Annotated in this window: 91 protein-coding genes and 1 tRNA gene (2 of these 92 running past the window's edge); 38 read left to right on the top strand and 54 right to left on the bottom strand. The window is 34.3% G+C overall.

Annotated features, from left to right (window positions below; genetic code table 11):
* The 18 genes from C3L50_RS06320 to C3L50_RS06235 all read right to left on the bottom strand — a co-directional run.
* Positions 1–269 carry the 5' portion of an energy transducer TonB gene (locus C3L50_RS06320; protein WP_103805318.1) on the bottom strand. 1,852 nt of this gene lie to the left of the window's left edge, so the window shows 269 of its 2,121 coding nt (coding positions 1–269); the start codon lies at positions 267–269; its stop codon lies beyond the left edge, outside the window.
* A gap of 15 nt (positions 270–284) precedes the next feature.
* Positions 285–1,028, bottom strand: a complete 744-nt coding sequence (gene deoC / locus C3L50_RS06315; RefSeq protein ID WP_103805317.1) for a deoxyribose-phosphate aldolase — start codon at positions 1,026–1,028, stop codon at positions 285–287.
* Between the two features lie 11 nt (positions 1,029–1,039).
* Positions 1,040–1,426 (bottom strand): VanZ family protein, encoded by a 387-nt coding sequence (locus C3L50_RS06310; RefSeq protein ID WP_165783981.1) that lies wholly within the window; start codon positions 1,424–1,426, stop codon positions 1,040–1,042.
* On the bottom strand, positions 1,419–1,799 hold the full coding sequence (gcvH, locus tag C3L50_RS06305) for a glycine cleavage system protein GcvH (protein ID WP_103805315.1): 381 nt from the start codon (positions 1,797–1,799) through the stop codon (positions 1,419–1,421). The genes C3L50_RS06310 and gcvH overlap by 8 nt, the downstream gene beginning before the upstream one ends.
* Before the next feature lie 78 nt (positions 1,800–1,877).
* Positions 1,878–9,026, bottom strand: coding sequence for a T9SS outer membrane translocon Sov/SprA (sov, locus tag C3L50_RS06300; RefSeq protein ID WP_103805314.1), 7,149 nt, complete (start codon positions 9,024–9,026; stop codon positions 1,878–1,880).
* Between the two features lie 36 nt (positions 9,027–9,062).
* Positions 9,063–9,644, bottom strand: coding sequence for a Holliday junction branch migration protein RuvA (gene ruvA / locus C3L50_RS06295; protein WP_103805313.1), 582 nt, complete (start codon positions 9,642–9,644; stop codon positions 9,063–9,065).
* A gap of 88 nt (positions 9,645–9,732) precedes the next feature.
* Positions 9,733–12,018: an NADP-dependent malic enzyme gene (locus C3L50_RS06290; protein WP_103805312.1), complete on the bottom strand. Its 2,286-nt coding sequence runs from the start codon at positions 12,016–12,018 to the stop codon at positions 9,733–9,735.
* Between the two features lie 152 nt (positions 12,019–12,170).
* A complete protein-coding gene (locus C3L50_RS06285) occupies positions 12,171–12,605 on the bottom strand; it encodes a CBS domain-containing protein (RefSeq protein WP_103805311.1) in 435 nt (144 codons plus the stop codon).
* Positions 12,606–12,719: 114 nt separating this feature from the next.
* Positions 12,720–13,646 carry a tRNA epoxyqueuosine(34) reductase QueG gene (gene queG / locus C3L50_RS06280; protein WP_103805310.1) on the bottom strand — a complete coding sequence of 309 codons (927 nt, stop codon included), beginning with the start codon at positions 13,644–13,646 and terminating at the stop codon, positions 12,720–12,722.
* 18 nt (positions 13,647–13,664) lie between these two features.
* Positions 13,665–14,687 (bottom strand): Holliday junction branch migration DNA helicase RuvB, encoded by a 1,023-nt coding sequence (gene ruvB / locus C3L50_RS06275; RefSeq protein WP_103805309.1) that lies wholly within the window; start codon positions 14,685–14,687, stop codon positions 13,665–13,667.
* 79 nt (positions 14,688–14,766) lie between these two features.
* Entirely contained in the window at positions 14,767–16,563 is a 1,797-nt protein-coding gene (locus tag C3L50_RS06270; RefSeq protein ID WP_103805308.1) for a cytochrome c oxidase subunit I, read from the bottom strand.
* 30 nt (positions 16,564–16,593) lie between these two features.
* Entirely contained in the window at positions 16,594–17,748 is a 1,155-nt protein-coding gene (locus C3L50_RS06265) for a cytochrome c oxidase subunit II (RefSeq protein WP_103805307.1), read from the bottom strand.
* 17 nt (positions 17,749–17,765) lie between these two features.
* Entirely contained in the window at positions 17,766–19,259 is a 1,494-nt protein-coding gene (locus C3L50_RS06260) for a quinol:cytochrome C oxidoreductase (protein ID WP_103805306.1), read from the bottom strand.
* 27 nt (positions 19,260–19,286) lie between these two features.
* Positions 19,287–19,838 carry a c-type cytochrome gene (locus C3L50_RS06255; RefSeq protein ID WP_103805305.1) on the bottom strand — a complete coding sequence of 184 codons (552 nt, stop codon included), beginning with the start codon at positions 19,836–19,838 and terminating at the stop codon, positions 19,287–19,289.
* 8 nt (positions 19,839–19,846) lie between these two features.
* Positions 19,847–20,371 carry a DUF3341 domain-containing protein gene (locus C3L50_RS06250; RefSeq protein WP_103805304.1) on the bottom strand — a complete coding sequence of 175 codons (525 nt, stop codon included), beginning with the start codon at positions 20,369–20,371 and terminating at the stop codon, positions 19,847–19,849.
* On the bottom strand, positions 20,364–21,767 hold the full coding sequence (nrfD, locus tag C3L50_RS06245; RefSeq protein ID WP_103805303.1) for an NrfD/PsrC family molybdoenzyme membrane anchor subunit: 1,404 nt from the start codon (positions 21,765–21,767) through the stop codon (positions 20,364–20,366). The genes C3L50_RS06250 and nrfD overlap by 8 nt, the downstream gene beginning before the upstream one ends.
* Before the next feature lie 29 nt (positions 21,768–21,796).
* Entirely contained in the window at positions 21,797–24,904 is a 3,108-nt protein-coding gene (locus C3L50_RS06240; protein ID WP_103805302.1) for a TAT-variant-translocated molybdopterin oxidoreductase, read from the bottom strand.
* A gap of 89 nt (positions 24,905–24,993) precedes the next feature.
* Positions 24,994–26,337 carry a c-type cytochrome gene (locus C3L50_RS06235; RefSeq protein ID WP_103805301.1) on the bottom strand — a complete coding sequence of 448 codons (1,344 nt, stop codon included), beginning with the start codon at positions 26,335–26,337 and terminating at the stop codon, positions 24,994–24,996.
* 216 nt (positions 26,338–26,553) lie between these two features.
* Here C3L50_RS06235 and C3L50_RS06230 point away from each other — a divergent pair, with 216 nt between their 5' ends.
* Complete coding sequence (locus C3L50_RS06230; RefSeq protein ID WP_103805300.1) at positions 26,554–26,943, top strand: SPOR domain-containing protein; 390 nt, start codon at positions 26,554–26,556, stop codon at positions 26,941–26,943.
* Positions 26,944–27,077: 134 nt separating this feature from the next.
* On the opposite strand, the gene C3L50_RS06225 is transcribed toward C3L50_RS06230, so the two are convergent.
* The 4 genes from C3L50_RS06225 to rimP form a co-directional block, all read right to left on the bottom strand.
* Complete coding sequence (locus C3L50_RS06225) at positions 27,078–27,611, bottom strand: hypothetical protein (RefSeq protein ID WP_103805299.1); 534 nt, start codon at positions 27,609–27,611, stop codon at positions 27,078–27,080.
* Between the two features lie 166 nt (positions 27,612–27,777).
* Positions 27,778–30,684: a translation initiation factor IF-2 gene (gene infB / locus C3L50_RS06220; RefSeq protein WP_103805298.1), complete on the bottom strand. Its 2,907-nt coding sequence runs from the start codon at positions 30,682–30,684 to the stop codon at positions 27,778–27,780.
* 96 nt (positions 30,685–30,780) lie between these two features.
* Positions 30,781–32,034 carry a transcription termination factor NusA gene (nusA, locus tag C3L50_RS06215; protein WP_103805297.1) on the bottom strand — a complete coding sequence of 418 codons (1,254 nt, stop codon included), beginning with the start codon at positions 32,032–32,034 and terminating at the stop codon, positions 30,781–30,783.
* A 13-nt stretch (positions 32,035–32,047) separates the two neighbouring features.
* Complete coding sequence (gene rimP / locus C3L50_RS06210) at positions 32,048–32,512, bottom strand: ribosome assembly cofactor RimP (protein ID WP_103805296.1); 465 nt, start codon at positions 32,510–32,512, stop codon at positions 32,048–32,050.
* A gap of 179 nt (positions 32,513–32,691) precedes the next feature.
* On the opposite strand from rimP, the gene C3L50_RS06205 reads away from it, so the two are divergent.
* Positions 32,692–33,516: a universal stress protein gene (locus C3L50_RS06205; protein ID WP_103805295.1), complete on the top strand. Its 825-nt coding sequence runs from the start codon at positions 32,692–32,694 to the stop codon at positions 33,514–33,516.
* Positions 33,517–33,582: 66 nt separating this feature from the next.
* Here C3L50_RS06205 and C3L50_RS06200 read toward each other — a convergent pair.
* Positions 33,583–33,653: transfer RNA gene (locus C3L50_RS06200), tRNA-Gln, on the bottom strand.
* A 234-nt stretch (positions 33,654–33,887) separates the two neighbouring features.
* Between C3L50_RS06200 and C3L50_RS06195 the strand changes: the two genes are divergently transcribed.
* Entirely contained in the window at positions 33,888–37,160 is a 3,273-nt protein-coding gene (locus C3L50_RS06195) for a glycosyltransferase family 117 protein (RefSeq protein WP_103805294.1), read from the top strand.
* An 81-nt stretch (positions 37,161–37,241) separates the two neighbouring features.
* Complete coding sequence (locus tag C3L50_RS06190; protein WP_103805293.1) at positions 37,242–37,856, top strand: polysaccharide deacetylase family protein; 615 nt, start codon at positions 37,242–37,244, stop codon at positions 37,854–37,856.
* 17 nt (positions 37,857–37,873) lie between these two features.
* Here C3L50_RS06190 and C3L50_RS06185 read toward each other — a convergent pair whose 3' ends face one another.
* Both C3L50_RS06185 and C3L50_RS06180 read right to left on the bottom strand, forming a co-directional pair.
* The gene (locus C3L50_RS06185) at positions 37,874–38,170 is read right to left on the bottom strand and encodes a thioredoxin family protein (RefSeq protein WP_103805292.1); all 297 of its coding nucleotides are present in this window, start codon (positions 38,168–38,170) and stop codon (positions 37,874–37,876) included.
* 74 nt (positions 38,171–38,244) lie between these two features.
* Positions 38,245–39,480: a metallophosphoesterase gene (locus C3L50_RS06180; protein WP_103805291.1), complete on the bottom strand. Its 1,236-nt coding sequence runs from the start codon at positions 39,478–39,480 to the stop codon at positions 38,245–38,247.
* Between the two features lie 231 nt (positions 39,481–39,711).
* Between C3L50_RS06180 and polA the strand changes: the two genes are divergently transcribed.
* From polA to C3L50_RS06165, 3 genes are all read left to right on the top strand, one after another.
* Positions 39,712–42,570 carry a DNA polymerase I gene (gene polA / locus C3L50_RS06175; protein ID WP_103805290.1) on the top strand — a complete coding sequence of 953 codons (2,859 nt, stop codon included), beginning with the start codon at positions 39,712–39,714 and terminating at the stop codon, positions 42,568–42,570.
* Positions 42,571–42,627: 57 nt separating this feature from the next.
* A complete protein-coding gene (locus tag C3L50_RS06170) occupies positions 42,628–43,761 on the top strand; it encodes a hypothetical protein (protein ID WP_103805289.1) in 1,134 nt (377 codons plus the stop codon).
* Positions 43,762–43,925: 164 nt separating this feature from the next.
* A complete protein-coding gene (locus tag C3L50_RS06165) occupies positions 43,926–44,657 on the top strand; it encodes a nicotinamide mononucleotide transporter family protein (RefSeq protein WP_103805288.1) in 732 nt (243 codons plus the stop codon).
* A gap of 74 nt (positions 44,658–44,731) precedes the next feature.
* On the opposite strand, the gene phoU is transcribed toward C3L50_RS06165, so the two are convergent.
* The 8 genes from phoU to C3L50_RS06125 all read right to left on the bottom strand — a co-directional run bounded on the left by phoU (position 44,732) and on the right by C3L50_RS06125 (position 52,937).
* Positions 44,732–45,409, bottom strand: a complete 678-nt coding sequence (phoU, locus tag C3L50_RS06160; RefSeq protein ID WP_103805287.1) for a phosphate signaling complex protein PhoU — start codon at positions 45,407–45,409, stop codon at positions 44,732–44,734.
* An 82-nt stretch (positions 45,410–45,491) separates the two neighbouring features.
* Positions 45,492–46,250: a phosphate ABC transporter ATP-binding protein PstB gene (pstB, locus tag C3L50_RS06155; RefSeq protein WP_103805286.1), complete on the bottom strand. Its 759-nt coding sequence runs from the start codon at positions 46,248–46,250 to the stop codon at positions 45,492–45,494.
* 74 nt (positions 46,251–46,324) lie between these two features.
* A complete protein-coding gene (gene pstA, locus C3L50_RS06150; protein WP_243400347.1) occupies positions 46,325–47,272 on the bottom strand; it encodes a phosphate ABC transporter permease PstA in 948 nt (315 codons plus the stop codon).
* Between the two features lies 1 nt (position 47,273).
* Positions 47,274–48,500, bottom strand: a complete 1,227-nt coding sequence (gene pstC / locus C3L50_RS06145; protein ID WP_103805285.1) for a phosphate ABC transporter permease subunit PstC — start codon at positions 48,498–48,500, stop codon at positions 47,274–47,276.
* A gap of 64 nt (positions 48,501–48,564) precedes the next feature.
* On the bottom strand, positions 48,565–49,398 hold the full coding sequence (locus tag C3L50_RS06140; protein ID WP_103805284.1) for a PstS family phosphate ABC transporter substrate-binding protein: 834 nt from the start codon (positions 49,396–49,398) through the stop codon (positions 48,565–48,567).
* A 201-nt stretch (positions 49,399–49,599) separates the two neighbouring features.
* Positions 49,600–50,937, bottom strand: a complete 1,338-nt coding sequence (locus C3L50_RS06135) for a porin (protein ID WP_103805283.1) — start codon at positions 50,935–50,937, stop codon at positions 49,600–49,602.
* A gap of 204 nt (positions 50,938–51,141) precedes the next feature.
* A complete protein-coding gene (locus C3L50_RS06130) occupies positions 51,142–52,215 on the bottom strand; it encodes a sensor histidine kinase (protein ID WP_103805282.1) in 1,074 nt (357 codons plus the stop codon).
* Positions 52,216–52,253: 38 nt separating this feature from the next.
* On the bottom strand, positions 52,254–52,937 hold the full coding sequence (locus C3L50_RS06125) for a response regulator transcription factor (protein WP_103805281.1): 684 nt from the start codon (positions 52,935–52,937) through the stop codon (positions 52,254–52,256).
* Positions 52,938–53,358: 421 nt separating this feature from the next.
* Between C3L50_RS06125 and C3L50_RS06120 the strand changes: the two genes are divergently transcribed.
* The 4 genes from C3L50_RS06120 (at position 53,359) to C3L50_RS06105 (ending at position 56,968) form a co-directional block, all read left to right on the top strand.
* The gene (locus tag C3L50_RS06120; RefSeq protein WP_103805550.1) at positions 53,359–53,697 is read left to right on the top strand and encodes a T9SS type A sorting domain-containing protein; all 339 of its coding nucleotides are present in this window, start codon (positions 53,359–53,361) and stop codon (positions 53,695–53,697) included.
* A gap of 104 nt (positions 53,698–53,801) precedes the next feature.
* Positions 53,802–54,785 carry a T9SS type A sorting domain-containing protein gene (locus tag C3L50_RS06115; protein ID WP_103805280.1) on the top strand — a complete coding sequence of 328 codons (984 nt, stop codon included), beginning with the start codon at positions 53,802–53,804 and terminating at the stop codon, positions 54,783–54,785.
* 191 nt (positions 54,786–54,976) lie between these two features.
* The gene (locus C3L50_RS06110) at positions 54,977–55,906 is read left to right on the top strand and encodes a T9SS type A sorting domain-containing protein (RefSeq protein ID WP_103805279.1); all 930 of its coding nucleotides are present in this window, start codon (positions 54,977–54,979) and stop codon (positions 55,904–55,906) included.
* 81 nt (positions 55,907–55,987) lie between these two features.
* On the top strand, positions 55,988–56,968 hold the full coding sequence (locus C3L50_RS06105) for a LuxE/PaaK family acyltransferase (RefSeq protein WP_103805549.1): 981 nt from the start codon (positions 55,988–55,990) through the stop codon (positions 56,966–56,968).
* A gap of 61 nt (positions 56,969–57,029) precedes the next feature.
* Here the strand turns inward: C3L50_RS06105 and tyrS are convergent, their stop codons facing one another.
* Positions 57,030–58,322, bottom strand: a complete 1,293-nt coding sequence (tyrS, locus tag C3L50_RS06100) for a tyrosine--tRNA ligase (protein WP_103805278.1) — start codon at positions 58,320–58,322, stop codon at positions 57,030–57,032.
* Between the two features lie 113 nt (positions 58,323–58,435).
* Between tyrS and C3L50_RS06095 the strand changes: the two genes are divergently transcribed.
* On the top strand, positions 58,436–59,425 hold the full coding sequence (locus C3L50_RS06095; RefSeq protein WP_103805277.1) for an NAD-dependent epimerase/dehydratase family protein: 990 nt from the start codon (positions 58,436–58,438) through the stop codon (positions 59,423–59,425).
* Here C3L50_RS06095 and C3L50_RS06090 read toward each other — a convergent pair whose 3' ends face one another.
* From C3L50_RS06090 to C3L50_RS06080, 3 genes are read right to left on the bottom strand one after another with little or no spacing between them, the layout of a single operon-like run.
* Positions 59,426–60,013 carry a DUF4296 domain-containing protein gene (locus tag C3L50_RS06090; protein ID WP_103805276.1) on the bottom strand — a complete coding sequence of 196 codons (588 nt, stop codon included), beginning with the start codon at positions 60,011–60,013 and terminating at the stop codon, positions 59,426–59,428.
* Between the two features lie 9 nt (positions 60,014–60,022).
* On the bottom strand, positions 60,023–61,363 hold the full coding sequence (locus C3L50_RS06085) for a dihydroorotase (RefSeq protein ID WP_103805275.1): 1,341 nt from the start codon (positions 61,361–61,363) through the stop codon (positions 60,023–60,025).
* 12 nt (positions 61,364–61,375) lie between these two features.
* Positions 61,376–62,101 carry a polyprenol monophosphomannose synthase gene (locus C3L50_RS06080; protein WP_103805274.1) on the bottom strand — a complete coding sequence of 242 codons (726 nt, stop codon included), beginning with the start codon at positions 62,099–62,101 and terminating at the stop codon, positions 61,376–61,378.
* Between the two features lie 190 nt (positions 62,102–62,291).
* Here C3L50_RS06080 and C3L50_RS06075 point away from each other — a divergent pair, with 190 nt between their 5' ends.
* From C3L50_RS06075 to C3L50_RS06065, 3 genes are all read left to right on the top strand, one after another.
* Positions 62,292–62,963, top strand: coding sequence for a DUF4271 domain-containing protein (locus C3L50_RS06075; RefSeq protein WP_103805273.1), 672 nt, complete (start codon positions 62,292–62,294; stop codon positions 62,961–62,963).
* A 12-nt stretch (positions 62,964–62,975) separates the two neighbouring features.
* Complete coding sequence (locus C3L50_RS06070; RefSeq protein WP_103805548.1) at positions 62,976–63,725, top strand: uroporphyrinogen-III synthase; 750 nt, start codon at positions 62,976–62,978, stop codon at positions 63,723–63,725.
* Positions 63,726–63,857: 132 nt separating this feature from the next.
* On the top strand, positions 63,858–64,202 hold the full coding sequence (locus C3L50_RS06065) for a hypothetical protein (protein ID WP_103805272.1): 345 nt from the start codon (positions 63,858–63,860) through the stop codon (positions 64,200–64,202).
* A gap of 100 nt (positions 64,203–64,302) precedes the next feature.
* Here C3L50_RS06065 and C3L50_RS06060 read toward each other — a convergent pair whose 3' ends face one another.
* Both C3L50_RS06060 and C3L50_RS06055 read right to left on the bottom strand, forming a co-directional pair.
* Positions 64,303–64,983 (bottom strand): zinc metallopeptidase, encoded by a 681-nt coding sequence (locus tag C3L50_RS06060; RefSeq protein WP_103805271.1) that lies wholly within the window; start codon positions 64,981–64,983, stop codon positions 64,303–64,305.
* A gap of 360 nt (positions 64,984–65,343) precedes the next feature.
* Positions 65,344–68,382, bottom strand: a complete 3,039-nt coding sequence (locus tag C3L50_RS06055) for a leucine--tRNA ligase (protein WP_103805270.1) — start codon at positions 68,380–68,382, stop codon at positions 65,344–65,346.
* A 157-nt stretch (positions 68,383–68,539) separates the two neighbouring features.
* Here C3L50_RS06055 and C3L50_RS06050 point away from each other — a divergent pair, with 157 nt between their 5' ends.
* From C3L50_RS06050 to frr, 6 genes are all read left to right on the top strand, one after another.
* Positions 68,540–69,415: a cell division protein FtsX gene (locus C3L50_RS06050; protein WP_103805269.1), complete on the top strand. Its 876-nt coding sequence runs from the start codon at positions 68,540–68,542 to the stop codon at positions 69,413–69,415.
* A gap of 32 nt (positions 69,416–69,447) precedes the next feature.
* Positions 69,448–69,690 (top strand): DUF3098 domain-containing protein, encoded by a 243-nt coding sequence (locus C3L50_RS06045; RefSeq protein WP_103805268.1) that lies wholly within the window; start codon positions 69,448–69,450, stop codon positions 69,688–69,690.
* Positions 69,691–69,758: 68 nt separating this feature from the next.
* Positions 69,759–70,583: an undecaprenyl-diphosphate phosphatase gene (locus tag C3L50_RS06040; RefSeq protein WP_103805267.1), complete on the top strand. Its 825-nt coding sequence runs from the start codon at positions 69,759–69,761 to the stop codon at positions 70,581–70,583.
* Positions 70,584–70,589: 6 nt separating this feature from the next.
* A complete protein-coding gene (gene truB / locus C3L50_RS06035) occupies positions 70,590–71,285 on the top strand; it encodes a tRNA pseudouridine(55) synthase TruB (protein WP_103805266.1) in 696 nt (231 codons plus the stop codon).
* 446 nt (positions 71,286–71,731) lie between these two features.
* Positions 71,732–72,439, top strand: a complete 708-nt coding sequence (gene pyrH / locus C3L50_RS06025; RefSeq protein WP_103805264.1) for a UMP kinase — start codon at positions 71,732–71,734, stop codon at positions 72,437–72,439.
* A gap of 70 nt (positions 72,440–72,509) precedes the next feature.
* Entirely contained in the window at positions 72,510–73,073 is a 564-nt protein-coding gene (gene frr, locus C3L50_RS06020; protein WP_103805547.1) for a ribosome recycling factor, read from the top strand.
* Between the two features lie 52 nt (positions 73,074–73,125).
* Here frr and C3L50_RS06015 read toward each other — a convergent pair whose 3' ends face one another.
* Positions 73,126–75,402, bottom strand: a complete 2,277-nt coding sequence (locus tag C3L50_RS06015) for a cation:proton antiporter (protein WP_103805263.1) — start codon at positions 75,400–75,402, stop codon at positions 73,126–73,128.
* Positions 75,403–75,573: 171 nt separating this feature from the next.
* On the opposite strand from C3L50_RS06015, the gene C3L50_RS06010 reads away from it, so the two are divergent.
* Both C3L50_RS06010 and asnS read left to right on the top strand, forming a co-directional pair.
* Positions 75,574–77,988, top strand: coding sequence for an efflux RND transporter permease subunit (locus C3L50_RS06010; protein ID WP_103805262.1), 2,415 nt, complete (start codon positions 75,574–75,576; stop codon positions 77,986–77,988).
* 273 nt (positions 77,989–78,261) lie between these two features.
* A complete protein-coding gene (gene asnS, locus C3L50_RS06005) occupies positions 78,262–79,701 on the top strand; it encodes an asparagine--tRNA ligase (RefSeq protein ID WP_103805261.1) in 1,440 nt (479 codons plus the stop codon).
* A gap of 101 nt (positions 79,702–79,802) precedes the next feature.
* On the opposite strand, the gene C3L50_RS06000 is transcribed toward asnS, so the two are convergent.
* The gene (locus C3L50_RS06000) at positions 79,803–81,836 is read right to left on the bottom strand and encodes a DUF2264 domain-containing protein (protein WP_103805260.1); all 2,034 of its coding nucleotides are present in this window, start codon (positions 81,834–81,836) and stop codon (positions 79,803–79,805) included.
* Between the two features lie 103 nt (positions 81,837–81,939).
* Between C3L50_RS06000 and C3L50_RS05995 the strand changes: the two genes are divergently transcribed.
* The 4 genes from C3L50_RS05995 (at position 81,940) to C3L50_RS05980 (ending at position 87,000) form a co-directional block, all read left to right on the top strand.
* Positions 81,940–83,253 (top strand): BNR repeat-containing protein, encoded by a 1,314-nt coding sequence (locus tag C3L50_RS05995; RefSeq protein WP_103805259.1) that lies wholly within the window; start codon positions 81,940–81,942, stop codon positions 83,251–83,253.
* A gap of 17 nt (positions 83,254–83,270) precedes the next feature.
* Positions 83,271–84,482, top strand: coding sequence for a glycoside hydrolase family 88 protein (locus tag C3L50_RS05990; protein WP_207764309.1), 1,212 nt, complete (start codon positions 83,271–83,273; stop codon positions 84,480–84,482).
* 311 nt (positions 84,483–84,793) lie between these two features.
* On the top strand, positions 84,794–86,269 hold the full coding sequence (gene rpoN, locus C3L50_RS05985) for an RNA polymerase factor sigma-54 (RefSeq protein WP_103805258.1): 1,476 nt from the start codon (positions 84,794–84,796) through the stop codon (positions 86,267–86,269).
* Between the two features lie 125 nt (positions 86,270–86,394).
* Entirely contained in the window at positions 86,395–87,000 is a 606-nt protein-coding gene (locus C3L50_RS05980) for a hypothetical protein (protein ID WP_103805257.1), read from the top strand.
* Here C3L50_RS05980 and C3L50_RS05975 read toward each other — a convergent pair.
* Complete coding sequence (locus tag C3L50_RS05975) at positions 86,995–87,696, bottom strand: porin family protein (RefSeq protein ID WP_103805256.1); 702 nt, start codon at positions 87,694–87,696, stop codon at positions 86,995–86,997. The two genes, C3L50_RS05980 and C3L50_RS05975, sit on opposite strands and share 6 nt — an antisense overlap.
* A 348-nt stretch (positions 87,697–88,044) precedes the next feature.
* On the opposite strand from C3L50_RS05975, the gene C3L50_RS05970 reads away from it, so the two are divergent.
* Complete coding sequence (locus C3L50_RS05970) at positions 88,045–90,480, top strand: GH36-type glycosyl hydrolase domain-containing protein (RefSeq protein ID WP_103805255.1); 2,436 nt, start codon at positions 88,045–88,047, stop codon at positions 90,478–90,480.
* Between the two features lie 76 nt (positions 90,481–90,556).
* Here C3L50_RS05970 and C3L50_RS05965 read toward each other — a convergent pair whose 3' ends face one another.
* Positions 90,557–91,429 carry a helix-turn-helix domain-containing protein gene (locus C3L50_RS05965; protein ID WP_103805254.1) on the bottom strand — a complete coding sequence of 291 codons (873 nt, stop codon included), beginning with the start codon at positions 91,427–91,429 and terminating at the stop codon, positions 90,557–90,559.
* Between the two features lie 183 nt (positions 91,430–91,612).
* Here C3L50_RS05965 and C3L50_RS05960 point away from each other — a divergent pair, with 183 nt between their 5' ends.
* From C3L50_RS05960 to C3L50_RS05925, 8 genes are all read left to right on the top strand, one after another.
* Positions 91,613–94,831, top strand: coding sequence for a SusC/RagA family TonB-linked outer membrane protein (locus C3L50_RS05960; RefSeq protein ID WP_103805253.1), 3,219 nt, complete (start codon positions 91,613–91,615; stop codon positions 94,829–94,831).
* Between the two features lie 17 nt (positions 94,832–94,848).
* Positions 94,849–96,555 (top strand): RagB/SusD family nutrient uptake outer membrane protein, encoded by a 1,707-nt coding sequence (locus tag C3L50_RS05955; protein ID WP_103805252.1) that lies wholly within the window; start codon positions 94,849–94,851, stop codon positions 96,553–96,555.
* Positions 96,556–96,586: 31 nt separating this feature from the next.
* Positions 96,587–97,378 (top strand): hypothetical protein, encoded by a 792-nt coding sequence (locus C3L50_RS05950; RefSeq protein WP_103805251.1) that lies wholly within the window; start codon positions 96,587–96,589, stop codon positions 97,376–97,378.
* A 145-nt stretch (positions 97,379–97,523) separates the two neighbouring features.
* Positions 97,524–98,585: a glycoside hydrolase family 16 protein gene (locus C3L50_RS05945; protein WP_103805250.1), complete on the top strand. Its 1,062-nt coding sequence runs from the start codon at positions 97,524–97,526 to the stop codon at positions 98,583–98,585.
* A 114-nt stretch (positions 98,586–98,699) separates the two neighbouring features.
* Positions 98,700–99,539: an endonuclease/exonuclease/phosphatase family protein gene (locus C3L50_RS05940; protein ID WP_103805249.1), complete on the top strand. Its 840-nt coding sequence runs from the start codon at positions 98,700–98,702 to the stop codon at positions 99,537–99,539.
* Between the two features lie 45 nt (positions 99,540–99,584).
* Positions 99,585–101,780 (top strand): beta-glucosidase family protein, encoded by a 2,196-nt coding sequence (locus C3L50_RS05935; protein ID WP_103805248.1) that lies wholly within the window; start codon positions 99,585–99,587, stop codon positions 101,778–101,780.
* A gap of 3 nt (positions 101,781–101,783) precedes the next feature.
* Complete coding sequence (locus C3L50_RS05930; protein WP_103805247.1) at positions 101,784–103,481, top strand: glycoside hydrolase family 9 protein; 1,698 nt, start codon at positions 101,784–101,786, stop codon at positions 103,479–103,481.
* A 35-nt stretch (positions 103,482–103,516) separates the two neighbouring features.
* Entirely contained in the window at positions 103,517–105,115 is a 1,599-nt protein-coding gene (locus C3L50_RS05925) for an MFS transporter (RefSeq protein WP_103805246.1), read from the top strand.
* Between the two features lie 81 nt (positions 105,116–105,196).
* Here C3L50_RS05925 and C3L50_RS05920 read toward each other — a convergent pair whose 3' ends face one another.
* The gene (locus C3L50_RS05920; RefSeq protein WP_103805245.1) at positions 105,197–106,069 is read right to left on the bottom strand and encodes an AraC family transcriptional regulator; all 873 of its coding nucleotides are present in this window, start codon (positions 106,067–106,069) and stop codon (positions 105,197–105,199) included.
* A 184-nt stretch (positions 106,070–106,253) separates the two neighbouring features.
* On the opposite strand from C3L50_RS05920, the gene C3L50_RS05915 reads away from it, so the two are divergent.
* On the top strand, positions 106,254–106,847 hold the full coding sequence (locus C3L50_RS05915; protein WP_103805244.1) for a hypothetical protein: 594 nt from the start codon (positions 106,254–106,256) through the stop codon (positions 106,845–106,847).
* 56 nt (positions 106,848–106,903) lie between these two features.
* Here C3L50_RS05915 and C3L50_RS05910 read toward each other — a convergent pair whose 3' ends face one another.
* From C3L50_RS05910 to C3L50_RS05890, 6 genes are all read right to left on the bottom strand, one after another.
* On the bottom strand, positions 106,904–107,896 hold the full coding sequence (locus C3L50_RS05910) for a Gfo/Idh/MocA family protein (RefSeq protein WP_103805243.1): 993 nt from the start codon (positions 107,894–107,896) through the stop codon (positions 106,904–106,906).
* 85 nt (positions 107,897–107,981) lie between these two features.
* On the bottom strand, positions 107,982–108,317 hold the full coding sequence (locus C3L50_RS05905) for a type II toxin-antitoxin system RelE/ParE family toxin (protein ID WP_103805242.1): 336 nt from the start codon (positions 108,315–108,317) through the stop codon (positions 107,982–107,984).
* Positions 108,293–108,457, bottom strand: a complete 165-nt coding sequence (locus tag C3L50_RS16295) for a hypothetical protein (RefSeq protein ID WP_165783980.1) — start codon at positions 108,455–108,457, stop codon at positions 108,293–108,295. Before C3L50_RS16295 ends, C3L50_RS05905 begins: the two co-directional genes overlap by 25 nt.
* A 198-nt stretch (positions 108,458–108,655) precedes the next feature.
* Entirely contained in the window at positions 108,656–109,102 is a 447-nt protein-coding gene (locus C3L50_RS05900; RefSeq protein ID WP_103805241.1) for a hypothetical protein, read from the bottom strand.
* A 93-nt stretch (positions 109,103–109,195) separates the two neighbouring features.
* Positions 109,196–109,672 (bottom strand): hypothetical protein, encoded by a 477-nt coding sequence (locus C3L50_RS05895; RefSeq protein WP_133158855.1) that lies wholly within the window; start codon positions 109,670–109,672, stop codon positions 109,196–109,198.
* A 56-nt stretch (positions 109,673–109,728) separates the two neighbouring features.
* Entirely contained in the window at positions 109,729–110,328 is a 600-nt protein-coding gene (locus C3L50_RS05890) for a hypothetical protein (RefSeq protein WP_133158854.1), read from the bottom strand.
* Between the two features lie 151 nt (positions 110,329–110,479).
* On the opposite strand from C3L50_RS05890, the gene C3L50_RS05885 reads away from it, so the two are divergent.
* Positions 110,480–110,707: a helix-turn-helix domain-containing protein gene (locus C3L50_RS05885; RefSeq protein WP_103805238.1), complete on the top strand. Its 228-nt coding sequence runs from the start codon at positions 110,480–110,482 to the stop codon at positions 110,705–110,707.
* 50 nt (positions 110,708–110,757) lie between these two features.
* Here C3L50_RS05885 and C3L50_RS05880 read toward each other — a convergent pair whose 3' ends face one another.
* The 4 genes from C3L50_RS05880 to C3L50_RS05865 form a co-directional block, all read right to left on the bottom strand.
* Entirely contained in the window at positions 110,758–111,636 is an 879-nt protein-coding gene (locus tag C3L50_RS05880) for a hypothetical protein (protein WP_103805237.1), read from the bottom strand.
* Positions 111,636–113,066 (bottom strand): MBOAT family O-acyltransferase, encoded by a 1,431-nt coding sequence (locus C3L50_RS05875; RefSeq protein WP_103805236.1) that lies wholly within the window; start codon positions 113,064–113,066, stop codon positions 111,636–111,638. Before C3L50_RS05875 ends, C3L50_RS05880 begins: the two co-directional genes overlap by 1 nt.
* 150 nt (positions 113,067–113,216) lie before the next feature.
* Positions 113,217–114,587, bottom strand: a complete 1,371-nt coding sequence (locus C3L50_RS05870; protein WP_103805235.1) for an NADH-quinone oxidoreductase subunit N — start codon at positions 114,585–114,587, stop codon at positions 113,217–113,219.
* A gap of 12 nt (positions 114,588–114,599) precedes the next feature.
* On the bottom strand, positions 114,600–115,343 hold the 3' portion of the coding sequence (locus C3L50_RS05865) for a complex I subunit 4 family protein (protein ID WP_103805234.1). Its footprint extends 699 nt past the window's final position; the window shows 744 of its 1,443 coding nt (coding positions 700–1,443); its start codon lies off the right edge, out of view; it ends in the stop codon at positions 114,600–114,602.

Genomic DNA, 115,343 nt, shown 5'->3' with positions numbered 1-115,343 from the left:
CCATTTTTATCCACTTCAAACAGGACTTTTACATTTCCTTTAAAATTATTTTGAACTAAATTTTCAGGAACTACAAAATTTTCAAAAACAAAATCTTGAACTTGGTTGTAGAAACACTTTTCTAATTCTTTGGATTGTAAATTTTCACATTTTGGAAAAACAGGAAATTGCTCGGGAGAAAAACTGGTTTGTTTTTTATCATTTACCTCTTGAGCAAAAGTAACAAAAAGGCAAAGAGTAGAAAGCAATGTCAAAAATCCTTTTTTCATAATGTGTCTATAGTTTTAGTATTCGCCAGAAGCTTTTTGTCCATTAGCAATCGCTTTGGCTCCAGAAGTACCTATTCGTTTTACGCCCAATCGAATCATTTCGACTGCTTCCTCATAAGTTCTCACTCCGCCGGCTGCTTTTACAGGAAGCGGAGAAGCATTTTCGAGCATGATAATTATGGCTGGAACCGTTGCTCCGTTTGGCAAATTATTTTCAGTTTTATAAAAGCCAGTGGACGATTTTACAAAAACCGAAGCGTAATTTTCTTCTTTAAAATTAGTAATAACAATGTTTTTAATCAATGCCGAAAGTTGCATAATTTGTTTATCTGTAAGTGCTGCCACTTCGATAATCCATTTTACAACTTTGTTATGAGCCAAACCTAATTGAGTTCCTTTTAGGATTTCCTCTTTTACCAAATCTACATTTCCTGCTTTGAAAGCCTCGTAATTACAAACAAAATCAAGGTCGTCAGCTCCATCATGAATGGCTTGAGTCGCTTCGGCAAGTTTGGCTTCAATTCCTGCTGTTCCTCCTGGAAAACTGATTACTGTTCCAATTTGCACTGCCGAATTTGCTTGAGATATCATTTGGTTTGCCAATGCGACCATGTTGGGTCGAATCATAATGAGTTTGAAATTCTCATCGATAGCTTCTTGAATAAACTCTTTGACTATAACAGTATTTTCGGCTTCATTAAGTCCCGCTTGAGAAGGCGTTTTTAAATAAGTAGAATCTAAATATTGCTTGATATTCATTAGTGTAAAAATTAAATCTTATCTATAAATCTGTTGTAATTATTCAACAAAATAATTGAAATTACGGCCAGAGATGCACCAAATAGATTTGCCAAAACATCCAAAACATCGGCGCTTCTTGTTGTTGTAAAATACTGTTGCATCAATTCAATTGCAATACCAAAAAAGAAGGAACCCATTAATGCAAAACTCAAAAGAGGAAAGTTAGTAATAGTAACTAATTTCTTTTTTAAATACAAAAACCAAAGTGTTGTAAAGACAAAATGAAAAACCGCGTGAATTAGTTTATCAAAGTTTGGTATTTCGATTTGTTTGATTTCGTTGGCATTTTCTAAACTCAAAAACAAAATGATTCCGGTCCAGAATATGGCTGAGTATAAAAAAATAGTTCTACGCACCAATTAATTCTTTGTATGATTCACTAGAAAGAAGAGAATCAATTTCGGCTGGATTAGAAATTTTCACTTTAATCATCCATCCCGCTCCATAAGGATCAGAGTTTACACTTTCAGGATTGCTTTCAAGATCATCATTAAATGCAAAGATTTCGCCTGATAATGGAAGAAACAAATCTGAAACTGTTTTTACAGCTTCAACTGTTCCAAAAACTTCGTCTTTATCTAAAGTTTGGTCTAAAGTTTCCACTTCAACATAAACGATATCTCCCAATTCTTTTTGTGCAAAATGAGTAATTCCTACTGTTGCAACATCACCTTCAATGCTAACCCATTCGTGGTCTTTTGTATATTTTAAATTTGCTGGTACGTTCATTTTAATATGATTTAAGTTTTTTTTTAATGGCACAAATGTAACAATCTTCTGTTCAAAAATAGTTCCGTTTTCAAAAAATTAATTCCCAAAATTATATCGAAGCGTAAAACCAGAACGGATGTTGGTTAATGGAAAAGAAGTTGATATTACTGCTTGCGAAAAGGCATGGTCATAATAGAAAATAGCGGTTAGATTTTTACTAAAAGAATAATCGGCGGTTAGTTTGAGCGACCAAATATTTTGTCCTCCAGCCAATTGATTGTTGTCATAATCTAAATATCTCACGATAGTTTTGTTGTTTCGATACGACAAATCGGCTTTTATTATAATATCACTTTTTATAATTCCTGTAGGATTATCGGCAAGTTGAGAAGAAAAAACCACGTCTTTTATTCTATATCCCATTCCAACTATATATTCTATGCCTTTTACTTCGGTCAATAAATTGTTGTCAAAACTCATCGATAATGCTCTGTCTTTTTTGATTTCGGTAAGCAATTTTAAGGAGTTTTTCAATTCGAAATCCATTCGAAGCAACGGATTGAACTGCTCGACTAAATTGACGTTAGACATAATGGTTTTGTTAAAGAAATTGCCACTTGCATCGACTCCACTTGGGTTTTTATCAAATTCAAAATTGGATCTAAAAGCATTAATTGTATAAGAAGCTCTATAGTTTTGTTGCAATGAGAATCGTTTGAAATTCTTTTTGAAGAATTCATAACGCATCAATCCATTATATTTGATAGACCAATTGGGTACCGGAAAACTTTTGAAAATTCCTGTAGAAACACTTGAGGCACTTTGCCCAGAATAGGCTGCTAAAAAAGCTGGTAATAAAACGGCCTGATTGTTTTTGCCATATCCTTTTGGAAAACCATCTGCGTCTTTAATAGTTGGATCATATAAAGGATCACGTTTTTGGTGCTCAATTGCCAATCGATTAGCAACCTCAAGCCTATTACTTCTAAAATCATCAAAAGCTGCTGATGAAACTTCATCGCTTGCTGAGAATGAAGTTTTTATCAAAACCGTAGAAATAGAAAACATTCCATAGCTATAAGGAGATCTTGGATTGTAAATTCCGTTGGTAACGTCATATTGTTCAGAAAAATTCTCAGAATAAGATCTGTCTAACGACAAATCTATTTTTAAATCGGGCAACAAATCTATGTTTACCGTTGATTTAAATACTTCATTGCTTACCTGAGTATAATTTTGATTAAAGTCGGAATAAGTCGTAAGCCAACCGTTTTTTGCGGCTTCATATCTTACATCATCTTGGCTTCCAAAAATAAATCCAAGTGTTGGTTTTGAAGAACCAAAGAATCCAATTCCTGGCGTATATCCTGGCAAAACGGTACCACTATTTTTAGTATAATTGGCCTGAATATTTTTCACACTTGTTAAAATGCCTATCAAACCATTATAGAAATTGTTTTGTTTTGGAACTAACGCATTCGTATTGGCTACTTTTTCACCTGGTTTAGGAGCAACTGCTTTCGGGTTTGGTTTTAATTGTGTTTTTTGGGTTAATCCTATGTACTTATAAAATGTATCCATTGAAAGCGTGGCATTCAAATTATGAGACATTGCATTTTGAATTGTGTTTCCTAAATTATAAGTAGTTCCATCTGCTGCGGTATATTCAGACAATGCCACTGAAGCACGTTGCCAATTATAGTCGCCTGTGTAAGAATAATTAGCTTTTATAAAACTTAACAAAGGTATCTTGTTAATTGGAATTTCATAATTCATCACCAATTGTTGCATGTGTTGATTAGCATTTCCAATATCTAAATAACTATCCCAAATATTCAAATCATCGTTGGGCACATTATCATCATTCATGTAGTTTTTTACAATATTGGTTGAAGATGCAGTGTAGGTAAATTTTAAATTTTTAGTCAAATTATAATTAAACCCATAATTATAATTAAATGCATAATTCCTTCTGTACATTGGATCGATACCAATTCCAACAACATCTACTTGTCTAAATTGTTGACGATTGTATTGTCTATTAATATTAGTATTGAAATTAATATTGGTTGGCAAATAATTAAAATTAAAGTCACTTAATGCTTTATAATAGCTGCTTTTTTTAGTGAATTTTGATTTTTTGAAAGGTTCAATTGGTTTCGGCTGGAAACTAAAAGCATAGTCAACAGTAGTATTCGATTCTTGATTTGTATATTGCTCAATTTCATAATCGTGATGCTCTACTTCGTTATATGACTGCGAAAATGTAAAGTTTTCAGCATCATATACTCTTTGTTTTTGTTCAGGACCTCTTTCTTTTCTTACACCAATAAAGTTGATGCTTTTTCTTTTGGTATAATCAACTGCTCTATTTTTGATATTGTCTTTTTCAGCTTCATCAGTAGTATTGTCTAATAACTGTTTCAGCTTAATATCGGCATTAAACGGATCATATTCTGGAGTGATTGTTTCTTCTCCAATGGCGTAATTAAAAGGTAAAGTGATTCTCCATTTTGGTGGCAATAATTTACCCATACTAAAATTAGTTACAATATTATACTGCTGAGTATCCTCACGATTTCTTTCGTTTGGTCCTTGTTCAATACCTCCAAAACCAATGGTGCTTTTTCTACCTGTGGCCGAAACGGTTGCGAAATCGGCAAAATTGGTATCCACATTTAATACAGCAGCCATACCTCGACTATTGTCCATATCGGCAACGCGAAGTTCGTCAAACCAAACCTCCCCTTTAATATCTTGGTGGAGGTCATTATTTTTTACACCCAACATCAAATTTCGAACTAATCCGAAATTTGGATTTCCTTTAATTCCTATCCTTAATTTATTAGCTTTTCCTGCCAATGAAGGATCTAAATCTTCTTCATTTTGATAATATATTCCATCAGCTGGCAGTGTACTTGGATCAATACTCATTGCTTGAATTTTCAATTTGGTCAATAATGCCAATGAAAGGTCAATTTCATTTTCGGCAGGCCAAACGACTTCGGCACTAAGCGCGCCACAGTTTGAACCTACAGAACCCGAAGGCAATGTTACTTTTAAAGGGATTTCAATTTGATAGAAATTCTGAGTATAGTCGTTTCCAAAGCGGATAAAACCTACCATTTGATCATCACGAAGCTGAATTTCGCTTGGCAACGATTCGGCATGCAAAAACATTTTCAGTTTTTTGAACTGACGCATATCGACACTGACATTTTTAAACACGGCTCTTGAATCTTCTGGCTCTAATCCATCGCCCGAAACTCTTAATGATAATGATTGCTCATTTTGATTGATAACCGTATTACCACTATACAATTGCTCTTGTTGCACACCCGGAGGTATGATATAATTTATTGGACATCTATCATTATTTTCCTGAAGATTTACTGCCAAAACATCCAAATTTGTTTTGTCATCGGCCGGGTTGGGATCATTTGAATCCAAGGTGTTTGTATATCTTCTCCAATCTCCTCTTACTAAATCTAAAGCTCCAAAACGAACGGTAACATCACTGCTAAAACCGGTCATAAACATTCTCATGAATCGAATCGATCTAAAATCAGAAATATTTCCAATAGTATTTTCGGGTTGCGAAACTGGGATTTTGAATTGTAACCATCTTGCATCTGTCACTTGCCCATTGTCTAAGGTAACCTGAGTATTTCTAATATCAGTAATATAATTTTGACCTACACTCATATTGGGTTTCACATCTACGCTATATTCATAATAGGCATTGATGGTGTTCATCGTATTATCTCTATTGATATCTTCAACATCTGGGTCAGAAGTTGCTGCTCTGTTGGCATCATTAATATCAACCGCAGAGTTTCCTTCCACTCCATTATAATCTCTGTATCTATCTACAACTCCTCCACTTGCATTCAAATAATATTTGTAATTATCTGCAGCTGGATCGGGATCAGAGGCATAATTTTTATAAATATCTCCTTCTTTAGCATTTTCTAAACCGTCTAAACCTAAATCTTGACTGGTTCTATTTGCAGCATTGGCATCGAATGCATAAATCAAGGATTGCGAAGCTGGAACATCTCCCCAAAGTGGCTGAGGATTAACTTTAACTTGATCTGGCCCCAATCCATTTTCGTATTGTTTTCTTCCGTCTTTTAAAACGTCTTCGGAAATTTCACCTAAATTAAAATAAATTTTTCCAGTATTGGTCTTTGGAATTTCACCTGCACCAACATAAGGGTCTAAAACCCAAAACTGAATGTATTCAACATTTCCTTGTTCGAAATTGGTAGAATTTAGCGAACGCATAATCCCTCCAAAATTATCTTTGGCATTGGCATCAACATTCAAAGCGTTATTATAAGGACCTCTTTCGGCAGGATAATAGCTCAAATCTAAAGTGTTTACTACTTGTGATTGTCCTTGTGCAATATCAGTTAGTGGATATAATTCTTCGCTAAAAATTCTCCTTGTAGTATTAAGCGACAAATCGTCGTTTGAAATTCCTGATGGTTTTGTTGTATAAAAAACGGGGTCAATGGTGTACCAAGACATTTTGGCTCTTTTGAAACCATAACTCAAATCGTTGGCACTTGCATTAAAATTATACAAACTTTCGGTATCATTAGTTGGAGTTGAAGATAATTTCCAAGCGTGAGGAGAGCGCATATCGATAGTAGATTGCGACCCTTCAAAATCATCTACATATATGGTTGATTCTCCCTGAAAACTATTCCCTTTAGGATCTTGAGGTTCTAAAAATGCGATTTCACCTCTTATAGAAAGATTCGAAGGAACATCAGTATCCATATTAGGTAATTTGTTTACCAATCGAGTAAAAAATGGAATTTCGGAAGAATAATTTCCATTGAAACCATACATATTATTGTTAACCGTTTCTTGTCCAAAGCTAGATTTTTGAGTAAAAGGTCTTTCGTTCAATTTCAAGAAAGTGGCTCCAAGGAGAAACTTGTCTGAAATTTGATGCTCTACATAAACCCCAAAAAAGCGTTTGGTTTGTTGTCCAAAAATTGAATTGTTCTCTAATGAAACGCTAATTGGCGTGTTCGATGCTTGAAGAGATGGGTCTAGAATTTGAACCCTTCCTAATTGATAATTGACACTATAATCAATCCCTTCTACTAAAACTCTTCCGCCTGCTGTTACAACTACTGAACCTCTAGGCACGTTGAAAGCACCAATCGGAATTCCATCGCCTCCTGTAGATTTGTATTTACCTCTTAGCAAGAATTTGTTTTTGTCGCTGTCTTGCAAAGCTCCCGATTGTGTATTAGAATACATATTTCGGAACACATATTTCTTTTGGTTGGCATTATAAGTATTTACATCCTTATAATTTTCTCCTGTTCCTGTAGATAATTTAGAGAACAATAATTCCCCGAAAGGCTCTTTGGTAGTAAATATAATTCGACCATTTTGAGTGTCAATGGTTAAACCTTGCATAAAATCGAAGAAACCATCACCACCCACTTGAGGGTCATTATTGAAATTTAATTTATCTAAATTAAATACTTTCAACAATGGTGTTTCGGCTACTTCATTTCCTACGGATGGATTGGGCGGGAAAGTACTTCCTGAAACTGGTGTAATATAATTTATTGGAGAAGGATCAGTATAAAGGATATTGAATCTAAAATTTTCTTGTTTCAATTGATAGGCTCCCGGAATTTGATAAATGTTTTTCATCATCAAATTCCAAACTGGATTTTTAACATTGGTCAAATTACTTTTCAGCATTTTCAACACCAAACTTTGCGAAATAATGGCTTGATCAGATGGAGTTGTACCGGTTACAATCGTTGCATCTACCCCATCGTTACCAAATTCACCTACTTGATAGACTTGATCACCAATGGTGTATTGATATGCAACGGCAAGAACTTCATCATTAGCAAGACGTTGTTGGAGCGAAATATATCCCAATTGAGGATTGAAAGTATATTCGTTTGCATTTAATTTTCTAGCATTTTCTAATTTCGAATAATCGGCACCCTCATTAACATTAGCATTAAATCCAGAACTTGAAGTAGCAATTTCACGAATATTATTGTTCAACAAACCTGTTCCAGCTGCAATTTGTGCTGGATCATAATCATTATTTGTATTGTCGGCAGGAGAATCAGCCGGATTATTAAACATCCCTGTTGACGGGCTTAAAACTACTACTTCGCTATCTTGCAAACCCGTTAATTGGGCTTCACCTAAATCCTGAATAGCAATAATATTTCTAAGATTGTTATTGGTAGTGGTTACTCGGTTTTGCTTATTAGTAACCCAAACCTCAATTCTAGAAATCTGAACTCTACTATCAATAAATGGATAGTTTCTTAAGGCCGCATCGTATTTATTTCTGAAATATTGCGAAAGAAAAAAGTGTCGATCATTATCATAATCTAGTGCAAACATATCAAAATCTTGAACCGTTCCGCCACCTTCGGCAACAACAGTTTTGGTCTGTGATTTTTGTTCAGAGAAAACACCTGTAATACTGGTTTTGCCAAACTGTAATTTGGTTTTCACCCCAAAAAGGCTTTGAGCTCCTTTTATCAAAGAGCTATTCAAAGGCATACTTACATTTCCTACTTCAATTTTTTGAACAATATCGTCTTCGGTAGGCGTGTATTCGAGCTTGATTAAATTTTGAAATGCAAAAGTAGATTGGGTGTCATAATTGACATTTACATTGAGTCGGGTTCCTACTTTCCCCATCAAACTCATACTTATTCTTTGATTAAAATCGAAAGAAAGTGTTGATCTATTTCTAGGAGAAAAGGCAGGATTGTCTTGTTTTGTATAACGCATACCAAAATCCATTTCAATAGATCCTGTTGGTTTTATATCAATAGTATTACTCCCAAAAATGGTTTCAAAAAGTCCTGATTTAATATAGTAACGGGGTAATAAATCCTTTTTGGCAAGATCATTGTCTCCATTTTTTCCATCAATAGCGTCTAATTTATCTTTAAAATAACTGCGCATCGATTCCTTTCTTACTCTATCTTCAAATTCTTTTGGAGACAAAATTGCAGGATAACTTGTTGGAAAATCGCCAATGTTTTTTGATAAAATATACATTCCCGTAACAGGGTCATAGGAATACGCTTTTACAATACTTGGCGGGTCTTTAATTTCAATTTTTCCTGTGGAATACCCAGATTTAACAGTATCCTGAGTTGTAGGATTTACTTGGGCCTGCGATACAAATCCACAAAACATTAGTATTAAAAACGCACAAATTTTATACACGCTTGGGTTCTTTTTAAAATTGGGTAACTTCAAGTTTTATAAGTTTTTTAAAGCTTGCTTGATAATATATTCTACTGAACTCTCTGGAGCATCTTTAATGATTTTTTCTACTATTTTTTCAGAAGCTTTTCGAACAAAACCTAAAACCTCCAAAGCAGATAACGCTTCATCTCTATTTGTATTGTTTTGCGAGATCGAAACTTCATCTAAATCATAAAGTTTTAGCACTTTTTCTTTCAAATCGAGTATTACTCTTTGAGCCGTTTTACTGCCAATTCCTTTTATAGATTGTATAGTGACCACATCACCTGATGCAATTGCATTTGTAATTTGTTTGGGATCTAATGAAGACAACATGGTTCTGGCTATACTTGCTCCAATTCCAGAAACCGATATCAATAATTTAAATATTTCTCTTTCAGATTTTTCTACAAATCCAAATAAAGTATGGGAGTCTTCTTTTATTTGAAGATGTGTAAACAATTTAATAAAATCAGTTGCGGGAAGCAATGAATAGGTATGCAAAGATATATTTACGTGATAACCTACTCCACCGCAGTCTATTACTACTTGAGTTGGCGTTTTTTCTACTAATTTACCTTGTAAATGTGCGATCATACGGTTTGATAAATGTGCCCAAATATAACAAAACTTATATAAATTTTTATTAAATTTATATAAGTCCTGCTATTGAGTAAAAATTATTTTACTTTTTTGATTTATTCTTTTCCATTTCTTGAGCATCAATCACTGCAATTGCAGCCATGCTTACCATTTCTTCTACACTTGCCCCTAATTGGAAGATGTGAACTGATTTTCCCATTCCCAACATAATTGGACCAATAGAATCTACTTTGTTCAATTCTTTCAACAGTTTATAAGTAATATTTGCAGCTTCAAGATTAGGGAAAATCAAGGTATTTACTTTTTTGCCTGCTAGTTTAGAAAACGGGAATTTTGCTTTCAACATTTCAGGATTTAAAGCAAAATCGGCTTGAATTTCACCATCAATAATCATATCTGGATGGTTTTTATGCAAATATTCTACCGCTTGTCTCACTTTGGATGCACTTTCATTGGTTGAAGAACCAAAATTCGAAAAAGATATCATAGCTATTACAGGCGAAACTCCGAGTGTTTTTGCAGCATTCGCAGTCATAATGGCAATTTTAGCCAGCTCTTCTGCAGTTGGATTTGTGTTAATGGCGGTATCCGATAAAAACATTGGACCACGACTCGTAATCATCATGTTTGTAGTTGCTACAAGTGAAACTCCAGGTGCTTTGTCTATTAGTTGCAACATTGGTTTCACAACTGACGGATAACTTCTGGAATACCCCGTCAATAATGCATCTGCTTCCCCTTGATTGACCATCATTGCGGCGAAATAATTTCTTTCTCGCATTAGATTCTGAGCATCAAACAAAGAGATTCCTCTTCTTTGTCTGGTTTTCCAATAGGCTTTGGCATATTTATTTCTTCTAACTTCTTCTTCGGTAGTTTTAGGGTCAATAATTGGAACATCGGCATCAAAACCAAGTTCGTTTTTCAATGCTAAAATAACATCTTTTTTTCCTAACAAAATTGGGAAGCCAATTCCTTCTTCATATACGACTTGTGCAGCTTTAAGAACGTCTAAATGATCTGCTTCAGAAAATACAATTTTCTTAGGGTTAGTTTTGGCTCTGTTGATAATCATTCGAAGCATTTTATTATCACTACCCATTCGGTCTAATAGTTCCTCCTCGTATTTTTTCCAATCGTGAATTGGATTTTGTGCCACACCAGAATCCATTGCTGCTTTTGCAACTGCTGGAGCGACAACAGTTATCAATCTTGGATCGAATGGAGACGGTATGATGTATTCGCGACCAAAAGTTAATTTAGTTGCTCCATAGGCAATATTTACTTGTTCTGGCACGTGTTCTTTAGCTAATGCAGCGAGAGCTCTCACGGCAGCCATTTTCATTTCTTCGTTTATTTTGGTAGCGCGAACATCTAAAGCTCCTCTAAAAATATAGGGGAAACCTAGTACATTATTCACCTGATTAGGATGGTCAGATCGTCCTGTTGCCATAATAACATCTTTTCGAGTGGCAATAGCAAGATTGTATGCAATTTCTGGATTTGGGTTTGCCATCGCAAAAACGATAGGATTTTCTGCCATTCCCAACAACATTTTTGGAGTCATAATATCTCCCGAAGATAATCCTAAGAAGATGTCTGCGCCCACCAAGGCTTCTTCAAGACTCATAGGTTTCTTGTCTGTTGCATACAACAATTGCATAGCTGACAATGATGAGTTGTCTTTTGTTAAAACGCCTTTGCTGTTAAACATTAATATATTTTCGACCTTAAGTCCAAGTAAAACATACATATTAGCACAAGCCAAAGCCGCTGAACCTGCACCTGAAACTACCATTTTCAAATCCTCAGGTTTTTTTCCCGCTAATTCTACAGCATTTAATAATGCTGCTGACGAAATTATTGCTGTCCCGTGCTGATCGTCATGCATCACTGGAATGTTCAATTCTTCGACCAATCTTCTTTCTATTTCAAAAGATTCAGGAGCTTTAATATCTTCAAGATTAATACCGCCAAAGGTTGGCGAAATATTCTTAACGGTTTGAATAAATTCTTCTACATCTTTTGTCCCAACTTCAATGTCGAATACATCGATACCTGCAAAGATTTTGAACAGCAATCCTTTTCCTTCCATTACTGGTTTTCCTGCTTCTGGTCCAATATCGCCAAGTCCTAAAACGGCGGTTCCATTTGATATTACTGCAACTAAATTTCCTTTTGCAGTATATTTATAAACGTTATTGATGTCCTTTGCTATTTCTAAACAAGGTTCAGCAACTCCGGGTGAGTAGGCTAAAGAAAGATCTCTTTGGGTTGCGTATTTTTTTGTAGGTACAACCTGAATTTTTCCAGGTGTTGGTTTTGCATGATATAGTAATGCTTCTAATCGTTTGCTATTCTTATCCATTATGTTAATTTTAAATCTGACAATCAAAGATAGCAGATTTGCATTAAAAAGGAGGCTTTTTTAGACTTCATTTTTGTACAAAAATAAAGTCTTATGTTAAAAAAAAATAGCTGCAAAATTCGCAGCTATTTTAACTATTTTGTGATAATAATTTATGATTTTCCACCGCTTATATAAGAATCTAAGTACTGAATTGTTTCTTTTTGTAAATCTATTATAGATTTTACAACATCACCAATAGAAATAATACCTAGAATGTTGTCATTTTCCACTACTGGCAAGTGTCTAATTTTTTTGTTGTACATCAAATCCATACAATAATCTAAGTTGTCACTAGGTTTTACAGTAATAACATTATTTGCCATAATTTCATGTACAAATGTTTTTTTCGAAGATTTAGCTTTCAAAGCAATTTTTCGAGCGTAATCTCTTTCGGATAAAATTCCTATCAAAAGATCGTTTTCTACTACTAAAATAGCTCCAATATTTTTTTCACTCATGCTTACCAAAGCTTCATATACTGTGATGGAAGGCGGTACTGAATATACTTCTTTCCCCTTTTTTGCTAATATTTGATTTACTGTCATAATAGAATAATTTAATTGAATTATAAAATTAGAAAAAAAAACTAATTTTACAACACCCTAATCAAATATTTAAAACAAAAAATTATAAAACACAGTACAATTTTAACTTAAAAATCACTCTTTTAGGAAATCTATATTTCGCCTAATTCCAGAATATTTGGTCCTTTTGACAGGAGAATTTTTAAAAACCAAATTAAAAGTATTTTCAGTGATTTCTGTCCAATCCTTTTTAGACATCGAAAGCATTTCTTTATTCGGAGTAAAAAGAGGTTCGTTATGAGCTTTCGAAAAGCGATTCCAAGGGCAAACATCTTGACAAACATCGCAACCAAATGCCCAATTATCAAATTTACCTTTCATTTCTTGTGGAATGTTTTCTTTGAGTTCGATGGTAAAATAGGAAATACATTTACTACCGTCAACCACATAAGGCGCAACAATAGCATTGGTCGGACAAGCATCAATACAGGCTGTGCAAGAACCGCAATGATCGGTGGTTGCGTGATCGTATTCTAAATCGAGGTCGATAATAAGTTCGGCTATGAAATAAAAAGACCCCACTTTCTGTGTCAATAAATTCCCGTTTTTACCAATCCAACCCAAACCGCTTTTGGCTGCCCAGGCTTTGTCTAAAACGGGTGCCGAATCTACAAAAGCTCTTCCTGATACTTCGCCTATATTGGATTGAATCGAAAACAACAATTCTTTCAATTTGTCTTTAATGACAAAATGGTAATCTTGACCGTAGGCATATTTTGAAATTTTATAGCTTTCTTCATTCTGAAATTCGGAAGGATAATAATTCAACAAAAGCGAAACCACACTTTTGGCATCATCTACTAATAAAGTTGGGTTCAAACGCTTGTCAAAATTATTTTCCATATAAGACATTTGACCGTTCATTTGCTTATTCAACCATTTTTCCAATCGTGGTGCGTCTTTTTCGAGAAACCCCGCCTTGGATATACCACAAGACAAAAAACCGAGGCGTTTAGCCTCGGATTTGATGAATTGGGTATGTTTTTCTTTATTGTTAAACAATTACTTGAAAATTAAAACCTAAAAAAGACCTCCTTGAACATTCGTTCTAACCTTCCCCAAATGTTTATAAGCTTTCTCAGTTACTTCTCTTCCTCTTGGTGTTCGCATAATGAAACCTTCTTGAATCAAAAAGGGTTCGTACACTTCTTCGATAGTTTCGCTACTTTCAGATACGGCTGTTGCCAAAGTGGATAATCCTACAGGTCCTCCTTTGAATTTATCGATAATGGTGTTTAGGATTTTATTATCCATTTCGTCCAAACCGTGAGCGTCAACATTTAAGGCTTTTAAAGCATATCTAGCAATTTCTATGTCGATGGTTCCATTTCCTTTGATTTGAGCAAAATCACGCACTCTTCGCAATAAGGCATTGGCTATACGAGGTGTTCCTCTACTTCGACCTGCAATTTCGATAGCGGCTTCCATAGAAATAGTCATTTTAAGGATGGATGCACTTCTTTCGACTATTGTTGTTAAAAGTTCGGTGGTGTAATACTGTAGTCGCGATGAAATCCCAAAACGAGCTCGCATTGGAGCGGTCAATAATCCAGAACGAGTTGTAGCACCAATTAATGTAAACGGATTCAAATTGATTTGAACGGTTCTAGCATTTGGCCCTGATTCAATCATAATATCAATCTTGAAATCTTCCATAGCCGAATATAAATATTCTTCGACAATGGGACTCAAACGGTGAATTTCATCAATAAACAAAACATCTCTTTCTTCGAGATTGGTCAATAAACCTGCCAAATCACCTGGTTTATCTAAAACAGGTCCAGAAGTAATTTTGATTCCAACTTGCAATTCATTGGCGAGAATATTAGCCAAAGTAGTTTTTCCTAATCCTGGAGGGCCGTGAAATAGTGCATGATCAAGGGCTTCATTTCGTTGATTGGCCGCTTGAACAAAAACCTTCAAGTTTTCGAGTATTTGATCCTGACCTGCAAAATCATCAAAAGACAAGGGTCTTAATCTTTTTTCAAGATCAAGTTCCTCTGAGTTAAAGCCTTTGTTTGTTGGGTCTAAATTTTCATTCATTCTACAAATATAACAAAGTTATGAGCAAATAAAAATGCCTTTCAAAACGAAAGGCATTTTAATATAATATTTTTAAATTTTAATGATGAAGAACTACTTCTCCTTCTTTCATTGGAACTGTTTGCGGTACAAAATCCTCATCGTGAGCAGGATTACTGTAATCATATGGCCAACGGTGTACTTCTGGAATTTCACCTGGCCAGTTTCCGTGAATGTGCTCTACAGGAGTTGTCCATTCTAAAGTGTTTGATCTCCAAGGGTTTTGAACTGCTTTCTTACCATAGAAAATACTAGAGAAGAAATTATATAAGAACACCAATTGAAATGCCCCACCTATCAAAGCAAATGTAGTAATAAGAACGTTAACATTTTGCAAATCGTCAAATAATGGAAAGTTTGTATTTGTATAGTAACGTCTTGGCAAACCAGCTAATCCGATGAAGTGCATTGGAAAGAAAACACCATAAGCACAAACAGCAGTTACCCAAAAGTGAACATACCCTAAGTTTTTGTTCAACATTCTACCAAACATTTTTGGAAACCAGTGGTAAATTCCAGCAAACATTCCGTAAAGAGCAGAAATACCCATTACCAAGTGAAAGTGAGCTACCACAAAATAAGTATCGTGAACATTAATATCTAGAGTACTGTCGCCAAGAATAATTCCTGTCAAACCACCTGTGATAAATGTAGATACTAAACCTATTGAGAACAACATCGCAGGATTTAATTGCAAGTTACCTTTCCAAAGTGTTGTAATGTAATTAAAAGCTTTTACAGCCGAAGGAATTGCAATCAATAAAGTGGTAAATGTAAACACAGACCCTAAGAATGGATTCATTCCTGATACAAACATATGGTGACCCCAAACGATTGTCGATAAAAATGCGATTGCCAATATAGACATAATCATCGCTCTATAACCAAAAATTGGTTTACGAGAATTTGTTGCAATAATTTCAGAAGTAATACCCAATGCAGGCAAAATAATGATATAAACCTCAGGGTGACCTAAGAACCAAAATAAATGCTCAAACAAAACTGGTGAACCACCTTGATAATGCAAAACTTCTCCAGCAATATAAATATCAGACAAGAAGAAAGAAGTCCCAAAACTTCTGTCAAAAATCAACAATAAAGCCGCTGACAATAAAACTGGAAAGGAAATAACTCCGATAATTGCCGTTACAAAGAAAGCCCAAATAGTAAGTGGCAATCTTGTCATAGACATTCCTTTTGTTCTAAGATTGATTACAGTAACGATATAATTTAAAGAGCCCATCAAGGAAGCCGCAATAAACAATGCCATTGAAACCAACCAAAGTGTCATACCTGCTCCAGAACCCGAAATAGCTTGTGGCAAAGCACTCAAAGGAGGATAAATAGTCCAACCAGCGTTAGCAGGTCCAGATTCAACAAATAAAGAACTTACCATTATAACACTAGATAAGAAAAATAACCAATAGGAAATCATATTCAAAAAACCAGAGGCCATATCTCTTGCTCCAATTTGTAATGGAATCAATAAATTACTAAAAGTTCCACTTAAACCTGCGGTCAACACAAAGAAAACCATTATAGTTCCGTGTATCGTTACCAAGGCTAAATAAATATCATTGGCCATAACTCCATTTGGAGCCCATTTATCACCCAACAAAACATTGAAAATTTTGAAAGATTCTTCTGGCCAAGCTAATTGCATTCTAAAAAGCATTGACATCACCACACCAATAACACCCATAATAATACCTGTAATCAAGTATTGTTTGGCAATCATTTTGTGATCTATACTAAAAATATATTTAGTAATAAAAGTGTCTTTATGGTGGTGTTCGTGTTCGTGTGAATGTTCGTGATCGTGACCTTCTGCTGACATATCTGTTTTACTTTAAATTTTTCTTTATTATTATTTCATTGCAATTTTAGCAATAACGGCAGTATCATTTGTTTTTGTTGAATCCGCACCTATTGCACCTTCTACAGGTTTTGGTGCATTAGCAGCCTTAACTTCTTGAACCAAAGTTGGCTTATCACTTAACCAAGTTTTAAAATCTTCTGGTGTATCAACAACAACTTTCATTTGCATATTGTAATGAGAAGCACCACATATTTTATTACAAAGCAAAAGGTAATCAAAAGTATAAGGATCAAGAGCTGGCAAACCATTTGCTACAAGTTCTTTACTTTTAGCTTGACGCAAATCATTAATTTTTTTTACTTTCTCAACCATAAAAGGCATAGCTCTATATTCATCTGAAGTATAAACTGGTTCGAAAGCGAATTCTGTTACCATTCCCGGAACACAATTCATCTGAGCTCTAAAATGTGGAAAATAAGCTGAGTGCAATACATCTTGTGATCTAATCTTGAAATGTACTTTTTTTCCTTTAGGAATATGCAATTCTGAAACAACAATATCATCTTGTGCGTTAGGATCAGATAAATCTACACCTAAAGTATTTACACCTTCAATTAATCTAACGTTGGCTTTACCAAGAACATTATCTGTTCCAGAATATCTTGCAGTCCATTTAAATTGTTGAGCGTATAATTCGATTTCGATTGTATCTTCATCTTTGTCCACAAACATAATATCAGTCCAAGCATAAAGACCATAAAGAATTAAACCTGTCAAAACAATTGCTGGAATACCACTCCATATAACCTCTAATTTGTTATTGTCAGCAAGATACAAGGCTTTATTACTTTTATTTCCTCTGTATTTGAATGAGAAATAATGAACTAATGCCTGAGTAATAGCCTGAACTATAAAAATAAGAACCCAAGTAATATTCATCAAACTATCTACCATGCTACCATGCTTTGATGCTGGAGTATGAAGTACTAATGGACCCCATTTTATCAATCCATAGATTGTAAAAATATAAATGAATGCCAAGAAACCAAACATCAAATAACCTTGAACGTTATTATCACCATCATTAGCGACTTGTGAATCATCTTTAATGCTTCCTACCTGTGTCAAATCGAAAATTTTAGTCAACTGCCACAAAGCAATAGATAATAAAACTAAAACTATAATTACCAACAAACTTGTCATCTATTTTTTTTTAAATATTAATAATGAAAATGTTTACTTTCTTCAATAAACGGATTTCTTTTTGGCAACAAAGGCGCTTTAGTCAATGCTGTAAATACTACGTAAAGGAATAAACCTAAGAAGAAAAACACAGAAGATATTTCTGGAATTCCAATAAACCATTGATCACCTACTGTACCTGGCATAATCATATTGAAAAAATCAACATAGTGACCTAATAATATTACTGTACCAGCCATTACAAGTACCCAAGATATTCTTTTGAAATCAGTATTGATTAGTATCAACAATGGGAAAACAAAATTCATAACTACAGCCCCAAAGAACGGAAGATTATAAAGTTGGATTCTTGTTACGAAATAAGTAATTTCTTCAGGAATATCGGCATACCAAATCAACATAAATTGAGAGAACCATAAATAAGTCCAAAACACACTAAAACCAAACATAAATTTTGCTAAATCATGAATGTGACTTGTATTTACATATTCTAAATATCCTTTTGATTTCAAATACAAAGTAGTTAAGCAAATAACTGTTACACCACTAACTAAGAAACTAGCAAAAACATACCATCCAAATAATGTACTAAACCAATGTGGATCTATTGACATAATCCAGTCCCAAGACATAATAGATTCAGAAACAATAAAGAATACTAGAAAACCTGCAGACAATTTAAAATTCTTTTTATAGAAATTATCATCATTAGCTTCGTCTTGAGCCAAACAATTTTTTCTTGAATAAAATCTGTAAAGATTCCAACCAGCTAAAAATATTGCCGCTCTAACGATCCAAAAAGGGAAATTCAAATAACCCGATTTAGCTTGAATCAATTCATCGTGAGCAACAACTTGAGGATCCAACCAAACAAATAAATGATTAGAATCGAAAATGTGCAATCCACAAAGAAGTAATATCACAAAAAAGATAACAGATCCTACTGGAAGATAAGCCGTAATCCCTTGCATTACTCTAAACAAAACTGGAGACCAACCCGATTGCGCCACTTGTTGAATAGCATAAAAAGCTAATACACCAAGAGATACTAACATAAAGAAAATACAAGCAACATATAATGCAGACCAAGGTTTGTTTTGCAATTGATGTAAAACGTGGTTTAAATGTTCTTCGTGTTCAGCTGCTTCGTTTACCTCGTGTTTAACTGGCTCAGCTTTATGAGATGCTACAGCTTGTACTGCTTCAGTTGCAATTTTTGCTTCAGTAGAATCAGCAACTTCAGTAACCGAATCAGTTACTGCTTTTTCAGCATTCGGCTCAACGGCAATATGCTCTACTTCTGTTGTAGCGTGTTCTTCAGTAGCAACAGCGTGTTCATTTGCAGAGGCATGTGTTGCTTCTTGATGACCACCATGTTCTTGTTTAGCTAGAATTTTTTCTACGTCTTGAATATTTTTGGGTGCAGATAAAAAACCATATCCTATTCCTAAAAAGCCTACAACCATTAAGACTAGAGAAAATGTTTTTAATTTACTTGAAAATGTATACATATCTAATACAATGAGTTTGTTCTACAATTATAATTTACTTTTTAGATCCATCACATAAGACGCAACCATCCAACGCTCTTTTTTACTCAATTGATTGGCATGTGAACCCATATTATTAAGACCATAAGTTTCAACATGAAAAATACTTCCTTCGTTGATTTCTCTATCTTTATAATTAGGAACACCCAAAAACTTACCTTGCTTAACAAGATTCCCTTGTCCATCACCTGCATTTCCGTGACAAATAGCGCAATAAATTTCAAAAAGACCTTTAGCCTTTTCTATATCTTTTTCAGACAAAACACCAAGAGGCGATTTCAAGTTTGCTGCTTTAACAGCAATCAAAGCCTCAGGAGTATTTGGATATTCATAAACTTCAAATCCTCTATTTATGGTGCCCTCTACAGGAAGTTGTCCTTCTTTACCACCTTTAAAAACGTCAGCTTGGGAGTAAGTACCATAACTTACTGGCTCATACATATTAGGCATGTATTGGTAATTTGGTTTTGAATCATTTTTACAAGATGAAACCAAAATAGTAATACCTACTAAAAGTGTTATTTTATATATGCTTTTCATATCCACAATTAATGCTTATCAATTACTTTAACTTCTACTGCTCCTGTGTTTTCGAAGAAAGAAATTAATTCTTTTTCGTTATTATTTACTGCAACTTCCATCAAGAAATGGTCATCAGTAGTACGAACATCAGGATTTTCAGCTTCTTTAAATGGCCACAATCTACTTCTCATATAAAAAGTAATTACCATTAAGTGTGCTGCAAAAAATACCGTTTCTTCAAACATAATTGGTACAAATGCTGGCATATTTTCGATATAACTAAAACTTGGTTTACCACCTATATCCTGTGGCCAATCTTGAATCATAATAAAATTCATCATCCAAGTTCCAAATGATATTCCAACACAACCATAAATGAAAGCACAAATGGCTAATCTGGTTGGTGCTAGACCCATTGCTTTATCCAACCCGTGAACTGGGAATGGAGTAAAAACTTCTTCTATATGATGATGAGCTGCACGTGTTTTCTTTACGGCATCCATCAATATATCATCGTCATTATAAATGGCGTGTATTACTTTATTACTCATGGTGTGAATCTTTATTTGCTGCTCTCGCTTTTATAAAATTATCTCCAGTTCCTTTCAAAATTGTTTTTACCTCTGCTTGTGCAATCACTGGGAATGTTCTTGCATACAATAAAAATAATACAAAGAAGAAACCAATTGTTCCGATGAAAATTCCAATATCAACGAATGTTGGTGAAAACATTGTCCAAGATGAAGGAAGGTAATCTCTGTGTAATGAAGTTACAATAATTACAAACCTTTCGAACCACATTCCAATGTTTACTACAATCGAGATAATGAAAGAAAACATAATACTTGTTCTTAACTTTTTGAACCACATAAATTGTGGTGAAAATACATTACAAGTCATCATTGACCAATACGCCCACCAGTAAGGTCCAGTAGCTCTATTCAAGAAAGCATATTGCTCGTATTCAACTCCTGAATACCAAGCAACAAACAATTCAGTGATATAAGCAACACCTACGATAGAACCCGTAATCATAATGATGATATTCATCAATTCGATATGTTGAATAGTGATATAAGCTTCAAGATTAGAAACTTTTCTCATAATAATAAGCAAGGTATTTACCATTGCAAATCCAGAGAAAACCGCTCCAGCCACAAAGTATGGAGGGAAAATTGTAGTATGCCATCCTGGAATTACCGAAGTAGCAAAGTCCATAGATACAATAGTGTGTACCGAAAGTACAAGTGGTGTTGCCAAACCTGCAAGAACTAAGGAAACTTCTTCAAAACGTTGCCAGTCTTTTGCTCTACCGCTCCAGCCGAAACTCAAAATTGAATACACTCTTTTGCTGAAAGGAGTAACAGCTCTGTCTCTTAGCATTGCGAAATCAGGTAATAAACCAGTCCACCAGAAAACTAATGAAACCGAAAGATAAGTTGAAATTGCAAATACATCCCAAAGTAATGGTGAATTGAAGTTTACCCAAAGTGAACCAAATTGATTCGGAATTGGAACAACCCAATAAGCCATCCAAGGACGCCCCATGTGGATAATTGGAAATAAACCCGCTTGAATTACAGAGAAAATCGTCATTGCTTCAGCAGAACGGTTAATGGCCATTCTCCAACGTTGACGGAATAATAAAAGTACTGCTGAAATTAAGGTTCCTGCGTGACCAATACCAACCCACCAAACGAAGTTAGTAATATCCCAAGCCCAACCTACTGTTTTGTTTAATCCCCAAGTTCCAATACCAGTAGAAATGGTGTAAATAATACAGCCCATTCCCCAAAGGAAAGCTGTAAGTGCGATTGAAAATACAATCCACCATTGTTTGTTGGCTTTTCCTTCAACAGGAGCAGCAACATCTACTGTTACATCGTGATAAGTTTTATCACCTATGATTAAAGGTTTTCTAATGGGCGCGTCGTATATATGAGACATAATCCTTTAAATTGATTTTTAAAATTATCTTAAGTATTTCTAACTTTAACGTGATAGAAAACGTTTGGTTTTGTACCTACATGTTCTAACAAATGATACATTCTTTCGTCTTCAGCTAATTTGGCAACTTTACTTTCTGTATCGTTAACATCTCCAAAAACCATTGCACCAGTAGTACAAGCACTTGAACATGCTGTTTGGAATTCTCCGTCAACAATAACTCTTCCTTCGTTTTTGGCTGCCAAAATAGTAGCTTGTGTTTTTTGAATACACATAGAACATTTTTCCATAACCCCACGAGAACGAACGCTTACATCTGGATTCAATACCATACGACCTAAATCGTCATTCATATGGAAATCAAATTCGCTGTTTTTGTTGTATAAGAACCAGTTGAAACGACGTACTTTATAAGGACAGTTGTTTGCACAGTAACGAGTACCAACACATCTGTTGTATGCCATATGGTTTTGACCTTGACGGCTGTGTGATGTAGCTGCAACAGGACAAACTGTTTCACAAGGTGCGTGATTACAGTGCTGACACATTACAGGTTGGAAAGCAACTTGTGGATTATCTGATGCGTGTTCCATTTTTCTAAATCCACCTAAAGAACCTTTTGTTTCCTCATCTCCAAGTACAAATCCTGTCAAATCTAAACCATCCAATTCTTCTTTTTTCTTGTTGTCATCTTCAAAAGTCTCTTCAGAAGAATAATATCTATCGATACGCAACCAGTGCATATCGCGACTTCTTCTTACCTCAGATTTTCCAACTACAGGAACGTTATTTTCTGCGTGACAAGCAATAACACAAGATCCACAACCTGTACAAGCATTTAAATCTATCGAAAGATTAAAATGATGTCCAACAGAGCGATCAAATGAATCCCATAAATCTACAGTTGTTGATTTAACTTCTTTGTGATCCAATGAAACCATTGGTTGCGGATTCCATATTTCAGGATTCTTAGCGGTATTAAATATTTCTAAAGTTGTTTCTTTGATAATATCTCCTCTACCCATCAAGGTTTTTTGTCCTTGAACACAAGCAAATTCGTGTTCTCCTGCTCCTTTTGTCAAAGTAACAGATTGTACATTATTAAAGTCTTTATATAAAGAGTAAGCATTTACACCTACTTGCATTTCTTCTTTTAATGCTGCTTTTTTACCATAACCAAAAGCCAAGCCTACAGTACCTACAGCTTGTCCTGGCTGAACGATAACAGGAACATTTTCTAATGTTACTCCATCTGCCGTTTTGATAGTAGCATAACTTCCGTTCAAACCTCCGTTAGCAACAATTTCGTTTGATAATTCCAAAATTTTAGCGTCAGCATTCGAAACCGTAACATAGTTATCCCAAGAAACTCTTGTAATTGGATCTGGAAATTCTTGCAACCAAGGATTGTTTGCTTGTTGACCATCCCCTAAACCTGTTTTAGTATATAAAACCAACTCTAAGTTTGAAGATGCTTTTGCACGAGACAAAGCACTTGCAGCAGCTGTATAATCAGCAGAACCGGCGCTTGCAGAAGAAATTGCTCCTACATAGAATCCATCGTGCAATACTTGATTCCAAGAAGAACCAGCGATTACAGAAGAAGCTACTGATTTTAAATAATTATAATACGTTCCAGGAATACCATTCAATGACAATAAAACATCTTGAAATTGTTTAGTATCAAATAAAGGACGAATCGTTGGTTGAGTCAAACTATAAGTTCCTTTTGTAATAACTACATCTCCCCAAGATTCTAAATAATGAGGTGCAGCAGCAGCAATTGTAGAAACGGCAGCAGTCTCATCCTCTTTCATAGAGAAGCAAACAGAAAGATTTACTTTTTTCAATCCTTCAACAAAATCTTTTGAATTTGATAAAGAATAAACTGGATTCACTCCACTCATTATCAAAGTATGAACGCCTCCTGATTTCATAGAAGCAACCAACTGAGATACTGATAAATTAGATCCTTTTCTAATTTGTCTAGTTCCAACAGTTGAAAAAGATTCACTTGCTAATTTTTGATTGATGGCCAAAACCAACAATTGTGCGTTTTTATCTTGAATACCAGAAACTAAAACACCTTTACTTCCTGCTTTTGCAAGTTCTTGAGCAATTTTAGTAACTTCAGCTTTTAATTTTGCATCCAATGATACTGGAACCGAAGCACCAACAATTGTATTATATATAAGGACTAATGCTTGTTTTTGATTAGCGGTTGAAATTGCAACACGTTTATCAGCAGCAGCACCAGACAAAGTCATATTAGCTTCTAACTGGAAATGACGAGATATTTTTTGATTTCCTTTTGGTCCTTGTGGAATTCTTCCTTTTGCATAGCCGGAGTCATAATTCCCACCTTGCCAATCTCCTAAGAAATCTGCACCAACAGAAACAATAACCGAAGCTTTTGAAAAGTCATAATCAACCAAAGCTCTTTCTCCATAAACTGCTTCGAACGCATCTAATGTTTCTGATTCAGAAACAGCATCGTAAACAACGTGTTTTGCGTTTGGATTTTTACTAAGAAATTCAGCAATCAACTTTTCGGTTGAAGGACTTGCTAAAGTACTAGTCAAAAGAGCAACAGTGCCTCCTTTAGCTTTAGCATCAGCCAAACTTGATTTTAATTTTGAATCCACTTCAACCCAAGTAGCATTTTTACCTGCAATTTTTGGTTGTTTCAAACGCATACTATCATATAATGACAATACTGACGCATGGATTCTAGCATTGGCGGCAAATTTTGCACCAGGCATTGTATTATTATCAATTTTGATAGGACGCCCTTCACGAGTTTTTACTAACAGATTAGCAAAATCGTAACCATCAAAAACTGTAGTTGCATAATAATCTGCAATTCCAGGAATAATTTGTTCTGGTTGAACCACGTAAGGTATTGACATATGTACAGGACCTTCGCAAGCTGCAAGTGTGGCTGCCGCTGTGGTAAACCCAACGTACTTTAAAAAGTCACGACGTGTTGTAGCAGAAGATGACAAACTATCGCCATTTCCTAAAAATTCATCAGTAGGAATTTCTTCAACAAATTCGTTATTTCTAAGCGCCTCAACAATAGAGCTATTTCCGTCTAGCTCTTCAACACTTTTCCAGTATTTTTTGTTTGATGACATATTCTATAAATATTGTTTATTGTTTTTGGTTTTTGGTTTTTGGTTTGAAACTACAAACTACAAACCAAAGACTTTCTTTTTAGCTTTTTTTAATAATGACATTTACCACATTCCAAACCTCCCATTTGCGCTGCAGTCAATTTATCTACACCGTATTTTTTAGAAAGTTGTTCGTGAATTTTGGTATAATACTCATTCCCTTCCATTTTTACTTCAGTTTTTCTATGACAATCTACACACCATTTCATCGTTAGTGGCGCAAATTGTTTTTGAACTTCATAAGTTTGAACTGGACCATGACAGGTTTGACATTCAACTCCAGCAACATTAACGTGTTGTGAGTGATTGAAGTAAACAAAACTTTGCAAGTTATGAATACGAACCCACTTTACAGGTTCTGTTTTTCCGGTATATTTTTGATTGTCTTTATCCCAACCTACCGCTTTGTATAGTTTTGCAATCTCTTTGTCGTAAAAATCTTTAGAATACTCAGCAGTTGCAGTAGTGTCAGAAACTTCAGAAATGTTCTTGTGACAGTTCATACACACATTCAAAGATGGAATTCCAGCAGATTTTCCAACCCTTGCAGCCGAGTGGCAGTAATTACAATTGATTCCGTTACTTCCTGCGTGAATTCTGTGAGAATAATGTATAGGTTGAATTGGAGAGTAATCTTGATCAACACCTACTTGCATAAAGTAACCATAAACAAAGTAAGCACCTGACAACATTAAGAATATTACAGAAACCAAAACTAAAAATTGATTTTTAACAAATGCTTTCCAAATGGATATTTTAGGCTCTTTTAAAACCACATCAATTCCATTTGCAGAAGCCACTTTTCTTAAAACATTGTTTACCAAAACTAGCATTACAATAAGTATTGCCATTACTAAACACAAAGCACCAAGAATTACATTGTTTGAAATTCCACCAGTATTTGCATCAGTTCCCGGAACTTTCTCTCCACCAACTGGAGCAGCAGGAGCAGCAGCTTTTTCTTCCATTGTGTAAGCGATGATATTATCAATATCAGCTTCCGACAATTGAGGAAAAGCAGTCATTGGAATTTTGTTATTAGCTTCAAAAACTTTTACTGCCTGAGCATCACCTGATTTAATTAAATCAGAACTGTTATGAACCCATTTGTAAATCCAAGCTTTTTCATACTTAGCTCCAACACCTCTAAGAGCTGGACCAGTTGCTTTGGCATCAAGTTTGTGACATGCAGCACAATTTGTATTGAAAATTTCTTTTCCTTTTACTGCATCTCCACCAGAACTAGCTGCAGGAGCTGCAGTAGCATCTGCCGGAGTTGCTGTTGCAGCTGGAGCCGCTTCTTGCGCATAAGAACTTAACGATAAACTTAGCATTAAAGCTAAACTTAAATATAATTTTCTTGTAATCGAATTATGGTAACCCACCTTTTTCATATAGTTTAGTGATTATCTACAATATTGAATATGACTTTTTGTAAACATAAAATATGACAAAAATCATTTTTCTTAAAATATTCGACAAAAATACACTTTATGTGTTATTCTCAAAACCTTAAAATAGTCTTAAATATAATTTATACCAATTCTAAATAAGCGCCTTTCGTTTGAATTATTTATTAAACACTATTTTTGCATAAAAACACTATCACTATGAGAAATATAACCCCTATCAAAGCCATACTAACCTTCTTATTCCTTGGCTTTTATTCGCATTATGCCATAGCTCAAGACCAAAATAACACAGTAAATCAAGACCCCAAATTTGAACAATTACTGAATGAAAAAAGAAAAATAAATGCTTCGCTTACTGTAAATGACTCCTATAAAATTCAAATTTATACAGGCACTAGCGAAATTGCTAAAAAAACTTTGACCGAATTCAGGCAGGAATTCAAAGATATTGATGCTACAATTATCTTTAATACGCCAAATTATAAAGTTTGGGTTGGCAATTACAAAACCAGAATCGAAGCTGAAAAAACTTTGGCAGACATTAAAGACAGATACAAAAATGTACTTTTGATAAAGCCGAGTAGATAGATTTTCTGATTAATTCTAACAAAAAAAGCAACTCCAATTGGGTTGCTTTTTTTGTTTGTGTTTCATGCTACAGAATGCAATTTTAAGCTAATGTTTACGAGATATTTTCGTTATACCTAAAATAGTTTGATTTCCTATTTTGGACTTTCAATTACAACAACTTTGTGAGTTGCACGAAGTACGTTTTCAATGTATCTAACTTTATCAGTAGGTTTTGGTTTAGTTAATGTATCAATAGTTATATGATCATTTATTATTCCATCAATATAATTGACTCCCAACTCAGTAAATTTTAAATCATAAAAGGGTATTGTTCTATTATCAATCGCTCCAAAAGTATCAAGTTTAATCTTATATAATTGTTTCATTTCATAATCTATGTTTTTGGTTTTAGTCATATAAAACGAGATGTATCTACTTTTTATTTTTTCATCAAAGCTAGTTGTTATAGTATCTAAAACTCCTTTATATTCTATTTTACCATTATATAATTTATTTACATATACAGTGTCAGGAAAAACAAACTTTACAAAAGCTGTAGTTTCAGTTAAGTTTTTAGTTCTTCTTTTTTCTATAAGCTTATCCCTCTTACAGGAAAACACAAGCGATAAAATACTAATTAAGAATATTAATATTATCTTGTTTTGATTTTTATTAGGTTCCAACATTTTCAACTTAATTTTACACAAATAGTGCAGAATTACTTTCTGTGCTATTTCTAATTGAATCTAAACAAATCTACTAAAAATTCCTGTTATTTGAGAAAAACAATAACTGCCATTTAAAACAAAAAAAATCCCGATTGCTCGGGATTTTTATATAATAATCGAAATTTTATTTCAATTTCTTTTTGATAGCTACTTCGTGGAAGGCTTCGATAACGTCTCTTTCTTCGATGTCGTTGTATCCTTTTATTTGAATACCACAATCGTACCCTTTGGCAACTTCTTTCACGTCGTCTTTGAAACGTTTCAAGGCGATTAGCTCACCTGTGTGAACCACAACACCTTCGCGAATAATTCTGATTTTGGCATTTCTTAGAATTTTTCCATCCACAACCATACATCCTGCAATGGTACCTACTTTAGAGATTTTAAACAACTCTCTAATTTCGGCAGTACCAAGCACTTCTTCTTTCATTTCTGGTGCCAACATTCCTTCCATCGCATCTTTCAAGTCGTCGATTGCGGCGTAAATGATAGAATAGTAACGGATATCAATTTCTTCTTTGTCGGCTAATTGTCTTGCATTTCCAGCAGGACGAACATTAAATCCAATGATGATCGCATCCGAAGCAGAAGCCAACATAACATCGGTTTCAGTAATCGCTCCAACTCCTTTATGAATAATATTAATTTGGATTTCGTCAGTCGAAAGTTTAGAGAACGAATCAGACAAGGCTTCAACAGAACCATCTACGTCACCTTTAAGAATGATGTTCAATTCTTTAAATTGACCCAAAGCGATTCGACGTCCAATTTCATCTAAAGTAATGTGTCGTTGTGTACGAACAGATTGTTCACGCATCAATTGAGAACGTTTGGCCGCAATTTGTTTGGCTTCTTTTTCGTCTTCAAAAACATTGAACTTATCACCAGCAGTTGCAGCACCATCTAAACCTAATACAGATACAGGTGTAGAAGGTCCAGCTTCTTTAACAATATTTCCACGTTCATCATGCATCGCTTTAATCTTACCGTGATGTTTTCCTGCCAACATGTAATCTCCAACTCTTAGAGTTCCGTGTTGTACTAATATGGTAGAAACATATCCTTTCCCTTTATCTAAATAAGCTTCAACAACAGTTCCTTGTGCCGCTTTATTAGGATTAGATTTCAAATCTAAAAGTTCTGCTTCTAATAATACTTTTTCTAATAATTCTTTAACACCCATCCCGAATTTAGCTGAAATATCGTGTGATTGAATTTTTCCTCCCCAATCTTCAACCAATAAATTCATACCTGCTAATTTTTCTTTTATTTTTTCAACATTAGCATTTGGTTTATCAATCTTATTGATAGCAAATATAATTGGAACACCAGCAGCTTGAGCGTGAGAAATGGCCTCTTTGGTTTGTGGCATAATATCATCATCGGCAGCTACTACAATAATAGCGATATCGGTAACTTGAGCACCACGCGCACGCATTGCGGTAAACGCTTCGTGACCTGGTGTATCAAGGAAAGCAATTTTTTGACCGTCTTCCAAAGTTACTCCGTAAGCACCAATGTGCTGTGTAATTCCTCCTGACTCACCTGCGATAACATTTTCCTTACGAATATAATCCAATAAAGATGTTTTACCGTGATCTACGTGACCCATTACAGTAACGATAGGAGCTCTGAAAACTAAATCTTCTTCTTTGTCTTCAACAACTTGAATCGCTTCTTCAATATCAACAGTGATAAATTCTACTTCATAGCCAAATTCATCCGCAACAATGGTTAGCGTTTCTGCATCAAGACGCTGATTCATGGTAACCATAATTCCAAGTGACATACAAGTTCCAATCACTTTAGTAATTGGCACATCCATCATAATAGCGATTTCACCAACAGTTACAAACTCTGTAACTTTAATGGTTTTGCTACCTTCATCTAATGCTCTTTGTTCATCATCGGACTTTTGACGGTGTGTATCTCTTTTATCTCTTCTATATTTTGCTGCTTTCGATTTACCACCTTTTCCTTGTAGTTTCTCTAAAGTCTCTCTAATTTGATTTTTAACTTCTTCTTCGGTAGGCTCAACTTTAGCAACAATAGCAGGTCTCGCTCCTTTTACGAAGCCAGGTCTTGCACCTCTGTTAGCATTAAATCCTCCACCACCTCCAGCATTTGGAGTGATTTTATTTGGATTTGGTGCTCCGGGAACTCCAGGCGTTGCTGGTGGTCTTGGCGCACCTGGTTTTGGAGCAATCCTTTTTCTTTTATTTTTGTTGGCATTATTTGCCGCACTTCCAGGAGCTCCAGGAGTTCCGGGTTTGTTAGGCGTGATTTTTGGCTCTTCTTTTTTCTTTTTAGGTTTATTAAATTGAGATAAATCAATGGTTTGCCCCGTTAAAGTAGCACCAGATAATTTTTGGTATTTTGTTGTGATTGTTTCTTCAGCAGGCACTTCGTTTACTTGAGGAGTTGCTGCTTTAGGAGCTACAGCTTCCGTTTTAATCTCTTTAGCTTCAGCAACAGGCTTATTCACTATTGCTTCAGGAATCACTTTTTCTTGAACTGGTTCTTTTGGAAGAGTCACTTTTAACGGAGTCTCTTTTTGAATTGGTTCGCTTAGAATAGGTTTTGCTTGAGGAATTTCGGCTACTGGAACTGGTGGTGGAGTTTTTTCAACAACTGGTTCAGGTGTTGGAGTTGGAATTACTTTTTTTGGATTAAGATCAATTTTTCCAACGTGAACTGGCCCAGAGATAGTACCCTTAGCTCTGATGACTTCTTGACTTTTTTGACGCTCTTCATCCTGTTTGCGTTTGTCTTCAACTTCTTTTTCTCGTTCAATACGCAATGCTTCTTTCTCTTTCCTTTTCTCTTCCCCTACTTCTTTGGAAGCCTCTTTATTCCCCTTGTCGCCAGCAAATTGATTTTGCAGGATATTGAATTCTGCTTCAGAAATTTTTGTGTTAGGATTTGATTCAACAGAAACCCCCTTATCTTTAAGACATTCCACAGCTCTTTCTAAAGAAATATTTAATTCCCTCAAAACTTTGTTTATTCTAATAACTTTCTCTTCAGACATAAAACCTTTTTAATATTACCTTCTTTATTGTTCCTCAAACTAACTCTCTGCTAGAGAAGAAAATAAGGTTTGAAATTTATTTTTTTAAAGAATTGACTAGCTGTCAAATTCTTCTTTTAGTATTTTCATTACATCTAGAATTGTTTCCTCTTCTAGGTCAGTTCTTCTAACCAAATCATCTACATCTTGTTTCAAGATACTTTTTGCTGTATCCAAACCAATTTTTGCAAATTCTTCGATAACCCATTCTTCAATTTCATCTGAAAACTCAGTTAATTCAACATCGTCTTCATCTGCAACCGTACCCGCAACATCACCTTCACGAATTACGTCAAGCTCATAACCTGTTAATTGACCTGCCAATTTAATATTGTGTCCACCTCTACCAATTGCTTTAGAAACTTCTTCTAATTTCAAAAACACTTCCGCTCTTTTTGTGTCTTCATTTATTTTGATAGAAGAAACTTTTGCAGGACTCAATGCTCTAGTAATATACAATTGAATATTGCTTGTATAGTTGATAACATCAATGTTTTCGTTTCCTAATTCACGAACAATTCCGTGAATACGGGATCCTTTCATTCCCACACAAGCACCAACTGGATCTATTCTATCGTCATACGAATCTACAGCTACTTTTGCTTTTTCGCCTGGAATTCTCACTACATTTTTTACAATAATCAATCCGTCAAAAACTTCTGGAATTTCTTGTTCAAATAATTTTTCTAAGAACTTTTCTGAAGTTCTAGACATAATTATCTGAGGTTTATTTCCTTTTAATTCAACGCTTTCAATGATTCCACGAACGTTATCTCCTTTACGGAAAAAGTCAGATGGAATTTGTTTTTCTTTTGGCAAAACAATTTCATTTCCTTCGTCGTCAATCAAAATTACAACTCTTGGACGAACGTGATGTACTTCGGCAGTATAAATTTCGCCTATTAAATCTTTAAATTGTTTGTAAAGATTAGTATTATCGTGCTCATGAATTTTAGAAATCAAGTTTTGACGCAATGCTAAAATAGCTCTTCTTCCTAAATCTATTAGTTTCACTTCTTCTGAAACTTCTTCTCCTATTTCAAAATCAGGCTCAATTTTTCTAGCGTCAGACAATGTAATTTCTAAATGCTCTAAATCTAAATCATCATCCGCAACGATAACTCTTCTTTGCCAGATTTCCATATCTCCTTTATCTGGATTGATAATGATGTCGAAATTATCATCTGATCCAAATTTTTTCTTCAATGCATTTCTAAACACATCTTCTAATATCGCCATAAGCGTTACACGATCAATAAGTTTATCATCTTTAAACTCTGAAAATGAATCGATTAATGCTAAATTTTCCATGCCAACTATTTAATTAAAATGTTACTGTAACAATTGCTTCTTTTATTTCTACGTACGGTATTTCTTGTCTTTTTTGAACCGTTTCTTTTCCTTTTCCTAGCTTTTTGGCTTCTCTAGCTTTCCATGACAAAATTATAAAATTATCATTAGCTTCAACTAATTCTGCTTCAATTGTTTCGGTTGCTAATTTTACTATTAATGTTCTACCCACATTTTTCTTGTATTGGCGTACCATTTTCAAGGGGGAACCAACACCTACCGAGGCTACTTCTAAAGAAAAATCTTGCTCTTCTCGGTCCAAATTATTTTCAATTGCACGACTTATATCAATACAATCCTGCAAAGCTACTCCATTATCGCCATCTAAATTCACGATAATTTTAAAACTATCCGTTATTGTCAAATCAATCAGAAAAACAGAAGGTTTCTCCAACAATGCCTCAATTACTAAGCCGTTTACTTTATCTTTAAATGTCATATTTTATAAAAAGAGGCACGCTTTGCGTGCCTCATTATCTAGTTTTTTAATAAATAACTGTGCAAATATAGTGTTTTTTTTATAAATCAAAAATGATTGTTTCATGTTAAAAATATTTTGTAAATTTAATCAACCAAATTTCATGTCCTGTTTGTTCAATAATCTAAACACTTTTTATTATGAAACGGATTTTAGTACCTGTAGATTTCTCGGAATATTCAATTGAAGCTCTAAAAGTAGCCGCTCAAATTGCCCGAAAAAACAATTTCAAAATTATCCTTTTACACCTTTTAGAATTACCACATCAATCAAGTGATGCTTTCGGAAATGTTAATAGTATTCCTGAGATAGTATTTTTTAAAAACAAAGCTATTGAAAAGCTTGAAGTATTAATGGACTCTCCTTTTTTGCAAGGAATTGAAGTGCTTGAATCTATCGAATTCAAAAAGGTCGATGAAGGAGTTGTTGATGCAAGTATAAAAAACGATGTCGATTTAATTGTAATGGGGTCTCACGGAACATCGGGATTTAATGAATTATTAGTAGGTTCTAATACTGAAAAAATAGTTCGATATTCAGAAATTCCAGTTTTGGTAATCAAAAAAGGTGTGAAAGAGTTTAAAGCAAGCAACTTTGTTTTTGCTTCCGATTTTTTAAAAGAAACTCGAAAACCATTCCGAAAAATGCTTGAATTTGCAAAACTTTTCGATTCAAAATTATTTTTAGTAACCATTTGTACGCCTTCCAGTTTTAAAACCACGAGCGCTACCGAAAAAAACATGAATGATTTTATCGCTCATTTCGATATCGAAAATTACTCCACTCACATCTATAACGACACAAATATCGAAAATGGAATTATTAATTTTGCAAAAAGTGTAAATGCCGATTTAATTGGTATGTGTACTCATGGTCGAACAGGATTGGCGCATTTTTATAACGGAAGTATTAGTGAAGACTTAATTAATCACGCCATAAAACCCGTTATAACTTTCAAAATTTAAATCCCAAAGTTAACTCGTTGACAATTAAGCATAAAAAAACCTCTCAAAAATTTGAGAGGTTTTTTGTTGGTCTACAAGGACTCGAACCTTGAAAGACTGCACCAAAAACAGTTGTGTTACCATTACACCATAGACCAATTCCATTGCTGTTAAGCGAGTGCAAATTTAATACAAAATTTAATTTCTACAAATTTTTAACCAATTTTATTTTAATTATTTTTTAATTGATTTTAACGCCCTTAAACACATATTACCCAAAAGAGAAATTTGTTGAATCTGTTTTTTGGGAATTTTTTGTTAATGCACGTATGTTTCAATAAAAAAACATTTTCTTTGTATCTGAAAAATAATTAATTTTTTGCTTACAAAATATGACAACATTTAATTTCAACAAATGGAATACAATTACGGGTTGGTGCGCATTTGCAATTGCATTAATCACCTATACACTTACTGTTGAACCAACGATGAGTTTTTGGGATTGTGGCGAATACATTGCTACGTCTGCAAAACTTCAAGTGGGACATCCTCCTGGAGCTCCTTTGTTTCAAATGATGGGTGCCTTTTTTGCTATGTTTGCGATGGATGACAAACATATTGCTTTAATGGTAAATATGATGTCTGTGTTTTCAAGTGCTTTCACGATTTTGTTTATGTGCTGGTCTTCATCGATGATTTTGAAAAAAATAATTTCGCAATATTCAGAAATCAATAAAAACAATGCTATTGCCATTCTTGGCAGTTCCTTTGTTGGTGCATTGGCCTTTACTTTTTCCGATAGTTTTTGGGCAAGTGCAGTCGAAGCTGAAGTTTATGCAATGGCATCCTTATTCATCGCCTTGCTTTTTTGGCTGGGTTTGCGTTGGGAACAAGATATGGATTCTCCAAAAGGAAATAAATGGTTGTTAGTCATTTCGCTAGTGGTTGGGCTTACATTTGGAGTTCATTTTATGGCATTATTAACTATTCCTGCTATAGGTTTTCTATATTATTTCAAACACTATAAAGAGGTTACAGTCAAAAATTTTATTATTGCCAATATCGTTGTTGTAGCTGTTTTATTATTTATTTTCAAGTTATTATTGCCTTTAACAATGGCATTTTTTGGTAAAACTGAGGTTTTTATGGTCAACGAATTAGGAATGCCATTTGACTCAGGAACTATTTTCGTGGTTTTACTCCTTATTGCGTTCTTTTATTTTAGCTTAAAATACACTCGAGCTAAAGGTCTAATAAAATACAACACTCTTATATTGTGCATTCTTTTTATCCTAATCGGATTTTCGACTTGGATGATGCTGCCTATTCGTGCTAATGCCAATACAGTAATTAACGAGAACAAACCATCGGATGCGCGTGAAGTTTTGGCTTATTATAATAGAGAACAATACGGTTCAAACCCCTTGTTTTATGGCCCACAATATACTGAAGCTTTTGCAGGTTTAGACGAAAACAATCCTTATTTAGACAAGGCTCCCAATTATGAAAGAGATTATAAAACAGGCAAATATGTTATTGTAAATAATTTCAAAAATGCTGAACAAAATAGCGATGACAATCAAAAAACCTTTTTGCCTAGATTATGGAGTGGTGAGAATATTACAAGCTACATTAGTTTTACAAATCCTCCTGAATTTAAACTAAATCCTGATTATGCTTACGAACAGGATTTGCCAAAATATGGCGTTGACCCCAACCAACTTTCGGAAGAAGATTTAGCAAAAGCAACAGCACAGTTAAGAAATGAAATCGAAAAAACGGTTGTTGAATTCAGAAAAGCTTATGCTCAAAAACAACTTGACAATGACGACTATGTCAAATTCTTAAGAACCTACAGCGATTATTTAATTGTAGAGAAACCCTCGACATTTGATAATTTGAGATTTATGGCTGAATATCAATTTGGCTATATGTATTTCAGATATTTGATGTGGAATTTTGTTGGACGCCAAAACGACATTCAAGGAAGATACGATTATCAGGACGGAAACTGGCTAAGCGGCATTACTTTTATTGACGAATTGCATTTGGGAACCCAACAAAACTTGCCGTCGGATGTGTTAAATAACAAAGGACGCAATGTTTATTTCTTTTTACCCCTAATTTTAGGTCTAATAGGAATAATGTATCACGCTAGTAGAGATCGAAAAAGCTTTTATGTACTATTAGTTTTATTCCTATTTATGGGACTTGCTCTAAAAATTTACCTCAACGAAAGACCTTTTGAACCTCGCGAAAGAGATTATGCACTAGTTGGATCGTTTTATGTTTTTGCCATTTGGATAGGCTTTGGAGTCTATTCATTATATGAAAGTATTCAAAAATATTTAGCTCCAAAAATTGCTGGACCCATTATTATTGGTGCAAGTTTACTAGCAGTTCCTGCTCTTATGGCATTTCAAAACTGGGACGACCACGACCGTTCTGGGAAATATACTGCAACAGCATTGGCCAAAGCATATCTAGAATCATGCGATCCAAATGCTATTTTATTTACCATAGGTGACAACGATACGTTCCCGCTTTGGTATGCACAAGAAATTGAACACATCCGAACCGATGTCAAAATTGTAAATACAAGTCTGTTTATGACAGACTGGTATATTGATCAAATGAAAAGCAAAACATACGAATCGAATCCGTTGCCAATTTCATTTAATCACGACGAATATGTTGGAGACAAACTTGATTATGTAGCTCATATTCAAAAAGTAGAAAGCCGATGGGAAATCAAAGATTTTATCAATTTTATTAAACATCCAAAGTCAACCGTTGAAATGCAAAATGGACAAACTATTCATTTCTATCCAACAAACAAAATCAGGATTCCAGTTGATAAAAACAATATAATTCAGAACAAAGTGGTGGATGCGAAATTCAATGATTCTATTGTTCCCTACATCGACATCGACATCAAAGGAAATGCCTTATACAAAAATCGTTTGATGATGCTTGACCTTGTAGCTAACAACAATTGGAAAAGACCTATTTATTTTAGCCCAGGTGCATTTGAGGATGAAGATTATTTGTGGATGAAAAACTACCTCCAATTAGAAGGAATGATTTACAAATTAGTCCCTATAAAAACCAAAGTTGACAAAGACACAAATCCTATGGATATGGGTGGTCTTGATGCTGATAAAATGTATGGAATTGTAATGAAATGGGATTGGGGCAATAGCAATGGAGACATTTATCACGACCCTGAAACTCGAAAAAACAGCATTTCTTATCGTTCTGTCTTATCTAGACTAATGGACAAACTAATTGCCGAAGGAAAATTGGATAAAGCCAAAAATATAATCAACTTGTCTTTAACAAAAATGCCTGTCGAAAAATTTGGTTATTATTCAATGGTAGAACCATTCGCAAAAGGATATTACCAAATAGGTGAAAAAGAAAAAGCACAACAACTTCTTGGAAAATTGATTGGAAAATATAACGAAAACTTAAATTATTACGGTACTTTAAGCTCTTCTGACCAAGTTGATTTAGCTATTGACATCATTACAGACATCGAACGTTACAGAAGTCTATTGCACGTAATGAAAGAAAGTGGCGACATCCAATTGTACAACAAAAGCCGACCAGTATTCAACACCTATATCAAAATGTTTGAACGTTTTGGTCGAGACAGAGAATAACTATTTTTAAAAATTGAAATCAAAATGTAGCCTTATTGAAAAATAACGCTGCATTTTTTTTCATCTAATAAAAACTGAATAATGAATTTCTATTGGGTCAAAACAAATCGTTTTATTAAAAAGCTATTCAGCAATTATGTTTGGGATATTCCTAATACTGAAAATAAAATATACCTCACTTTTGACGATGGACCAACACCAGAAATAACCCAATGGGTTCTTGAAGAATTAGAAAAACACAATGCCAAAGCTACTTTTTTTTGCATTGGGAATAACATCAAAAAACATCCAGAAATTTTCGAAAAGTTAATCTCCAAGGGACATTCTATTGGGAATCACACTTTCAATCATTTGAATGGTTGGAAAACTTCGACTGACGATTATTTAGAAAATTCTCGTCTCTGTGAAACGATCTGCAATCTATTTCGTCCTCCTTACGGCAAAATCAAAGCCTCTCAGGCAAAAAAACTTAAACAATTAGGCTACCAAATAATTATGTGGGATGTTTTGAGTGCCGATTATGACGCAACAATTACCAAAGAAAAATGTTTGGAAAATGTAGTCAAAAATGTTCAATCAGGAAGTATAATCGTATTTCACGACAGTTTAAAAGCATTTCCAAATTTGGAATATACTTTGCCAAAAGCTCTGGAAATTTTGAATGAAAAGGGATTCGTTTTTGAGGCAATTAAATAAATTGTTCTTGCTTTCAATTAAAGATAATCTTGAACCAAGCCAATAATAGTATTAGCATCTAATTCTCCTGATTGTCTCCAAATCATCTGGCCTCCTTTGTAAATCATCAACGTAGGAAGACCCTTGATTCGCAAGGCTTCAGCAAGCTCTTGATTTTTATCCACATCAATTTTAATAACTTTTGCCTTGTCTCCAAGAGCTGCGGCAACATCTCGAATTACTGGATGCATCGAAACTGATGATTCATTCCAATCTGTGTAAAAATCAATTAACACAGGAACTTGCGCACTTATAAGTTCTCCAAATTTTGACATAAAACCAACGAATTTAATTTTCTAAATCTATTGAAAAGAGATAAATATAATACAAATGTAGCATTTTAAACGAATTATGCTACATTCTTACCTTTTTTTAGTTGAATTACTGTAATTTCAGGCATAATCCCTACTCTACCAGGATAGGCGTGAAATCCGAAACCTCGATTCACATAAATATATTTCCCTTCGGTTTCAAACAAACCAGCCCATTGTTTATAGACATATTCTGCAGGACTCCATTTAAAAAACCCTGGTATTTCTATTCCAAATTGCAAACCATGTGTGTGCCCAGAAAGCGTTAAATGAAAATCTTTTGGGTGTTGATTAATCTCGGCATCCCAATGACTCGGATCGTGACTCATCAAAATTTTAAAATCCTCTTTAGCCAAGCCTTTGGAAGCTTTGTTCAAATCACCTGCTTTTTTAAACTTAACTCCCCAATTTTCAACACCAACCAAAGCAATTTTATCCGATCCTTTTTGAATGAATTGGTGTTCATTCAGCAACAATTTAAAATCTATTTGTCCGTATAAATTTTTGATCGCTTGAAAATTATCATTTTTAGCTGCTTCAGTTGGCCAAGTCACATATTCTCCATAATCGTGATTCCCTAGCACTGAATATTTTCCGTATTGATGTTCCTTAATCCTCTTGAATGTCTCAATCCAAGGATGCATTTCCTTGGCATCGGTATTGACAATATCGCCTGTAAACAAAATCATATCCGAATTTTGCTCGTTGATTAAGTCAATGGCGTAATTTATTTTATCGGGATTATCAAAACTTCCGCTATGCACATCGGATATTTGAGTAATGGTAAAACCATCAAAAGCATCGGGCAAATCAGGAAAAAAAACTTGTTGTTTGATTACTTTGTAGTTGTATTTCCCTAAAGTCATTCCGTAAATCAAAGAGCTGAAGGGGATAGCTGCCAACGCCAATGCCATTTGACTCACAAATTTTCTACGCTCAGGCAAGAAAGAACTGTTTTTAGTATCGCCAATAAAATGACTAATGGTTCCTGATGAAAATCTGTAAATATCTTCTAAAAACAAAACAAATGTTAAAAGTATTTTGGGCAAGAAAACTACTAACAAAAGCCCTAAAGTCATCATTGTCATTTGAGTTTGCCCTACACTTCTATCAAAATTTAAAAACTGATAGACAATAAAACCAATAACAGCAACAGAAAGCAACAAATAGGCGATTAACATCCACCTAGTATTAGTCATAGTTCTAACAACTTGAAAAGAATAAAATTCAATTAGTAAAATAATAAATAAAAATAGTAATAAACGAGATATCATTTTGGGTATTTTTTAGCAAATGTAAATAACTGCTTCGTTTCATTACTCGGCATTAATTCAATTTTAACTAAAACAGTATCAAAAAAGCACTTCTTAAACTAAAAAGGGACTACAAATCTCTTTATGTCAACTCATTTCAAAAAGCAAAAGGGCTTTAAACACAAAGTTCAAAAATAAACAACCCAAAAAGTTTTAAACTTTCGTTACTTTTACACCTCAAATTTTATTTCAATGTCACAAAAACGTCTTTTCCTGCTCGATGCTTACGCTTTAATCTTTCGCGGTTATTTTGCTTTTATTAAAAACCCAAGAATCAATTCCAAAGGAATGGACACTTCGGCCATTATGGGATTTATGAATGCCTTGATGGACGTAATCAAAAGAGAAAAACCAGACCATTTGGCAGTAGCTTTTGACAAAGGCGGAAGCACTTATCGCTACGAAATGTACCAAGAATACAAAGCCCATCGCGATGAAACTCCCGAAGCCATAAAAATTGCCGTTCCTTATATTCAAGAATTATTGAAAGCGATGCACATTCCTATTATCGAAGTCAAAGGCTTTGAAGCCGATGATTTAATTGGAACTTTAGCCAAACAAGCCGAAAAAGAAGATTTCAAAGTCTATATGGTGACTCCTGATAAGGATTTTGCCCAATTGGTTTCCGAAAATATTTTTATGTACAAACCCGCTCGAATGGGCAACGATATCGAGATTTGGGGAATTCCCGAAGTTCTAGCCCGATTCGAAATCGACCGTCCAGAACAAGTGATTGATTTCTTGGGAATGATGGGCGACGCAGCCGATAATATTCCGGGATTACCAGGTGTTGGCGAAAAAACAGCCAAGAAATTCCTGAAAGAATATGGCACGATGGAAAACCTTTTGGCCAATACACATCAATTAAAAGGAGCCATAAAAGATAAAATTGAAGCCAATGCCGAATTGGGTTTATTATCCAAAAAATTAGCCGCTATTCTACTGGATTGTCCCGTGACATTCAATGCCGAAGACTACGAATTATCAAAACCCGATGTTGAAAAAACAGACGAATTGTTCCAAGAATTGGAATTTCGCCAGATGAAAGCGCAGTTTGATAAATATTTTGGAACCGGAAAAGAATACGACGAAATCGACACCAACGGAAATGGAACTTCTAGCGAGATACCTGAAGCAATAAAAAAAGCTCCTGCGAAAAAATCGAACGAAGACCAATTTGATTTATTCGGATTTTCGGATGAAGAAAGTGGTGAAGAAAAATCGAGTTCACATTATGCGACTTTAGAAAACACGGAACATTTTTACCAAAGTATTCAAGGCGATTTTGCCGTAAAATTATTGCTGCAAAATTTGATGAACCAAACTTCGGTTTGTTTTGACACCGAAACTACAGGAATTGATGCCTTGAATGCGGAATTGGTTGGAATGTCATTTTCTTTCGAAAAAGGAAAAGCATTTTATGTTCCTTTTCCCGAAAACCAAGACGAAGCACAAATTTTGGTAGATAAATTCAAACCGTTTTTCGAAAGTGAAAGCATCGAAAAAATTGGTCAAAACATCAAATATGATTTGAAAATCCTTTCACATTATGGCGTTCAAATCAAAGGAAAATTGTTTGACACAATGATTGCGCATTATCTAATCAATCCAGATATGCGTCATAATATGGATGTTTTGAGTGAAACTTATTTGAAATATTCTCCAAAATCGATTGAAGATTTGATTGGAAAGAAAGGTAAGAATCAAAAATCGATGCGCGACGTTGCCTTGGAAGAAATCAAAGAATACGCCGCCGAAGATGCCGACATTACTTTTCAATTAAAACAAAATTTCAGTCCGATTCTCGACAAAGCCGAAACCAAAAAACTGTTTGACGAAATCGAAATTCCATTAATTCCTGTTCTTGCCGCAATGGAATTGGAAGGAATTAATCTAGATGTTCCTTTCTTGAAATCGATGTCCGTTGAAATGGCAAAAGAAAGTGCTGCATTGGAACAAAAAATATACGAAACAGCCGGAGAAAAATTCAATTTGGCTTCACCCAAACAACTCGGCGACATTTTGTTCGACAAATTAAAAATTGGCGGAGCCAAACAAAAGAAAACCAAAACCGGCCAATATGCCACCGGAGAAGAAATTTTAAGTTATTTGGCAAACGACAACGAAATTGTGCGCGACATTCTCGAATGGCGTCAAATGGTAAAATTACAAAGCACTTATATTGATGCATTACCCAACCAAGTCGATAAAAAAACAGGTCGCGTTCACACTGATTATATGCAAACAGTGGCCGCAACGGGACGTTTGAGTTCCAATAATCCGAACTTGCAAAACATTCCGATTCGTACTGAAAGAGGTCGATTAATTCGAAAAGCTTTTATTGCTCGTGACGAAAATTACACTTTAGTTTCTGCTGATTATTCCCAAATAGAATTGCGTATAATTGCTGCTTTGTCTGGAGAAGAAAATATGATTAAAGCATTCCAAAATAACGAAGATATTCACAAATCGACCGCTGCCAAAGTATTCAATGTGCCTTTGGAAGAAGTCACCAAAGAACAACGTAGCAATGCCAAAACCGTGAATTTTGGGATTATTTATGGGGTTTCTGCCTTTGGATTGAGCAACCAGACTTCGCTTTCGCGAAAAGAAAGTGCCGAGTTAATTGATGCTTATTATGCGACTTATCCCAAACTGAAATCTTATATGTCGAATCAAGTAGATTTTGCTAGAGAAAATGGATATGTTCAAACGGTTTTGGGAAGAAGACGTTATTTGAAAGACATCAATTCTGCTAATATGATGGTGAAAAGTGGCGCGGAACGAAATGCTGTAAATGCCCCAATACAAGGATCTGCAGCCGATATCATCAAAATTGCAATGATTAATATTCACAAAAAATTAGTTTCTGAAAACTGGAAGTCGAAGATGTTACTGCAAGTACACGATGAGCTTGTGTTTGATGTTCATAATAGCGAATTAGAGAAAATTCAACCGATGATTAAACACGAAATGGAAAATGCCTTTAAAATGGATGTTCCATTAGATGTTGAAATTGGAATGGGGAAAAATTGGTTGGAAGCACATTAGAAAATAGTGTTCAGTTGGCAGTTTTTAGTAATCAGTTGCAATTAAAATTACAAAATAATGAAAAAATTAATTATACTCTTTTTTATATTTCATTCCATAATTGCATTTTGTCAGAGTCAAGAAGACACCTATTTAGAAGGCACAATAGCCAAAAGTAAAATCTATATGAGGATACATATTTTTGGCTCTGCTACTGAAGAACCAAATGCGAATGGTGTTTATTTTTACCAAAATTCATTAAAAGATATTCATCTGGAAGGAACACAAAAAAGCAATGTTTTTACTCTTGTTTTTAAAAACCAAGATACGATTTACGAAAAATTTATTATAACAAAAACAGGAAAGAATAATTTTGAAGGAACTTGGAGTAATGCTCAAGGAAAATCATTTCCTGTAAAACTCTCCCAAATTGATTTTTCCAATTATAAATCAACTTTATTAGAAGATTATTATGGAGATGAAAAATTCTATCTTATAAAAAATAAATTTCTTGAATTCAAAAAACAAAAAACTACTGTTTACAAAAACAAAGAATTTGTTTGGTACACCGAAAAACATTGTAACGCCCTTTTTTTTAGATTAGGAGATACTTTTTTGGAAAAAAACAGAAATATAGTTAATCCCGTTTTAGAAAAAACTCATATTAAAAACACTTTAGCCCAATTAAATTGTTCATCAAATTTTGAATATAATACGGGAGGAAATATAAGTTTTGATACCGAATTAACTTTTTTAAACAGTAATTTACTTGGTTTTAAAACATCCTCAAGTTGGTATTGCGGCGGAGCTTATCCTGACAATGGAACTACAGGATATTTAATTGATTTGAATACGGGCAAAAATTATGAGATAGATGAAATCATTGCTTTTGACAAAAGTGTTACAACAGAAAAAGAAAGTAATTTTGACACTTGGGTAAAATACAGACAGAACTATTTTGCACCTAAACTATTTGCCATTGTAAACAGCGAACAACATTTTGTAAAACCAAAAGAAAATGACGAAGATTCTTGTGATATGACAGACTTAGATAGATGGTGGGGCGATGAAACTTGGGTTTACACTGAAAAAGGAATCGAATTTACTCCCTCTTTTCCACATGTAATAAGAGCTTGTCAAGAAACTTATTTAGTCCCTTTTGAGAAATTAAAAAAGTATAAAAACCCTAAATTTAAATACGTTTTTTTTTAAATTTTCTTGTTTTTATTTGTAAATCTTATAGTTCCAAGTCTATTCTCTTTGTATCATTAAGTTGACTATTTCCTTTGCAAGAAAATAATATTTTTCTTTTGATGTTGAAATAAAAGCAAGGAATTTGGATAATAATCTTTATATATTTGCCTAAACACAATTGGATGAACTCACTTTCACTTTCCGAAAAATCAATAAAACAGATTAAATCAATAACCAATAGTTCTTATTTGGATATCATTGGTTTAGTGATTGTAATTACCGCATCCTTTATTTTAGAATACCAAAAAACGGTTTTCAATTTTACATTTCAGCATCAGAAATATGTTTTTTATTTGGGTTATCTTTCAATTGTAAATACTAGTCTTTCGATGATTGGTAACAGATTGGTAACCAAGAAAAATAATATTGGAAATATTTTATCTACTTGCAATACTTTCTTGAGTGGTTCTATCGACTATTTACTCGGGAATATTGGTGCAATTTTGACTTATCCTGTAACCTTTATTGGGAATTATCTCGTTTTCAAAGCTTGGAAGAAAAGCAAAGTTCTTCGTTCTGTAGATTTTATTTTTTATAGAAATTTAATTCTAGGTTTTGTTTTTTCTTTTCTATTAAACTATATTGCCTTCAGATATTTATCTGAAAAATCGATTGATTGGAAATTGTTTTTTGCAGTAACAATTCCAGCGGGATTGACTTTTGGAGGCACCTTTAATATGGCTAGGATGTATCCCGATAATTGGTTTATGTGGCAAATCTATAATTTAACCAAAATGGTTCAAAATATCTTGCAAATGAATATTGCCAATACAGTAAAATATATTTTCTATTTTTTTAATGCCATTCTAGGCTACATTACTTGGAAAGACGATAAGAAAAAAGGAAATGTTTAATCTTAAAAATACAACCGCCCATTTCCATCTTATAATTTTGATGCGAAATGGGCGGTTTCAAGAGAAATATTAGATTATTTATCTAAATTTATATTCAAATCATCGTGTTTTTCGTGTTTAATAATTTTAGCATTCACCATAAAATAAACATATTCGGCCACATTAGAACAATGATCTGAGATGCGCTCTAAATGTTTTAATGCTATAACCAAATTAGTTCCTGAAACCACTACTTTAGAATGGGATTTCATTTCATCAATAATGTGGTCGATTATTTCATCGCCTTTAGTTTTGATATTTTTATTCAAAGTTAAAATTTCGGCGATTGTTTTTTCGTCTAGTGTCGATAGGCACTCATTAGTTTTTGCAGTAATCAATTCAACTTCTTTGGCCAAATCTCCTATTTCAAACTTTGTGATTAAATCGTGCTTTTCCTTAATGTTTTTGGCTCTTTTTATAACACTCACCGCCAAATCACCAATTCTTTCAATCTCGTTACTTATTTGCATGGAAGCCATAATAAAACGCAAATCAGAAGCTACTGGTTGTTGCAAAGCAAAAATACTTTGACAAATTTCGTCGATTTTCACATCTAATTTATCAATTTTTATTTCGGTTTTCTTGACTTCTTTCCCTTCAATAGGTTCAAACAAAAGGGCTTTAACCGATTCGCCAACTTGGCTAACAGCAAGAGTCCCAATTTTTATAATTACGTTTTTTAGTTTTTCTAATTCCATTTCAAAATGTGTCATCTTACAATTTTTAGTTTAAAAAGGTCAATCGGTCAATTAGTTAATTGGTTAAAACAATTAAATGATTAACCAATTTAAACCATTATCCAAATCTTCCCGTGATATAATCCTCGGTTTGTTTCTTTTCTGGTTTGGTAAATATAGCATTTGTTTTCCCCATTTCAATCAATTCTCCCATATAAAAAAATGCGGTATGATCGCTAGTTCTAGCAGCTTGTTGCATATTATGAGTCACAATAATAATGGTGTAATTTTCTTTTAATTGATGCACCAATTCTTCAATTTTTGAAGTTGAAATCGGATCCAAAGCACTTGCTGGTTCGTCCATCAAAATAATATCTGGGCTTACAGCCAATGTTCTAGCAATACACAAACGTTGTTGTTGACCTCCCGATAATCCCAAAGCCGAATCGTCTAATCGGTCTTTGAATTCATCCCAAATAGCAGCTTGACGCAAAGAAGTTTCAACGATTTCGTCTAATTGTGTTTTGTCTTTCAAACCGTTAATTCTTGGTCCGTAAGCCACATTTTCATAAATAGATTTCGGAAAAGGATTCGATTTTTGAAAAACCATTCCGATTTTTTTTCGAATGTTAACCACATCGACATTTTTATCGTAAATATCAACGCCTTCAACTAGCATTTCTCCGGTGATTTTTACACTCGGAATCAAATCATTCATTCGGTTAATGCATCTCAAAAAGGTTGACTTACCACAACCCGAAGGCCCGATTAAAGCAGTGACCTTATTGGCAGGAATCTGCATCGAAATTTCTTTTAATGCTTTCTTTTCGCCGTAGTATAAAGATAAATCGTTAACCTGTATTTTTATATCTCTCATTTTATATTTTTATTTGATAGAAAATACGATTTTTAATCTGCAATCAAAAATCGTTAATCTGAAATCTGCAATCTTTATTTTGCTTTTCTTCTAATTCTGGATCTAATAACTACTGCAACTAAATTCAATGATAATGTTAAAATCAACAACACCAATGTAGTTGCAAATTGAATAGGCATTGTTTTCTCGACATCCGAAGATTGGGTTGACATAATATAAACGTGATAGCCCAAATTCATAAATTGGTCGCTCAAAGAACCTGGCAATGTGGCCAAATAATAAGCTGCTCCTGTAAATAAAATAGGGGCTACTTCGCCAGCACCTCTACTCACTGCAAGAATTGTTCCTGTCATAATTCCAGAAATAGAACCCGGAAAAACGACTTGTTTTATCGTTTGCCATTTGGTTGCTCCCAATGCTAAACTCGCTTCTCGCAATTCTCTTGGAATTGTTTTCAAGGCTTCTTCTACTGAAACTATAATCACAGGTAAAGTCAATAACGCCATTGTTAAACTCGCCCAAAGAATATTGGGTTGCCCCCAATGCAATTCGCCTCCATTAAAAGTCGAATCCATTCCTTTTCCCATAAATTGGATAAAAAAGCCCAATCCGAAAAGTCCAAAAATGATCGAAGGTACTACTGCCAATGTTCGAATTGAAAACCGAACCGCTGCTGCAAATTTCGATTTTTCATGAGCGTATTCTGTTAAGTAAATTGCTGTGATTGTCCCAAAAGGAACTGCCGCAATCGACATTACAATAACCAAAATAAAAGTTCCAATCAAGGCTGGAAATATTCCACCTTTAGTCATTCCATCTGTTGGAAAGGAACTAATGAATTCCCAAGAAAACTTATCGCGTCCTTGGTAAATAATGATTCCTAAAATAACAAATAAGATGGCAATTATCAAAAGAACCGCAATTTGAGTAATCCCAATTACTGCTTTTTCTTTAATTTCTTTGCCTTTGTTATTATTCGATTTAGAAAACGGATTTTCTATTATATCCATTGTATTTTCCATATTATTTACCTTGGAATTTTTTGATTAATTTTCCTTTGACATAAAATTCCGCTACGGCATTTAATATGAAAGAGAAAATAAAAAGCAACGAACCGATGAAAAACAACACACTATAATGAGTTTCTCCAAAAACTGTTTCGGCCATTTCAGAACCAATAGTTGCAGCAAAAGTTCGCACACTTTCAAATGGATTTGCCGACAATAAAGCGGCGTTTCCTGTTGCCATTAAAGCAATCATTGTTTCGCCAAAAACACGACCTACACCTAAAAGTAAGGCTGCAAAAATTCCCGGAGTAGCTGCTGGCAAAATCACCGAAAAAGCGGTTTGAGCTTTGCTGGCTCCTAATGCCAAACTGGCTTCGGTATAGGTTTTAGGAACTGCCGATAAAGCATCTTCTGAAATGGTATAAATAATTGGAATCGCAGCCAATGCCATCGCCACGCCGCCAATAAAAGCATTCAATCTGGAATCATAGCCAAAAATATCTTGGAAAAAAGTAGCCAAAACCATCATTGCAAAAAATCCAATCACAACAGACGGAAAAGCCGCTAGCATTTCGATAATCGGTTTGATGATTTCTTTTCTTCTATTGGATGCAAAACAAGAAGTATAAACTGCCGCTAAAATTGCCAAAGGACCAGCAATCAACATTGCAATTAAGGTAACTTTTAAAGTTCCAATAAGCAAAGCAATTAATCCAAAACGAGGATTATCGGAAACGGGCACCCATTCGGTAGTGAAAAAAGTACTCCACGTTCTATCCTCTCCTTCGTTGTTTTGGGTAACTTTTTCGTCAACAGCAACTACTTCTTCTGAAGCAGAATCGGGATTCAAATCTTCGGTTACCGTTCCGTAGGTTTCGGGTTCTGAACTTTCTTCAGCTACTGGATTCAACTCTTCTGTAGGTGTTCCGTAGGTTTCGGGTTCTAAACTTTCGGCTGGTTCGCCATAGGTTTCTGGCTCGCTTTCTGTTGAAGTTTCGCTTCCGTAGGTTTCAACTGTTGCGCCAGTAATTGTTTGCGTTTCCGTTTGAACTTGGACTTTTTCAGCTGCACTAAAAAGCGGCAGCGACTCTTTGAAAACAAAAATAAAAATCAAGAAAATGATAGCAATCGAAAGAAAGGCTACCGAAGAAATAACTTTTTCAGCAAGAAATTCAGAAAGTCTGAATTGTTTTTTTAAACTTTCTTTGGTAAAAGTGGGTTCTTTTGGAAGTGGAGAATTCATTTATTAGATTTAAGAATTCATAAAAAATCCCTCTCCAATGAATAGAGAGGAATTTCATGTTTTATTATTTTACTGGAAAATATCCTACTGCAGCAATCATTTTTTGACCTTCTGGACTCAAAACCCAATCAATAAATGCTTTGGTTTCGCCAGTTGGTTTCGATTTCAAATACATATATAAGTATCTTGAAATTGGATACGTTTTGTTTTTTATTGTTGCTTCAGTTGGTAAAACACCTTTGCTTTTAGCATCTTTTTTTACTTTACAATCTTTCACGCCTTCGGCATAAGCTGCACCACCGTAACCAATAGAATATTTATCTTTTTTCACTGCATTAACAATCGCAGCAGTTCCTGGCAAAGTTTGACAAGCTGGAGAAAAATCAGTTTTTACTACGTGTTCTTTGAAAAATTCGAAAGTTCCTGAACTACTTTCTCTTCCGTACAATTGGATTTTGGCATCAGCTCCACCTACTTGTTTCCAGTTGGTAATTTTTCCAGAGAAAATATCTCCTAATTGTGCTATTGTCAATTCAGAAACTGTATTTCCTTTGTTCAAGAAAACAGACAAACCATCTTTAGCACAAGCAATTTCGATTCCGCTTTTATTGTATTTTGCTTTTAACTTTTCAACTTCTGCAGGTTTAATTGGACGACTTGAATTGGCTATATCCGTAGAACCGTTAAGCAAGGCTGCCAAACCAACACCCGATCCACCTCCTGTAACTTGAATAGTAGTTCCTGGGTGTTTTTTCATATAAGCTTCTGCCCATTGTTGGGACAAAATAACCATTGTATCTGAACCTTTAATCGTTATTTTACTCAAAGTAGTAAACGAATATCCAATAGTCATTACGACTACTAACAAGGCTGCAATTCTTAATTTAGTTGTATTCATTTTTGATATTGTTTTTAATTTTTGACAAATGTATAATCGCAATGTTAAGTCTGTGTTATGTTAGTATTATTCAATCTTTACTATTTGGGTTGTTTTTACAATTGTTTTACGATAAAGAAAAACTAGGGTAATCTTCAAAGTCAAAAAAAAGAGGCTATTTCCCGATTTCAGAAATAGCCTCTTTTTTTTATTGAATGAAATTTAAAAATTAAATTGTGCTTGCAGTCTTAATAAATTTCCACGCTGTCTGTTGTTTGGAAGTGCACTATCTTCGAATGTTCTGTCAGCAATCACCCATTCGGCTACTAATTCGAATGCTTTGAATGGTTGCCATTCTAGACCCAATTCATAATCTCTTACCACATAACTTCTAGCGTCTTTTTCAAATTTCTTTCCACCATCATAGTATTGAAATTTAGCAAAAGGATATAAAAAATGGTGTTTGGCTAAATTTACATCCCATTTATAATTCAAAGTAATATATCCACCTTCAAGACTTGAAACATCAACTGTGTTAGTCACCTTATCATAACGTGGTCCTTTTCCAATGTTGTACTCTGTTTGGATACCAAATGGTTTTGGATACAATACAAAAGTAGCTCCTACTCGTTGATCTAAGGTGTATTGTTTATTTGGAGTTGTTACTCCGGTCGATAATTCGCTAGTAAAAGCCCATTTTCCTGTGTAGGCTTGTAAACCTGGCTCGATTATTTGATTTCCAATAACAAACGGATAGGTTACTCTAGTTACTACATGTAGGTTTCTATTTGCTTCTGATTTATTTGCGGTTTGCCCATTATAAGCTCCAAAAGCAAACACACCATAATCTCCCGAACCTTTATATCCTTCTTTTACAAGCATCGCAAAACGTTCTCTGATTTCAGCAGGAGCCCAGTAAAAAAATGCTCCTAAATCGCGTTCATTAGCCACAGCACTATTCAATCCGTCGTTACGGTCTAAAGTCAAACGATTTTGACTTGATTGCAAATTTTCAAATCCAAAAGGTATTTTACTTTGACCCAATCTAACTCTGAATTCTCTTTTTTTGTCAAAAGAAATATCAGCATAAGCGTCTCTAATTTGGGCAAAATGATTTACACCTGACCCTGGTGAACTTGCAAAATCAGGTTGAAAATAAACATATACATTAGGATGAACTTGCCCCGAAAACACAAGACGAGCTCTTCTTATAAAAAAACCATTGTTTGATTTTGCATCTGGAGCGGTTGAAGTTGTTCCCCAAGATTTGTCACATTGTTCACAAGATACTTTGTCATTTGTAGAAAATAATCCGTTGTAGCGAACTTGCACATATCCACGGATAGACAATTTGTTGTACCAAGCCTCTTTATCCGCTTTTTCTTTGTCGGCTTTCTCTTTTGCAACTTGTTTTTCTTTATCAACTTGCTTTTCCTTGTTAACTGAATTGATAGAATCTAAAATACGAACTACTTCTTTTTTGATTTCGTCTTTTTTGACATCTTGTGCTTGAGTTGCAAATGAAACAAAAAGTAAACTTGCAAATAAAATCTTTTTCATTTTTTATGATTTAATTTTTTTGCAAAGGTAGATTGCAATGTTAAGCTAATGTTAACATAACATTATATTGATGATAAATTAATGATGATTTGACGATATATTAATGTAAAACTTGAAGGGTACAATCAAAAATAAAATACAACTGTTTGTTTTTCAATTATTTAATCATCAAAAATTAGATTATCCATTTGTTAATTAAATCTCTTAATTTGTTTTGATATTTAGCCTAGCTTTTGTCAAAGTAAAAGAAAATTCTGAGCCAATTCCATATTCACTTTCTACATATATCTTTTCTTTATGAGCTTCGACAATGTGTTTTACAATTGCCAATCCCAATCCTGAACCGCCTTCTGTTCGAGCTCCACTTTTATCCACTCGATAAAAACGTTCAAAAATTCTTGGAAGATTTTGTTGTTCTATTCCTTCACCATTATCTGTAATTCGAACTAAAACTTTTTTCTTGCTCAAATTGATGATACTCACTTCGGTTAGCCCACCTTCATTACCATATTTTATGGAGTTGACAATCAAATTCTCTACAAGTTGCTGCAATTTGTCTTTATCCCCTTTCACAAAAACGGGTTGAATGTGATCGTTCTCAAACGCCAAGGTAATCTTCTTTTTATCGGCTTTCATCTCCAATAAATCAAAAACATTTTGAATTAATTCGACAACATCAAATTCTGAAATTTCGAGATTCAAATCGCCTACTTCCAATTTGGTAATCATATCTAAGTCTTCGACAATATAAATTAATCGTTCGACTCCCTTTTCGGCACGCTTCAAATATTTTTTTCGAATATTTTTATCTTCCATCGCACCATCAAGTAGTGTAGAAATATAACCTTGGACGGTAAACAACGGGGTTTTCAACTCGTGAGAAACATTGCCCAGAAATTCTCTTCGGTACTTTTCTCGAACTTTAAGCATTTCTATTTCGAGTTTTTTGTCGGTAGCAAACTTTTTAACTTCCCTTGTCAAGGCTTCCATATCAGTAGTAATAGGCTGATCTATAAAAGTACTGGATTCTAAAAGAGAAATATCGTCATAGATTTTTTTTACCCTTCGGTAAATGAATTTTTCGACTCTATATTGCAATACGATAAAGGAAAAGATATAAACAAAGAAAAGAAAAAAAAATCCAAACAAAAGCAAACTTTTGAATGGAATTTTAAATATCGCTTTTGCTAAAAAAAGAGCAAAAAAAGAAGCAAAAAGACTTATATACAAAGCCGATATAACGGCAAACTTATAGGTTTTTTGGAAGTTTATTTTCATTTTTTTGAGTTGGTTGTTATTGCAAATTTACTCAAAAATTACACTTCAAATTTATACCCAACCCCTTTTATGGTTTTAAAGTAATCATCACCTATTTTTTCACGAAGTTTTCGAATATGAACATCTATTGTTCTTCCGCCAACCACCACTTCGTTGCCCCAAACTTTATCTAGTATTTCATCACGTTTGAAAACTTTTCCTGGTTTTGAAGCTAATAAATAAAACAATTCAAACTCTTTTCGAGGCAAAGCAATTACAACGCCTTCTTTTATGATTTGATATTCTTCACGATTGATTTCGATTCCGCCAACATTAAGGGTTTCACTGTTTTTTTCCTGCTCTTTCAACCTTCTTAACAATGCCTTAACTTTACTAACAAGCACTTTGGGTTTTATGGGCTTGGATATGTAATCATCAGCACCCGCATCAAAACCTGCTACTTGGGAATAATCTTCGCTTCGGGCAGTCAAAAAAGTAATGATGACATTATTCAATTCTGGAATTTTTCTAATCATTTCACAAGCTTCCATTCCATCCATTTCTGGCATCATTACATCCATAATAATAAGGTCTGGGATTTCTTTTTTAGCTTTAGCAACAGCCTCTTTTCCGTTTGAAGCGGTATAAATTTGATAGCCTTCTTGACTGAGATTGTAACCAACAATTTCTAAAATATCTGGTTCGTCATCGACTAATAAAATCTTGGTGTTTCGTTTTTTCATAATAGCACAATACTGCTTTTAGGTTTGTAAAGGTAAATATAAAACAAAACAATTGCATCTGTAAAACCGTTTTTTATAAGTTAACTATTTGGTAATACATCCGAAACAAATTAATAACACTGGAATAACAAAATTATAATAATTTACTCATTTAAACCTTCCCTAAAATTTACTTATTTAGAAAATTCAACTAATAAATTCTTTAAATACAAGTAATACAATTTTCTAATGAAGCAAAAAAATGTCTCAGATTTTTATTAAAAATCTAATTATCACCATCACAAATTGAAAAGTAAAGAATCAAATTATTATCAAACTTTTCTGAATTTCAATTTTAAAAACCCACTTTAACGCAATTTTATAAATTTTGGTATAAAATTTGAAATGTTTTTTTATATCTTTACAACTCCAAATCTATATGATGGCAAAAAATTACTTTTATATTACTCTTTTATTGGGTTTTTTCTTCACTTTGAGCGTTTCAGCTCAAGAAGGTAAGCAACAATCCAAACTTCAAGAAACTACAGTTATTGAAGGGTTAAACTTGTACCCTAATCCTGTGAGTAATGGAAAAGTATATATCACATCAAAAAATGATCTTGATAAAGACATCACCATCTTTGATGTTTTAGGAAAAAAAGTGCTTCAAACCACATTGAGTTCAAAAGAACTTAATATTTCTAATTTAACTCCTGGAGTTTACATCATCAAGATCAACGAAGCTGAATCTACTGCAACCCGAAAACTTATCGTTCGGTAAAAGAATCTCATATTTTTTCACAATTTAATGTTTTTTTTACATTGCTTTATTCTTACAAAGCGATTTTATTGTTATATTTGTATAACTAATTTAAAACAAATGTTATGAAAAAATTTTACGCTTTATCTTTTATTTTATTGAGCACTTTGTCATTTGGTCAAGTAACAGACACTTTTACTGGAACAGGTTTATTAAGCGCAAATGGCTGGACACTTCACAGTGGAACAGCAAGTCAATTAACTATCTCATCTGGTTCATTAACTTATTCAGGATTAACACCAACTGGAAATAAAATCGCATTAGTTGCAGGAAACTCAGAAGACATGAATAAAAGTGTTGGTACCGCAATCACCACTACCGCATACTATTCAGCGGTTTTAAACTTGCCAAACACTACTGGCTTAACAACTACTGGGGATTATTCAATCTCTCTTGGCGCACAAGTAGGAGCTACTGTTACTGGATTGTATGGAAGGTTAATGCTTAAAACGGGTGTTGCCGCAAATACTTTTAATATTGGACTTGTAAATACTAGCGGTACAGGAACTACACCAACTTATCTGACAACCGATTATCCTACAGGTACACCTGTTTTTGTAGTAGTTAAATATGACAGATCAAACAACACAGCTTATTTATTTGTAAATCCAGCATTAGATAGTACCGAACCTATACCAGGTCTAACAAATGCAACAGGAACAACTGCTGCTCCAGCCTCAATTGCAAGTATTTGCTTAAGACAAGCTGGAAATGCAACAATTGGAACTGGAAATGTTGAATATGATGATGTAAGAGCTGGAAGCACTTGGGCTTATGTTACAACTTCTACGCTTGTTTTATCCGCAAAACAAAACGAAATCGCTGGATTAAATATCTATCCAAATCCAGTAACTGATGGTACTTTATACATCACTTCAAACAGTAGTGAAGCAAAAACCGTAGCGGTTTATGACATTTTAGGAAAACAAGTTTTAAACACTAAAACTTCAAACAATGCTGTAAACGTTTCCAACTTAAAAGGCGGTGCTTACATTGTAAAAATTACTGAAGAAGGAAAAACCGATACAAGAAAATTAATTATTGAGTAATTAATTTACCATATTCTTTTAAAAGCTCTAATGAAAATTAGGGCTTTTTTTGTTTTAATCACACGTTAAATTACATCTAAAAGTTTCACTGGCAATTAATTAAAAACCGATAAGTAAGAAAAAAAGTAGATTTTTCTTTCTTACAAAGAAAATACTTACTATATTTACATCTTAATTCTAAATTTATCCAAATGAAAAAACTTTACACATTATCATTTGTTTTATTGGCCTCTTTGTCCTTTGGACAAACACCCATCGGTCTTATTGGAGTAAATGTTCCTTACATTGAGGATTTCAGCGGAATGGGTGCTACTCTAACAACTTACCTTCCTGGTTGGACTGCGATTAACATTAGTAACGGAGCAACATTATCCATGGCTGTAACAAATGGCGTAGCAAGTACTGGAAATGCTTACAATGTTGGTGCAATAGGAGACGAAGAAAGAGCTTTTGGAACATTGGCAGATGCTACAATAACTCCTGCCTTAGGTGCCGTTTTTCAAAACAATACCGGTAGTACAGTTTCAAAAATATCCATCCAAACTAGAATGGAGCAATGGAAAGAATCAGGAAACGCAGGCATAAATGAAACAGTTGCTTTTTATTATAGTTTAGATGCTACAAGCTTAAGTACTGGAACTTGGACTCCTGTAAGCACCTTAAATTTAAACGAAAAATTAACATTAGCCACTACTAATTCGGCAGTCAATGGAAATTTATCAGCTAATTACACTAATATGGCAAATATAATTTCTGGATTGAATTGGGCAAATGGAGCCAATTTATGGATTAAATGGGTAGATACAAACGACTCTGGAACCAATGGAATGTATGCCATCGATAATTTTATCATAAGTGTTAATCAAGTTTTAGGAGTTAAACAAAACACCATTGCTGGCTTAAATATGTATCCAAATCCTGTTTCTAAAGGAACTTTATATATCACTTCAAACAGTAGCGAAGCAAAATCAGTTTCTGTTTTTGATCTATTAGGAAAACAAGTTTTGAATACTAAAACTTCAAATAGCACTGTTAATGTTTCTAGCTTGAGAGCCGGAAGTTACATAGTAAAAATTACGGAAGAAGGAAAAACAGATACCAAAAAATTAATTATAGAATAATTAATTTCAAACTATATTTCTAAAAACTCCAATTGCAAAGTTGGAGTTTTTTTTATTTAATTACTTTTGCAAAAAAAATTCTTGATTCCAACTCCCGACATATTTGCCATTTCAAGCCAAAAGCAATTCGAAAAAATTGCCTTGAAAACCTTTCGTTTCCAATACGAAAACAACTTGGTTTACAGAGAATTTTGTGATTTTCTAAAAACCGATGTGCGAAAAGTAAAATCGTTGGAACAAATTCCTTTTTTACCGATTCAATTTTTCAAAAGTCATACTGTAGTTTCTAATACCAATACCGCCAAAGCCATTTTTACCAGCAGCGGCACAACCGGAATGGCAACCAGCAAACATTTCGTTACTGATGTTTTTCTATATGAAGAAAGCTATCGAAAAGGATTTTCTCAGTTTTATGGTAATATCGAAGATTATGTAGTTCTAGCTTTACTTCCATCCTATTTGGAACGTGAAGGTTCGTCATTAATATATATGGTCGAAGATTTAATTCAAATGACCAATAATCCTGAAAGCGGTTTTTACCTGCACAACCACGAAGAACTCATCGAAAAATTAATTCGACTGGACAATTTAGGACAAAATGTGATTTTGATTGGCGTGACTTATGCTTTATTGGATTTAATTGAAAAACAAAAATTTGATTTGCAAAACACCATCATTATGGAAACGGGTGGAATGAAAGGCAAACGAAAGGAAATGATTCGAGAAGAATTGCACCAACAACTTTGCGAAGGTTTTGGCGTCACCGCCATTCATTCAGAATACGGTATGACCGAATTGTTGTCGCAAGCGTATTCCCTCGGGAATGGTGTGTTTGAATGCCCTTCTTGGATGCAAATACTAGTTCGCGATACTGAAGATGCGTTGACTTATGTTCAACAAGGAAAAACAGGCGGCATCAACGTGATTGATTTGGCCAACATCAATTCCTGCTCCTTTATTGCCACGCAGGATTTGGGTAAAAAAAATCCCAACAACTCTTTCGAGGTATTGGGACGTTTTGATAATTCAGATATTCGGGGTTGTAATTTGATGGTGATTTAACCACAAAGACTCGAAGAAGGACAAAGTTCACAAAGAGAAACTTAGCCATCTCACGTTAGATTTAAACCACTCTTACCACAAAATAATTTTTCTTCCCGCTTTGCAACAAAACAAACTGGTAGTTAATCAAATCTTTGCTCGAAAGCACAAATTCTTCGGTTACTTTTTCACGGTTTACAGAAATAGAATTGGCAGTCAAAGCGCGTCTTGCCTCTCCGTTTGATTTTAAAAACCCTGTTTTTTCGTTCAAAACATCTACAATATTGATTCCTGCTTCGATTTCAGTTTTTGCAATTTCTGCTTGAGGAACACCGTCAAAAACTTCCAAGAAAGTCGCAGCGTCCAATTGTTTTAAATCTTCGGCATTGGAATTTCCAAAAAGAATTCCAGACGCTTTTATGGCATTTTCTAAATCTTCTTTAGAATGAACCATAACCGTGATTTCTTCAGCCAAACGTTTTTGCAACAATCTCAAATGTGGTGCTTCTCTATGCTTTTCGGTTAAATCTTCTATTTCCTCTTTCGATAAAAAAGTAAAAATCTTGATGTATTTCTCAGCATCCACATCGGAAGTATTTAACCAATATTGGTAAAATTTATAAGGCGATGTTCTAGCGGCATCCAACCAAATATTACCCCCTTCTGATTTTCCAAACTTAGTTCCATCGGCTTTGGTGATTAACGGACAAGTCAATGCGTACGCTTTTCCGCTGGCTATTCTTCTCACTAATTCAGTTCCAGTAGTAATATTTCCCCATTGGTCACTTCCGCCCATTTGTAGCGTACAACTTTTATCTCTGTACAAATGCAAGAAATCATATCCTTGAACCAATTGATAGGTAAACTCCGTGAAAGACATTCCTTCGGCAGCTTCGGACGACAAACGTTTCTTTACAGAATCTTTCGCCATCATATAATTTACGGTAATGTGCTTACCCACATCACGAATGAATTCCAGAAAAGAAAAATTCTTCATCCAATCGTAATTATTCACTAATTCGGCAGCATTTTCAGCATTGGAAGTAAAATCTAAAAAACGGGATAATTGTTCTTTTATGGCTTCTTGATTGTGACGCAAAGTGGCTTCGTCTAATAAATTTCTTTCGTTCGATTTCCCGGATGGATCCCCAATCATTCCTGTGGCTCCTCCCACTAAAGCTAATGGTTTATGTCCAGATAACTGGAAATGTTTCAACAACATCACTCCTACTAAATGCCCGATATGCAAGGAATCGGCAGTTGGGTCAATCCCCACATAGGCCACACGCATTTGTTCCATCAAATGTTCTTCGGTGCCTGGCATAACATCGTGGAGCATTCCTCTCCAAGTGACTTCTTCTATAAAATTCTTCATTTTTTAAAATCAATTTCGGCAAAGATAAAATATAATGTTGATTCGGTTAATTGTTTATTCGGTTAATTGAAAAAAAATCGCAATCCGTAATCCGTAATTCGTAAATTCGCAAAATGATTTTAGTCACAGGAGGAACAGGTTTAGTCGGCGCACATTTATTGCTTCATTTAGTTGAAAATGGAGAAAGTGTTCGTGCCATATATCGTAATTTGGAATCCATTCAAAAAACCAAAAATCTTTTTTCTATTTACCAAAAAGAAACTTTATTCGAAAAAATAAACTGGATTCAGGCTGATATTATTGACATTCCTTCATTGGAAATCGCTTTTAAAAACGTGGAATATGTTTATCATTGTGCCGCTTTAATTTCATTTGACCCAAAAGACGAAGATTTGCTTCGCAAAACCAATATAGAAGGAACGGCTAACATAGTTAATTTTTGTTTGTTCAACAGCATAAAAAAACTTTGTTTTGTGAGTTCGATTGCTGCATTGGGAGATTTGAAAGAAAACGAAAACACCATTACAGAAGAAACCGAATGGAATCCCGAGAAACCCCATAGTGATTATGCCATTTCTAAATATGGAGCCGAAATGGAAATTTGGCGAGGGCAACAAGAAGGTTTAAATTCCGTAATTGTAAATCCTGGAATCATTATTGGAGCAGGTTTTTGGGAACAAGGCAGCGGATTACTTTTTAAGAAAGTTGAAAAAGGATTGTTATTTTTCACCAAAGGCTCAACAGGAATTATTGCCGTGACCGATGTGGTAAAAATTATGATTCAATTGATGGATAGCGACGTTAAAAACGAAAGATTTACTCTAATTGCAGAAAATATTACTTTCCAAGACTTGCTGAATTCTATTGCAGATTCTTTGAAAGTAAAAAGACCCACCATTCACGCAACTCCATTTTTGGTAAATATTGCCTATAAAATAGATTGGTTCTTGTCAAATGTATTAAGGCAAAAAAGAAAATTAGATCGTGCTACTGCCAAAGCATCTTATACTGAAAATCACTATTCGAACGCAAAAATTAAGACTACTTTGCAAACTGAATTTATAGCCATTCATCAGTATATCAACGACATTTCGAAGTTGTAACTATTTTATTTGTTGCCTTCTTTTTTGTTCAGCAACAATTCTTTTTAGTGAATCTATTTCTCTAGTCATTTTAGCTTTTGCCGCTTTAGTTTTAGCTTTTTTTATCGAATCTGAGACTTCTTTTTTGCTTAACTTCTTCTTGGTTTTGGACACTTCAATGTGCACCCTTTTTATAGAATCGGATTGTTTTTTTTCAAGTAATTTTTTCTTTTTTTTGGCTTTTAAGATTTCTTTCTTCGCTTCAGCTTTTTGCAAAGATGCCAATTGTATTTTTTCCTTTTCCAATCGAACTTTAACTTTTTCGAACATTTTCTGATATTCTTTAGAATCAGAAGCGTAATAGATATTGCTTTGAACAAACTGAATGCTATCTATTTTATATTTTTTAAATATATATTGGTTCGGACTATTTTTTAAAGAATCAAATAAGATTGGATTATCCACTTTCATGGCTTCCAACAGTGATAAATCATACATAATATTTACCATTTCCTCTCTTTCAATAAGACGTTTTGGTTCCTTGACCAGCTCTTTTTTACAGCCAACAAGGATAAACAAAACAATAAAAAATGGAAGTATTTTTTTCATATTTAAATATTATCTATCAAATGTCAATCTTTTTCCAGCACGAATATCTTTTACTTTAGAAGCAGAATACACCATTTGTCCGTTAACAAAAGTATGTGTAATTCGAGATTTGAAAGTAAAACCTTCAAACGGTGACCAGCCACATTTGTATAGAATATTTTCCTTTTTTACACTCCAAGGCAAACCTGAATTTACGATGACTAAATCGGCATAATACCCTTCTTTGATAAAACCACGTTTTTCTATTTTGAAAATTTTGGCTGGATTGTGGCACATTTTCTCCACTATTTTTTCAATACTAATTTTCCCTTGGTGATAGGCTTCAAACATTGCTACAACTGCGTGTTGCACTAGTGGGCCGCCAGAAGGTGCTTTCAAATAAGATTGTTTTTTTTCTTCTAAAGTATGAGGTGCGTGATCTGTGGCAATCACATCAATTCTACCATCGACCAATGCGTCCCACAACACTTTTCGGTCATTTGTGGTTTTTACTGCAGGATTCCATTTTATTAAATTGCCTTTGGTCTTATAATCCTCATCGGAAAACCATAAATGATGCACACAAACTTCGGCAGTTATTTTCTTGTCTTCTAATGGAATTTTATTAGTAAACAATTCCATTTCTTTCGCTGTTGAAAGATGAAAAATATGCAATCTTGCACCGGTTTTTTTGGCTAATGCTACGGCTTTTGAAGAAGAAATAAAACAAGCTTCTTCACTTCTTATAAGATGATGTGCCGTTACTGGAATATCTTCGCCATATTCAGCTTTAAATTTTTCTAAATTGTTTTTTATGGTAGTTTCGTCTTCACAATGCACTGCAATAAGCATCGGTGTACTTGAAAATATTTTTTCTAAAACCACTTCATTATCTACCAACATATTTCCTGTTGATGAACCCAAAAATATTTTGATTCCCGCAACATTTTTCGGGTTAGTTTTCAAAACTTCTTCCAAATTATCATTGGTTGCGCCCATCATAAACGAATAATTTGCATATGATTTTTCAGCCGCAATTTGATATTTTTCTTCTAAGATTTCTTGAGTTACAGCATTTGGAACCGTGTTGGGCTGCTCGATAAACGATGTGATTCCTCCCGCTACTGCAGCTCTCGATTCTGACTCAATATCCCCTTTGTGTGTAAGTCCAGGTTCTCTAAAATGAACTTGATCATCAATTGCCCCTGGAATTAAATAATTTCCTTCGGCATCAATAATTTTACACTCAGATGATTTTGCGCTAATACTATCCGAAATCTCAACAATTAAGTCGTTTTCTATTAATACATCTCCTTCAAAAATAGTTCCCTCGTTAACTATTTTAGCATTTTTAATTAAAACCTTATTCATCGTCATTTCCTTTTATAAGGTGTTAAATAATTTTTTTAAACGTAGTGCAATTACTCCTAAAACAGCTTCTTTAAAAATGGCACTGCTCATCTTAGATTGTCCTTTAGTTCTATCGGTAAAAATAATGGGGACTTCAGTGATATCAAATTTTTTGCAAAAAGTTCTATATTTCATTTCAATTTGAAAAGCGTATCCCACAAATTTTATTTTGTCTAAATTTATCCCAACCAAAACCTCACTTTTATAGCATACGAATCCAGCTGTAGCATCGTGAATTTTCATTCCTGTAATAAATCGCACATAAACCGATGCAAAATATGACATTAAAACCCGACTTAATGGCCAGTTTACCACATTTACTCCTGTTACATAACGAGAACCAATAGCTAAATCGGCACCTCCAAAATGGCAAGCATCATACAATCTCTCTAAATCTTTTGGATTATGCGAAAAATCGGCGTCCATTTCAAAAATATAGCTATAATTATGCTCCAAAGCCCATTTAAAACCGTGAACATATGCTGTTCCCAAACCCAATTTTCCTGTTCGTTTTTCCAAAAACAATCTCCCTTCAAATTCCGTTTGAAGTAAAGTTACTTTTTCCGCGGTATGATCTGGCGAATTGTCATCAATAACAAGGACATGAAACGGTTTATGCTGGGAAAGCACTGCCCTAAGTATGCTTTCAATATTCTCAATTTCGTTATAGGTTGGAATTATAACAATACAATCATTCATATCTTGCGTAATTTCACCGCAAAAGTAAACTTTTTATACGATTTGATGCCTATCTGAATTCAAATAATTGTTTATAAAATAATATAACAGCTGTATTCTTCTTGTATATTTACGATTTTCAATCAGGACATTTTTTTAATACTTTTTTAATCTAAATAATGAAATAAAAAATTAGTAATTTTGCAGCAATATGATTGATAATGTACTTCATTTAAGGGTAATCGAGAACAAAGATTGGGCAACAATCTTGTTTGTACTTTCATTTGCCACTGTTGCAATAACAAAATCGGCATTTGAAAATCGTTTTGCTGAATTTGCAAAATTAATTTACTCCGACAAATACACGAATGTTTATAAAGAGGGCAGCCACCTTAAAAGCAGTTTTACAATAGCTTTATTTTTTGTCCAACTCATCTCATTTGCTTTTTTCATTCAACTTTCGTTTTCTTATTTTGGTTATAGTTCAAAAACAGATTGGGTTTTGTTTATTCAAGTAATTACGTTTCTAATCTATTTCGTTTTAAGTAAATTTTTAATCGAAAAAATTATTGCAACCGCCTTCAATATTGAAGAAGTCATTGAACAATTCAACCTTCAAAAGGTAATTTTCAGAACCTACATAGGGTTAATCTTATTGCCAATCAACATAATCTTGTTCTACAATGATGCAGTTTCAAGAAATTTTATGATCATACTTATTTCTATAGTTCTGATTTTCAATGTGGTAATATATTTAGTGTCAATAAAAAATTATCAAAATATAATATTTAGCAAGTTGTTTTATTTTATTTTATATCTTTGCGCTCTCGAAATAGCACCGTATTATTTCTTATATTATTGGTTTACAAAAGGTATTGCTTAGAAAATGTCAAATATGAAAGTGAAAACAATTTTGGTGTCACAGCCCGAACCTAAAGTGGAAAACTCCCCTTACTTTGAACTTCAAAATAAGCATAAAGTAAAAGTTGACTTCAGGCCTTTTATCCACGTTGAAGGAGTTAGTGCCAAAGAAATTAGACTCCAAAAGATTGATCTTAACCATTTTACTGCAATTATTTTAACCAGCAAAAACGCTGTAGATCACTTTTTTAGAGTGGCAGACGAAATGCGTTATAAAGTTCCCGAAGGATTGAAATACTTTTGTCAATCAGAAGCAATTGCATTTTACCTTCAAAAATACGTAGTCTATAGAAAACGTAAAATTTACGTTGGCCCAAAAGATTTTGCCGATTTATCTCCACTTATCAAAAAATACAAAGACGAGAAATTTTTGCTACCCGCTTCAGATCAACTGAATGCAGATGCACCAATAACTCTTAATGCTTTGAAAGTAGATTGGACACCAGCTGTTTTTTACAAAACAGTAATCAGTGATTTGTCTGATTTAGCCGATGTTTATTATGATGTTTTGGCTTTCTTTAGCCCAACCGGAATAAAATCATTGTTCACTAATTTTCCTGATTTTGAGCAAAACAATACTAGAATAGCTGTTTTTGGAAGTACAACTCAAAAAGCTGCTCTTGAAAAAGGCTTGAGAATTGATATTCTTGCTCCAACACCAGAAACACCTTCGATGACGATGGCATTAGAAAAATATATTTCAGAAGCGAATAAGGGAAAATAAACTTATACTGAAACTCAACATTTAAAGTTCTAAACTCCAATTTTACCATTGGAATTTAGAACTTTTTTATTTGGAAAATGTTTGTTTTTAAATCATTTCAACTACTTTTGATATAAACCAAAAACTAAAACTATGAAAAAAATCCCATTAATTATTCTTATGATCTCTTTATCCTTGGTAATTGTTAATTGTAGCTCTTCTAAAAAAGGAACAGCAGATCCCAAAATCAGTTACAAAACAGATATAGCACCTATTATTTCGAATAGTTGCACTCCGTGCCACATGCCACCTCAAGGTCGAAAAGAACCTTTAGAAAACTACATTCACGTCAAAGAAAACATTGTCGAAATCTTGGAACGTGTGCAACTATCACAGGACAATCGTAAATTTATGCCACCTGCAAACAAAAAACCCGCTTTGACAACTGATCAAATAGCACTTTTAGTAAAATGGCAACAACAAAATATGCCTGAATAAAAAAATATTTATGAAATAAAAAACGGCTGTTTCACATTGGAAACAGCCGTTTTTGTTTTTTGTCATTGCGATGAACCGAAGTCATATCACATTATGCAATTTATCTTCTATTCATATAAATAGAAACATAATACAATAAAGTCGCAATCGAACCAAGCGCAGCAACTACATAGGTTCTTGCAGCCCATTTCAAAGCATCTTTCGCTCCTGCTTGTTCTTGTTGCGTAAGCATTCGTTTGTTTTCTAACCAAGCCAAAGCCCTATTACTCGCATCATATTCTACTGGCAAAGTCACAATCGAAAATAAAGTCGTTGCAGCAAAAATCACAATTCCAATCAATAACAACTGAGGAAAAGTTCTAATCATCAGGATTCCTGCCAACAAAATCCATTGCATATAAGATGACGCCACATTAACAATTGGAACCAATTGCGAACGCATTGTCAGCCATTGATACCCCACAGCATGTTGTACGGCGTGACCACATTCGTGAGCCGCAACCGCAGCTGCCGCAGCGTTCCTTTGATTGTAAACTGCTTCGCTTAAATTCACTGTTTTGTCCACAGGATTGTAATGATCTGTCAATTGACCTGGAGTCGAAATAACACGAACATCTCTAATTCCGTTATCTGCCAACATTTTTTCGGCGATTTCGGCACCCGACATTCCGTTTTGCAAATGCAATTTAGAGTATTGTTCGAATTTACTTTTTAATCTTGAACTCACTAACCAACTGGCCAGCATAATCAATCCTGCTAAAAGCATATATCCCATTCCCATAATTTTATTTTTTAATTGTTTGAAATTAAACCATCAAATTGTGAACCAAATTTAGAAAATGACAATTTGACATCTGTTAAAAAAGTTTTAAAAAATCAATGGCAATATCAATGGCAATATCAATAAAGGGGTAGTAATAAAAAAAATCTAAATTCCAATTAAAAAGATTCCTACGGAATGACAAACTACGATTGATAATCATTCAAACAAAAAATCCCATCATCTTGTCATTCCGTAGGAATCTCAAACTAGGAGCAAAAAAATCCAAACTCCAATTAACACAATGTCATTGAAATTTGGATTCTTAAAATATTTAGGTTAGTTGCATTTACAATTCACAACTTACCATTCACCATTAATTTACCCCACCAAATTGATAATTTTCCCTGGAACAATAATCACCTTGTTTGGCGTTTTCCCGTCCAGTTGTTTTTGGGTTCTTTCGTCTTTCATTACGATTTCCTCGATTTGTTCCTTGGTTAAATCCAAAGGCAAAGTCATCGTAAAACGCATTTTTCCGTTGAAAGAAACCGGATATTCTTTCTCCGATTCTACCAAATGCTTTGCTTCAAAAACAGGGAAATCAACTGTTGAAATAGATGCTGTATTTCCTAATTGAGCCCACAATTCCTCTGCGATATGTGGCGCGTAAGGCGAAATCAAAATCGCTAATGGTTCTAAAATCGTACGGGAATGACAATTTTGCGTTGACAATTCATTTACGCAAATCATAAACTGCGAAACCGAAGTGTTGAAAGAGAAACCTTCAATATCTTCTGCTACTTTTTTGATGGTTTTGTGTAATGATTTTAAGTTGTCTTTCGTTGGCGCGTCATTGTTTACAATTAAACCATTCTCGTCAAAATACAAACGCCATAATTTTTTAAGGAAGCCAAAAACTCCCGAAATTCCTGCCGTGTTCCAAGGTTTTGCTTGTTCCAATGGTCCTAAAAACATTTCGTACAAACGCAAAGTATCGGCTCCGTATTCGTTACAAATATCATCCGGAGTTACAACATTGTATTTGGATTTCGACATTTTTTCGATTTCGCGACCAACGATGTATTTTCCGTTTTCTTCGGTAATGAATTTAGAATATTTAAAATCAGAATATTTAGAATCATTTTTAAAACCATCTACATCTAATTCATTTGTAATTTCATTTATTAATGAAATATCAACATTCCTTTCTTTGAAGAACTGTAAATTAATATCAAAATCATCATTTTCTGCGTATTCTTTAGGTAATTGATTAAACACAATATTTCTTAAAAACTCATCTGAAGAAAGAAAATTTTTATCTATGAAACAACTGTTATATTTTTTAAAAATACTTTCAGTTATTAATATTTTTATACGATAAAATATATCATCAATATCCCCTAATACTGTAATATTAAGAGAATGAACAAAAGCACTCATTCCCAAAATCATTCCCTGATTAATCAGTTTTTTGAATGGTTCTTCTGTTGGTGCAAAACCTTTGTCTTTTAGGAATTTATTCCAAAAACGAGAATACAATAAGTGACCGGTTGCGTGTTCGCTTCCGCCAATGTATAAATCCACGCTTTCCCAATATTTCAAAGCGTCTTTGCTCGCAAATTCTCCGTCATTTTTAGCATCCATATAACGCATCCAATACCAGGAACTTCCCGCCCAACCCGGCATCGTGTTCAATTCTAATGGAAAAATTGTTGCATTGTCAACCAAATCCGTGTCAACCACTTTATTATTTACACTGTCCCAAGCCCAGATTGTTGCATTTCCTAATGGAGGCAATCCGTCTTCGGTTGGCAAATATTTCTCTACTTCCGGCAATACGATTGGCAAATGTTTCGCCTCAATCATTTGTGGCAAGCCATTCACATAATATACCGGAAACGGTTCGCCCCAATATCTTTGACGGGAGAAAACCGCATCACGCAAACGGTAATTAATTTTCCCTTTTCCCTGACCTATTTTTTCCAATTCAGCAATTACTTTCTTCGTTCCTTCTTTGTATCCCAACCCATTCAAGAAATCAGAATCTACCAATTGAAAACCTTCTTTGGCTCCAAAAGCCGATTCCGATATGTCTTTATCAAAAATGTTTTTGATTTCCGGCATTCCGTTTTGTCCTTTAAAGAAATTCGCAAAAGCATAATCTCTTTCATCACCGCAAGGAACCGCCATCACAGCACCTGTTCCGTAACCTGCCAAAACATAATCACCAATCCAAACCGAAATCGGCTCTTTGGTAAACGGATGTTCAGCGTACGCTCCCGTGAAAACTCCCGAAATGGTTTTTACATCCGCCATACGCTCTCTTTCGGAACGTTTTGCAGTTTTTTCGATATAGGCGTCAACTGCTGATTTTTGTTCAGGAGTTGTGATTTGCGCCACTAATTCGTGTTCCGGTGCCAATGTCATAAACGTCACTCCGAAAATTGTATCAGGACGGGTTGTGAAAACTTGAATAGTTGATGGTTGTTGGTTGATGGTTGATGGAAGCACATTAAATGAAACCATTGCGCCGACGGATTTTCCAATCCAGTTTCTTTGACTTTCTTTGATGCTTTCGCTCCAATCAATATCATTCAAACCTTGTAGTAAACGTTCCGCATAGGCAGAAATTCGCATACTCCATTGGGTCATTTTCTTGCGAATAACTGGAAAACCACCACGTTCTGAAACGCCGTTTACGATTTCATCATTCGCCAAAACAGTTCCCAATCCAGGACACCAGTTTACTTCGGTTTCCGCTAAATAAGTTAGTCGGTATTGTAATAGTATTTTTTGTTGTTCGTCTGATGAAAATGCGTTCCATTCGCTTGATGAAAAAGCTTGAATATTGTCGTCGCAAACTGCATTTACATTCGCATTTCCTTCTGTTGTAAAAATGGAAACCAAAGTCGAAATATCTTCGGCTTTGTCCGTATTTTTATTATACCACGAATTGAATAACTGAATGAAAATCCACTGCGTGTGTTTGTAATAATCCGGATTCGAAGTACGTACTTCACGACTCCAATCGAATGAAAATCCAATTTTGTCCAACTGTTTACGATAACCCGCAATTTTGTTTCCTTCTTTGTCCACGCCTCCGTCAATATTTACCGAAGTCGTGTCTTCCGGACGCTGACCCGTTTGTATCGCATATTGTTCGGCCGGCAATCCAAAACTGTCGTAGCCCATTGGATGCAAAACATTGAATCCACGATGTCTTTTGTATCTCGAATACACGTCCGAAGCGATGTAACCCAGCGGATGTCCAACGTGTAACCCCGCACCAGAAGGATAAGGAAACATATCCAAAACATAATATTTTGGTTTTTCGGAGTTATTTTCGGCTTTAAAAGTTTTGTTGTCTGCCCAATGTTTTTGCCATTTGGCTTCTATTTCGTTCGGATTGTATTTCATTTGTATTGATATGATTTAAAGTCACAAAGACTTTCTGAAAAAAGTTTATTTTGAGATGCCAAATTTACATTTATTGTACGAAAACTGAAAGTTTGAGCGTTATTAACTTTAAATAAAGAAATTGTTTGTTATTTTTACCCCATAATTCGAATAAACTATGGCTTCTAACTTTGATAAATTTCAAAAACGCAGATTACTTTCCTCCTATTTTTCAGTTGTACTAAGTGTATTCTTGGTTTTATTTCTTTTAGGAATACTAGGGTTTTTCATTATAAATTCTAGGAAATTGGCAAACAATTTTAGAGAAGAAATTGCTATGACTGTATTTTTTAAGAACGATGCGAACGACACAATTCTAAAAGCTTTTGCCAAAGAATTGAAAGTAGCTAAATTCACTAAATCGTTTGTCTATGTTTCAAAAGAAAAAGCAGCAAAGGAACATACCGATATTATTGGCGAAGATTTTATGACTTTTTTAGGCACAAATCCTTTGCAAAACTCTTATGACATTCACCTGAAAGCCGATTATGTAGAAAGAGATAGCATAGCTAAAATTGAAAGTCTTTTGCACAAAAATCCTATGGTTTCAGACATTGTTTATGACAAACAATTAGTGAACTTAGTGAATGACAATATCAAAAAAGTGAGTATGTGGATTTTAATAATCAGTATTTTCTTGACGTTTGTTGCGGTTTTATTGATTAATAGCTCTTTGCGTTTATCCATTTATTCTCATCGATTTATTATCAAAACGATGCAAATGGTTGGTGCTACAAAAGCATTTATCAGAAAACCATTTGTCATGCGAAGCATAAAACTTGGAATGCTTGGAGCAGGATTAGCAATTATTGCTCTAATTGGTGTTTTAATTTATATTCAAACTAATTTTCCAGGTTTAGGAATTCTTGACGATAAATTACTGGTTGCACTTGTATTGTTATTAGTTTTTGGTGTAGGTGTTTTGATCACTTGGATAAGTACCTATTTTGCAACACAACGCTTTTTGAATTTAAGAACAGACGATTTATATTAGTCATCCGTTTTCAGTAAAAAACAGAAATAAAAATGAAAAACAAAGAAGAACAAAAACACGAATTTCTTTTTGAGAAAACAAACTACATCATACTACTTATAGGTATTGCCGTAATTGCACTTGGATTTATATTAATGTCTGGCGGCGGAAGCGATGACCCCAATGTATTTAACGAAGAAATATTTAATTTTAGAAGGATTAGATTGGCGCCAACAACCGTTTTAATTGGTTTTGGGATTACTATTTATGCCATTCTTAAAAACCCTAAAAAATAGTTGGCAGCTTTCAGTGTTCAATTAGCACAAATAAAATCTAAAATCTACACTCTAAAATCTTAAATCAATTGAATACATTTCAAGCTATTATTATTGCAATTATTGAAGGATTAACAGAATATCTTCCTATTTCTTCTACAGCTCATATGATTTTTACGAGTTCTTATTTTGGAATTCAAGAAGACGATTTTGTAAAACTTTTTCAGGTTTCCATTCAATTTGGAGCTATTTTAGCTGTTGTGACTTTATACTGGAAAAAATTCTTGGCTTTTCCAACTCTAAAAATCGGAATGAATTTTTATACCAAATTGGCTTTTGCTGTAATTCCAGCCTTGGTTTTAGGTAAATTATTCGACGATAAAATCGAAGCCATCCTAGGAGATCCTATTCCTATTGCGATTGTATTAATTATTGGCGGTTTCGTTTTGCTTTTTGTGGACCAATATTTCAAAGACAAAACTACTATTGTAAATGAAGAAGATATCACTATTAAAAAAGCAGTGACCATTGGTTTTTGGCAATGCTTAGCAATGATGCCTGGAACAAGTCGATCTGCGGCTTCCATCATTGGCGGGATGCAACAAGGATTATCAAGAAATACTGCTGCAGAATTTTCATTTTTTTTGGCAGTCCCAACTATGCTAGCAGTTACCTGCTACTCTGTATTCCTAAAAACCTATGAAACTTCACAAATGAAGGGCTATGAACTGATTTTAAAATCAAATGACAACATTATAATGTTTTTGATTGGAAATGTTGTAGCATTTATTGTTGCTGTTTTAGCTATCAAATTTTTTATTGGAATTATCAATAAATACGGCTTTAAACCATGGGGTTGGTATCGAATTATTATGGGAACTTATTTGCTGATTTACTTTTCATACTTTAAATAAATTTCCTTGAAAACTGCGGAAGATTTCTTAAACGGACAAATCATTTTAATTGACAAGCCTTTGCATTGGACTTCTTTTCAGGCTGTTAACAAAATGAAATATGCTTTAATTAATAAAGTTGGACTTCCTAAAAAATTTAAAATTGGTCATGCAGGAACCTTAGACCCTTTGGCAAGTGGATTATTATTAGTTTGCACTGGAAAATTTACCAAAAAAATTACCGAACTTCAAGGTCAAGCCAAAGAATATACGGGAACTTTCTACATTGGAGCAACCACACCTTCCTATGATTTAGAAACCGAAATAGATCAAACTTTCGACAGTTCGCACATAGATGAAAAATTGATTTACGAAACCGTAAATCAATTTTTAGGAGAAATAGATCAAAAACCACCTATATTTTCAGCTATAAAAAAAGAAGGTGTACGTTTGTACGAACATGCACGTGCAGGAGAAACTGTTGAAATTGCAAGTCGAAAAACCACTATTCATGAATTCGAAATCACTCGAATTGCACTTCCTGAAATCGACTTTAGAGTGGTGTGCAGTAAAGGAACTTACATTCGCTCTTTGGCTTATGATTTTGGCATAGCAATGAAAACAGGCTCACACTTGACGGTGTTGCGCAGAACAAAAATTGGTGATTACGACGTAAACAACGCCGTGGACATCACAATGTTCGAACAAAGTTTATTACAATAAAATACACTCCAAAATAAATTTTAGAGTGTACATTTATAAAATCAAAGTATTTTTATACCATACTTTGATTTTTATAGAAGATCAATTTACGCCATTTTATTAATAATGGCTGGTGGTTTCACCTCCAAACAATAAGGTTGAAATGTAATTGTAAAATTTGTCAAATAAAGTTTTCATGGCGTGTTTTTTTATTGTTAAACAACATTTAAACACCACAAAAAAGTAAATTGTAATAGTAGATTTGGTTGGAACCGCTAAATTACAATTTTTTTTTAAATAAAAAAAATTATTCCTATCATACAAAAATAAATAGAACTCAAATTATTTTTTTTTAAAAAACAGCATTTTAAAAAAACAGATTATGCCTATATTTGCACAACATAACTTGAACTAATTTAACTAGTTTTTTGGAACATTATGTGTCCAATTTTTAAATATAAAACGGAATGAAATATAAAAGAATCCTTCTAAAATTGAGTGGCGAAGCTTTAATGGGCGAAAGACAATATGGTATTGACCCTGCAAGATTAGGTGAATATGCTGATGAAATTAAAAAAATTCACACTAAAGGTGTGGAAATTGCGATTGTAATTGGTGGTGGAAATATTTTTAGAGGAGTTGCTGGAGCAAGCAATGGTATGGATCGAGTTCAAGGCGATTATATGGGAATGTTAGCAACCGTAATTAATGGCATGGCTTTACAAGGAGCCCTTGAAGACAAAGGAATGAAAACTCGTTTGCAAACTGCCTTGAAAATGGAATCTATTGCAGAACCTTATATCAAAAGAAGAGCAGATCGTCATCTTGAAAAAGGAAGAATTGTGATTTTTGGTGCCGGAACAGGAAATCCGTATTTCACAACCGATACTGCTGCCGTTTTGCGTGGAGTAGAAATTAACGCCGATGTGATTCTAAAAGGAACTCGTGTTGACGGTGTTTATACCGCCGATCCAGAAAAAGATGCCACTGCAACCAAATTTAACTACATCACTTTTGATGATGTTTTGAAAAAAGGATTGAATGTTATGGACACAACTGCCTTCACCTTGAGTCAAGAAAACAAACTACCTATAGTTATTTTTGACATGAACAAACAAGGGAATTTGTTGAAAATTTGTGAAGGAGAAAACGTAGGAACAGAAGTAAATATATAGTTTATGGTTTATGGTTTGTTGTTTATTGTTAACTACAAACCATAAACAACAAGCAACAAACAAGAAAATTATGACTGAAGAAATTGAATTTATACTAGACAGCACTCAGGAATCTATGGAGGGCACTATTGCGCATTTAGAAAAATCTTTCTTGAATATTCGTGCTGGAAAGGCTTCACCTGCAATGTTAGGAAGCGTTTTTGTAGATTATTATGGATCGGCCTCACCGCTTTCTCAAGTGTCAAAAATTAGTGTTCCAGATGCAAGAACCATTACACTTCAACCTTTTGAAAAGAATATGCTTCATCCAATTGAAAAAGCAATCATGATAGCAAATCTTGGTTTCAATCCAATGAATAACGGAGATGTAATCATCATTAGCGTTCCGCCTTTGACAGAAGACCGCAGACGTGAATTGGCAAAACAAGCAAAAGCCGAAGCCGAAGATGCCAAAATTGGGATTAGAAATGCGCGTAAAGACGCTAATACCGAAATAAAAAAACTAGAAAAAGACGGAACTTCTGAAGATATTTGTAAAAAAGCCGAAGAAGAAGTTCAAAATTTGACCAATAGTTTTATCAAAAAAATTGACGAACATCTTGTTCATAAAGAAGCCGAAATTATGAAGGTTTAAAATCTCTCATTTTAGTAAATAAAAAATCCGCTTTGAGCGGATTTTTTATTTACTAATGTTTTAAAATCAAAACTGAAGGAACTCTTCTCAGCCAAACACTATATTTATCTAAAAGTACTTTCCAACTTTCGACCCCGATAATCATCAAATCTAAATGCTCTAATAAATCTTTTTTGATGCTGTTTTCATCTATTAAAATAATGTTTTTGGGGTATTTTTGTTCTAAAGAATTGATGGCACTTTTAAGTACAAAATTGTCATTACTATTTGCATTTACATCCAAAATCTTAATTTTCGAATTGTTGTTAGTAATTAATTTTTGAGCATAGTCTAATAAAAAAGCATCCTCAGAACTAAAAATTGGAATAATAACTCGATCTACTTGTTGCAAATCTTTATCGATTAAAATACCCAAAGGGGTTTTAGTTTTTGCAATTATTTGTCGAGTCCTTTCATCAAAAGGAGAATTTTCGAAAAGACCTTCTTTTCCCGTAAATTTATCAATCAAACGATCGGGATTAATTATTCTTGTGGTAAACCCTAATACTTTTCCTAGTAGAGAACCTTCAAAAATAGATTTTCCAAGCCCAATCAAAAGTAAATCATAGTCTCCATTATTAGCAACCTCAGCAATATTAGATTCAATATCTACAGTTGCCTGAAAAAGAGTTGTAATTTCTTGATTCAAGGTCTTTGACTCTTCAATTATTGGCAAAAATTTATCTTTTTCGTATTCTTCTAAATTATAAGCATGCACTTCGTCACTTAATGTAAGATGCATGGCTGTTATGGCTGCCTTTTCATTTTGTTTTTTGACTAAGCTATTGGCTAGCCTCAAGAGCGACTTCCCTTTTTCATTATTTCCAAAAGAAATCAAAATTTTATACTTTTTGATATTCGCAATAGAAATTTCTTCTAAATCAGCATCGTCTTTTGTTTTGAAAATATAATTTATAAAATTCAATGTCGGCCCTGTCATAAAAGTAGTAACTAGTGCCATTATAACCATCATCGTAAAAACTTCGGGAGTAAGCACTTTCAAATCTAGGCCAATATTCAAAACTATCAACTCCATCAACCCTCTTGTGTTCATCAAGGCACCAATAGTGAAACTGTCACGCCAACTTTGTCCTACGAATTTGGCTGCCAAAGCACTTCCCAAAAACTTACCAATTACCGCAACAAGGATAATAAAACCTGTAACTCTCCATAAAAAAGGATCGTTTATCAATCCTATTTCTGTTCGCAAACCTGTAAAAACAAAGAACAAAGGAAGCAACAATATCAACGAAACATCTTCAACTTTTTCAATAAATAGATTTCTAAATTTGGTTATGTCAGGCATAATAACTCCTGTCATAAAAGCACCAAAAAGTGCGTGAATCCCAATAATTTCAGTTGTATATGACGAAATAATCAAGGTTAAAAAGAAAATGGCTACCACTGGTTTGTTTATACTATCCTTTGTTGCATATAACTCCCCAATTTTAGCTAAAAATGGTTTTACAACAAAAAGCATAGCTAAAACATAAACCATTGCCATTCCAATAATATAGAGCGAACTTACAAAGGTTCCAGCTTTTACAATGGCAATAACTGCAGCAAGAATGCACCAAGCCGTAATATCATCGGCAGCAGCACAAGTGATTACTACCGCACCTAATTTAGTCTTATTAATTCCCCTTTCTTGGACAATTCTTGCTAAAACTGGAAAAGCGGTAATACTCATAGCAATCCCCATAAACAAGGCAAAAGGCAAGAATGCAACTCCTTCTGGTGCAAATCTAAAATACACAAAATAAGCCAAGCCAATACCCAATGCAAAAGGAATTACTATACTAGCATGACTAATAACAACTGCGTCTTTGGCTCTATTTTGCAAAACTTTCAAGTCAAGTTCCATTCCAATGACGAACATAAAAAGTATCAGTCCAATCTGGCTTAAAAACTGCAAATTTCCTAATGAATCAACTGGAAATAAGGCTAATGAAAACTCCGGAAAATACAAACCCAATAAGGATGGACCAAGAACTATTCCTGCGATAATTTCACCAATTACAGAAGGTTGACCAATTTTTCTAAAAACCCAACCAAAAAAGCGAGCGACAATAACGATGGTTACAATTTGTGCCAAAAGTATGGCCAGAGGATGGTGTACGTTAAGCGAGATTGAATCAACAAAATCATTCCAATGCCCATTTTCAGTTACAGGATGCAAGTATTTCTTATGAACTTCCAGACCTTTTCCCATAGTCAAAATCCAATAAATCAAAGCAGTAAAACAGCCTGTAACAACGAGATAAAATATAGTATTTCTGTAATTTTTCATAAGTATTGCTTCAATATTTTTCGTACAAAGATGCAGAATTCAAATATATAAATTACATCTCATTAAATGAATTTATTGTAAAATAAAAACAAAAAATTAACAAAAAGGGACATTTAAAATCAATAATATAATAAGTTGATTAACTACCTTTGCAGCATTTAAAAACGAATAATGATTAAGTGGTTTAGTTTGGGATTTTGGGAATTAATTGCCCGTGTTGTCCTTCGAAATAGAATTTTAATGTTGTCGATTGTTGTAGCGATAACAATCTTATTGTCCTTGCAATGGAAAAATATCCATTTCACCCAAACAGAAGCCAACATGTTGCCCGACGACAACATTGTCAATATTGAGTATAATGCTTTTTTAAACAAGTTTGGCGAAGAAGGAAACTTGGTCATAATTGGCGTAAAAGACAAAACTTTTTTTACCCCAAAGGCTTATGCCGCTTGGGCTAAATTAATGAACAGCCTGAAAGAAGACAAATCTATTGATTTAGTAATTTCTATAAACGATTTAAAAAAACTACAAAAAAACGAAACTCTCCAGAAATTTGAATTGGTTCCTTTTGTCGATCAAAGTAAAACTAAAGACAACAAATATCTAGAAAAAATAAAAAAAGAACTCTTCAACGATTTGCCTTTCTACGAAGGGTTACTATTCAATAAAAAATCTGGAACGATTCGATCTGCTATTTATTTAGACAAGAAAATTGTAAACACACCAGCTCGAAAAGATTTTATCCTAAAAAAATTAGTTCCTGCCATTGAAGCATTCGAAAAAGAGACACAAATCGATTTGCGTGTTTCTGGAATGCCCTACATTCGAACACTTAATGCACAAACCATTATTAGCGAAATCAGCATCTTCATTGGTGCATCATTATTGATAACATCGCTACTTTTCTTTTTCTTTTTTAGAAGTTTTAGAGCCACCTTGATTTCTATAATTATTGTCATTATTGGTGTAATGTGGTCTTTTGGCGTCTTGGGATTATTGAATTACGAAATAACAGTTTTAACCGCATTGGTTCCTTCTTTAATCATTGTAATCGGGATTCCAAATTGTATTTTCCTCACCAATAAATACCACCAGGAATATAAAATTCATCGAAATAAAGTTAAGGCACTACAAAGGGTTACTACCAAAGTGGGTATGGCAACACTTTTGACCAACGTAACCACAGCTATTGGTTTTTTTACTTTTATTTCTTCAAACAATAAGCTGCTTATTGAGTTTGGAAATGCTACTTCCATTAATATTTTAGCTTTATTTTTCTTATGTATAGTTGTTATTCCTATTTTTCACAGTTACATTCCAGCCCCTAAAGACCGTCACATCGAGCATTTAGACAGAGGTTATGTAAAATCATTTATGGATTGGATACTACGCAATGTTAAAGAAAATCGATTTTCTATTTATGTGGTTGCTGTTTCGCTTCTGGTAATCAGTATAATTGGAATTTACAAAATGCGTATTTCGGGAAGCATCATAGAAGATATGCCTAAAAAAGCCCCCTTTTTCCAAGACATTATTTTCTTCGAAAAAGAGTTTGATGGCGTGATGCCTTTGGAAATTATGATTGACACCAAACACAAAAAAGGAGTCATGAAACTTTCTACGCTCAAGCGGATGGACGAACTAGAACAAGCAATTACCGAAATTCAAGGATTATCAAAACCCATTTCGATTGTCAATTTAGTGAAATATTCTAAACAAGCTTACTATAACGGAAATCCTGAATATTACGAATTGCCAACCTCCCAAGAGCAAGCTTTCATCTTGTCGTATGCCAAAAATGCCACCAAAAACTCGAAAGAGAATCTAATGAAAAGCTATGTAGATTCGACAGGACAATTTGCCCGAATTACTACTTTTATGCGTGACGAAAACGGAGGCGAAATACCAAAAATTGAAGCCGAAATCCGAAAAGAAGCTACTAAAATTTTTCCGCCAGACCGATTCAATGTAACTATTACTGGAAAAGCATTGGTTTTCCAAAAAGGAACTGGCTACTTGCTCGACAACTTGCTTTCGTCCTTGATTTTTGCCTTTTTCTTAACCGCACTTTTAATCGGATTTATGTTCCGCTCTTTCAAAATGATTTTGGTTTCTATCATTCCAAATCTTTTGCCCTTGTTACTAACGGCTGGAATTATGGGATTTTTTGATATCCCTCTAAAACCTTCAACCATATTGGTTTTCGGAATTGCATTTGGACTTTCGGTCGATGATACCGTCCGATTCTTGGCGCAATATCGAGAGGAATTAAAGAAAAACAACTGGAAAATACGCAAATCAGTTTACGCCACTTTTAACGATGCTGGTTTGAGTATGTTCTATACTTCTATCGTGTTGTTCTTCGGATTTTCGGTATTTATGTTGTCTAGTTTTGGCGGAACCATTGCCCTTGGCGGGTTGATTTCATTGACTTTATTATTCGGAATGCTATCTAATTTAATGCTATTGCCTGCCTTGGTATTAACTTTAAACAAAACATTGGCCAACGAGCAAGAATTCATCGAACCAATGATTGACATCATCGAAGCTAGCGATGAAGAAATTGACGCTTTAGAGAATAACTAAATTATTTTAAGAAAGGTTTTAAGAAATTTTCAAACTATTTAGGAATAAAAAAGCACCTGAAATCCAATTTAATGGTTTTTGGGTGCTTTTTATCATTTTAATTAGAAATTCGCCTAGGAAAAATAGCTCTCCATTTAACTTTATAAAAAGTGAGATACAAAATTTAGAAGCAAATAGCTTTTGAATAGACCATTTCAAACAATGCTATTTGAAACAAATCGATTATATTTACACATCGATTGAAGAATTGAAAAATTAAATACGAAATCTACAATGAAATTAAGACATACAAGAGTTAAAGACTTACTAAACAGCACCAATACCCTTCACGAAGTCAATGCAAAAGGATGGGTAAGAACCTTTAGAAACAATCAGTTTATTGCTTTGAACGACGGTTCGACCATCAATAATATACAATGTGTTGTCGATTTTGAAAACACAGCCGAAGAAACTTTGAAAAGAATTACTACTGGAGCGGCGGTTTCGGTTACGGGAGACTTGGTCGAAAGCAAAGGTGCTGGACAGAAATTTGAAATTAAGGTACGAAAACTAGAAATTCTTGGCGATTCGGATGCCGAGAAATTCCCGATGCAGCCTAAGAAACATTCCCTAGAATTCTTGCGTGAAAATGCGCATTTAAGAGTTCGTACCAATGCTTTTGGAGCCATAATGCGAGTGCGTTCGGTTTTGTCTTTTGCGGTTCACAATTATTTTCAGCAAAAAGGGTTTGTGTATGTAAACACGCCCATCATTACGGGAGCTGATGCAGAAGGTGCTGGCGAAATGTTTCAAGTAACTTCGTTGCCATTAGATAATTTGCCTAAAAACGAAGAAGGCAAAATTGATTATAAAAAAGATTTCTTCGGACAACACACCAACTTAACCGTTTCTGGACAATTAGAAGGCGAAACTTTTGCTATGGCTTTGGGTCAGATTTATACTTTTGGTCCCACTTTTAGAGCCGAAAACTCGAATACATCGCGCCACTTGGCGGAATTTTGGATGATTGAACCCGAAGTGGCTTTCAATAATTTGGATGATAATATGGATTTGGCAGAAGATTTTATCCAATATGTAATTAAATATGCAATGGATAAATGTGGCGATGATTTGAAATTTCTGGAAGGAAGACTTTTAGAAGAAGAAAAATCAAAACCACAAGCCGAAAGAAGCGAAATGGCTTTACTAGAAAAATTAAACTTTGTGTTGGAAAACAATTTCAAACGCGTTTCTTACACCGAAGCGATTGATATTTTAAGAGATTCAACTCCCAATAAAAAGAAAAAATTTCAATACCTCATCAACGAATGGGGTGCTGATTTACAATCGGAACATGAGCGTTATTTGGTGGAAAAACACTTTAAATCACCTGTGATTTTATTTGATTATCCAGCGAATATCAAAGCATTTTATATGCGTTTGAACGAAGATGGAAAAACCGTCCGTGCGATGGATATCCTTTTCCCTGGAATTGGAGAAATTGTAGGCGGTTCACAAAGAGAAGAGCGTTTTGACGTTTTGGTCGAAAAAATGAAAGCCTTAGGAATTGACGAAGAAGAATTGTGGTGGTATTTAGACACTCGCAGATTTGGTTCGGCAGTTCATTCTGGTTTTGGATTGGGCTTCGAAAGATTAGTGTTGTTTGTTACTGGAATGACTAACATTCGTGACGTAATTCCTTTTCCAAGAACACCACAAAATGCAGCTTTTTAAAAAACTAGTTTAAAGGTTTGAAATTGTTTAAGAGTTTAATGTTGTTAAAACTTCCACTACATTAAACTCTTAAACCTTTAAACACTTTTAACCCTTTACTGTCAAAATTTTACTTCTCTATTACCACCTTTTCGAATACTAATTTTTGCAGTATTTGTAGTTTTTGAATATTGGATTGTTTTTACGGGCAACAATTCTTTGTCGGTCCATTTTTCGCCCGACTTTTTCCACAACATTAAGGTAGCAAAAATTTCAGAATGGTCTTTTTGAGGCACAAAATTATGACTCAAGTTGATTACAGCGCTTTCGTCGGCAGCAGGATACAAACCTTTTGATTTTAGGACTTCCATTTTATCCCAACCCAAAAGCGGAATCATTACCAATTGGTATTTTCCGTTGTCGATAATCGTTATTTGATGTCCTTTTACTTTTTTGACAGTAGTTTTAATTTCTACATCTAATTTGGGCAAAGCATAATGTCCTAATCGCATTTCGATTGAATCTGAACTATTGTTTTTATCTACTCTTAAAATGCCATTCGCCAAAGGAATATCGGCCAAATTAAATTTAACATTAGGATTGGTTTCCAAAACGACATCACGGTAATAAATTCCTTCTTCAAACTTTTTAAAAGTGTACATTCTGAAAGGCTCCCATTCTTTTTTACTGTTTTTGAAAACATAATTCATTGCCACTTCCCCATTTGCGCCATCGGCTTGCCAAGGAAACGCACTGTTATAAGAAAGTCGGTTGTAGTTTTCGCTTCCACGAAATTTTTCCCAAGCTTTGATTACAGGAACATTGCACCAAGCTCTCAATTCAGCTGCACCAATATTAGAATAATCGGTGATTAAAATTTCTGATCCTTTTTGGAATTTATTGTAAACGGTGTTTTTTTCAAATTCCTTTCCCCAAGGACCTTCATTTTCTTTTGCAGTCCAAAACGGATTATCATCGGGAACCATCAAACCCAGAAATGCTTTCCCCATCCAATAAACACTTCCTCGACAACTGTAACTTTGCACGGCAGGTTCAAAAGCACCATAAAATCCTAAAGTTGGCACATTGTCTTTCATAAAATTGGGGTTTTGCAAAAACTGTTGCAACACACCAGACGATATTCTTCGCATCCATCCAAAATTCACGGCTGCTTTATCGGTTTCAAATCCCATCAATGGAAACGGAATCGTAGCTCCAATGCGATAACTGATGCTACGTCCCCACATAATCATTTCGCCATTTCGACTAAACATATAAGGATAATTATTTTTTACATCTTTAAAATTATCCTCGAATTTGGCAGCAAACTCAGGATAATATTGCTTTCCGATATATTCTGACCACAGCATTCCATACATTTGAAAAGCCCACATACTATAATAATCAAAAGCAGGATTGTCATTATACCATCCATCGCCACGATAATGGTCTAATGATTTTTGTAAATATTCTACCATCAAAGGTTCGTTGACAGCATAGCCTTTTGATTTGAAAAAACTCATTACAAAAATGTTGAAAAACTTCCAGTTGGAGGGAACTGTTGGACCATCGCCATAACTTAACATCGTTTGGGCAAGTTCATCTTTTTGAACTTGCGGCAGTGGATCCCAAAGTATTTCTGGAGCAATCAACATCGAAACAGACAACGCACCAAATTCGACCAAATTCTGGTTGGGACCTCCATTTTTAGGACGAGGAACAATATAAGATGGACTCGCTGGATTGGTCAATAAACCCATTTGATAGCGGTAATAATCGGCAACTTTTATGTTATTGATAACTAAGTTGGGATTATCTTTCAATAAAGGAGCGGCAACAAATAGCGTTCTACAAAGCCCTTCTAGTTTTTCTGTTGGTACTTTGGCTTCATCTTTGGGATAACTAACGCCAGGTTGTTTGGGAAATTGCATCGGATCATCCAAAGTGTGGATATATGAAAAAGCGCCTTTCAATAAATAAAGGGCAGCGTCTTTCCAATGCTGTTTGGTCATTCCGGTGTAAGGGCTTAACTCGTAATTGGGGTTTACGATTTCAAAAATAGTATTATCTGTGGGATTCCTAACCTTTTTTTGCTCTTGAGCACCTATTTGAAAATACGCTAGAAGCAACAATATAAATAAAATTCTTTTTTTCATAATAATTTAAAAACCAAAGTTACTTAATAATTCCATCAAAAAAAATCAACTTATAATTGGTATATTTGAAACAAAAAATTTAAGTTTTTCCAAGTAGAAATTAATGAAAAACAAAAAAATAATCAAAGGATTTATTTGCGGTTTGCTGCTGTTTTTAACGGCTTGCACTTCTGTAAAAACGGTTCAAACAGACATTGGTTACGGCTGGAACAACAATTCGGTGAACGTTGTAAAATTTCGAAAAAATGCTTTAACCACTTTTCAAAACTATCAATTTACAGCCTATTATGATGAGAATAGTTATCTTATTCTCGCCAAACGAAAAGTAAATTCTTCCGACTGGGAAAAAGTAAAAACTCCGTATAAAGGCAACACAAAAGACGCTCACAACGACATTAGTATTGCCATTGACGGCGATGGTTTTTTGCATGTGAGTTGGGATCATCACGATACTAGATTACGATATGCTAAAAGCAAAACCCCTTTGAGTTTAGAACTCAACGAAGAACAGCCGATGACAAGTCAGGAAGAAAACAAAGTAACCTATCCACAGTTTTATAATTTGCCCAATGGCAATTTACTCTTTTTCTACCGCTCTGGCGCTTCGGGCAGAGGCAATATGGTCATTAATTGGTATGATTTAAAAAGCAAAACTTGGTCGCAGTTGCAACAGAATTTAGTAAACGGCGAAGAAAAAAGAAGTGCCTATTGGCAATCTTGTGTCGATCAGCAAGGTGTAATTCATCTATCGTGGGTGTGGCGCGAAAGTTGGGATGTTTCCACCAATCATGATCTGTGTTATGCTCGTTCCAAAGATGGTGGAATCACTTGGGAAAAGTCTTCAGGCGAAAATTACAAACTCCCCATTACGGCATCAACAGCCGAAATTGCTTGGAAAATTCCTCAAAAAAGCAGCCTTATTAATCAAACTTCGATGGCAACTGACGAAAATGGAAATCCTTATATTGCAACCTATTGGAGTGAAAATAAAATTCCGCAATATCAAATCATTTATTTAAGAAACGGGAATTGGAAAAAAATAAGTACTCAATTCAGGAAAACTCCTTTTTATCTAGGAGGAGGAGGAACTAAGCAAATTCCGATTTCGAGACCCGATATATTGATTGCTAACAAAGGTAATAATTCAAAATTATACCTTCTATTTAGAGATGAAGAAAGAGGCAACAAAATTTCGCTGGCTTATATCCAATTTAACAAAGAATCTAACTGGAAAATTGTTGATTTGACTAAAGATTCCGTTGGACAATGGGAACCTAATTACGACAACTCTTTATGGGAAAAAGAAAATAAATTACATATTTTTATGCAAAATGTCACCCAAATTGACGGCGAAGGATTAGCCAAAATCGCCCCAAGTAATGTAAGTGTCTTAGAAGTAAATCATTTGCCTAAATAATTTAAAAACAAACTTAAATGAAACCATTTATTGAATCGAATATTTTGAGAAATTTAAAAAGAACCCTAATTGTTGGAGCAGGAATAGCATTGCTTTTTAGCTCGTGTGCGGGAAATAAATTAGACAAGCAGATTGATTTTGCCCTGAGTCGTGGCGTAAATCAATACAGTTATATGATGAAAAATTTGCCCGAAAACCGATATCCCAAAACCTATTATGCCGATAAACAAAAATTCGAAACCAGCAAATCCGACTGGTGGTGTAGCGGTTTTTATCCTGGAACACTCATTTATTTAGATGAAGCCACAAAAAAATCGGTTTTCGAAAAAGAAATTGACCGCGTTTTTCAAGATTTACAAAAAGAACAATTTAACAAAACCACACACGATTTGGGTTTTATGATGTTTTGTAGTTTTGGAAATGCCAATCGCTTAAATCCAACACCAGAATATGCTACGATTTTGATGAATAGCGCCAAATCATTAGCTTCTCGTTTTGACGGAAAAGTGGGTTGCATCAAATCTTGGGACGCTAAAGATGACAGCTATTTGGTAATCATCGACAATATGATGAATCTGGAACTGTTGTTTTGGGCCAGCGAATATAGCGGAGACAAAAGCTATTATGATATTGCAATAAAACACGCCAATACCACTCTCAAAAATCATTTTCGCCCTGACCACAGCTCCTATCATGTCATAAATTACAACAGCAAAACAGGCGAAGTCAAACAAAAAAAGACGGCTCAAGGCTATGCTGACGAATCCGCTTGGGCAAGAGGGCAAGCTTGGGGACTTTATGGATATACCGTAATGTATCGTGCTACCAAAGACAAAAAGTATTTAGATCAAGCAGTGGCAATAGCCGAATTTATTTTAAATAATCCTAATTTACCCAAAGACAAAGTTCCCTATTGGGATTTTAATGCGCCCAATATTCCCGATGCTTTAAGAGATTCTTCGGCTGGTGCGGTTATGGCTTCGGCATTATTAGAATTGAATTCTTATGTTGACAAAGAGCATTCGAAAAAATATTTGAATGCTGCAAAAACGATACTTGAAACCTTAACTACGAACGAATATATAGCTGAGGAAGGCACAAACGGAGGTTTTTTATTAAAACATGGTGTGGGTCATATCCCTCAAAAATCAGAAATTGATGTGCCGTTAACCTATGGCGATTATTATTTGGTTGAAGCCATGTTAAGATACAAAAAACTAGGTAAATAGATTGCTTTTTTGACACGAATTGCACGAATTTAAATTATTTAAAATTGAATTTCACGAATTGAATTCGTGCAATTAAAACAAATTTTTATTCGTGTAAATTCGTGAAATTCGTGTCTATCTTATTTAAAAAAACGAATCTGTTTGTCTTTGAAACGGGTTAAAATAGTAAATTTGCAAACTGATTATAATCAACTTATTCAATCTGTCTCGTATAACTTGATTAGTAGTCATTTAAAATAAATAATTAGAGACTTTTTCTATTTAATAAAAAAAACGTTGCGCCTTTGTGGCTAAATAAATTAGTGTCTTTTATGTTAAAGCAATTTTTAAATCTAAAATTATCTCAAAAATTATCTCCACAACAAATCCAGTTGATGAAGTTAATTCAACTGCCTACCCAAGCATTCGAACAACGTTTATTAGAAGAAATGAACGAGAATCCGGCTTTGGAATCAGGAAATGATGAGGAAGAAATTTACGACAAAGACGAATTCAACAACGATGATACTAACGACGAATTCGACGATTATGATGACAAAGACAACGAAGACCTCAGTGACATTAATATTGATGACTATTTAAGCAGCGACGAAACTCCAGATTATAAAACCCAAGCCAACAATTATAGCGATGATGATGAAGAACGCGAATCGCCATTGGTGGCACCCATTAGTTTTCACCAAGATTTAATCAATCAACTGAACACTTTTATACTCGATGATAGCGAACGAGAAATTGCCGAATTCTTGGTAGGAAGCATCGACGATATGGGTTATATTCGACGAAGCACACAAGATTTAGTCGATGATATGGCGTTTACACAAGGCATTTATACCGATGAAAAAAACGTCGAAAGAATGTTGCATATCATTCACGAACTCGAACCTTCGGGCGTTGGAGCACGGGATTTACAGGAATGTTTATTGCTGCAATTAAAGCACAAAACCCCAACAGAATACGTAGCTTTGGCCATTGATATCATCGAAAATCAGTTTGACGCTTTTACCAAAAAACATTACGACAAACTCTTGCAAAAATATGCCGTTTCGAATGAGCAACTCAAAACTGCTATTCACGAAATAGAAAAACTGAACCCAAAACCGGGAGGTTCTTTCACAGGAAGCAACAAAATTACCGAACATGTTGTTCCTGATTTTTCTATTCGAATAGAAGAAGACGAATTGGTTTTGACCCTAAACGGAAGAAATGCTCCGTCGCTGCACGTTTCTAAAGATTATCAAGAGATGATGCAGACTTATAAAAGTTCGCGCGACAAATCGACAGCACAAAAAGATGCCGTTCAGTTCATCAAACAAAAACTGGATTCGGCCAAATGGTTTATTGACGCTATCAAACAACGCCAAGAAACACTGTATGTAACGATGAACGCCATTATGCATTATCAGCAAGACTATTTCTTAGAAGGCGATGAAACCAGACTCAAACCCATGATTCTAAAAGACATTGCTGACATGGTAGATTTGGATATTTCGACCATTTCACGTGTTGCCAATAGCAAATATGTAGAAACGCCTTATGGAACCAAATTGATTAAAGAATTCTTCTCGGAAGCAATGAAAAATGACCAAGGAGAGGATGTTTCGACCCTTGAAATCAAGAAAATTTTGAAAAACACTATCGAAGAAGAAGACAAACACAAACCACTTCCAGACGATCAACTAGCCGAAATTCTAAAAGAAAAAGGCTATCCAATTGCTCGAAGAACCATCGCTAAATATAGAGAACAACTGGATATTCCAGTGGCGAGAATGAGAAAGAAAATGTAGGGATTTTAGATTGCAGATTAACGGTTTTTGATTTCAGATTTGTTGTTATCAGTAAAGACTCTAAAATTAAATGATTTTGAAAATGATTTAATTCCCATTTAAATATTTAATTTAAACAAGCACACTTGAAAAAAATCCTTCCTTTTTTTTCCTATTTATTCCATCCGTTATTCATTCCGGTATATGCAGCCTTATATTACTTTTTTATCAACAATTCCTATCATACCCATCCAGAAAAATACTTTGCTCTTTTTCAAATTGTCTTAATTACAATTGCCTTACCCATCCTGACGTATTTTATTTTAAAATCTACAGGAAAAGTGAATTCTATAATGATTCCCGATGTTTCTCAGCGCAAAATACCATTGTTTTTGCAATGTTTTATGATCGTTTTATTGATACAAAAAAGCATTACAATCTACCATTTTACCGAATTGTATTTTTTCTTTTTGGGAGGATTGCTAAGTACAATTGTAGCTTTGATTTTGTTGTTTTTTAAAACAAAAGCTAGTTTGCATATGGTATCCAGTAGTGCTTTAACGATTTTTGTACTGGCGCTAAGTCTTCACAATCAAACTCAGAATTTAATTTGGATTGCTTTTCTTGTACTTATGAATGGTTTTGTAGCCTCATCTAGACTAGAAATGGAAGCACATTCGCCAAAAGAATTAGTGATTGGTTTTTTAACAGGCTTACTTCCGCAACTGTTTTTGTTGTCTTTTTGGTTATAGAATATAAAACATGATTCCAACAATAAATGAATTCATGTCTATCGTTTCAGTATTAGTTTTTGCCGATTTAAACAACGGATTCAAACCATAATAAGCATAAACATTTATCGAATTGTACCCTGCAGAAAAATAAGTTCCGTATTGAAATTTATTAAAGTCTTTATTGTTACTCACTACAATTTTACCATTGGTATCCTTGTAAATTGATTTGTCATACATTAAATAGCCTGTTTTAAATCCTGCATACCATCGCCAAAATTTATGGCTTTCAAAAGTAGATGTTCTCCATCTAAACTCAATGGGCACTTCGACTAAAAGCTGACTGAATCTATTTTTATTATAAGTAACATTAGATTCAATTATTTCATAAACCGGAATTTGGTTAGACTCTGTAATCTTAAGATTCTGATTGTAGTTGTTGAATGCAAATCCTATTCCTGGTGCTATGGCAATGGTTCGTTTTTTATTGATGGGAAAGTCTCTAAGAAAACCCAAAGTTAATCCAGACGAAAATTTATCTTGTGTTAAACCTACGGGTTTCTTCTGCAAAGTATTAAGAGCGAAACTAAAATAAAACTGATCTTCTCTATAAAGAGAGTCAATTTTTATTTTAGGAGTTTCAACTAAACTTTCTGTCTCTTGCGAAAAAACAGGAAGAACTAATACGAAAAGCAAACAGCAAAGAAATAATCGCATACCTTATTTTTTAAGGGATAAAGTTATAAAAAAACACAACAGCAAAAATTTCTTTTTTTTTGGCAATAAAAACTAATCTCATAAATCCAGAAAAAACTAATCCTATCGACTGTTTAAAACTCTTTATTTTCTGATACGAAAGCTAGTTTGAGTTAAAAAAAGATAGGTAATAGACAAAATAGTATAAAGAAATATTTAGTTAGTTGGCTAATTTTGAAAAATGCTAATTATACCACCTGTCTATTATCAAATTAGCAAAAAAACCTATCTACCAATACGAATTAGTTACTATTAACCCTAAAACACAACTTTGATTGTGTTTTGAAGTTAATTTAAAATATAATAAAAATGAAATACGGCCATTTTGATGATGATTCTAGAGAATATGTAATCACAAACCCTAAAACACCTTACCCTTGGATTAATTATTTGGGGAATGAAGATTTTTTCTCCTTAACTTCAAATACTGGAGGTGGTTATACTTTTTATAAAGATGCAAAATTTAGAAGATTAACTCGTTATAGATATAATAATGTTCCTGTTGATAATGGCGGAAAATATTTTTACATAAAAGAAGGTGACTCCGTTTGGTCTCCAGGATGGAAACCCGTAAAAACAGAACTAGACCGCTACGAATGTCGTCACGGAATGAGTTACACTAAATTCAAAAGTTCTAAAAACGGAGTTCAAGCCGAAGTTTTACAGTTTATTCCACTAGGGTTTTGGGGCGAAATTCAAAAATTAAGCTTAAAAAATAATTCGTCGGAAGTAAAAAAATTAAAATTATTCTCCTTCATCGAATGGGCACTTTGGAATGCTGAGGACGATATGACCAATTTTCAAAGAAATTTCAGTACTGGCGAAGTGGAAGTCGAAGATTCCGTAATTTATCACAAAACAGAATTCAAAGAACGCCGAAATCATTATTCTTTTTATTCTGTAAACGAAGCCATCAAAGGGTTTGACACCGATAGAGAATCATTTATCGGATTGTACAATGGATTTGAAGCCCCAGAAGTAGTAACCGATGGAAAACCTAAAAATACCATAGCTCACGGATGGTCTCCTATAGCCTCCCATTATATCGAAGTCGAATTAAAACCAGGAGAAAGCAAAGATTATATTTTCATGCTTGGTTATGTTGAAGTTGCCGATGACCAAAAATGGGAAAGCAAATCAATCATCAATAAAAAACCAGCAAAGGCGATGATTGAAAAATACAATACAGTCGAAAAAGTAAAAGCCGCATTTAATGAATTAAAAATCTATTGGGACAATTTACTTAGCACAATTAATATCCAATCGGGTGACGAAAAACTAGATAGAATGGTCAATATCTGGAACCAATATCAATGTATGGTTACCTTTAATATGTCACGTTCTGCTTCGTTTTTCGAATCGGGAATTGGTCGCGGAATGGGCTTTCGAGATTCCAATCAAGATTTAATTGGTTTTGTACATCAAATTCCTGAAAGAGCCAGAGAACGCATTGTTGATATTGCTTCAACACAATTTGAAGATGGTTCTTGCTACCACCAATACCAGCCTTTGACCAAAAAAGGAAATGCCGCAATCGGAGGCGATTTCAACGATGACCCGCTTTGGCTAATCCTTTCAACCACTGAATACATCAAAGAAACTGGCGATTTTTCGCTACTCGACGAATTAGTTCCATTTGACAATGATCCTTCAAAAGCAAAAAGTCATTTTGAACATTTGAAAATTTCGTTTTACCACGTCGTAAATAATTTAGGACCTCATCAATTGCCCTTAATAGGACGAGCCGATTGGAACGACTGTTTGAACTTGAATTGTTTTTCAAACGACCCGAACGAATCTTTTCAAACTACTGGAAACAAAAAAGGCGAAACTGCCGAATCCCTTATGATTGCTGGATTATTTGTGGTTTATGGCAAAGAGTTTGTGAAACTGTGCCAACAAATAGGAAAAGAAACCGAAGCAATTGAAGCCGAAACTCACGTAAATAATATGATTGAAGCTGTAAAACAACACGGCTGGGATGGCGAATGGTATTTGAGAGCTTATGATTATTATGGCAAAAAAATAGGTTCTAACGAAAATGAAGAGGGAAAAATATTCATTGAGTCGCAAGGTTGGTGTTCTATGGCCGAGATTGGCAAAGAAGAAGGCTTGGTCGAGAAATCTTTGAATGCAGTAAAAGAACATTTAGATTGCGAATACGGAATAGTATTGAATAGTCCCGCATTTACAAAATATTATATCGAATATGGCGAAATTTCAACTTATCCAGCGGGTTACAAAGAAAACGGCGGTATCTTTTGTCACAACAACCCTTGGATTATGATTGGCGAAACGATGATAGGACGCGGTGATGCAGCTTATGATTATTACACCAAAATTGCTCCAAGTTTTTTAGAAGACATTTCTCAATTGCACAAAGTAGAGCCTTATGTTTATTGCCAAATGATTGCTGGTAAAGAAGCTTTTAAACCCGGAGAAGCTAAAAATTCTTGGTTATCAGGAACAGCATCTTGGAACTTTTATGCCATAACACAATATATTTTAGGTATAAAACCAGATTACAAAGGACTTTCGATAAATCCTTGTATTCCAACTAAATGGGATGGTTTCAAAATGACTCGAAAATTTAGAGGAGCAACATACAATATTGAGGTGTCAAACCCAAAACATATTAGTAAAGGTGTCGAAAAAATAATAGTAAATGGAACTACAATACACTCGAATATCATTCCAATATTAGAAAAAAATAAAACCCATGAAATAATTGTAATTATGGGCTAGGCATTTGTTAGTTAGTAATGAAAAACTCTCTTAGAATTTTAGTCTTCTTTGAGAGTTTTTCTATTATAATGAGGAGTTACAAAACTCTTTTTACCCCTATAAATTGTTTTTTGAATTCCTTTGGAGTTGTATTTTTAGCTTGTTTAAACAATCTATTAAAATTGGCAATATTATTAAATCCGCATCTAAAACTAATTTCTCCAATACTCAAATCAGTCTCTAACAACCATCTCGAGGCAAAACTAATTCGGGTGTCGTTTAAATAATGAACAAATGTTTTTCCTGTTCTTTGTTTGATAAATCTATTAAATGAAACAGGACTCATGTTGACCAACTTTGAAATCTCATCTAATGTGATAGTTTTCGAAAAATTTTCTTGAATATAATCGTACACTTTTTTAATTCGATCACTATTATGAAAATCTTCTTTTTCATCACTTAAAATAGAAAGCGATTTTTGATCTTCAGAAAGCGCAAGGTCATTCAGAATAGAAATAAACTCTAAATAATATGGCAAACCCGTAATTCTTGATAATAGCATAATTCTAGGCATCATCAAATTTGTGGTTTCACGAGAAAAAAGAATACCAAATCTTGCTCTATTAAACATATCGCTGATTGGCTTGAAAATTCTTCTCGACAACATTTTTTTATCTAGCAAATCATTGTGAATATGTATCGTGATTTCATAAATTTCTTTACAAGTACAATTGTGAAGCTCCCAACCGTGAACCACATTAGGTCCAACTAACACCAATTCTAAATCATCAATTTCATCTGTGTGATCGCCAACAATTCTTCGCACTCCTTTTCCTCTATAGATAAAGTTAAGTTCATATTCAGGATGAAAGTGTATAGGAAAATCAAAATCATCTTTGACCCTCTGTTCAACCAAAAAACTATCCTCAGGAATCAATCTAGTTATCTCTCTATATGCGTCTTTAATCATAAATAAATTTTATATATAATAATTAATTTGAAGAATAATTTCATGATTAGTAAAAAATGGATTAATAATTGACAAAAATCAATTAATATAAAATTAACATAATATTTACATTTGTAAATGTATTACTTTTTTTCATTAAGAGATAATACTTTTTAACTATTAACTAACCAAAATTTTAGAAAAATGAAATTAACAAAATTACTTATTTTTTGTTTTTTATCCGTTCTATTCTCAGTTTATGGACAAGCACAAGATGTATCCATAAAAGGGAAGGTAATTGACGAAAACGGATTACCCATTCCAGGAGTTTCCATTTTAATTAAAGGAACGCCAAAGGCAACCTCTTCGGACATGGATGGAAATTATCAATTAAAGGCCGATTCTAATGGCACTTTAGTTTTTAGCTTCGTGGGCTATGCCACCGTACAAGAACCTATTAAAGGTAGAACAACCATTAATGCTAATTTAAAACCTGAATCGCAATCGTTACAGGAAGTGGTTGTAATTGGGTATGGAACTCAAAAGAAAGGCTTGATTACTGGAGCAAGTTCCAACTTTAAAGGTGAAGATCTTGCAGCACTGAACACTGGTTCTGCAATGAGTGCACTACAAGGTATTGCTGCAGGTATCAGCATTACACAAAATAATGGATCGCCTGGAGCAGGAACAAGAGTAACCATTCGTGGATTGGGAACTATTGGTAACTCAAGTCCATTATACATTGTAGATGGAGTATCAGTAGGAAGCATCGATTATTTAAGTCCAGCTGATATTGAATCTATTGATGTACTTAAAGATGCCGCTTCAGCAGCAATTTATGGTTCTAGAGCAGCCAATGGTGTTGTTTTGGTAACTACTGTTAAAGGTCGTAAAGGTCGTCCTGCAAAAATTAGCTATGATTACTATTTTGGACTACAAAACATATACAAAAACTTGGATCCATTGAATGCCCAAGAATACATGTATATTAATGACGAAGGAAGAGTTAATGACGGCTTAGCACCAATTGACTGGAATGCAATGGTTCACGACAACAACTGGCTAGAAACTAATTATCCTGGAGCAGGAAAACAGCTAGGCGATGATGTTTGGGGTAAACTTCAAGTAGGCTGGAAAGGCACCAATTGGATTGATGAAATGACAAAAAAAGACGCTCCTGTTGTTAGCCACTCACTTAATATGACTGGTGGTAGCGAAGACATCACTTATTCTGCAGGTCTTTCTTATTTTGACCAAGACGGTATTCTTGGTGGCAACATTACCGATGCTGGTTACAAAAGGCTTACGGCTAGATTCAATACTACAATGGTTTTGAAAAAAAATGATAGACACAATATTATTACTGTAGGCGAAAACTTTACCTACTCTAACACTCAAAACAGATCTATTGCTACTGGTAACATTTATTGGAATGATTTGCATAACGCGTTAATTCAAAATCCTTTACAACCTGCTTATTGGCAAACTTCTATTGACAGAAACATTAATGAATTTGGATACACTCCTACTTTAGATGGTTTGAATACAGGACAAACCAATCCTTTAGCGGTAATGTATTACAGACATAATTACAACTATGGAAAAGGCAATAACATTACTGGAAATGCCTTTTTAGAAATTGAACCTTTTTTGAATTTAAAATTCAAATCGGTTTATGGAGTTGATTCTTGGTTTGGAAACGGAAGATCTATGAATCCAACCTACCATTTAGGCGTACTTTATAATGATGCTACAGATGGGGCCTCTCAAAACTCCTATTTTGGAGCCAACACTACTTGGACTAATACACTATCTTATGACAAAAAATTTGGAGAGCATAAAATTACAGCTGTAATAGGAACAGAATTACTTCGTGACCAAAGCAATATTAATTTAAGTGCAACTAGAAATAATTTATTATTTCCAGGCAATCCAAAATATGCCTATTTAAACAACACTCAAAGTCCTGCTTCTATTAGTGACATTAATGCTAGTGGTGCAGATTGGGCTGCAGGTGGTGGCGCTACACAATCTTTTTTTGCTAGAGCACAATACGATTATAAAGAAACGTACTTGCTTTCTGCTACAATGCGTGCTGATGGATCTTCAAGATTTCATCCAGACCACAGATGGGGTTATTTTCCTTCAGTTTCAGCGGGCTGGGTAATTACCAAAGAAGATTTTATGGCCAGTACTTCAAGCGTACTTAATTTTGCCAAGCTAAGAGCAAGTTGGGGGCAAAACGGAAATCAATCTATTGATGCTTTTCAATATATAGCCAATATTAATTATTCTTTCCCAGGATACTTCTTTGGAGACACAAAACCTGTTTCTGGTACTACAGCTGTAATTGGCAATGTTCCTAATGTTGAAATTGGATGGGAAACTTCAGAACAATTAGACTTTGGTATTGATGCAAAACTTTTGGATTCAAAACTAGGAGTAACATTTGATTGGTACAAAAAAACAACCATAGACTGGTTAGTAAAACCTGATGGTCAAGGTACGAATGGTGCACCAGCTCCTTTTATCAACGGCGGAAATGTTGAAAATTCAGGTATTGAATATTCTGTTAACTGGAATGATAAAATTGGAGATTTCAAATATGGCATTACCCTAAGTGGTGCTCATAACAGAAATGAAGTGACCAAAATTGCTAATGCAGATGGAATCATCCACGGACCAAGCAATGTATTGTCTCAAGGAACAGGAGAAGTTTCCAGAGTACAAGTTGGACAACCAATAGGCTATTTCTACGGCTACAAAACTGCAGGTATTATTCAAAACCAAAAAGAAGCAAGCGAGTGGTTAACTTCAGCGGGAACACCCTACTTCAATGATCAACGCCCTGGTGACGTTCGTTTTGTAGATCAAAATCAAGATGGTTTAATTGACGAGAAAGACAAAGTGTATTTAGGTAATCCTAATCCTGATTTTGAATTGGGTATTCAGTTGAATTTAGAATACAAAAATGTATATCTAAACACTACAATGGCTGGTAAATATGGCATGCAAGTAATGCAATCTTACAGATCATTTGCTGATAGTCCAAAACAAAACTATACATCAGATGTTTTCAATCGTTGGCATGGTGAAGGCACATCTAATACAATGCCTAGATTATCTGCTGTATCTAACAGAAATACACAATATGTTTCTGACATCTATATGCACGATGCCGATTATTTAAGAATTAACAATTTAACTTTAGGATATAATTTTAATAAAATGCTATCTGCTTTTAAATTTGTTTCGAACCTAAAAGTATATGCAGCAGTAAATAATTTATATACCTTTACTAAATATAGTGGTATGGATCCTGAAGTTCGTTTTGGACACGATGCTAGTTGGGCTTCTGGAATAGATCTTGGTTTATACCCACAAGCAAGAACAGTAATGTTTGGTTTAAGTGCTGATTTTTAATATAAAACTCAAAGACAATGAAAAAAATAACATATATAATAGCAATTGCCTCCGTTTTTGTTGCTACTAGTTGCACGGATTACTTAGATTCTGAGAATCTTTACGGAAAAAATTCAGAGAATTTTTATAAAACACCTACAGATATCAATGAAGCAATGGCGGGTGTTTACAATGCCATATACCTACCAAACGCCATGAGTGAAGAACAAATGGCTGCCAATTTAATGGACAATACAATGCTAGGTGGTGGTGGTCCTGATGATAAAGCCGCCAAATGGGTAGATAATTTTGAAGACCCGCTTGAAGACACCTATATTGATATGTGGAAACAATCTTATTATGGAATAACAAGAGCTAATGCAATTATCGATAAAACAGAGACTGCAGATTTTTCCAAGTATTTTTCTACTAAAGAAGAAGCGGATAAATTCAAAAGTCAAGCCATTGGTGAAGCCTTGTTTATGAGAGCCTTCTTTAACTTTAGATTGGCTAAATTTTTTGGTGGAATTCCGTTAATTAATTCACTTGATGCTGACAGAACTGTAGCAAGATCAACTTATACTGAAACTTTTGCACAAATAGCTAGTGATTTAAAATTGGCCATCGAAAAATTACCAGCTACTCCATTCCCAAGCATTCCAACAGCTAGTTATGGACATGCTAACAAATGGGTTGCCGAGGCTTATATGGCTCGTGTTTACTTACATTATACTGGTTATATGACCAACATAGAAGCAAAAGCCACTACAGATTTACCTTTAGTTGGAGGAGGAAAATTAAGTGCAACTGATGTTGCTGCCTATTTAAATGATTGTATGAGCAATAGTGGTCATGCTTTAGCTTCTGATTTTAGAAATCTATGGCCATACTCTTATATCAACAAAGCCGCTGGTAAAACAATATTGCCTTGGGCAGCCACTAACAATTTGTCTTGGGTTGGTCAAGATGGTTCTAAACCAACTTTTGGAACAGGAAATCTAGAAACCATGTTTGTTCAGCGTTTCTCATTTGGAGACTGGAACTGGACTAACGGCCCTTCTTACACTAACAGACTTTCCTTATTCACAGGATTGCGTGACAACTCATTGGTACCTTACGGACAAGGATGGGGAATGGGTACTGTGAGTCCAAAATTCTGGAGCAGTTGGGCAGATACCGATCCTAGAAAAGTAGGCTCAATTATTCAAGTAGGAAAAGTAGAGCAAGGAACAGATGGCTACAAAGGTGACAAAGGTGATCACGAAACTGGATTATTCAATAAGAAATATACTGCATTGCAATATCCAAATGCTGCTGGTAGCAATGTGGGGATGTTTGTTCAAATGTATAAATGGGGTAATACCGATATGCAATTAATGCACGCCCAAGATTTTATCTTTATGCGTTATGCCGATGTACTTTTAATGCACTCTGAAATTACTAAAACAGCTACAGGAATGAATGCTGTTAGAGCAAGAGCTGGTTTAGCACCTGTTGCCTATTCATTAGATGCTATAAAAGACGAACGTTCACACGAATTAGCTTTCGAAGCCTTACACTGGTTTGACTTGGTTCGCTGGGGAGATGTAGCTACAGCATTCAACGATACTTTCCCTGTGAGAAATTCTGGAAAAGACGCCACTTATTCTGTAAAATACAGAGCTGAAACCAAAGGATTACTTCCTATCCCAGAAACAGAAATGAGATTGTCAAATGGAGTTTATGTTCAAAATCCAGGTTGGTAAAATTTAATAAACTATTAATACAATTATTATTATGAAAAATATAAAATTAATGTATCTCCTATTGGCTTCGTTTATGCTGCTTTTTTCAGCCTGCGATCCAATTGTAAAGGAAGAAAACTTATCCGACACAACCAATGTTGAAGGGGTTCAATTAGTAGCTACTCAAAGTACTCCTGGAGGAAACGAAATCACCCTTAGTATGGTAACTCCCGGAATCTCTGGTTATTGGGATTATAACTTAGGACTTGCCCTAACGAATGAAAAAAAATTCATTTATCCAATACCAGGAAAAGCTACATTTAAATATGTTGGAACTTTAGGATCTCAATTCTTTTCCAAAACAATTGATGTACAGATTGACAAACTAGACCATGCTTTAGATCAAGATTGGTATGACTTAGTGAGCAACAACACCGCTGCGGGTAAAACTTGGGTGTTTGATGGCACTGCAAATGATGATAAACTTTGGTGGTTTATGTCGCCGCCTAACAATCCTGATGGTGCAATGGGAGCTTGGTGGAATGCTGGTGGAACTTGTTGTCCTCCTAGTGACTTTGCAGGAAAAATGAAATTCGATTTAAATGGAGCTGCAAACTACAACCATTACGAAACCCAAACTGCAACACCAACTAAAGGTAGCTTTGTGCTTGATGTAGCTAATAAAAAATTGATTATCAATAATTCAAAAATGTTAGGTTCTGCTGCTGGAAATAAAGATGGAGTATATCAAATTCTTGAGCTTACTCAAACCAGAATGGTGCTTTATTTAAACAATAGCGAAACTTATGGAACAGGTTGGACATTTGTTTTCAAACCACAATAATTAGTTAGTTAGTTTATATTCAAAAAGGGAAGATTTTATGCTTCCCTTTTTTGAATAATAGATTTTTTAAAATCATTAGAATACTGATTTAGGGCACAATTTATTTGGTGGTGAATACTTTACACCAATATAATCTACTCAAAAAATGAAAATATTTAAAAAAATTGTCGCATTACCAACACTTATATTAGTAGCCTTATTTAGCTGCAGTTCAGGCGATAGTGGAGACAAAAACACCCCTAACACTACATCAACAGTAGTAATAAACACTGAAATTGTTGGTATAACTACTCTATTGCCCAATGGAAATGGCACTGGCGTGGTTAAATTTAACGTCAGTCCAAATAATGCCACTTCTTATAAAATTGTATTTGGCGATGGCGAAACTTTAGAAACAACAACAGCAACTTTTACTCATACCTACACTTCAAGTGGAACAAAAACTTATGAAGTACAAGTAACAGCCTTCGACGGATTAAAATATTTTAGTGCAACAAAATCTATTGTAGTTTTTGTGGCACCTACTGAGGTTTGGGGTGACGAATTTGATGTTGACGGAGCACCAAATAGTACCAAATGGGGATATGATTTAGGCGCTGGTGGTTGGGGAAACAATGAACCTCAATACTACACCAATCGTCTTGATAATGCCATTGTTCAAGGAGGTGTTTTAAAAATTATCACCAAAAAAGAAAACTATTCAGGAAGTAGTTATACTTCTGCAAGACTTCTCTCAAAAGGCAAATTTTCTTTCAAATATGGCAAAGTTGAATTCAGAGCTAAAATGCCTTCGGGTGGAGGGACTTGGCCTGCTTTGTGGATGCTGGGTGACAACATTGACACTGCATCTTGGCCTGCGTGTGGAGAAATCGACGCAATGGAACATCTTGGAAATCAAATGAATAAAATATACGGAACCCTTCATTATCCTGGACATTCTGGAGCAACAGCCGATGGATCGACTACGATGATTTCTAATGCCGATACAGAATTTCATCTTTACTCAGTGGATTGGCGAGCCGATTATATTAAATTTTATGTTGACAATCAATTGTTTAAAACCTTTGCAAATACAGCAAGTACCCCTTTTAATGACAAATTTTTCTTGATTATTAATTGCGCCATTGGAGGTAACTTTGGAGGCACAATTGATCCCAATTTTGTTTCTTCCACTTTTGAAATTGATTATGTTAGAGTATATAATTAATGGTTTTGGTTAGTTAGCTTTTCATTATTTGCTTCTGTTGCCATTAACAGAAGCAATAATGAAAACAAAAAAATAAGTCAAATCATTTACTATCAATACTATAATAATTTAAAAATGAAATATTTATTAGCTATAATGACTACTTTCATTCTCACTTTAGGGAATGCTCAATCATTAAAGTTGATGACCTATAACATTCGTTTGGATGTTGAGGGAGATGGAGAAAACAATTGGTCTCATCGAAAAGAGTTTTTCACTTCGCAAATACAATTCTACGAACCCGATATTTTTGGCATTCAAGAAGCCTTACCCAATCAAGTTATTGACATTGCCTCAGCCCTTTCGACTTACAACCACATTGGGATTGGAAGAGACGGAATAAATAAAGGGGAATCTTCGAATATTTATTACAAAAAAGACCGTTTTGAAGTTTTGAAAAACAATACTTTTTGGCTTTCAGAAACACCCGATGTCATTTCTAAAGGTTGGGATGCAGCACTCAACAGGATTTGTACTTATGGTTTGTTTAAAGATTTGAAAACAAAAAATGTTTTTTGGGTTTTTAACACCCATTTAGATCACAAAGGAGAATTGGCAAAAACCAACGCCATCCTGCTCATTCTTTCGAAAATAAGCTCGCTAAACATAAACAAATATCCCGTGTTTTTTATGGGTGATTTCAACTCGAACCCTTCTGAGGAGAGAATAATTTCCCTAAAAAAAATAATGCTTGACACCAGAGATATTGCGGTAGAAAAACCATTTGGCCCCACAGGAACATTCAATGGATTCAAACACAACGAACCTGTAACTGAACTTATAGATTACATCTTTCTTTCGAAAAACAGCAATTTCAAAGTCCAAAAATTTGCGGTTTTAAGCGATTCTAAAGATTTAAAATACCCATCAGACCATTTGCCTGTTTATATAGAATTGTTATCTTTAAAAAAATGACTTTTGACAAAATAAAAATTACATCTATTAATAACAATACTTCACATGATTAAAAACGCATTCAAAATCACATTATTTACAATTATTTGTAATGCCATGATAGCTATAAATGCTCAAGAAACAACTAGCTCAAAAGCTATAGAAACTAAAATAGACCAAATTATTTCCTCTCTAACTTTAGAAGAAAAAGTGGCAATGTGCCATGCTCAGTCTAAATTTAGTTCTCCCGGAGTCGAAAGATTGGGAATTCCAGAACTCTGGATGTCTGATGGGCCTCATGGAGTTCGCGGTGAAATTAATTGGGACGATTGGGGCTATGCTAATTGGACAAACGACTCAATAACAGCTTTTCCTGCTTTAACTTGTTTGGCCTCGACATTTAATCCAAAATTAGCTAAAGATTATGGTATCAATGTTGGAGAAGAAGCACGCTATCGAAAAAAAGATGTGTTATTAGGTCCTGGTGTTAACATCTATAGATCTCCATTAAATGGGAGAAATTTTGAATACATGGGAGAAGATCCTTTCCTAGCTTCGAAAATGGTGGTTCCATACATTCAAGGAGTGCAACAAAATGGAGTGGCTGCTTGTGTAAAACATTATGCATTAAACAATCAAGAAGTTTGGAGAGACAAAATTAATGTAGTAGTCAGCGATAGAGCCCTGCACGAAATCTATTTACCCGCATTTAAAGCTGCCGTCGAAGAAGGGAAAGTTTGGTCAATAATGGGGTCTTACAATCAATTCAAAGGGCAACACTGCTGCCACAACAGCGTTTTATTGAATGATATTTTAAAAAAAGATTGGAATTTTGATGGCGTTGTAATCACCGATTGGGGTGGAGCTCACGACACCAAACAAGCAGCCCTTAATGGTTTGGACATCGAAATGGGAACAGGTACAGATGGCTTGACTAGCTCTAAAAAAAATGCTTACGATTATTACTATTTAGCCAATCCCTTTTTGAAATTAATTAAAAATGGAGAAATAAAAGAAGACATTTTAAACGATAAAGTGAGACGAATTTTGCGCTTAATGTTTCGCACCAATATGAATCCAAATCGTCCTTTAGGGAGAATTAACAATCAAGAACACCTTGATATAGCCCGAAAAATTGCAGGCGAAGGAATTGTGTTATTAAAAAACGAAGCTTCTTTCTTTCCGATAAATGCGACCAAAAAAATTACAATAGCTGTTATTGGCGAAAATGCTACAAAACCAATGACAATAGGCGGTGGATCCTCTGAATTGAAAGCCAAAAACGAAGTCTCTCCGCTTGACGGATTGAAAAATCGATTCAAAAACGCCACTATAATTCATGCTATGGGTTATGCTTCTGGGCCTTCGGCTTATGGAAGAGTGGTTCCTTCATCATTAGATGCCAATAAATTAAAACAAGAAGCTATTGAAGCGGCTTCAAAAGCAGATATTGTGCTTTTCTTTGGTGGATTAAATAAAAATTATCTCCAAGATTGCGAAGGTGGCGACAGAACAGAATACAAACTGCCTTTCGGACAAGATGAATTGTTAAATGAAATTTTAAAAGTAAATAAAAACACAGGAGTAGTATTAGTTAGCGGAAATGCTATAGAAATGCCTTGGATTTCGAATGTAAAAGCCATTATGCAAACTTGGTATTTAGGCAGTGTTGCTGGCGATGCCATTGCCGATGTAATTAGCGGAGATGTTAATCCTTCTGGGAAATTACCTTTTTCATTTCCTAAAAAATTAAGCGATAATGGAGCACATTCTTTCGGAGAATTGAGTTTTCCAGGAGATGGCGTGAATGAATATTACAAAGAAGATATTTTGGTGGGTTATCGTTGGCATGACACCAAGAAAATTAAACCCTTATTCGCCTTTGGAGAAGGACTTTCTTATACAACTTTCGAAATTTCGAACTTAGATTCCGACAAGAAAGCGTACTCAAAAGACGAATCAATTGTAATCTCAGGAAATGTTTCCAACAAAGGAAATGTTGACGGAGCCGAAGTGGTGCAAGTCTATATCGGAAAATTAAATTCAAAAGTGGCTAGAGCCGAAAAAGAATTGAAAGGTTTTCAAAAAGTAGCAGTTAAAAAAGGAGAAAACGCCAGTTTCAAAATTTCGATAGATGCCAAAAGTTTAAGTTTTTATGATGAAACCACTGCGGATTGGAATTTAGAAAAAGGCGATTACTTGATTTATATCGGAAATTCATCGGCTTCGATTTCGAAAAAAATAAAAATAACCATCCAATAAAACATGAAAACTCTCCTTTCGACATTGGTTTTACTGGTTACAATTAGTGTGTTTTCTCAGCAAGAAAACAAAGGGCTAACCATTTTAGTAAATCAGCTTGGATTTAAACCCAATTCCGAAAAAAGAGCTTTTATCAGTGATTCCGAAGAACGAAACTTTAAAATAATTAATAATTCAAACCAAGAAATAGTTTTTAAAGGCGAAATTTCCAGTCCAAAATATTGGGAACCTTCTGGCACAAATGTGGGTATTGCTGATTTTTCGAGTATTCAAAAACCGGGTAAATACTCTATTGTTGTGGGGAATTCTTCCAAAACAATTACTATTGACAATTCGGTTTATGAGGCTTTAGGAACAAAATCGCTTGAAGCCTTTTATTTGGCTCGTGCATCAGAACCTGTATTAGAAAAATATGCTGGAATTTACGCTCGTCCATTAGGTCATCCTGACAACATTGTATTTATTCACGCTTCGGCTGCTACTGATAAAAGACCCGAAGGAACTACCATTTTTTCACCAAGGGGTTGGTATGATGCTGGAGATTACAATAAATATATCGTGAATTCTGGGATTACGGTTCATACTTTACTTCAACTTTACGAATTGTTTCCTGAATATTGCAAAACCTTGAAATTGAAAATTCCAGAAAATTCCAATCAAGTTCCTGACCTTTTAGATGAAACATTGGTAAACTTGCGTTGGATGCTAACCATGCAAGATCCTAATGACGGTGGAGTTTACCACAAATTGACCTCCAAATATTTTTGCGGAATGGTGATGCCCGAGGACGACAAACTCGAACGATTTGTAGTGATGAAATCTACCGCAGCGACTTTAGATTTTGCTGCCGTAATGGCAAAAGCCAATCGCATTTTTTTTAAGATGGATCCCAATTTTGCCAATTCATGTTTGGTTGCATCGAAAAATGCTTGGAATTGGGCGCAAAAAAATCCAAATGTATTGTATGTGCAACCAAAGGATATTTCAACTGGCGAATATGGCGACAATAAAATAGAAGATGAAAAATATTGGGCTGCAATCGAATTGTATCTTTCTACTAAAAATGCGGATTATTTGAATGATTTGCCTACTAATTTAAAAATAACAACTCCAACTTGGTCACAAGTCGAATCGCTTGGTGCTTTTTCATTAATTGCCTCTACTGACAAAGTACCGGACAGTAAAATAAAAGACAAAATAGAGTTGGTCAAACAAAATTTATTAAAAACGGCTGATCAATTATGTCAGGCAAACCAAGTCTCTCCATTCCGAATTTCGATGAATTCTTTTTCTTGGGGAAGCAATAGCGATTTAGCTAATCAAAGTCTATTATTACTGCACGCCTATAAAATTTCTGGTGATAAAAAATATTTAAAAACCGCCGAAGATTGCTTGCATTATATATTAGGATCCAATCCATTAAATATGTGTTTTGTAACTAGTTTTGGAGAAAATAGTCCAAAACATATTCACGACCGACGCTCTTCAGCCGATAAAATCGAGACTCCAATTCCAGGTCTTTTAGTGGGTGGCCCTACAACAGCAGCTCGATCAGATTGTGGAGAAAGTAACTATAAATCAAACTTTCCAGCACTTTCCTATTTAGATATGGAATGCAGTTATTCTACCAATGAAATTGCCATTAACTGGAATGCTCCACTAGCTTTTCTTGTAAACGCAATCAATACTATTAACCAATAAAATTAATTTAAAAACCAACCAAAACCATTTTGAATATGAATAATAAAATATCGTTAAAAGAAAAAATAGGATATGCATTAGGAGACGGCGCTGCCAATATTGCTTGGAGAGGAGTTGCTACCTTTTTATTTATTTATTATACCGATGTTTTAGGATTAAGTCCCGTAGTTGTAGGTGTTTTAATGTTAGTCGCTCGTTTTAGCGACGGAATTGCCGATGTTTTGATGGGAATAATTGCAGACAGAACCACCTCCAAATATGGAAAATTTCGTCCTTGGATTTTATGGTCTGCCATTCCTTTGGGTGTAATTCTTGCCTTATTATTTACAAATCCTGACTTTGGATCTTCGGGAAAATTATTATATGCCTACTTAACCTATATCTTTTTTACTCTAATTTACACCGTAAACAACATTCCCTACGGAGCTTTAATGGCTGTAATGACGGGTGATGACAAAGAGAGAACTAGTTTAGGCTCTTTTAGAATGGCTGGAGCTTTTGGTGGCGGAATGATCGTGCAAGGAGCCTTACTCTTTTTGGTTGCTTATTACGGAAATGTGAATCCATCTATCGAAGTGAATCAATTGGCAGACAAAAAATTCAATGTTGTGGTTTTTACTTCAAATAATGTACAAAATGCTACTATCAAAACCGAAAACGGTTTTGCAACATTTGCTTACAACGACTCCACTTTAAGTCCTGATAAAAATGAGCCAACCAATAGAAAAAGTTTTTCTATGGAAGCCGATAAAAAATATTCATTTATTGTTGAGGGAGAGCCTAATATCAACGAAAGTTCTATTTCTATCATTGATCAAAATCGGGGTTATAGCAACTCGATGTATTTGATGTCGGTCTTTTTAACGTTCTTTATGTTCGTCACATTTTACACCACAAAAGAAAGGGTTCAACCACCAAAAACTCAAGAAAACAATTTAAAACAAGATTTGAAGGAATTAATTACAAACAAACCTTGGGTTGTATTGATGTTTGTTGGATTATTATTCAATGTTTATAATTCGATAAAACAAGGAATTGTAATTATCTATTTTACCCATTATTTAAACAATCAATTGTTATCAGCCTCTTTTTTGATTGGTTTAATGATAGTTTCAATAGCTGGTGCATTGGCTACAGCTCCTTTAGGAAAGAAATTTGGCAAACGTAATTTATTCATTTATTCGTTATTGTTTTCTGGAGCAGTAAATGCTTTACTAGTTTTTTGTGGACCAACCAATATTGAGGCTATTTTTGGACTTGGAATGGCATCTGAATTTGCTGCTGCTATGTTTCCTACCCTATTTTTCGTTATGCTTGGAGATGCAGCCGATTATTCTGAATTCAAAAACGGACGAAGAGCCACTGGACTTATTTATTCGGCGGGATCATTTGCTACAAAATTTGGAGGTGGAATTGCCGGAGCTATTATTGGTTTAATATTAGGTGCTTTTCACTACAATGGCCAAGATACAGCATCAATAAACGGTTCGATTCCAGGCATAATTATGCTAATGAGTTGGGTTCCTGCCATTATAACCATTATCGCAGCAGGATTTATGTTTTTATATCCGCTTAACCAAAAAAAGATGGACGAAATTACTGTGGAATTAAACTCTAGAAGATTAAAAGAATAATTTAAAAATGTCTATTTAATAGAAAACCCCTTAAAACGAAATTATTTTAAGGGGTTTTAATTTGAATTAATTCCATTAGAATTATACTAAAACCGAACGATGTTCTTTGCGATATTGTGATGCGCTTTTGCCTGTAAACTGTTGAAATGATTTGTTGAAATAACTAAAATTATTGAATCCGCTTTCGAAACAAACTTCGGTAATACTAATGGGTTTTTCGGCCAACAGCTTTGACGCGTGAACCAAACGGTATTCATTAACAAACTTGGTAAACGTTTTTCGAGTTATCTTTTTGAAATAGCGACACAAAGACGGCACCGTCATACTGACCAAATCGGCTACTTCTTCGAGCGTAATTTGTTCTTGAAAATTATTTTTCACATAATTAAATATAGTGTTGATTTTGTCATTGTCCTGCATTTGTAAATCCATCGAGAATCCTTCGGCATTCAAAACCTTGAATTCTGTGGCTTCTTCAAGTTCGCTTAAAATAGAAAGCAATGTCAGCAATCTTTCAAAAGGCATTTGATCTGCCATCGTTTCTAATTTACTTCCAATTCTTTTTTTGGTTTCGCCAATAAAAGCAATACCTGCTTTGGCTCTTTCAAAAAGTTGTTTGATTTTTTTCATTTCAGCAATTTCAAAAAAATGCTCTCCCAAAAAATCGGGTCTAAAATGAACCACTGTTTCTTTTGTGTTACCTGTATTCTCATCGGTAAAACCACAATGAGGCAAATTACTTCCAACAAGAATAAGAGCTCCATTGGTGTAATAAGAAATATGGCTACCTACTTGGCGCTTGCAAGAACCTCCATTTACATATATTAATTGTATTTCGGGATGGTAATGCCAGAAGGTTGCTGTACTATAATCATTATCTACATATTTAGTTAAAGAAAAGGAACTTCCGAAGGATGGTTCTATAATTTCTAATGCTGGGAGTATGTTTTTCATAATGCTGTTATTTAGAATGAGTACAAAATTAACCCAAATTAACACATGATTACCAATTTTAACCTATTTCGTTTTCGTAAAAGGTAATATATCACACAAATATGAAAAGAAAGTGCTATTTCGCATCACATCTCTACAATATCTTTGCTTCAAATAAATCATTATAAACCTAAAAATTAAAATTATGAAAAATTTATTTAAATTTAGTTTAGTGTTGGGAGTAGCATTATTAACTATGAACGTACATGCTAGTGATATTGATTTTTCGCTAGGTGTAAAAAAAGAAGAAGGAAGAATTATAACTATTGTGCTAAATGATGCAAAAAAAATGGATCTGTCTATTTATGATGTAAAAAATAGATTAATCCATTCAGAAAATGTAGCTTCTCAGAAAGTTATTAATAGAACATATGATTTGAAAGATTTACCTGAAGGGACTTACTATTTAGAAGCTGAATCTGAATTGAAAATTTCTAGATACAAAATTTCAGTCGTTGGGTCAACAGCTGTGCTATCAGAAACCGCTATTTCAGATATATACAAACCAGTTTTCATAGAAAAAGACGGACTGTTAACAGTAAGCTTCATTAATTCTCAAAAATCTTCAGCAACTATTAAAATTTATGACCACGAAGATAACGAAGTTTATGATAGTGGATTGTTGAAAGATCAAAAGATATCAAAAAGTTTTGATTTGTCTAACATTAAGTCTGATGGATACACATTTGTGATAAATTATGATGATAAGTCATTTATAAAATCTTTCGATAACAAATAGTTATATCAAAATTTTTAATCAAAGCAGCTTCATTTTGGAGCTGTTTTTTTTTGTGTTTATAAATTACCAAGAATTTTATCCATCACCCAACTAGTCTTTACCGCCGAAAAATCGGCAGATGGATGTTCGCTATTACCCAAAAGATGTTCTCTAATTCGTTCCACGTGATGCAATTGCACGTTTTCGGGATGTTCGATAAACAATTCCGTTTCGCCTTCGTCATTGGAAAGGATGATGGCATCATTTTCGAAAATGGAAAAATTGATTTTGCCTTTGGTTCCAGCAATTTCAACAATATCTTCACGTTTTTGGCTTCCAAAATTCCAATTGCCATTTCCTGTAACGCCCGATTCGTGAAGCCAGCAAGCGGTGATGGCATCCTTGGCCGAATACAATCCTTGTTGGTTCAAACTATAACCCGAAACCTCTTTGATATCTCCCAAAAGGAAAGTGAACAAGTCCAAACCGTGACTCGCCAAATCATCAAAATAACCACCAGGAGCTACTTTGGCATCGGTACGCCAATTGTATTTTCCCGACAAATCTTGTTCAGAAGCCGATTTGGTCAAATTCCATCGAATAGAACGCACTTCGCCAATTTTATTCTCGTCAAGCCAAGCTTTTATTTGTTCGAAACGAGGTAAAGTTCGTCTGTAATAAGCTGTGAACAAAGGAATGTTCTTGGTTTTAAAAGCTTCGTATATTTCGAGACTTTCGGTATAACTTGGTGCCAATGGTTTTTCGATACAGCAAATTTTTCCCACCAACGCCACTTTCAAACCATAAAAATGATGCGTGTCCGGCGGAGTGGCAATGTAAATGGCATCAATTTCGGGATCGTTGATTAAGGCATCGGCATCCGAATAATACTTGTCGATGTGATGTCTTTTGGCATAGTTGGCCGCTTTTTCGGCATCTCTTCGCATCACGGCTTCAATTTTGAAACCTTGAGTTTTTTGGTAGGCTGGGCCACTTTTTAGTTCAGTAACGTCGCCACATCCCAAGATGCCCCAACGGATTGTTTTTGTGTTTTCGGTGTTGTTTGCCATTTCAATATTTTAATTTGTAAAAATAACAGAATAGCCGATAATAGTCGTGAGGATGAAGAATTAATTTGAGGTACTGTCGAAAAAATTAATCAACTTTAATATTTCTTGATTCTTTGATGGATTTTGGAGAACGACTACCGTGAAAAGCTCTCAAAACTTCAATTCTGGTGGGTGTAATTCTGTAAATGATGAGGTAGGAACCAAAAATTATATTTCGGTATTTCTTGGTTTTTGTCTCCAGATGGTGACATTCAGGATGAAGTAAATATCGCGATTCGAGATTTTGAGTGTCCATTAATAGTTCATCAAAAAATGACAATGCAGCTTTTTCACCGAAGGTTGCTTCTCCATATTCAAAAATATCTTGAATATCTTTATAATAATAAACGGATTTGACTACTTTTTTCTTTGTAATCTCCATTTATCGAATCTAATTTTGAACTCATCTAATGTTAAAAATTCTCCTTCCTCAGCCTCTTTTATCAAAGAAGCCAGTTTCTTTTGAGACATTGGTTTGCCTGGAGTGGCAAGATTGTTAGAATTTTCGTTTTTCGTTTTCATAATTTGAATGCTACTTATTTTCAAATGTATAAAATTATTTTAGATAAATTATTTTTTTAGGGAATATATTGTGATTGAGGAAATTATGATATTTTGATTGTGTTGGTGGGCACGGAATGCAATTCCGCGCTAGCGTTAACGAGATAATTTATCTAAATCCGAGATTTCGGGTTGAGGGAATTAAGAGATTGTGATCCTTTACGGTATTGTATTTATTACTTTATTGTGCAATTCTTGTAGTTTCTCATTTGCTTTTATTATATCAATAAAAACACCTTTTGTTTTACTTTCCTGTTCATCGTGATTTTTTCTATTCATTTGAGATCTATCATCTATTATTATGCGTCCAATACCTTTTTCGGTACTTTCTTCAACACTTACAAAAGAGTGACTGAGAGCATTTCGTAAATTCTGCAAATTAACACCATTAATAAATTCCTCATTTAAATCAAGTTGTGGAATTTTTAAGTGCATTCCTGTGTCAAGTTGATCGTTTGTTATGTATGGAATTAATAAATATAGAGCGATTATTTCACTTACACCTGGTATTGAAAGTATTTTTAAATCCCCCTCTAAAATGCTTTTGGCAATTTCTGAAAGAAAAATTGAATGTTCTTGAAAATTTGTTTCTCTATCTTTATACATATTTTTTGTTTCAAAATTTTATGAAATATTTGGGACAATATACATCAGTTACTTAGAAAGCTGTTTTTTGATTAAATTAAAATAATCATTCAATTACTTTTTTACTCTAAGTTCTACATCTGATGTAATTCTGCTAACTATCAATATCCCATTACCATTAGTATCGTGTTGTGAATCAAATTCCATATTTGATCTTATCAAATCATCGTTATTGAAATCAAATACGATTTCCGTTGGGTTTTCAATCCAATCATCTATTCCATCACCTTTTATGTCTTCTATTTTTGCAGATACTTTATTGCTCTCCGCATTACAGTTTTGGATTATGTCAATTTGTCCATCAAAATATACAATAGTTAATTCTTTCTTTTTAGCATTCCAAATAATTTTAGACTCCTCTTTTTCCCAATCTGACCATCCAATTTGAAACTCATTATCAGAACGTTTTTGTCTGCTTTGAGAAATCTCAATTACAAAGTCAGATTCCATTTTGTTATCGGAAATGACTGTTTCATCTTTTGAACAACCTAAAGTAAATGTTATCAAAGCAAATAATAGTATTTTTTTCATTTTGTATTTTAGTTTAGTAATTAAAAGGGCATAAGCGTTAAGCATCCTTATTTTAGTTAGCTTTTAATTTTTATTTTCTTCTTAATCTTAGCAATTCTTCCTAAATAACCACCTTTAGTTCCATCATCTAAACCAAAAGAAATAGCCATTTCGCAAATATTTATTGCTTTTTCATATTCTCCAATTTCTGTAAGAACCGTTGAATAAATTTGAAAAACTAAAATTCTTGGCAATTCGCCATATTCATTTTGTAAAGCCTCCATAAGTATTGGTAATTCGCTTAAGTGCTTTTCACAGTATTCTATGCAAAGATTATTAAAACGTTCAGCATTTCGTAATTTATAAGTTTGTGAAATTATTCCTTGGAGTAAAAAATGTCTATTGATAAGAGTAGTTTTCAAATCAGAAACTTGTAGCATTTCATCTAAATTTCCACTTAAACGAGCGTTGTATACTTCATCAAAACCTCGTTCTCTTTCTTTCTTTGAATACCCTTTGTCTAGTTCAAACACCTCCTGCTCATTCTTTATTTCTTGTGTAAATTCTTTATTATTTTCATCTTTACAAACTGTTTTTAGATCATTTGTGTTTTGCTTTTCTCTTTCCAAATTCGAAGAAAAAAGGGAGTTTTTAATCTTTAATATAATTTTTTTCATTTTCATTTAGATTAATAATTCAACAATAGTAAACATTCTAAACTACTTTCCTTTACGGCTTTCCACATTTGAGGAAAATATTATTCAAATTTAAGAAAAATGGTCGCTTTTACGCGTCCAAGTTGTTTTTATTTGTTTTTGACCTTTGATTATGATTTCAGGGGCAAATTTTTTAATAAATTTAGGAAGACACATCCGGCAAATAAGAGAAAGAAAAAATCTATCTCAACAAAATTTAGCTGATATATGTGATTTGCCAAAGACTACTATAGGGAGAATCGAAAGAGCTGAAATGAACACTACAATAAAAACTCTCGTTAAAATTGCTAACGCTTTAGAAATTGAGCCAAAAGAACTGCTAAATTTCCAAATTAAATAATAAATCAGTTTTATCTGCGGAACATCCGTATCATCAGCGTTCCAATTTATTTATTTCTTTTCAAAAAACTTATTGATAACTATCTCCGTAAATAGCCGAGCACCCGCATCATTCATATGGCCGCAGGAAGAAAAGTATTGGTCACCTTGCACGACGTTTACCAGATTGTGAATTTCGGGGTAGATTTTGTTGGCTTTTTCAAAGTAATCCAAACCTTTTACATTCGTGCACATTGGCGTCATTACGGTAATTAAGTTGTAATTATTCTGTTTGCAAATTTGCTTGATTTCTTCGTAGTATTTATTGCGAATGGGTTTCAAAGCCCTGATGTCGTTCTTCATATTGCCAGGTTTGTGGCCCAAAGGATGATAACCCAGATTGTCCAAAATATTCGTCGGTTTGTCCGTTGCGGTATTGTACATTTCCCGGAAACCAATCAGCGCGTCAAAATCGATATAACGGTAGAAAGGAATATAATACAACTCATTGAAGTTTTCCAGCTTCGAAAAATGGTTTTTGATTACTTCGGAATGATGGATGTAGGGCAGGAATTTTGCCGCAATCATATCGGATTCTTTTTCGTTGCAAAGACCCAAATCAGCTTCCAGAATCACGGTTTTGATTTTGTACTGGCGTTCTGCCATCAATTTTAGCATTAGCGAAGCTTCGAATAAATGGGCACCACTCATTCCATAATTGAAGGTTTTCAGTCCTTTCTTTTCAAAAAGTTCAGGCACAAAATGGTTGTTGGCTCTCGATGAACCCAAAATCACCACATCATAATTTCCGTCTTTGGAATTGAAAACCTTTTCCACTTTTCCACGATTCGAAGAATGTAGATAAACGCTCGTGTAAACCCAGTCCAGCACCACTAAAAGCACTAGAATCGTGAGTGAAATTTTGGCGATTAATGATATAAACTTCTTCATTAGAATTGGAAATAAATAAATTCTTTATAATCGGCATAGGTTCCTAAAGCGATAATCGCCAAAATGCACAACGTCATTTTGAGCCAACTGTATTTTCCAGAAATGGGTTCAATTTTGTAACGGCTGTTCCATTCGACCAATACAAAAGCTAAAACGAGTAAAAGTAATTCGTAGCTGTAACGTTGGTTGGGCAGGAATTGCGATGCGAAAGTTCCGTCGGTGAAAATTTTACCAATGTAATCAAAAGCGATGTGGATTGTATTTGCCCTGAAAAATATCCAGGCCACACAAGCCAAAGTAAAAGTGGCCAAAATGCTAAAAAACACTTTTATCGAATTGAAATCCCAATGCAATTCGGCTGTTTCCATATTGTTTCGGTTGGTTCCTAACAACAATGAAGGCAAGAAATACATTGCATTAATGAATCCCCAGGCCACAAAAGTCCAATTGGCTCCGTGCCAAAAACCGCTCACAACAAATATGATGAATACGTTGCGCACTTGTTTGATTTTGCTGCCACGGCTTCCGCCCAACGGAATGTACAAATAATCTCGAAACCAAGAGGATAACGAAATGTGCCAACGACGCCAAAATTCGGCAATATCTCTAGAAAAATAAGGATAATTGAAATTGCGCAATAAGTCTAAACCAAACAATTTTGACATTCCCAAAGCCATATCCGAATAACCCGAGAAATCGCCATAAATCTGGAATGCAAAATACACCGCACCCAAAATTAACGACAAGGAATTCATTGAACTGTAATTGTCAAAAACGGCATTGGCATAAGTCGCACAAGTATCGGCAATGACCACTTTTTTGACCAAGCCCCAAATGATTTGGTAAACGCCTTCTTTGGCTTTTTCGAAATTGAAGGTTCTTTTTACTTTTATTTCAGGCAAAAGATGCGTGGCTCTTTCGATGGGACCAGCCACCAAAAGCGGAAAGTAACTCACGAACAAGGCATAATCCACCACGTTTTTTTCGGACTGGATTCTTTTGTAATAAATGTCGATGACATAGGACAGTCCGTGAAATGTATAGAAAGAAATTCCAACAGGCAGAATCACGTCCAGCAAAAGCGGACTGGATTGCAACCCAATGTTGTTCAGGGCTTCCGATAAAGAAGAAGCGAAAAAATTATAGTATTTGAATATTCCCAGAAAGCCCAAATTGAGGATGATACTCAGCCAAAACCAAAATTTACGGGCTTTTTGAGTGTTTTTTTCGATTTGAATTCCGGTGAAATAGCATAAAAGCGTCGAGAAAATCAACAAGAACAAGAAACGCCAATCCCAACAAGAATAAAAATAATAACTCACCACCACCAAAAATGCATTTTGCATGCTTTTGGTTTTGCCGAAAACAAACCAATACAACAGAAAAACTATTGGTAGAAAAACAGCAAAGGCTAATGAATTAAAAAACATATTTTAGTTGTATTATGAGACAAAAAACATCACGCTTTTGGGCAAAATGGTTTATTGTCCTATATTTAAAAAAACCGCAGATTCGCAGATTTTGATAAATTTAAAAATCTGCGAATCTGCGGTTAAGTTATTTTGCAGTCCTACTGACTTTTATCCCAATAAATCCAACACTACGGATGGAAATAAACCTAAAGCAATATTCAAAAGAATCGCCACGACAGCCACGGCATAAAACACGAACGGCGTTTTCGCTGCTTCTTCATTCGGCTCTTTGTTGTACATCGCCAAGATTAATTTGAAATAATATCCAACACTGATGATAGAGTTGATTACTGCTGCAATTACAACTACCAAATACCCTGCTTCAATTACTTGATTGAACAAAAATAATTTGGCAAAAAATCCAGCAAAGATTGGAATTCCCGCCATCGAAAGTAAAGAAGCTGCTAGGATTGCCGCCATCAATGGATTGTTTTTTCCTAATCCGTTGAAGTTGCTAATATCTTCGTTGTCTTTATTTTTGCAAACGTATAAAATCACGGCAAAAGCAGCAATTCCAGACAATGAATAAGCCGTTGTATAATACACTAAACTACTAGCCGAGTTGCTAATACTCAACAAAGTCATCAACATAAAACCAGCGTGTGAAATTCCAGAAAAAGCCAACATTCGTTTCACATTGTTTTGTTTCAAAGCCATTATATTTCCAACGGTCATCGATGCTATTGAAATTACTATAATAATATTAATATAAGCATCAGAAAGGTCAGCATTCATCGCTGTTAGCAATTTATACAAAGTAGCAATGGCAACCACTTTTACCAAAGTACTCATTGTAGTAGTAGTCAAAGTTGGCGAACCTTCGTAAACATCTGGAGCCCAAAAGTGAAAAGGAACGGCTGCAATTTTGAAAAACATTCCGATGGTAACCAATGAAATTCCTATTGGGAACCAAACTGGCAATTCGGCAGAACGCGACCATTCAGTAATTTCGGCAACATCAAAAGAACCCATTGCACCGTAGATAAAACAAATTCCAAACAATATAATTCCGGAAGCAAAAGAGCCCATCAAGAAATATTTCATTCCCGCTTCGTTACTTTTTACATTCAAACGGTTGCTTGCTGCCAAAATATATAATGAAATAGACAAAACTTCAATTCCAAGAAAGAACATAGCTAAGTTTCCGAAAGAAACCATAGCAACTGCTCCAGCTAGCATAAATATTTTTATGGCGATAAAATCAGAAATTTTGGTTTGATGATCTTCATAGAAATCGTGAGACAAGGCTATCAAGAAAACAGTGAGAACGGTAAACAATCCTGTAAAAACAGAAGAAAATTTACTAACCACAATCATATTGTTATAATAACTTGTTGGTGCATTATATCCCAAATAGGTTAATCCAAGAACGGCCAATAAACCGATAATTGTAACTGGAATAATGGCTTTTCTAAAATTTAAAATTTCAAATAAAAGGCATAAAATACCCAATCCTGTTATAGCTATTAATGTATTCATTTTTTATTTGACTTAGTTAAATCTATTTATTTGAGTTAAAATATTTTCCAAACTTGGAGTTATTAGTTCCATAATTGGTTTTGGATACAAACCAAAGAAGAACAAAACAGCAATAACAACTACTAATGCTAAACCTTCATTAAAGGTTACATCAGCAAATAATTTGGCGTTGGTTTCGCCCAACATTATGTGTTGAAACATTTTCAACATATAATAAGCTCCTAAAATGATGGTGGTTCCGCCCAAAATAGCAAACCAAACATTCACTTGAGAAAGGCTATATAAAACGGTAAATTCTCCAACAAAGTTAAATGTAGATGGCAAAGCAACCGATGCTAAAACCAAAATCATAAACATCGATGTGAATTTAGGCGATTGAGCACGAATACCTCCCATTTCAGCAATTTTTCTAGTTTCATATCTTCTAAAAATAATTTCCGCTACAAAAAATAATCCTACTACCACAAATCCGTGTGCAATCATTTGCAATACGGCACCTCGCAATCCGTCTAATGTTAATGTGTAAGCTCCAGCAGCAATCAATCCAACGTGAGCCATAGAGGAATAAGCCAATAATTTTTTCAAGTCTTTTTGTTTCAAAGCGACTATTGAACCATAAATTACTCCTGCAATTCCAAGGCCGATAAATACATACATATATTCTTTTGCAGCCAAAGGAGCTATTGGTAATTGCCAACGAATAACGCTATACAATCCCATTTTTAGCATAATTCCTGCTAGCAACATTGTGCCAAC

Source organism: Flavobacterium alvei, assembly GCF_002920895.1.
In the GTDB taxonomy this organism is placed as follows: domain Bacteria; phylum Bacteroidota; class Bacteroidia; order Flavobacteriales; family Flavobacteriaceae; genus Flavobacterium; species Flavobacterium alvei.
Note: the sequence above shows the minus strand (reverse complement) of the source record. Positions and strands in the feature narration are given on the sequence as shown.

Excerpts from the sequence above, each read along its gene's own strand:
- C3L50_RS06075 (WP_103805273.1), top strand. The coding sequence starts at position 62,292 with ATGATTGATAATGTACTTCATTTAAGGGTAATCGAGAACAAAGATTGG.
- C3L50_RS05975 (WP_103805256.1), bottom strand. The coding sequence starts at position 87,696 with ATGCGATTATTTCTTTGCTGTTTGCTTTTCGTATTAGTTCTTCCTGTT.
- C3L50_RS06165 (WP_103805288.1), top strand. The coding sequence starts at position 43,926 with ATGAACTCACTTTCACTTTCCGAAAAATCAATAAAACAGATTAAATCA.
- C3L50_RS05990 (WP_207764309.1), top strand. The coding sequence starts at position 83,271 with ATGAAACCATTTATTGAATCGAATATTTTGAGAAATTTAAAAAGAACC.
- nusA (WP_103805297.1), bottom strand. The coding sequence starts at position 32,034 with ATGGAAAATTTAGCATTAATCGATTCATTTTCAGAGTTTAAAGATGAT.
- C3L50_RS06090 (WP_103805276.1), bottom strand. The coding sequence starts at position 60,013 with ATGAAAAAAATACTTCCATTTTTTATTGTTTTGTTTATCCTTGTTGGC.
- C3L50_RS06135 (WP_103805283.1), bottom strand. The coding sequence starts at position 50,937 with ATGAAAAAGATTTTATTTGCAAGTTTACTTTTTGTTTCATTTGCAACT.
- C3L50_RS05940 (WP_103805249.1), top strand. The coding sequence starts at position 98,700 with ATGAAATATTTATTAGCTATAATGACTACTTTCATTCTCACTTTAGGG.
- C3L50_RS05915 (WP_103805244.1), top strand. The coding sequence starts at position 106,254 with ATGAAAAATTTATTTAAATTTAGTTTAGTGTTGGGAGTAGCATTATTA.
- asnS (WP_103805261.1), top strand. The coding sequence starts at position 78,262 with ATGAAATTAAGACATACAAGAGTTAAAGACTTACTAAACAGCACCAAT.
- phoU (WP_103805287.1), bottom strand. The coding sequence starts at position 45,409 with ATGACACATTTTGAAATGGAATTAGAAAAACTAAAAAACGTAATTATA.
- C3L50_RS05995 (WP_103805259.1), top strand. The coding sequence starts at position 81,940 with ATGAAAAACAAAAAAATAATCAAAGGATTTATTTGCGGTTTGCTGCTG.
- C3L50_RS06250 (WP_103805304.1), bottom strand. The coding sequence starts at position 20,371 with ATGAGTAATAAAGTAATACACGCCATTTATAATGACGATGATATATTG.
- C3L50_RS06140 (WP_103805284.1), bottom strand. The coding sequence starts at position 49,398 with ATGAATACAACTAAATTAAGAATTGCAGCCTTGTTAGTAGTCGTAATG.
- C3L50_RS06255 (WP_103805305.1), bottom strand. The coding sequence starts at position 19,838 with ATGAAAAGCATATATAAAATAACACTTTTAGTAGGTATTACTATTTTG.
- pyrH (WP_103805264.1), top strand. The coding sequence starts at position 71,732 with ATGAAATATAAAAGAATCCTTCTAAAATTGAGTGGCGAAGCTTTAATG.
- C3L50_RS06055 (WP_103805270.1), bottom strand. The coding sequence starts at position 68,382 with ATGAAATACAATCCGAACGAAATAGAAGCCAAATGGCAAAAACATTGG.
- C3L50_RS06120 (WP_103805550.1), top strand. The coding sequence starts at position 53,359 with ATGGCAAAAAATTACTTTTATATTACTCTTTTATTGGGTTTTTTCTTC.
- C3L50_RS06010 (WP_103805262.1), top strand. The coding sequence starts at position 75,574 with ATGATTAAGTGGTTTAGTTTGGGATTTTGGGAATTAATTGCCCGTGTT.
- C3L50_RS06285 (WP_103805311.1), bottom strand. The coding sequence starts at position 12,605 with ATGACAGTAAATCAAATATTAGCAAAAAAGGGGAAAGAAGTATATTCA.
- C3L50_RS06235 (WP_103805301.1), bottom strand. The coding sequence starts at position 26,337 with ATGAAAAAGGTGGGTTACCATAATTCGATTACAAGAAAATTATATTTA.
- C3L50_RS06260 (WP_103805306.1), bottom strand. The coding sequence starts at position 19,259 with ATGTATACATTTTCAAGTAAATTAAAAACATTTTCTCTAGTCTTAATG.
- C3L50_RS05960 (WP_103805253.1), top strand. The coding sequence starts at position 91,613 with ATGAAATTAACAAAATTACTTATTTTTTGTTTTTTATCCGTTCTATTC.
- C3L50_RS05905 (WP_103805242.1), bottom strand. The coding sequence starts at position 108,317 with ATGGAGATTACAAAGAAAAAAGTAGTCAAATCCGTTTATTATTATAAA.
- C3L50_RS06240 (WP_103805302.1), bottom strand. The coding sequence starts at position 24,904 with ATGTCATCAAACAAAAAATACTGGAAAAGTGTTGAAGAGCTAGACGGA.
- pstB (WP_103805286.1), bottom strand. The coding sequence starts at position 46,250 with ATGAGAGATATAAAAATACAGGTTAACGATTTATCTTTATACTACGGC.
- C3L50_RS06190 (WP_103805293.1), top strand. The coding sequence starts at position 37,242 with ATGAATTTCTATTGGGTCAAAACAAATCGTTTTATTAAAAAGCTATTC.
- C3L50_RS06230 (WP_103805300.1), top strand. The coding sequence starts at position 26,554 with ATGAGAAATATAACCCCTATCAAAGCCATACTAACCTTCTTATTCCTT.
- ruvA (WP_103805313.1), bottom strand. The coding sequence starts at position 9,644 with ATGATCGCACATTTACAAGGTAAATTAGTAGAAAAAACGCCAACTCAA.
- tyrS (WP_103805278.1), bottom strand. The coding sequence starts at position 58,322 with ATGAAGAATTTTATAGAAGAAGTCACTTGGAGAGGAATGCTCCACGAT.
- C3L50_RS05925 (WP_103805246.1), top strand. The coding sequence starts at position 103,517 with ATGAATAATAAAATATCGTTAAAAGAAAAAATAGGATATGCATTAGGA.
- gcvH (WP_103805315.1), bottom strand. The coding sequence starts at position 1,799 with ATGAACGTACCAGCAAATTTAAAATATACAAAAGACCACGAATGGGTT.
- C3L50_RS06115 (WP_103805280.1), top strand. The coding sequence starts at position 53,802 with ATGAAAAAATTTTACGCTTTATCTTTTATTTTATTGAGCACTTTGTCA.
- C3L50_RS05935 (WP_103805248.1), top strand. The coding sequence starts at position 99,585 with ATGATTAAAAACGCATTCAAAATCACATTATTTACAATTATTTGTAAT.
- nrfD (WP_103805303.1), bottom strand. The coding sequence starts at position 21,767 with ATGTCTCATATATACGACGCGCCCATTAGAAAACCTTTAATCATAGGT.
- C3L50_RS06125 (WP_103805281.1), bottom strand. The coding sequence starts at position 52,937 with ATGAAAAAACGAAACACCAAGATTTTATTAGTCGATGACGAACCAGAT.
- C3L50_RS06185 (WP_103805292.1), bottom strand. The coding sequence starts at position 38,170 with ATGTCAAAATTTGGAGAACTTATAAGTGCGCAAGTTCCTGTGTTAATT.
- infB (WP_103805298.1), bottom strand. The coding sequence starts at position 30,684 with ATGTCTGAAGAGAAAGTTATTAGAATAAACAAAGTTTTGAGGGAATTA.
- C3L50_RS06290 (WP_103805312.1), bottom strand. The coding sequence starts at position 12,018 with ATGGATAAGAATAGCAAACGATTAGAAGCATTACTATATCATGCAAAA.
- C3L50_RS06180 (WP_103805291.1), bottom strand. The coding sequence starts at position 39,480 with ATGATATCTCGTTTATTACTATTTTTATTTATTATTTTACTAATTGAA.
- C3L50_RS06045 (WP_103805268.1), top strand. The coding sequence starts at position 69,448 with ATGAAAAACAAAGAAGAACAAAAACACGAATTTCTTTTTGAGAAAACA.
- C3L50_RS06110 (WP_103805279.1), top strand. The coding sequence starts at position 54,977 with ATGAAAAAACTTTACACATTATCATTTGTTTTATTGGCCTCTTTGTCC.
- C3L50_RS05965 (WP_103805254.1), bottom strand. The coding sequence starts at position 91,429 with ATGATTAAAGACGCATATAGAGAGATAACTAGATTGATTCCTGAGGAT.
- polA (WP_103805290.1), top strand. The coding sequence starts at position 39,712 with ATGTCACAAAAACGTCTTTTCCTGCTCGATGCTTACGCTTTAATCTTT.
- C3L50_RS05890 (WP_133158854.1), bottom strand. The coding sequence starts at position 110,328 with ATGAAAAAAATTATATTAAAGATTAAAAACTCCCTTTTTTCTTCGAAT.
- C3L50_RS05970 (WP_103805255.1), top strand. The coding sequence starts at position 88,045 with ATGAAATACGGCCATTTTGATGATGATTCTAGAGAATATGTAATCACA.
- ruvB (WP_103805309.1), bottom strand. The coding sequence starts at position 14,687 with ATGAATGAAAATTTAGACCCAACAAACAAAGGCTTTAACTCAGAGGAA.
- pstA (WP_243400347.1), bottom strand. The coding sequence starts at position 47,272 with ATGGAAAATACAATGGATATAATAGAAAATCCGTTTTCTAAATCGAAT.
- rimP (WP_103805296.1), bottom strand. The coding sequence starts at position 32,512 with ATGACATTTAAAGATAAAGTAAACGGCTTAGTAATTGAGGCATTGTTG.
- deoC (WP_103805317.1), bottom strand. The coding sequence starts at position 1,028 with ATGAATATCAAGCAATATTTAGATTCTACTTATTTAAAAACGCCTTCT.
- C3L50_RS05870 (WP_103805235.1), bottom strand. The coding sequence starts at position 114,587 with ATGAATACATTAATAGCTATAACAGGATTGGGTATTTTATGCCTTTTA.
- C3L50_RS05955 (WP_103805252.1), top strand. The coding sequence starts at position 94,849 with ATGAAAAAAATAACATATATAATAGCAATTGCCTCCGTTTTTGTTGCT.
- C3L50_RS16295 (WP_165783980.1), bottom strand. The coding sequence starts at position 108,457 with ATGAAAACGAAAAACGAAAATTCTAACAATCTTGCCACTCCAGGCAAA.
- C3L50_RS06225 (WP_103805299.1), bottom strand. The coding sequence starts at position 27,611 with ATGTTGGAACCTAATAAAAATCAAAACAAGATAATATTAATATTCTTA.
- C3L50_RS06070 (WP_103805548.1), top strand. The coding sequence starts at position 62,976 with ATGAAAGTGAAAACAATTTTGGTGTCACAGCCCGAACCTAAAGTGGAA.
- C3L50_RS06270 (WP_103805308.1), bottom strand. The coding sequence starts at position 16,563 with ATGTCAGCAGAAGGTCACGATCACGAACATTCACACGAACACGAACAC.
- C3L50_RS06065 (WP_103805272.1), top strand. The coding sequence starts at position 63,858 with ATGAAAAAAATCCCATTAATTATTCTTATGATCTCTTTATCCTTGGTA.
- C3L50_RS05930 (WP_103805247.1), top strand. The coding sequence starts at position 101,784 with ATGAAAACTCTCCTTTCGACATTGGTTTTACTGGTTACAATTAGTGTG.
- frr (WP_103805547.1), top strand. The coding sequence starts at position 72,510 with ATGACTGAAGAAATTGAATTTATACTAGACAGCACTCAGGAATCTATG.
- C3L50_RS06050 (WP_103805269.1), top strand. The coding sequence starts at position 68,540 with ATGGCTTCTAACTTTGATAAATTTCAAAAACGCAGATTACTTTCCTCC.
- C3L50_RS05950 (WP_103805251.1), top strand. The coding sequence starts at position 96,587 with ATGAAAAATATAAAATTAATGTATCTCCTATTGGCTTCGTTTATGCTG.
- pstC (WP_103805285.1), bottom strand. The coding sequence starts at position 48,500 with ATGAATTCTCCACTTCCAAAAGAACCCACTTTTACCAAAGAAAGTTTA.
- C3L50_RS06195 (WP_103805294.1), top strand. The coding sequence starts at position 33,888 with ATGACAACATTTAATTTCAACAAATGGAATACAATTACGGGTTGGTGC.
- C3L50_RS06000 (WP_103805260.1), bottom strand. The coding sequence starts at position 81,836 with ATGAAAAAAAGAATTTTATTTATATTGTTGCTTCTAGCGTATTTTCAA.
- C3L50_RS05920 (WP_103805245.1), bottom strand. The coding sequence starts at position 106,069 with ATGAAAAACATACTCCCAGCATTAGAAATTATAGAACCATCCTTCGGA.
- C3L50_RS06130 (WP_103805282.1), bottom strand. The coding sequence starts at position 52,215 with ATGAAAATAAACTTCCAAAAAACCTATAAGTTTGCCGTTATATCGGCT.
- C3L50_RS06060 (WP_103805271.1), bottom strand. The coding sequence starts at position 64,983 with ATGGGAATGGGATATATGCTTTTAGCAGGATTGATTATGCTGGCCAGT.
- C3L50_RS05880 (WP_103805237.1), bottom strand. The coding sequence starts at position 111,636 with ATGAAGAAGTTTATATCATTAATCGCCAAAATTTCACTCACGATTCTA.
- C3L50_RS05885 (WP_103805238.1), top strand. The coding sequence starts at position 110,480 with ATGATTTCAGGGGCAAATTTTTTAATAAATTTAGGAAGACACATCCGG.
- C3L50_RS05945 (WP_103805250.1), top strand. The coding sequence starts at position 97,524 with ATGAAAATATTTAAAAAAATTGTCGCATTACCAACACTTATATTAGTA.
- C3L50_RS06095 (WP_103805277.1), top strand. The coding sequence starts at position 58,436 with ATGATTTTAGTCACAGGAGGAACAGGTTTAGTCGGCGCACATTTATTG.
- C3L50_RS06080 (WP_103805274.1), bottom strand. The coding sequence starts at position 62,101 with ATGAATGATTGTATTGTTATAATTCCAACCTATAACGAAATTGAGAAT.
- C3L50_RS05895 (WP_133158855.1), bottom strand. The coding sequence starts at position 109,672 with ATGAAAAAAATACTATTATTTGCTTTGATAACATTTACTTTAGGTTGT.
- C3L50_RS06170 (WP_103805289.1), top strand. The coding sequence starts at position 42,628 with ATGAAAAAATTAATTATACTCTTTTTTATATTTCATTCCATAATTGCA.
- C3L50_RS05910 (WP_103805243.1), bottom strand. The coding sequence starts at position 107,896 with ATGGCAAACAACACCGAAAACACAAAAACAATCCGTTGGGGCATCTTG.
- C3L50_RS06015 (WP_103805263.1), bottom strand. The coding sequence starts at position 75,402 with ATGAAAAATTACAGAAATACTATATTTTATCTCGTTGTTACAGGCTGT.
- C3L50_RS06085 (WP_103805275.1), bottom strand. The coding sequence starts at position 61,363 with ATGAATAAGGTTTTAATTAAAAATGCTAAAATAGTTAACGAGGGAACT.
- C3L50_RS06265 (WP_103805307.1), bottom strand. The coding sequence starts at position 17,748 with ATGACAAGTTTGTTGGTAATTATAGTTTTAGTTTTATTATCTATTGCT.
- C3L50_RS06205 (WP_103805295.1), top strand. The coding sequence starts at position 32,692 with ATGAAACGGATTTTAGTACCTGTAGATTTCTCGGAATATTCAATTGAA.
- C3L50_RS05875 (WP_103805236.1), bottom strand. The coding sequence starts at position 113,066 with ATGTTTTTTAATTCATTAGCCTTTGCTGTTTTTCTACCAATAGTTTTT.
- rpoN (WP_103805258.1), top strand. The coding sequence starts at position 84,794 with ATGTTAAAGCAATTTTTAAATCTAAAATTATCTCAAAAATTATCTCCA.
- C3L50_RS05900 (WP_103805241.1), bottom strand. The coding sequence starts at position 109,102 with ATGTATAAAGATAGAGAAACAAATTTTCAAGAACATTCAATTTTTCTT.